The following is a 115,148-nucleotide window of genomic DNA, read 5'->3' as shown; positions in this document are numbered from 1 at the left end:
TGTGGGCGATGAGGGATTCGAACCCCCGACCCCCTCGGTGTAAACGAGGTGCTCTGAACCAACTGAGCTAATCGCCCAAAGTATTTAAACAATTTTGGATAAAAACAATATTTTGAAAATGGTGGGCGATGAGGGATTCGAACCCCCGACCCCCTCGGTGTAAACGAGGTGCTCTGAACCAACTGAGCTAATCGCCCATTTCCTTTTTAAGAACGTGTAACCGTTTGTTGATTACGGGTGCAAATATACGACTGTGATTTTACTTTGCAAGCTTTTTTGAATATTTTTTTTATAAAATTTCAGCTACTACAAATGTGCTCCCGCCTATATATATCAAGTCCTCAGCACCTGCTACCTCCTTAGCTTTCATGTAAGCATTTGGTATTGAACTACAAACCTCTCCCATTAAACCAAACTCACTTGCCTTAGCAGCTAAAATCTCAGGTTCTAACCCGCGTAAATTATCTGGCTTAGCAAAAAAATATTTTGCCTCTTTTGGTAATAAAGGAAGGATAGAGTCTAAATCTTTATCATTCACAACACCAAAAACGATATACAAATCGCGATAATTTTCGTGTTTTAACTGATTCATCACGATAGTTAGCCCATGAGAATTGTGTGCAGTATCTGTAATTGTCTTCGGATGCTCACCTAAGACTTGCCATCTACCTAATAATTTTGTGTTCTCTACTACATGAAGAAGCCCTTCTGTCTCGGCTTTTTCTGTTATTTCGAATGTTTTTCTTAGTAATTCTATCGCTTGTCTTACAGTGCGGATATTAGATTTCTGATAATCTCCTTTTAGATCTGAAACTAATGTGTTATCTATATAGGTATCTTGAGCAAAATAGATATCTGCAGACATCTCTTTTGCCTTATTTATAAATACAGGTTGTGTATGCTCATTATATTCTCCTATCACTACAGGCACACCCTTCTTTATAATACCTGCTTTCTCACCTGCGATAGCCTCTAGTGTATCTCCTAAAAATGCTGTGTGATCCTTACCTATATTAGTAATAACAGAAATCAATGGGTGTATAACATTAGTCGCATCTAGACGACCTCCCATGCCCACTTCGATTACAGCTACGTCTACCTGTTCCTGTTTAAAGTATTCAAAGCACATGCCTACTGTCATCTCAAAAAAGCTCAAAGAGTTCTCTTCAAAAAAAGGCTTGTTACGTCCGATAAAGTCGATCACAAAAGATTCTGATATCTCAACACCATTAATCTTGATACGCTCTCTGAAGTCCTTTAGGTGTGGAGAGGTATATAACCCTACCTTATAACCTGCTTCTTGTAGAATAGAAGCGATCATTGAAGAGGTAGACCCCTTTCCATTAGTCCCTGCTATATGTATCGTCTTCAGACTATCCTGAGGATTTCCTAAATGATTAATTAGTTTTATTGTATTGGATAAATCTGCTTTATAAGCTATTGCCCCTTTTTGTTGATACATAGGCAATTGATTAAACATCCATTCTAAGGTTTCTTGATAATTCATATTCAAAAAAATAGGACTATTGTCCTACTTTAAAATTAATAACTATAAATCCGACTTGAATATTCGGTGCGTTGTCATCTGCTTTCCATCTAAATGTCTTCGCAGTAGCAATAGCTGCATCTGTAAGACATTTAGCAGAGTTAGTTGTCCCTTTAGTGTGTTGTGCAGATACGACCTTTCCACTCTTATCTACTCTTATCTCCACTACTACTGTTCCTACCTCATTACATTCAGGTACTACTTGTCCTCTATTGGCTAATGCACGCCCGTTCAGTCCCCAGCTAGTACCGTTACCACTGCCATTCCCCTTACCGCTACCATAAGTAGAGTTAGAGTACATATCTCCATCTAGCTTTCCTTGATCTCCACCTTTAGTAGAGTTTCCTTGACCTTCAGACTTTTCTCCTGTGGTCTTTGGTCCATTAATAAGACTTGCCAAAGCATCTGTTGTACTCTGACTTGGTTTTGGGTCAGGTTTAGGTTTGACAACTTCTCTCTTAGGTTCTTCCTTTGCCTTAGGTTTATCCTCCGTTTTCTTTACCACAGGAACATCTACCTTATTTTGAGTAACAACAGGCTCGGCCGTTGTCTCCACAGGTGTAGCTACTTCAGGCTCTGGTTCCATAGCGATAGGTTCTGTCGGTTGCACCTCTCCTTTCCCTACTTCGCTATTTCCAAAGTTAATAGCAATCTCCCCACCTAATAAATAAGGTTCTTCTTCCTGAACAGGAGTTATTATTTTATAAAAGAAAAACAACAAAAAAAGAAGTACAAAAACTGTGGAAGTAATTGCAAAAGCCTTTTTTTCACTTTCTGTTTGTAATATCTTCATACCTACTTTGGTTCCACTGCTAATACAATCTTATAATTATTGCGATACGCAATATCCATCACAAATACTGCATCCTCTACAGGTACACCTTTAGCGACATGCAATACTACATTAGGATTTTCTATTGTATTTAATTTATTTTTCAGTCCCTCTTCTAGTTCTTCAGGCATTACTTTTAGCTCATTGATATAATAGTTAGACTGATCATCTACACTCACAGCTACAGTCTCTACTACATCAGCCTTACCATCAGAATTAGGAAGTATTAAATCTAGTGCATTAGTACTCGTCATCGTAGTAATAGCCACCATAAAAAATATAAGCAATAAGAATACGATGTCTGTCATAGACGACATATTAAACTCTGCGGATACTTTATTTCTACCTCTTATATTCATTATGCAGGATCATTTAATAGGTCTAAAAACTCTACTGCATTTGCCTCTAACTGATGTACAATCTTATCTATCTTACTCACTAAGTGATTATACCCAACATACGATACAATACCTACGATCAACCCAAATACTGTAGTCATCATCGCAGTATAAATTCCTTCTGATAACACACTCATATCTATACGAGCAGAGCTAGCTGCAGACATCTCATGGAATGCCATCACCATCCCTACTACAGTTCCTAAGAATCCTGTCATTGGTCCTGCTCCAGATAATGTTGCTAATAGATTAATGTTCTTCTCCATCTTGTACACTTCTAACTTCCCTGCATTCTCTATCGCAATGTTAATATCCTGAAGAGGCTTCCCTATTCTAGATATCCCTTTTCCGATTAGGTGAGATACAGGAGTATCAGTGTTTGCACATAGAAGTTTAGCTTGATCTATCTTTCCTTGAGATAAGAACATTTTTATCTGAGCCATAAAGTTATCATCTATTTTAGATGCATTTTTAATAGCAAAGAAACGCTCTAAATATAGGTAAAGAGCCAAGAATAGCATGACAAAAATAATAATCATAATAGCCTGCCCTATCGGTCCACCGCTAAAGATAATTTCGCTAAGAGCTAATTCTTTTTTAACGGCTGCTTCTCCAGCTTCTGCTGCATTAGCTAATTTCTGTGCTACTGCTGTTGTATCCACTTGTAAGAAATGAAACATAAATAATCTGAGTTTTAAAATTTTAAAAGTCTTTTTCTGTTGTTCTATATTGTGCAAAATCGATATAGATTATTCTCATTCTATATTCTCATTTACTTCATGATAACGAAAAAAAATGAGATTTAATATTCAAAATATCAAAAAAAGTGAGATTTTGTCTTTATAATTATTTGCCATTATAGTTCAAAATGAGTTCAAAGATAAAATGTTTTGTATGTATAATGATACATAAACGCTATATTCTTTATATAACATTTATGCTAGTCATTGTACTAGCTAGTTCGCCTACTAATTAATGCACTCGTATACAATACAATGCAAACATAGTCTTCATCTTCTGAATAAGCTAATCTATCTGTGTGTATACCTCGTGAATTCTACCTGAGCTATGATCATACTTAGCACCAGTAACACTAGCTAATACATTCACTTCATCTCTCAATTTTAGCACTCCTAGTAAGCCAAATATTATAGCTTCTTTATAGTCAATCACTTCATCAGAAGGTCTTTCAAACAGAATACCTTTTGCGTGTGCTTTAATTCGACTAACTAAGTAATCATTTTTAGCACCACCTCCTGTTACTAACACACGCTGTCCTTCTTTGACACCAATCCCTGCTGCTATTTGAGTAGCAATATGCTCTACTAGCGTAGCTAAATAGTCTTCTACAGATAAAGTGTACTTATTAAGGATAGGTTTTACATACGCATTTAAGAACTCTATCCCTAATGATTTAGGGGCAGATTGTTTATAAAAATCAAGTGCATTTAATTCTCTTAGGAGATCTTCGTTTACCTTTCCTTTAGAGGCAAGTATTCCTTTATCGTCATACTCCAAGCCAAGTTTAGCTACCTGTTCGTTAAGCAATGTATTCACTGCGCTAATATCATACGCTAATCTATAATTAAGCCTTCCTTCAAAAGAGATATTAGCAAATCCTCCAAGATTAAGACAAGCTTCATACTCACTAAATAACAAGCGATCTCCTATAGGTACTAAAGGTGCGCCCTGTCCTCCTAAAAGAACATCTTGTACTCTAAAGTCACATATTACCTTCTGCTGTATTAAGTCAGCTAGTATAGGCATATTCCCTATCTGTAAGGTATAGCCTAGCTCAGGCTTATGAAAAATAGTATGACCATGTGAGCACACTGCATCTATATTGTCTATTGTTTTATCTTTAATGAATTGATTAATAACGGAGGCTAAATAGGTCGTATAACGTACATCTAATATCTCTATTTGCTCACTATCTAAATCCATTGCATTCATTAACTGTTCTTTCCATTGAGCATTATAACTTACTGTATCAGTACAGTGAACCTCAAAGCTCCACTTACCACTTTCATAATTAAAAGTGATATAAGCCAGGTCTATTCCATCTAATGAAGTACCTGACATAACTCCGATGATATTATATTGGTATTTATTCATAGTATAAAGATTGGTTTTTTACTATAATCTACAAAAGTTTAAATACAATATTCATTACATTATTCAATTATAAATACATGTTTTTTAAAATAACAAACATTGTTTCGTCCAAAAATAAATTATAATCATTTTATGCATCAAATTTAAACAGAATCTAAATTGAATAATTGTTTTAAATCAATTATATTTGAGAGCTACAAAAATTAGAACAACTAAAAAATTAAGAGACTATAAATGGATTTTAAATTTACAGAAGAGCAATTGATGATTCAGCAAGCTGCTCGCGACTTTGCTCAAACAGAATTATTACCAGGTGTAATTGAAAGAGATGAACATTCTAAATTCCCAACAGAACAAGTTAAAAAACTTGGTGAATTAGGATTCTTAGGAATGATGGTAGATCCTAAATACGGAGGTAGCGGTCTAGACAGCGTATCTTATGTATTAGCTATGGAAGAAATTGCAAAAGTAGATGCTTCTGCCGCTGTAGTTATGTCAGTAAATAACTCATTAGTATGTGCTGGTTTAGAAAAATATGCTAGTGAAGAACAAAAACAAAAATATCTAGTACCTCTAGCTTCAGGACAAGTAATCGGTGCATTCTGTTTATCAGAGCCAGAAGCAGGTTCAGATGCTACATCTCAAAAAACTACTGCAGTAGATATGGGAGATCACTATGTACTAAACGGTACTAAAAACTGGATCACGAATGGTAGTACAGCTGACTACTATATCGTAATCGCTCAAACAGATGTGGAGAAAAAACACAAAGGAATCAATGCATTCATCGTTGAAAAAGGATGGGCTGGTTTTGAAATCGGAGCTAAAGAACAAAAAATGGGAATCAGAGGGTCTGATACACATTCATTAATGTTTACAGATGTAAAAGTTCCTAAAGAAAATAGAATCGGAGAAGACGGATTCGGATTTGCATTCGCAATGAATGTATTAAACGGAGGACGTATCGGTATCGCTTCTCAAGCTTTAGGTATCGCTCAAGGTGCTTACGAATTAGCATTAAAGTATTCTAAAGAGCGTAAAGCTTTTGGTACTGAAATTATCAACCACCAAGCGGTCGCGTTTAAATTAGCTGATATGGCTACTCAAATCACTGCTGCTAGAATGCTTTGCTTCAAAGCTGCTGCTGAGAAAGATGCAGGTCAAGATATCTCATTATCTGGTGCTATGGCTAAGCTATTCGCTTCTAAAACTGCAATGGATACAACTATCGAAGCTGTACAAATCCACGGAGGTAATGGATATGTAAGAGAATACCATGTAGAAAGAATGATGCGTGATGCTAAGATTACTCAAATCTATGAAGGTACTTCTGAGATTCAAAAAATCGTTATTTCTAGAGCTATTGCTAAATAAGTAATATATTCTATCCTAAAATAGAAGCTCCTTTATTATTAAATAAAGGAGCTTTTTTTATATCTACTTAAACAGGTACACACCTAAAAAAACAAAGAGGACAACCTTATTTAGATCCCCTCTCTGCATTTTTTAATAAACGTATTAAACATTGATTCGTGAGAATTTTCTTTTCTCTTTTTCATATAATTTAATCTGTACGATTCTAACTAAAAGGCAATAAACATCGCTAATCGCCTAAACCAAAAATACAAACAAAAAGTTAAATAAAAAATAAAAAACATCATTAGTAATAAAAAACATACAATAAAACAAAAACAGTTAAAAACAATCCGTAGAAAAGACTATTATTTTTAACACAATCATTGAACACTCTTTTGTAATTTTACACCAAACTTTATCTATACATGAAGCCACCTAAATCTATAAAAGCTAAGATTCTTTTCCTATACTTTACGCTATTTGCAGCTGCATTATTCTCTGGGGCGTATATTTATAAAGAAGCTAAAAAATTTACTATTCCTGAGGAGCATGTAATCGAAGAAAATAATAAAATTTTCTTAGTCACTAGTGCTATCAATAACCTATACAGTAGTGAAGCTTATAGCAGAACAGCGATATTAAGTGGAGATAGTAAAGATATCAAACTCTACTATAAAGAGCTCGATACCATCGTGAAGCAAATTAACTTGGTACAAACACATGTACAAGATCCTATTACGGTAGTAAAGCTTGATTCTGTTAAAGACTTACTCTCTCGTAAAAAAGTGAGTTTTGAAAACATTATCAAAGCTAGAAAAGATCTTTCTGCAGAAAATAAATACACTGAGGCATTCTCTGAAATCTACAACATCCGTGAAGAAATCGAGAAAAACATACAACCCATCGTTATTCAAAGTAAAGAAAAGGAAAAAAGAAGTGGTTGGGCAAGGTTATTCAAAGGAGATCATACAGACACTATTAAAACAACTATTAACTATCCAAGCATCTCTGATTCTATTATCAATGCAATGGAGCGTATTCTTATTGCTACACAAGAGAAAATTAATGATAAACAAAACAACTTACTCAACCAAGAGCAACGTTTATTAAAAGAAAATAAAATTATCACTGATCAGCTAAGAGGCATTCTGCAAAATGTAGAACAAAATATACTTACATTGTCTTATCAAAAGATCAATGAATCTAAATCTAGAATTAGTGCTGCGTCAACAAATATCGCTTATATAGGCGGAACAGCTCTAATCGTTGTATTAATACTGGGCTGGATTATTATTAGAGATATCAATCAAACCCAAGAATATAGAAATGCATTAGAGAAATTAAATAAAGAGAATGAAGTACTATTACGCAGTAAGTCTATGCTACTAGCTACAGTGACACATGATTTACAGACTCCGCTTGGGGGGCTTATCGGATTTACTGATCTATTAGACCAGACAAACCTGGATAATAAACAACAAAAGTATGTTAACAACATTAAATCTTCTTCTAAGTATATCACGAATCTAGTCAACGACTTAACGGATTTCTCTAGATTAGAAAACAATAAAATAAGTATTCAACAGAAAACATTCAATCCTAAAGAATTAGTGGATAACACTTGTAATATATTAGTGCCTAATGCTGAAAATAAGAACATTAAACTAAATTGGGAAATTGAAGAAAACTTAAATAGTAATTTTGTATCAGATCCTCATCGCATAAAACAAATACTAACAAACTTAGTCACTAACGCAATTAAATTTACGCAAGAAGGAGGGGTTAATGTTAGGGTTACTAAAGAAAAAGAGAATATCGTATTTAAAGTTTCGGATTCTGGAATAGGAATAGCGGCTAATCAAACTAAAAACATCTTTAACGAATTTCAACAAGCTCATGATGGAATAGAAAAGAAATTTGGTGGAACTGGATTAGGTCTTAATATTTCAAAAAGGATGATTGAATTATTAGGAGGAACTATCTATGTAGAAAGTGTATTAAATGAAGGATCAACTTTCACCTTTACAATACCTATTATAGAAGCTGAAGAAGATACAAATATCACTGTACATTCAAATGATCTACAAACCGTATTTCGTTCATTAAATAACATAAACATTGTAGTGATTGATGATGATAAAGTACAGTTACAACTAATGGAGGAGATTCTTTCTCCACTATTTAATAAAGTGACTATAACTTTCGATCCTACATCGATAGAAGCTATTTTAAAAGAAGATCACTACGATGTGATACTAAGTGATATACAGATGCCTAAAATGGATGGATTTGAGCTTATAAATTATTTAAAAAAGAATTCTGATTTTAAGACTATTCCTGTTATAGCGTTATCAGGTAAAAGAGATATTACTATGGAGGAGTTTTCACAAGCTGGTTTTGCTTCTGCACATCCAAAACCCTTACAGCTTACAGAGTTGTTAATTCTCATCTCTAACATCCTTAATCTTGAGTATCAATTAAACAGTTCTAGAACTAAAGAAAATAACAATGAAGGCTCTAATAGCCAAACAACAGTTAGCACTACTTATAATACGAATACGCTAAAACAATTTATTGGAGACGATTTTAATGCTTTAAGAAATCTACTTGTCATCTTTATAGAAAGTACAGAAGAGAACCTACTAGACATGCATTATGCAGAAGAAGATTTTGACTTAGAACAAATCGGAAATATAGCTCATAAGATGTTACCTATGTTCAGACAACTCGAAATCACATCTATTATACCACTTCTAGAAGTACTAGAAGACAAAACAATAACCTTCGAAACTCAAATTGAACTAAGAAATTACATTGAGGTATTAGAAGATAAAATAAACTTAATTCTTACTCAGATAAAACAAAATCACTTGGAAGAATAACCAATAAAAAAGCCCTTTAATAATCATATTAAAGGGCTTTATATATATAACAATATTGTTTCTTATTTCAAGCTAGCAACTGTTGTTAACTCATCTGATTCTAATGTATAATCAATTGAATCAAACTCAAATCCAAACAGATTGAAAAAGTCTTTTCTATATCCAGCCAAATCAGAAATAGCTTCAATGTTATCTGAAGTTACTTCTTCCCATAACTTAGCTACAGCTGACTGTACATCTTCTCTCATCTCCCAATCATCAACACGGATACGTCCTTCTGCATCTAATGCTAAATTACCTCCGTATAAACGATCAGCAAATAAGCGCTGCATTTGCTCAATACATCCTTCATGAATGTTTTTCTCTTTCATTACTTTGTACAACAAAGAAATATATAAAGGAACAACTGGAATAGCTGAACTTGATTGAGTAACTAAAGCTTTATTAACAGAAACATAAGATACACCATTAATATCCTTTAGCAAATCATTAATTACTGGAACTGTAGCCTCTAAATCATTCTTAGCCATACCTATAGTACCATTTCTGTAAATAGGATAAGTTAATTCTGGTCCTATATAAGAATAAGCTACCGTTTTAGCACCATCAGCTAAAACACCTGCTGCTTTTAGATCTTCCATCCAAAACTTCCAATCTTCTCCTCCCATTACGGCAATAGTGTTATCAATGTCACTTTGTTCCTTTACAGGATCAATACTGATATTAGACACAACACCTGTATGGAAGTCAACTGTTTTATTAGTAAAAGGTTCTCCGATAGGTTTTAATACTGAAGCATAAGCCACACCAGTCTTTGGATGAGTTCTACGTGGCGAAGCTAAACTGTAAACAACTAAATCTACTTGACCTAAGTCTTTTTTAATTAGCTCTATAGTTTCTTTCTTAATTTCGTCAGAAAAAGCATCTCCATTAATACTCTTTGCATAAATACCAGCATTCTTAGCTTGCTCTTCAAAAGCTGCAGAATTATACCATCCTGCTGTACCTGGTCTATCTTCTGTACCTGGTTTCTCAAAGAACACACCAATTGTAGCTGCATTAGAACCAAAAGCAGCAGAAATGCGTGAAGCTAATCCAAATCCTGTAGAAGCTCCAATCACTAATACCTTTTTAGGTCCGTTTACTATTTGTCCTTTAGACTTAACATACTCGATTTGCGTTTTTACATTCTCTGCACATCCTTCTGGATGAGAAGTTAAGCAAATAAATCCTCTAGTTCTAGGTTGTATAATCATTATAAATCTTTTTCTACTTAATTGAATTTAAACCAAGTTGCAAATTACGCATTTTATCAGAACAATGCATATTTATTATTATAAAATAATAAAGGAGAGAAGTTACTTACTTATTATACTTAATCTCGATTTAATACATAAAAAAAGGTTGGATATACTCCAACCTTTTTTATTTCTTATAAGTCAATGATTATGAACTCACTTCTTCTATTTTCTTGGTGTTCTCTTTCACTACAAGGAACATTGTTTTTACAACGATTTATAATTCCTTTTTCACCATAACCTACACCTCTTAATCTCAATCTATTCACACCTTGGCGTACTAACCAATCTACTGTTTGATCAGCGCGGCGCTCAGATAACCTTAAGTTATACTCATCAGGACCAACACTAGAAGTATAAGAACGAACTTCTAATTTCAACGAAGGATTAGTCATCATGATAGAAGACACTTTAGACAATTCTAATTGTGCATCACTTCTAATAACAGAACTATCATTGTTGAAGTATATTGGTGCCAAATCAGTAAGTTTACCTAAATCATCTCCAATTCTTGGGTTACCTCTATTCTTTCCCCTAGGCTCTCCATAGTAATCTTCATCATACTCTTCTTCGTCATCATATGTTGGGTAATTTCTAGAAGAGAAAGGCTTACTTCTTTCTAATTCAAAGTCAACTTCTATAGAATCATCTTTATTAACATCTTCTACAGATACTTCTTCTGACTTATATCCTTTAGCTTTAACCGCTACATAATAATCTCTATTAACCTTAACATCTTTGAATGAATACTCTCCGCGTTTATCAACTTCGATTTCTTCAATCATTCTGTGTTTACTATCGTACAAGAATACAAAAGCATCTAATATCGGACGTTTAGTCGTTTTATCAGTTACTCTACCTCTAATTTCTTGAGAAATATTCAACTCAGTTCCTTCTTTCATTCTCACAAAGTAAAGATCATCTTTTCCATTACCATTTGGTCTGTTCGAAGTAATGAATCCAAATTTAGCTTCAGGATCTAAATACATTGCAAAATCATCATAAGGACTATTGATAGAGTTTCCTAAATTTACAACTTCTCCAAAAGATCCATCGTCATAAATCTGTACTCCATATAAATCTAATCCTCCTAAACCAGGGTGTCCATCAGATGCAAAATACAATACATTATCTGTACTAACGAAAGGAAAACTCTCTCTTCCTTCTGTATTAATCTTATTTCCTAAATTCTCAGGAGTTCCTAAAGTACCGTCTCTAAATAATCTTACACGGTATAAATCTGATTGTCCATAACCTCCTGGTCTATCTGAAGAAAAGTATAACCAATCTTGGTCAGGGCTAAGTGCTGGAGAAGCAGTATTGGCATTATCTAAGTTAATACTTAATTTTTCAACATCTCCCCATAAACCATTACCAAAAGAATACGCTCTATATAAGCTAACTAGTAAAGTTCCATCTGAATAACGAACATTCTTATCTTCTCTATTGTTACTTGAAAAGTACATTGTTCTTGAATCAGCTGTAAAGATTGCATTCGCCTCATTAAAATTACCATCAATCTTTTTTGCAAAAGGCTTTACTTCACCAATATTTCCATCGATACGCACAGGCGCTGAATACAATTTTGTATAAGGATCGTTTGTCCAACTATGTTTTCCTTTTTGTTTTCCTTTTTTATTTACGGAAGAAGCATATACGATTTCTCCTTTGTATAAAGCAGCTCCGTATTCTGAACCTGCAGTATTTACATTACCTAATAATTTTACTCTATATCCGTCGCTATTAGTATTAACTTCTTCTAAGTAATTTGGATCACTTAAATATTTCTTAACTCTTCCATCTTCTGGCGCCTTATCAGCTAACAAATCCATTTTAGCATTTGCTAAAACATAATCTCCTGTCGTTCTGATTGTTTGTACATATTCATAAAAAGCATTGATATCAGTAATATCTTCAGGAACCTTAACATACTCAAACAAAACACTATACCAACGATTCGCCTCCAAATACATTCCATTTTCATAATATGCTTTTGAAAGATTTGATATAATCTCGTTATCTTTATTTCCTTTGGAAAGTAGCTTTTCATAGGTCTTGATATCCTCGACATAAGCCATTTTCTCTTTTAATGAATTTGTTTTCTTTACATAAGAATTTTGTGCTATCCCAAATGTAGAAAGCATCCCAAATAGAGTTATTATCCCTATCTTATAAATATTTTTTTTCATAATATTAAATGTACTTTTCTCCTTTCGACTGTCCTTTATATGCCTTTAAAGATATTTCACTATAAAAACACAAAAAAATAAAACATTTAAAATTAAATAAAATTATGAATTCCACTTGTTTATTTATTATAACTACAATGCTAATTATATCCCTTAAAAACAAATAACACTTAATTGTGTATAAGTATGTGTTTTTTTACAACAAGAAAATTTAAATACTACCTAACAACATTTATTTCCTTATAAGCTTCCTGTGAAATTTTATCTTTTTTCTCTTTTACTTAAAACAAGACAGCTCTAGTATTATAAACTCTTAGAAGAAACGAGCTGTACTAACTTTGTTATATTTATTAAACATGTCGAATCTCAAGAATATCTCATGTGACCCTGAATTATATTTAGATAGCTTAGATGTATCTGCATCATATGAATATCCGATAAACAATCCATCATTTACCTGGAATCCTGCCAATGCACTAACTGATGAATCCCATCTATAAGCTGCTCCAATAGTAAACTTATTTACTATCAAGAAGTTTGCAGTCAAATCTACTTGCATAGGCGCTCCTTCTACGGTCTTTAATAAAAAGGCTGGCTTAAACTTCAAACTTGGATTTAACTCAAACACATATCCTCCCATTAAGTAGAAATGCATCTTCTGACGCATCAGTTCCTTACTTTCATTCTTTGAGCGATCAGTTGTCAAAAAATTAGGTACAGATACGCCTAAATAAGATTTGTCTGAATATAAATACAATCCTGCTCCAATATTTGGATTAAACTTATTATTGATATTCTCCAAAAACATAGGGTCATTCGGATCATAAATATCTAGCTTAGTATAATCTACATCTAAGATATTAGCTGTAGCCTTTAATCCAAATGCCAACTTATAAGTATCATTTAAATCTACTGCATAAGCTAAGTTTAACGAGAAGTTATTCTCTGACATAGCTCCGATTCGATCATTCGTATAGTTTAATCCTCCTGATAATCCATTATCTCCTAAAGGGGTGTCAATAGAGATGTTAGCTGTCTGTGGAGCTCCATCTAATCCTACCCACTGGGTGCGATACATACCGAATACATTTAACACGCCTCGAGAGCCTGTATAAGCAGGGTTGATATTAGATGTATTATACATATAATGCGTGTACTGTGGATCTTGCTGTCCATATACTGCTGATGAACCTAACATCATCAACGAGAATAACGCTCCTAGTTGTATACCTTTTCTTATTTTCATTGCAATCTTTTTTCTAATTGTTCTCTAAGTGTAAATAACCTGTCTTAGTTATCATCTCTGACCCTCTAGAGGTTTGTACTTCATACTTAACTATGTAGTAATAAGTTCCGGATGGCAATTTCCCACTTGATGATACTCCTTTTCCTTCTGCCTCACCTCTAAACACATTCATACTTCCATCGCCATTGCGGTCATAGTTATTCGCAGAATAAACCTTACCTCCCCAACGGTTCATAATCTGAACACTATTATTTGGATACTTATCAATATTCTCAATGATGAAATAGTCATTCATACCGTCTCCATCTGGTGACACTGCATTATAAATCTTGATCTCTGCGTTATAATCCTCATTTACAGTTCCTAAAGTAAAGATACCATTAGTATTTATCGTCATCGGTGTGCGAACTGTCTTAGTAGACACATCTACGATACCTCCTACATCTTCCCACTTTGAAACACTTGCATCCCAACGAAGAATGTGTAAATTCTTCTCCGGGGTTAACAATAAACTAGCAGGTGTAGTAGCCTCATCCCAGCTCAAAGTCAAGATAACTCCTGCTTCTGATGTCTTACTATTAACTTCCCAGTACTCTGCATTATTAATCTCTACAATAGCATTCTTCTCAGAATGTGCTCGACCTACTAGTGGATTTGATCGCTTATATTGTGTTTGGAATAAATCCTTTGCATCCTTACTCTCTCCTAAAGTGATAGGGCGATAATACGTTCCATCTCCCACAGGCATCACCTGCTCTTGCTTGCCCTCGCGATCGGCAAATCCTACTACGTGACTATCATTGCTAACATTCTCTATACTTGATCCGTCCACGAAAGTAATAGCTCCTGATAATGGCGTATTAACTACTACATGTCCGCGTTCAAACAAAGCCTTTCCTGCTATACTGATCTCTGTGCTTAGGTCTAGACCTTCTGTATCAAAAACAACGTCTTCTAATAATGTAGTATTCTCCCCTCCACTAATCTTACGTTTTGCTTTAGCAGATTCTAACTGTTCGAAAAAAACTTTACTAGCCTTGGTTGATTTGGTAAACATAAATGTCCCTTCATTGCTGAAATCATCAAAAAAATGGACTTCACCATTATTTATAAAAGTCGCTTCCTTTGTATTGCTGAATGCACCCTTGATAGATAACACCTCGCTAGGAGATACATAAATATCCCCTCCGTTATGCAATTCTAGTTTTTCTTGTGCTGATGCCACAGAAAAAGTCAAACCCACACTATAAAACAGTACAAATTTCAATGTATCCCCTCTTTTCATATCTTTTTTTTTACACATATTTGTATAAAATCCACAGAAATATATATTTCAAAAGCAAACATTATAACAAATAACAAAATTAAAAATAAAATTAACATTTAATAATCAATTAAAAAACATTTTTTAACACAGTCTATATTAAATAATTATTATCAATAAAATTTCACTTCTTATGATTTTAAATCAAACTAACCCTTAGATTAAAATCAAAAAATAGCATTAATCACATAAAATAACCGTATAAAACATTTTGATTATTTAAAAAACAGCATTTTTTACATGCATAAAGCGGAGATAAAAGTTAAAAAGAGGTAGAAAAGGTATACCATAATGGTAATACTCAAAAAATCAATCACTTAAATTCAAAAATACATTACTCAACATAAATCCATAAACCTAAGGCTAAAAAATACAGAAGCATCTTTAACTAAACAGTACTTAAAATACTAACTAAAGGAATATTTTTTATCTCTTTCATTCAAAACAAGCTACCAATAACAAGTTCCTTAATAAAACATCAGATTAAAAAAAAGGAAGGATAACACTATTTTTATAGAAGTCATCACATAGTGATCGGATAGTCATCGCATAGTGGTCACATAAAAAAAGGAAAAAAGTATGCGACCGCTATCCTATCAATAACCTATAAATATCCTGCCAAATGAAATATAATCAATTACATTATCAAAATCTCATAATAGAAAGCTACCATACTACTTATGTTCTAATACATCTTAATTAACTTCTGACACTATAGAATATCTCACGATGATACACTGCTAAGGAAAATACACTATACTGATAACAATGCTTAAACCAAAATGATAAACATAGTCAATACAAATACTACAAATAAAAAAAGCTCCCTTACGGGAGCTTTTTGTGGCTAATGCTGTTAGTTTTAAATCCTACAGCAGGATCGGTCGAAAAAAAAATTGTTTTGCTGTTTTTAAGAACAATTATAATATAGTATAAACGTAGACTTAGGTCATTATATTACAATTCTGTAACAATAAATTCACTACGTCTATTTAACTGATGTTCTTCTACTGTACATGGTACTCCATTACTACACTTATTCTGTAATTGTGTCTCACCATATCCTTGTCCTGTCACTCGGCTTGCCTCGATACCTTGGCTGATAATCCACTGTACTGTAGACTTCGCTCTGCGATCAGACAATCTTAAGTTATAATCATCATTTCCTCTACTGTCTGTATGAGAACGAACATCTATCTTCATAGTAGGGTACTCTTTTAATACTTCTACTACTTTCATTAATTCAATAGATGCATCTCTACGAATATTTGATTTATCAAAATCAAAGTAGATTGGATTCAGTTTTAATTTCTTAAACAGATCATCATCTTTAGTAATAGGTTTCTCTGTTTTCTCTAAAGGAATATCTTGTTTTTTAATTCCTCCAGCTACAGCGTCTAATTGTACACTTACTTCTTCAGTATTATACTTATCAGCTACTGCTTTTAGACGATACTTCCCTCTACACTCTAGATCATCTATTCTATAATATCCCTTATCATCTGTGATTAGTTCTCCTATCACTTTATATGAGTTATCATACACGGTTACTTTAGCATTGGCTAATACCTCTTGAGTATCTTTATCAAACACAATACCTTCTAGGCTCTGGTGACATACTTTTTGCATAAAGAAGTAAATATCATCTCCTCCTACACCATTCACTCTATTAGAACTAACGAATCCTTTGCGTGTCTTACTATCAATATAGAACGCAAAATCATCTGTGCTACTATTAATAGGCGTTCCCATATTCGTCACTTGACCTACACTTCCATCTACATTAATCTTTGTCACGAATACATCTAAACCACCAAGTCCAGGATGTCCATCTGAACTAAAGAACAAGAAATGATCTTTAGATATAAATGGAAATGTCTCTCTACCTGCCGTGTTTACTTTATTCCCAATATTCTCCACTTTACCATATTCTCCTGTAGGATATAAGGCTACTCTGAAGATATCAGATTGTCCTAAAGTTCCTTCTCTATCTGAAGAGAAATATAGCCATTTATCATCTGGTGTTAAGGCTGGGTGAGCAGTATTATAGTTATCCGAGTTAAATGGCAACTCTTCTACATTCTCCCATTTACCTTCTTCTGATAAAGTCGCTTTATATATTTTTAATAAAGTTGAATGCTCTTTATTTAATCTTCTCTTCCCTTTTACACTAGTATTATTACGTGTAAAGTACATCGTCTTCCCATCAGAAGTAAATACAGCTGTTGCCTCATTTACTTTAGTGTCTAACTCAGGTGCAAACTTCACTGGTTCTTCAAAAGTACCATCTGCATTAATCACACTACTGTATAAACTTGTAAAACTCTCGTTCGTCCATTCGTGTAATCTCTTTCCTGACAGATGTTCTGTATTACGAGCAGAAGTATAAATCAACTGATTTCCTAATAAAGCTGCTCCATAATCTGAATATGTAGTGTTCACACTTATATTCTTTAATTCGTATCGATCAGAGTTATTCTCTATCTCTTTTAGATAACGGTCTTTACTAGATTCGAAAAGCTGTGCTCTAGAATCATTTGCCTCTAATTTAGAGAACTCTTCCATCATCTCATTAGACTTATCATAATCCTCGACAGATTTTAATGTCTGAGCATAACGGTAATAATATTCTGATGGTAAAGCTTCTTTTCCTTTATCTTCATACTCCCCTTCGAACAGTTCTTTATACCACTGATTCGCTTCAGGTAACTTTCCATTAAAGTAATACGCATCAGCTAATTTTTTAAGCATATCTGCATTAGTATAACCTTTATTTGCGATACGCTCGTAGATTTTTATCGCATCTACATAAGCTTGAGTCTGGTATTCTTTATCAGCTTTCTTCTCTGCTACTCTTTGAGCTTGAGTATTTACTCCTGCTAAAAGTAGCATACTGAATAAGCTTATTTTCAATAGCTGTTTTTTCATACTTGTTTTCTTAAGTCCTCACTTATTAGAAGAAACGAGGAGCATTAATTGTACTACGACGGTTAAATAATTCGAATCTCATGAAAATCTCGTGTGAACCTGAGTTATAACGTTTAAGTGCAGTAGTCTCAAAGTCATAAGAATATCCAACGAATAAATTATCATTTACCTGGAACCCTGCCAATGCACTAACCGAAGCATCCCAACGATAAGCAGCTCCTAATGTAAACTTGTCATACATCAAGAAGTTAGCTGTCAAATCTACTTGTAATGGTGCACCACTTACTGCCTTAACTAAAGCGGCTGGCTTAAATAATAAGTTCTCACTCACATCGAATACATACCCTCCCATTAGGTAGAAGTGCATCTTCTGACGCATCGTCGTGATATCATTATCATCGTAGCGATCTGTAGTCAAAAAGTTCGGAACCGATAATCCTACATAAGCTTTGTCAGAGTATAAATAAACCCCTGCTCCAATATTTGGGTTAAACTTGTTATTTAGATTCTCTTGGCTTACAGGATCAGTAGGATTGTGGATATTAAGCTTTGTATAATCAACACTTAATAGATTAGCAGTCGCTTTTAACCCGAATGCTAATTTATAATCAGCATTTAAGTCAATAGCATAAGCTAAATCTACAGAGATATTATTCTCATCCATCGCTCCTATACGATCATTCGTAAAGTTCACTCCTAGTCCTAATCCACTTTCTCCAAGAGGTGTAGACACAGATACATTCGCTGTCTTAGGCGCTCCATCTAGTCCTACCCACTGTGTTCTGTACATCCCAAACACGTTCAGTGTTCCTCTACTACCTGCATAAGCTGGGTTGATCATATTAGCATTATACATATACTGTGTATACTGTGGATCTTGTTGAGCTTGCATTTGAGAAAAGCAGCCTAAGGCGAATAGGCTGATTCCGATTTTCTTTATGTTTTGTTGAATATTCATGTATTCTCTTACTTATTGCTTTCTAAATGTAGGTAACCCGATTTCTTAATCATACGCGAACCGCTAGCGTCTTTATACTCATAACTCACGATGTAGAAATAAGTACCTGTAGGTAACTTCTCACCTTTATTTACAGTAACACGTCCATCAGAGTATCCTCTAAACACATTACCTGCACTGTCATAACTCTTCGTATCATATACCTTAACTCCCCAACGGTTATAAATCTCTACTGTATTATTAGGGAATCTATTGATATTATCTATGATAAAGTAATCATTCTTACCGTCTCCATCAGGAGAAACAAGGTTATAAATAACGATATCTCCGTCTAAGATTAGGTCTGTATTCACAGTAGCTAATGTAAAGAATCCGTACCCCTTCACACTCGTAGGTGTAGTAATCTCTTTCTTCTCTAAATCTACTACTCCACCTTCGTCTACCCAAAGTTGTTGTTTAGCATCCCAACGTACAATGTGTAATTCTTTCTCTGGGTTTACTAATAACTCTTTAGGTGTCGTACGCTCATCCCAACTTAACGTCAGCATGATGTCTCCTTTACTATTATCACTTCCTTTATCTACTGTCCAGTACTCGCGCTCATCCAGTAAGTTAATCACTCCTGACTTAGCATTACGCGCTCTAAAGAAGTTCTTATCATCTAAGTTATACTTTCCTTCATACGCATCCTTTACATGATCTGGAGCAGTGATTCTAGCATAACGGTATAGTCCTTTATCTCCTTTAGGATATTGAAACTCCTCATTACCTATCTTCTCTACATATCCTTCTGCATGGCTTCTATCTGTAGGCTTAAGTGCTTTCGCCCCTTGGTGAAAGGTTAGCATCCCTGCTAATGAGTCTACCTTAATAATACCATCTTTAAAGTCTACACTACCTCTTACGTTAGCCTCATTCTTTAAGTCAAAGGCCATGTCTTTAGTAGAGTTGTCTAGTACTACATCAAAGAAATTAGAAGGTTGGCTTCCTGTGATATGCTGAGCTCCTTTTGCTTCTTCAAAAGGAGTGAACACAGCTTTAGAACCTTTGGCGTTAGTGCTGTGATCGTAAATATTGTCATTGTTAAAGTTGCTGTAGTAATAAACCGTCCCATCATTCTTTACATACCCTTCTTTTGTATTATCAAAATCATAGATAGTAGACATTACACCACCTTCTGCTACTGAAATCTTTCCTTGGTTTACCATTACTTGGTCTTTCTTAGCTTGCTGTGCTACTACTGTAGCTGGCAATGCTAAACCTAATAAGGCAACTGATTTATATATTTTTTTTGATTGCATAGTTTTCAGTTTTTAAATACTGTGCTAGTGTGAAACTAGCACAGTTATTATTCTATTATCTCACTTTTTGATAAATCATAGGATTCGTTATCAATAATCCATTCCCTTTTAAAGGTACATAAGTATGAAATTCTTTAGTAGCATCCCATCCTTCGTCACCTTCTTTATATGGTGTTGGATCTGTTGAAAGTTCCTTAACATTACGTGTTGATTTAGACAATCTACCTACTCCTGTTACAGTTGCACGGTTGTAAACCCCTTTCGTTTCGAATACATCAACTTCTGTTACTTTATAAGATACTGTGAACGTCCAAGTCTCATTTCTATTTAAAATACCATTATTGTTATTATCCCCTGAGAAAATCACTCCCTCTTGTAATGGCAGATGAGTACGTTCATCCAGCTTAATGGTGAATCCAAACAATGGGTCAATAATCTCAATATCCACTATATCCATATCACCTGCATTTTTCACATCGAAAGTATATAAGATTGTTTCTCCTACTTGTGCATATCCATCTTTACTCTCATCTGTAAACACTCCTTCTTTCTCTATAGTACAAGTTTCACACTCTTTTTGCTGTTGACCATAACCAAAACCATACATCATCGTTTGACCAATTACATTTTGAGTTACATCTACTTTATTGATATTTGCACCTGTTCCTTCTGAAATCCAATGTACTACTTGCAACGGTACTGCTACATCTCCATTATATCGATCATACACTTCCAATTCTTCTAACGAAGCATCCGTAGTTCTTTTTCCCCATAATGTTACATTCCCCCATTTATCAATATTAACACGGATAACTGGTGAAGGATTATTAAATCGATCATTCAGATCAATATGTGTATTATCATTCTCCTTATTATTAGGATTTTTATTTACATTCCAAACAGCACTAGTTCCTGTCTCTCCAAATCTTTTTCCATCAGACTTAAAACGCACATTTCTATTTTCATGGCCTGTTTCAAACTCTAATTCTTCTTTATAAAGAGATACTCCATTAATAACCATATTAAAAGAATTGTCTAATCGATAAATATCTACAACAAATCCTCCATCTGTAGCAGGTTGTTCAAACTTCTCAACTACATTACTACCTCCTGGTTTAGCTCCAGCTCTATAAAACCATCCAAAACCTTTACCTACGATGTCTTGATAACACTCATCTGCACAAGTAATATTAGAGACATGGATTCCACAACTTGGATCTTGAATACGCTTAGAGAATGTGATATTATCTATCAGAGTATGTCCAAAACCTTTTCCTGTTTTTAAAGCTCTATCCTGACTTCCTCGAATAGCAATTTTCACATCTTTACCTAAAACATCTACACATTCAGCATCAGCAAATGTAAAACTAGCAGTTAGTGGCACCCATCCTAAACTAAATCCTTCTGGTTTAGCTCCTTCTGGCAATCCAACACCTCCATACTTCAATGGAACTGATGCATAGATATGACCAGTCTCTTTATCTAACACATCCATGATCATATAATCTTTATCATGGTAAGTCACATAAGAATAGATATCTAAAGTATAAACTCTGTCTTTCTCTATTTTTTCTGCTAATTCAAACTCATAAAACGGTTTAATACTTTGCTCAGCTGAAGCAGCTCCTCTTACTAAGAATGCAGAACCATTTACTGCTCCAGACATATCTCTTATCGCTTTAGCATTATCCCAAGCTGGAGTCCAGTCAAAATTACTATCTGGTTTAGTTGGATCATTACTTGGTGCATTCTCTACCCATATTCCTTCATGCCAAGAATCTGTTGTAGGGATACCCATCTGTACATACCCAGGAGGATTTACAGAATAATATCCATTTTTGATACGTGCTACAGAGATAGTTTCACTATGAGGATTTCCGTTTGCGCCTGCATAACGACGATCGTTAACACCAGGTGCAAAAAGATAAGATGCAGTTGCTCCTCCTCTAGGACCTTGTCTTTTTATCGAACCATCTTGATTTTTTAATATCTCTCCATTTGCTCCTATACTAATAGAAGCTCGTTGAGTCCAATCCGTTCTTCCAGAATTCACATTCCAATATCCACGATCAAAATCTTCAAAATACAATATCTTATCTACACACTCACCAAGTGCCATAAAGACAACTTCATTGATATTGTTACATCCTATCGATCCACTTCCACCAGGTAAATTACCTGAATCATTATTATAGCATTCATAATGTGGATTCGTTGGTTTCACATTTGGGTCTCCATTTGTTGCATCTGGATCAGAAACATCAGCAGGTCTCATAATGGTTGATTCAGCAATCATTGATCCTGTCATACCATTTAACACTCCTGTGATTTTATACTCAACTTTACATCCATTAGGTATTTGTAATTCTGAACGGAATGTACGCGTTAGAGGATCATAAGTAAGTGCTACTGATTCTTTAGCATTTCCATTTGCACATTTAAAAGTTGCTTTTACTCCTTTTGGATTGATTACATCCACTCCTGGAGGTACTGTAAATGTAAAAGGAGCACCATGAATTCCTTTACTAGCATCTGCTATAATATCAGAAGGTCCTTTATTACCTGCTGTCACTACATAATCTACTGTATCTCCTTTATGTCCTTTACCAGTTCCACCTACTTTATAAGTAATATTCGTATAAAGGTCTGCCTCTTTTATAACAACCTCTGTCTTAATCTCTTTTTTATTTCCAACTCTGAATGTCCAAGTATCCATTGATTTTTTATCACCAAATGTATTACTAGCTCCAGAACCTCCTTCACCCCACTTATGTCCATTAATATTACTACTAATTCCCTTATTTCCAGGTTCTAAATGACTATTATTTTTAGGCGAAACGTTTGCTCCATATCTACTTTTAACATCAGGTATATCACTATCATCCCAAAATACTAAATCTGATAGTACATTACTATAATTATGGTAATCTAATAATTCTATTGCTATACCTCCTATATTATATTCCATATCAAAGAAAGGGAAGTGAACTTCGGCACCTTGTAATTGTACATTTAGATCAACCGGAACTACACCTTTTAATTTTTGTCCATTTGTTCCTACTCCATCCCAATAAATTTTATTGTGTCCTTCCTTAGTATTTCCTTCTAATCTTTTAAATACAGACCCATTATTTATGATATCAATCGTAAACTGTTGTCCACTTACAGGAGCATCAAATTCTATATACCCACCTTTATGTCCAAAAATACCTACTGTCCCTTCAGCACCTACTATCTTCACATTAGATACTTCTGGCTCTATTACTGTAGGATTTAACCATGTAGTCAAACCATAAGAGGTACTATTAATAGCAACTTTTGCCTTATTAGGCATATCTTTTGCTGGTAATGTATAGTAGATCTTATGGGTAATATTACTATCATCATCTGGATTATTAGGATTGTGGATTTGATTTCTAACCTGACTAGCCTGACTATTCATACTTTTATACAAAGAATTCTTTGTTTTAGCGTCATAGAAACCATTATTATTAACAAAAAATGCCCATACAATACCTGAAGACCCCTTATGAGTCACTCTATATGTAAACCCATCATTGGTACGAACAAAAAACTTCCCTTGAAAAGAAACATTTGCATATTCACCATTGAAGTTTCCGTTAGTAAAATTTAAATTTGTCGTATAAACTCTACCATCAATAAACTTTGTATTATTTTCATTAATAACTGATACATCCCAAGCTCTAATAGCAGCATCATTCTCTTGTTTCCATGAATTATCTGCCTGTAATACAGGACCAGGTTGGCTAGTTCTTCTAGATGTAAACTCTACACGATATATTCCTTCAACTGTGACTTTATAATATATAGGAGTATAGCTTCCTGAGTTATTATTGTTTTTTAATCTAGGCCCTCCTAATTCATCATCTCGATTAGATATCCTCCCATCTTTCTCATTTTCAACTACTATCCCTCCTGTTGGGGAATACAAAACAATTTTATTTTCATCGTTTCTTCCTGAAAAACCCTGAGCTGAAGATGCCATTGTGATAGTTTCACCTACTTTAGCATATACATAATGTGCTCCTTCATTAGGAAATGGTATTGCTTCAGGTGAATCATATCCTTTTCCTAATAACATAGCACGATGTCCACTCACACCACTAGGGTATAAATTTCTAGAACCATCTGCCAACATAGTGGTACTTACCCCTAAGACTAGGCTTAGAGCAAGTACTACTTTGACTGTTATCTTATTTATAATTTTATATATCATATTATATTTGTAATTATAATTTAGTTTAATAAGTATCTTAAGCTAAAGATACCTAACTATTTTTTCGTTATTTGATTACAAAAACGATATTCATATAAGAAGCAGGTGTCGCATTACCAACGATGTCATAAGTAAGCTTACCATCTTTATCTATCTTAAGATTTTTAAATACTTTTGTGTCATAATAAGTCACATAGTAATAAAGCTCTCCTCTATCAAACACAGCTATATCTGCTGGAGCACCATCACTCCCCACTACTCCTCCTGTATAAGGCATCGTATATCCACCTGCACCATGAGCAATATCATAAGAACCACTTTCACCTCCTGTAAATTGATTTACATACTCTTGATATAAATCTCTTACTAAACCAGTTCCTTTTGCTTTTGTATCAAAAATAACTGCTGGCATATAGAAGAACTGAGGAGCTACTTTATTTTGATTTTTCCAAGCTGGAACACCAGAACCATCAGTAACTAAAACTTGATTATTACCAGCTTTAGCAACATCCTCTGGTTTAATAGTACCATTTTTAATTTCTTTAGAAGTAATTGATTCTTCTTTTACTCTTAAACTTGTCTCAACTAATACAGCTTTTAATCCACCATTTACAACTTCAATTGTTGCAGCATCTCCATCTGCAGCAGTTAAATCCTTACCATCAGTAACGTTGTCAACTCCTACATTTGGTGTACCTGGTTCCCAAGTATTTGTAGTTGTATTATAAACTAAAGTTTGTCCAGCAGCTGGTTTAGTTTCACTTACAGGCCTACCTTGAATACCACCTACAACTGTTTTACCCCCTTTAAGGACTACATCACCTGCTAAAGTTAATTCTGCTTTTTGATTGTTAACTGTTGTCACAATATTTGTTCCTTCAGTTTTTATATCATTAGTAGTTGTAGGAACTATTTCAGATTGTGCTACCCAAGTAGCTTTACCTTCTTTAGTAACCATTACTTGCCCATTATTACCCGCTTTTATTTCTAAAGAAACATCTTTGAATGTAGAACCTACACTTCCTTTATCATCATTAACAACAATTGAATTAGAAGTAACATTTCCTTTAGCTAATTTTTCTTTAGCAGTTTCATAGTTAACTGTTAGGTTACCAGTACCATCTACATTTAATCCTTCACCTGCTTTTACTACACCTGCTACATCTTTAGTAGCTGTTGGAACATCTAAAGTGTACTCATGAGAATCTGCAGCTTTAGTTACAGTAATATTTGTTCCTTCTTTAATAGTAGTAACTGTTTCGTTAGCTTTAACGATATCTTTTTGATCTACCCAAGTAGTTCCATTTCCATCAGCATTTGTTACCATCACTTGATTAGCTGCACCGTGTGTAATCGAAAGAGTTACCTCTTTTAATACTGATCCTGCTCCATTATCTGTACCTCCTACAGTAATCCCAGTACCTGTAATTCCTTTTGCATCAGAAATCAAGCTTGATGTAATAGTTGTTGGTGTCCATACCTCATTTACTAAAGTCAACACCTGATTAGCAGTTGGGTTATTTTTGGATACTTCTACACCTTGTATTTTACCTACTACGGTTGCATTAGTTGGCCCAGTTACATCACCTGCTAAAGTAATAGCAGTAATATCAGATTGTTTAGCAAAACGAGCCCAACGATCTATATCCCAGTAGTAATAACCTGGAGTAACATCATTAGTTCCAACTGTTGTAGTTGCTTGATTATATACCATCAATGATTGAGCTGGACTAACGATAGTCTCTTTATCAATAGTTGATTTTAAATCCACACGTGGTATCAACAATCCTCTTTTTGAGGATTGTATATCTACTGCTGCTGATCTATGTGGGTTGTCTGTTCCGAATCCTTGTTGTGCTTGAACGGTTTGAGTTCCTAATAAAAGCAATAAACTAAGTCCGGCAAATCCTATGTATGTCTTTTTCATCTTTTGTATTCTATTTTTTTATTAGTTACGTCCAACAACGATCCATTTCGTTCCATTAGACTTGATAATCCATCCTTGGAATGGCATAGCTCCATAAGCTAAACGATTACTTACTGTATCATTCTCTTGAACAATATTTAAATAACCATTGTGATTTTCATTTGTATTAGCAATTTTCACACTAATAGTTTGTCCTTCTACACCGCTTGGAGTTGGTAATTTTAAATTAGTATCTGTAGCCCCTAAAGTAACTTCGATTACCACTTCTTCTTGATTAATAGAGTAATTAGTATCTCCTGCGATATTAATATCACCTTCGTTAGTTATAGTAATACTTCCTGTAGATTCAGATTTGCTTACAGCATACAACTTACCATCTGTTCCGATTTTTACATTTTCTAAAACAGTATTTTTATCAGTAGGAGTATCTAATCCTGTAATCGCTAATGAGCCATTTCCTGTTAAATCTAATTTAGTTAGCTCTGTTATTTCACCACCTAAATTCACTGTATTATCAGATTTAACTGTAATACCCTGTCCTGACTTAACTGTATTTCCTAAAGCAGATGCTTCAACCCATTTTGTTACGTAAACAGGATTACCACTCTTATCAACTACAGGTTGATTATTTTCATCTTTCAAAGGCTCATTAGAAGTCACTAATACTTGACCTTCTTTACTTCCTCCTGTAATATCAATTCTAGTTGCATCTAATAAAGATTTCTCTCCACCAAATACAGAAATAGAACCTGATGTTAATGCTTTACCATTTAACAACTCTCCTGTTATTTGTTGGTAAGTTACTGTTCCATTATCTCCTGCTACAGGAATCATTCCCTTATCCGCATTTTTAATTTTACCATCTTTATCAGCTACGCCTGCTGTCATTTTATCTGAAGTTACAGCTCCATTGCCTAAGTCAACATTTGCTATTGTACCATCAAGAATCTCTGTAGATGTAATACTTCCTTCTTTAATACTTAGTTTAGTATCCACTAAAACAGCATTTTTTAGTTCAGAAGATTGAGAATCACCAATAACAATTTTACCATCAGTAGTTAATGTTTTAGCAGTTAACCCTCCTTTATCTACAGCATCTTCAATTAAGTTCTTAGCAGAAGTTTGTTTTAATACACCATCTTTATCTGCGATAACAAGTTTGTCACTTCCTGAATCTAATTTATTTCCAGTAGTAGCTTCTTTACCTACTAGCTCTTCTAATCCTTTAATAGCAATATCACCCGCTTTATCACCCTTAGTATCTGTTAAGTCAATAATAGCACCTGGTGTAGTACCATCATTTTTAATCTTACCTCCTAAGTTAACAGTGTTGTCATCTTTAACTGTAATACCTTGACCAGACTTTACTGTATTTCCTGCTGCATCAACCCATTTTGTTTCATAAACAGTTTTTCCATTTTCAACAATTGGTTGTCCTTTATCATCTAATTTAGGAGTCGTTACTAAGATTTGTCCATCCTTATCTCCTCCTTTAATCTCGATATTCACATCTTTTAAAAGAGATTCCTTACCGTTCTCATCAATTACGATTGATTTAGATGTTAATGCTTTTCCGTCTATAGCACCATTTTTAATAGCATCTTCCATTAAATCCTTAGCAGATACATTCTTTAAGATACCGTCAGATCCCATTACTACAATGTTTTGTGTAGTAGCATCAAATTTATTTCCTGTAGTAGCATCTTTGCCTACTAGAGTTTCTAAACCTGAAATAGCTAATGTATTATCTTTTGTAGTCTTGATTTCAGTAGCTTTTGATAAATTACCACCTAATCCAACATGTACTTTACCATCTTTCACACTAGTTTCAATACCATTTACACCAACAACTGCTGTACTAGCAAATTCCTCTGGGTTAACCCATTCTGTAACAAATGTATCACCCTTCTTTTTAGTCACTAACACTTGGTTAGGAGCAGTTCCTCCTTTTACACTAACCTCATAATTTGTATCGTGTCCAATTTTAGTATCTTTCACAGTTACATTCTCTCCTGGAGAAACTGTTACAGCACTTCCTGAGTTAGATGATACAAAACGTACCCATCTACCTTTAGTCTCATCATTTTGATCTGCTGTTTCCCAGTAGTAAAATCCTGGAGTTACATCTCCTGCTGTAGCAGTATTATAAACAAATAATGCATTAGCTGGCTTTGAAACTGGAGAAGCTATTTTAGTATCTTTTAACTCTAATCTAGGAATCAATAAACCACGTTTACCTGAAACGATCTCTACAGCAGATGATCTATCTGGTGTATTAGTTCCGAATCCTTGTTGAGCGTATATATTTGAAGTTGTTAAAACTGTGAAAGCTACTGTAGCTGATAATATTAATTTTTTCATTTTGATTTCTAATTAAGTAAGGTGATTAAAATTTGTTAACGATTTGCCATTGAGTACCATCAGATACTAAATCCCATCCAGAGTAAGGAAGAGCTGTGTATAACTCACTTGCTCCCTCTATGTTTCCTTGTACAGTTACATAGTTATCCTCTTCTGCATCGTACTTTTTGATAGTGTATTTCTTTCCTTTATTTGCTGCTGTTGCTGTAGGAAGATTTACTATTACATCTCCATTAACAGCATTTCCCAGTAAGATTACATCCTTATCTTCTACGCCATAAACGCCATCAATTACTTTAATAGCATTCATTCCTTCAAGGTTTAAAGAAATAGTAGCATCATGACGAAGAGCATCTTTACCACCATCATCGATAGTTAACATTCCTCCTGCCACTTTAAGATCTCCTTTTTTACCTGCTAACTCGTTAATAGCTCCTTCTACAGTATTAGATGTTAATCCGTTATCCTCAGTAGGCTTCGTATAAGTAACATGCTTAGCGTTAACTTTATTATAAGTAACTGTTCCATCAGCATTAGCCACAGGTACCATACCTTCTTCTGCATTTTTAGAACCTCCATTCCCGTCTGCAACTGTCGCTTTCATTTTATCAGAAGTAACAGCTCCATCAGCAATACCTAAAGTTACATCTTTCAATAAAGAACTAGCTACTGAAGTATCAGTACCTTCTTTATCTCCAGCTGTTACCGTAATTCCTACTCCTTTTAATGCCTTTGCTTCTAAATTACCTGCTTCAACAGCATCTTCAATCAAGTTCTTAGCAGAAGTTTGTTTTAATACACCTTCTTTATCAGCGATAACTAGATTATTTTCTAATACTTTACCTTTCTCTACTGAATCCATATTAGCAATAGCTAACGTATTCTCTTTAGTATCGATAACAGTTGCTTCTGTCAAAGCACCTCCTAATTTGAACTCACTATTACCATCTAAGTCATTCACTACTGTAATACCGTTGTTAGCAGTTACAGTTCCTGATACAAAGTCTTTAGGATCTACCCATTCTGTAACTTTATGAGTTTCTTTTATATCTGTACCATTAGCATCTTTACCTACAACTATTTCTTTTGTTTTTGTAACTAATACTTGACCATCTTTATCTCCTCCTTGAACTTCTATAACAGTCCCATCTAAAAGAGCTTTTTCACCACCAAATACTGTAATAGAACCTGAAGTAAGTGCTTTACCTTGTGTTTTTGCTATATTTTCAACGTTAACAGACGCTACACCATCTTTAAATAAAATAGTTGGATCTACTTCAGCTTGTTTAGTAATACCAGCTGTAGTACCATCCGCATCAGCAATCTGAATCACATAATCTTTACCTCCAGTTGTATTAGTTGAACCTTCTACTATACTAATTGGAGCATTTCCTGTGAAAGTATCTTTATTATTTAAAGTAGATTGATCAATCCACTGTACTTGACCATCAGCTCCAGTAACTAATACTTTAGATTTTCCATCTGATGCCATATCTTCAGGTTTAATCGTACCATCTAATATCTCGTCTGACGTTACAGCACCTGTAGCAATATGATCTGCAGTTATTTTATCTTTTCCTATGTTTAATTTTACATCAGCTAATAATGAATTATCTGCTAAAACAGTAGTTGATGTACTATCAGTACCTATCACAATAACTCCATCTGTAGTTAAAGCTTTTGCTTTTAAATCCCCTACTTCAACAGCATCCTCAATCAAGTTCTTAGCAGAAGTTTGTTTTAATACACCATTAGCATCAGCAATAACTAAATTGTTCTCTAATACTTTACCTTTCTCTACTGAATCCATATTAGCAATTGCTAACGTATACTCTTTAGTATCGATAACAGTTGCTTCTGTCAAAGCACCTCCTAATTTGAACTCACTATTACCGTCTTTATCATTTACTACAGTAACACCATTCTTAGCTGTTACAGTTCCCGACACAAAATCCTTAGGGTTAACCCATTCTGTAATATATACTGTGTTTCCCTCTTTATCTTTAACTACTTCTCCTTTATCATTAGTCAAAGGTTTATCAGTAGTAACTAATACATCACCTTTATTCTTACCTCCAGTTACTTCTATCTTAGTAGCATCTAATAATGCTTTCTCTCCTCCGATAACTGAGATAGAACCTGAAGTAAGAGCTTTACCTTTAAGAGTCTCACCTGAGATTTCTTTATAAGCAACTCCTCCTTTTCCATCAGCTACAGGGATTTGTCCTTCAGCTACAGGATTAGTAGTTCCATTTTCTGAAGTAAAAGAAGTCATCTTATCTGCTGATACAGACTTATCACCTAACTTTTCGTTAGTAACTGCTTTATCGTCCAATTTCTCAGTAGAGATTCCTTTATTTGCTACTTGGATATTAGCATCTGCTAATAATGCTTTAACTCCAGTTGTTTTAGCTGTAAATTCAAGACCTCCTGATACTACTAAATTTCCTGTTGTCCCTTCTACAGTTGTTATCTTTTCTAATAACTTCTCTATTGCTCCTTGAACATTTGTTACGCCAAGGTTTGTAGAGTTATCATTATAAAAAATTGCATTTGCATTTGCATCAATTTCACCAATTACATCACCGTTTGAGTTTTTGAACTCATACACCTGCTTTGTGGTATCTAAAGCAACTGATACTTCTTTTGGATCAATAGTTACTCCTGTTGCCCCGCTTAATGGTTGACCATTTGCATCTATTTCTTTCTCGTTATAATAAGTATAAGTACCATCAGCATTTTCAACTAATGTCGTAACAGTCTCGTTGTCTGTTACTATCTTGTTAAACTTAGTATTATCTACATTTACCCATGAGTTAGTAGTCTCATTCCACTCTTGGAAGATAGCATCTCCTGTTGTAGCATCGTAGATAATCTTGGTAAACCCTCCTGTTGATTCAGTTAAGTGAGTTATATAATCATTGATTGTTTGATAAGTAGTCCCATCAACTGTTATTGGCCCGTTGTTTACTACCTCCTCAAAGTTATTGACAACTCCTCCAACTACATCAATAAGATAGATACCCTCAGGTAACTTAGTAGGATCAACCGTAGTTGGTACTACTCCTTTATTTGCTACTAGATACTCTTCAGAAACGTAATATTGCTTTTTATTTACAGTGATAATAGCAGTCTTGCTTTCATTAGCAGTAATAACTTGATTAATAGAAACTTCTTTTCTTTCTCCTTCTTTAGTTACATAAGTAAGCTTATCACCTTCATAATAAACATTACCACCTACATGAGTTCCATCTAAGTAATTAGTAATGTGTTCTTGAACAGTGTTATTATTGATGATATCACCAAACTTATTGATAACTGTCTCTTTTACTTTAATGCGAATACCTTCACCAATGATTTTGCCATTGCGATCTACAGCATTCTCATTGTAATAAATATAGTCTCCAGTAACTTCATCATACACGATAGAAGTCAATTTATCTTTTATCTCTTGTTTTACAACTTTGTCACCATCTTTAGTGAACGTATAAAACTTATCATCTTCATAGATAACATTACCTTCTGTATTCTTAACGATGTTCTTGATGATATTCTGTACTTTATCACCATCTTTATTTACAATCTCTTGGAAATTATTCACTACAATCTGAGGTATATCTTTATCCGCTGTTAAACGAACCCACTTATTGATATCCCAATAGTAATACCCTGGAGTAATATCTTTCTCCTCAGAAATTTTTGTAGCGTAAACCATCAAGCTTTGAACATTACCATTTGTGATAGTTGTTCTGTCAGTAGCACTAGTTAATGCAACATTAGGAATCAATAAACCCCTATTACTTGACTCGATTAATAATTCTGCAGATTTATTAGGTGTTGCTGTACCAATACCTACTTGGGCATTAGTAGCAAAAGTTCCTAATAAAAGTGCAACAGGAAGTAATCTTTTTTTCATAACAATAATGATTAATATCTTATTTTAAAAAAATGCTACTGAAGAAAATTCTAGTCAAATGAATCTTAGATCAAGTAGTCTTTTATAATTAAATTATTAACAATGCCTAGTTTTGTTTTTATTAGCATCATTTTAAACGCATAGACCTTAATTCTATACGCGCATTATTTATGTTACAAATTTCTCTTAAAAGGAGGGATAAAATGTTCCAAAACATTAGCTCGAAAGACGTACCAATAAAATGAAACACGAAACAAAAATTCATTAACAACAAGCTAACAGATACTTACAAAATACTTTTTTATTTATCTCCAAAAAACACAGCTATGTTAAAAAAAAATAGAAAAATACCTATAAAAAGCGTTTTTGAAACAACAAAAACAGCTTTTTGAATCATAAATACTACAATAAAAAAAGTAAATTTCACAACTAGAATACCCCTTAATATTTATCAAAAAAGAACACAAATCCCACTTACATTTTATGATATCATGACACTATTTCAACACTCTTAGCAAACAACATAGAAAGTAGAATATCATTCTATAGAACAAAACACATCTGCTTAAAACAAAAAAAAGTCACAACATTGGCGAAACGTTGTGACTTTTTTGTAGCGATTGATTCTACACTGGCTATGTAAAATCGAGGTAATTAATTATTGTTGTTTGTCGTTCTGACTTGTTGATTCTCAATATACTCTGAAGGAGATACTCCCACATATTTTTTAAATGCTCTAAAAAAAGAAGTTCGAGAATTAAATCCACATTCTTCCCCTAATTCACTTACTGAAACATTGTAGTCTCTAGCTTTCAATGTCTCTTTAGCGTATTCTACTCGCAACTCATTAATATAAGTATTGAAATTCTTACCATACTCAGTAGAGAAGAACTGTGACAGATGATGTCTCTGTATACGTGTTAATTTCTCTACTAAATCCAACGAGCAATTTGTTTTTAAAAACAGTTGCTCTTTAAGAATTACTTTTTCTATTTTCTCTTTATACTCATCTACAAATTCATTTGCAAACTTAGATTTCTCATACTTGTTTAGCTCTACATCAACTATATTTCCAGACTTTTCCTCTTCCCTCTGATTAATATAAACCTCATCGCTTTTCAATTTTTCTACATAATAGAAAAAAATAGTCATTGCTAAACATAGCACCCCCAGATATAATACATTACCATCATTGTTAGGGATTGCATTATACAATACTAAACCTATTGATACAATACCTACAAAAACCATAATCCAAATAACACGTAACACCAACAAGCGTACATGACTTGATATTTTTAATTTGCTAACTGCTAGATAACCAAAAACAGCATAAAGAATTAACTGACTACCTAATACTACATAATTAATTAAATAGTAACAAATCAAAAATTCTATATCCACATTTCCTAAATTAAATAAGGTAATGATATATCCAATAAAAAAAAGAACTCCAGGTACAAAGTGTATATAATACTCTTTAAAAAATACTATCGCACTTTTACCTGTATCAGCATTTTCTTTAACCTCTTTTACAAATGTTTTAAAACAACAGTAAAAATAGGGGGCATAAAATATTCCAAATGGCATCCCTAAATAAACAAATGTTTCTTCTTCAAAAAAGAATCGCACTAGAATAGTTACAGTACAATGAAAAATCATGAATAATAAAAACCAATTTAAAATTCTTTGAGAGCTTCTTTTACTGACTAGTCTATTATTTATAAAGTATGATATACATGCAAAAACAATTGCTGCTGATAAGATAAGTATATATAAATATTCTTCCATAACTTACCTTTATGCAACTAGACTTCTATATCCTGAAGGGGTTTGACCGACAAAATACTTAAAGTACTTATTAAAAGTAGATTTACTACTAAATCCACATTCATCCACAATTGCTTCAATAGTTAGATTCTGTTTCTTCTCTATTAAAATCTTTGCATGTTTAATTCTATACTGAGCTAGCAATTGGTAGAAATTAGTATTCATATCGTGATTAATAACTTCTGATAATTGATGCTTACTCATCTCAACTTCTTTAGCCAAATGATCTAATGAAAAACTTGTATCTAAATACTCATCAGAACTCTCAAAATAGTGAATGATGCTTTTTACTTGACCACTAACTTCTGTATCTAACACATCTGAAACAACAACATTCAACACAGGAGCTTCGATAATCGTATTTGCATATTCTTTACTTTCTTCCTCAACAATCTCTTCTGATTGACTAACGATCAAGGTAAGTGTCGAAAACAAAATAGCAAAGAAGTCTATTCCTCCAAACAAGAAAGAACTCGTAACTCCATAGCTCTTGTCAAATAAATCCATTAAGAAATATAAGAAACAAATTACTGTACCAGCAACAGTATAAAAACTAAAAAAACTAATAAAAGTAAATGCTTTATGACTTAAATTCTTTGCGTGTACTGAATTTATATTTTTACAAATAGCCAATAGATAACCTACTAAAAAAACTAAGTTGACAATCTCATATAGTCTTCTCATTTCAGTAAAGGCTAATACTAGTACACCTAAAATAACGATAAAATGTAATTGTAATTTTGTATATATATTGACCTTAGTACGGTCATATTTAATCATAGTATATATGATAGGTAGGACAAAGTATCCAAACGTAATATTAACATCTATTAATGATAATAAAAATTGCAAAGTCACTAAAACAATAGCTAGCTTCACTATCTTCTCAAAGATAGCTTTGTCATTTTTTGCGTTATAAGGATTACTCAAAAATTTCATGCGTTAGGTGGTGTTAATGCAATGCTTTGGAAGCTGCCCTCAACGCACAAGACCATACGCCACATATTTATACAATATGTGGTACATGCCTAGATAAGTGGGGACTTAAATATGAATATTCGCATATTCCTATTTTTCTCTAAAGCAGTGCAAATTTATTACTTATTTCTTACTTAAATACATTTTTTAACAATGCAAGATCAGTTTTATGAAAATCATACAGATAAACTTAAAATGACAAACAAAAAACAATCATTACACAATAAAATATTAAACTTTATTTACCATTCCTCTATAAGTAAAGAAAATAACAAACTAAATTACCCTTATTTTGTAAATATTACTAAAGATATTATCTCAAAATTCGATTATTAAGCAATTCTATCTCCTATTTTCGTTACATGACATATATCATATTTTCTTTTTTAGATATATTATATACTCTTAAAGTATACTTTCATCAAAAACGAATGGTTAACTTCTGTAAATAAGACAACAAGACATCTAAAAAGTCACATACATTAATACCATAAATACGCAGAATTCACATACTGTCATACACTGCTATTTCAATAAGAAGCACAAAAACAACTTATAATCATTATTTTAACTCAAATTCACATATAAAACAAACAAAAAACATTAATAAAAAGTAAATAACACAATAATCATAAATATTAAAATATTTCAAAAGTCACCATTCTTGTTTCAATCTTATCTGTTTACTTACATTTTAAAAACAAAAAAACAGCCATATATAGCTATATATGACTGTTCATGTTTCACTCTATTAAAACAAACTACGATACATTGTTTTAACTTATTAAATACTTTATAAAGTATTCCTTATTGTACCGCTTTAATTTTTTCTACCCAGGCGTTCCATAATTGCTGAGCGACCTCATCTAACTCTGGGCATTTTCCTCCACCAAAGACTTCATAGTCATTAGAAGTCTCTTCATCTCCTTCATAAAAGTAGTAATAAGTATATACCTCTTTTGCCCATACTTTTTTGGAGATCAATCCTAACAACTTCCTCACTTTCTCTTCTCTTTCATCTATATTAAAACGAATAGTATAATTCCCTTCTTTAAAATAGAAATCTAATGAAGTATCATAAACAACTTCCTTGGTGTTCTCTCTTAAGTTTCGAGGACATACCTTCAAATGGTATTCTTCATTGACCCAATACTCAGTAGGTGTGTTCTGTCCTTGTTGTACATAATCAACGATAGCTGTTAGAAATTTAGTATTAGCAGTATGATCCATTAAAGAATAATTCTGATTAATTTCAACCTCTATTTGCGCTAAATTCCACAATCTATCAACTGCTTCACGTTCTAGACTAGGTAATCTATATTCTTGAGGTATTTCATCTACTGTACTCTGATAACGTCCATGTCCATCAAAAGCCTGAACTATCATATCGAAGTACTTACTGGCATTATCTCTATCATTTAAACCGTGATAAGACCATGCAAGACTAAACCAATAATTAACCTTTGCAACCTCATCTACTAAATCAAAATACATTATATTACTAAAAAACTCTTCTGTTATAGCAATAGTTTTATGAAAGTCGTGTTTCTTATATCGCACATAAGTAAAAAAGTCTGCAGCCATATAGATCATCTCTGATACAATGTCCTCATCCTCTATTTCTTTTTGTTCAAATCGCTCTTTTAAACTGTAATAAAACGACTCTGCTTCCTCATATTGATCAGCGTTTATATAATTCTTTAGAATACGTCCTTGAACCGACATCCATTCACTACTAAACTCATCGTGATACGTCAGTAGCTCCTGAGAAAAATACTCCACCTCCCCAAATTCTTCTAATATTTCTGCTAAAAACAAACCATTATCTAAATTCTCTATAAAAGGAGATAGCTCATATCCTTTTTTATGAAGTGTTAAGGCATATCTACAATCATTAGTCTCATAAGTATCTTCCTTCAGTTTAGATACGTTTCTGATAGCGATTCCTAGGTTATTACATAGCATTGCATAGCCATGACTATTATTATTTACCTTTGAGCCTTCTCCTCTGTCAAAATAAGCATCTAGCTGAGGGATAACTAATCCTCCTATTTCTTTTGCTTGTTCATAATACTTTAAAGCTCTTTCATTATTTTCTCCTTTTAATTCACCTGCTCTCTCTAAAAAGCGAGTCATTAAGTTATACCCATAAAAACTATCACATCGAACAGGATACTCCTCTAATGATATTGAAAACTTTTCTGCTAACTCATAATAAGTAAAGAAAAGAGAACTTGTCACTTCCTTTACTACTGAATAATATTTACTTAAAGCTTCGAAAGCTCTCTTTGAGTTCTTCTCTACCACAAGGTAATAGCGTATTTTCATACGAAGAACTATTTCATTATCAGGGTTAGTTTTTAACTCTTCTTCTATTATATCAGTAAACCTCATCCCATATTCACGTGTATTCTTCGCTCCAAATTCTTCTGGATAATCAATACCTATATGATATAATAAAGAGATTAAATTCCAATATCCATCTAGTTTTCCTGCTTTATATAGTTCTTCTATTTCTTTTCCGAAATTGACACTATACTCATTACCATGAAAAATATAAAAAGAATTTAATAGCTCATAAGCCTCATTATACTCTCCTCTTTCTAAGAACAACCGTCCTCCTTGATAAGTAGCGTAATAGTGATCAGGGAAATGATCATAAGCTAATTTATAAAAAGACACCGCTGTAGCATAGTCTTCTAACTCACGATATAGATAGGCGATCATATAATAAGTCTCACCAAACTCTTTATCTTGCAGGCTATAATCTTCTTTTAGTAATGATATTTCGATTAACTTATCATGTAATACCTCAATTGCTTTCTCTTTCAACTCTAGTTTAGTCTCATAGATCCAAGACAACCAATCAAAAGCACTGAACACAGATTTTTTATCAGTAGGCAGTTTATCTATAATTTCTTGTGCTGTAGACATCATCACAGACACATCATCATAGTATGGTCCATTATAGATGCGTATTTTCCAGAATAGCGCATCTTTATTTAAAGCATCTTCTCTTAGAATTTCCTCTATGATAGATAATATCTGTTCTGACAGTTCTTGATTTTTATGATATAACTCTGTTTTATAATCTTCATTGGCATTAGACAAATCTTCTCCCATCACCAACTGATCGTATAATTCTTTTATTTCGTCTAATCGTTTATCTTTTTGCTCCATAAAGCACGTATTTCCTTTTTTGTATAAATAAACGATAAAGATAATACATTAACCAATTCCCCAAAAAGAGACTTCAACATTTTACCCCAAACAAAAAAGACGAACTATCGTTCGTCTTTTTTATAATATTTGTAAGTTCTTTTCTCATTTAATGCCTTCTCCTCTTCTATAAATTCTTCTGGTATCACTTTCAAGAAAGAAGGATGTTGCTCTATCGCCATCTCTACTTTTTCTACGATTTGTTCTATAGTATCATTCTCGTAGTCGATATCTAAAGGCTCCTTAATCACCATAGACTGTAGAATACCTTTTTTCTTTAGATGCAATCCCTTTTTATCAAAAGATCTTCTAAATCCATCGATAACAATAGGCACTACGATAGGCTTATAATTCTTAATAATATGAGCCGTTCCTTTTCTAATAGGTTTAAAAGACTTAGTTGTTCCTTGAGGGAAAGTGATTACCCATCCATCATCTAGAGCTACTTTAATATTCTCTACCTGATCTTGATTTACCTCTCTCTTCTCTTCTAATTCTTTCCCTTGGCTTCTCCAAGTTCTATCTACCGTCACAGCTCCTACATAAGCTAATATACGCGGTAGCCATCCAGCTTTCATTGTTTCAGAAGCAGCTACATAATACAGATTTAACTTTGGCTTCCAGATATAGAATATATTCTTGATAGAATCCTCACGTCCTTTAAGACTTGCATTAAATACGTGATACATCGCTACCACATCAGCAAAGTAAGTTTGGTGATTAGAAATAAACAGTACATGCCTATCTGGCAATTGTCTAAGTACTTCAGATCCATCTATTTGTAAACTATTAAAGCCTCTGAAACGCTGATGCGTCGCAAATCCAAAAACTCTAATTATCCACTTCTTTAAAAATAAAATATGACCAAATGGATTTCTTTTAAACAATCCCATAATTCACACACATTGGTTCGAACTACAAAATTACAACTTTTACTCCTCTACTTTGTTAATTAAATGAAATAACTCATACTTCTAAGTACTAAATAATATTAAATAATCACTAATATACTGAAAAACAGCACAGATAACGAATCAATATTTTTATTACCTACTTATATATCTGCTTAATAGTTTCCTTTAACTCACTTAACATCATTGCTGTAGCTCCCCAAATCGTAAAATCATTGTATACATACGCAGGTACATCTATAAATTTAGCATAACTAGTCTGTAGCCCTACCTCTCTGACAATGCTGTCGTCTAACAGAGTCTTAAGTGGCATCTCTATTACACTAGCTACCTCATCTACGCTTAATGTCATTTTAGGAGTATGATCTATCACTCCTAAATAAGGTTGTACTATAAAATTACTAGGAGGTATATATACCCTCGTAAATGCTTTTAGCACTTGTATTTTACTAGGAGACACTCCTATTTCTTCATCCGTTTCTCTTAGCGCTGTCATCTCTAGTGATAAGTCTTCTTCCTCATACTTCCCTCCTGGGAATCCTATTTGTCCTGAATGCACCCCACCACAGCTAGCTCTTTCTATTAATAAGATAGAAGTATCTTCTCCCTTAGGATACAAAAGCATCATCACAGCAGAATACCTCGGATCCTTTTTAATAAAATCATCTACAGCTAAGTAAGGACGCCTTTCTTCAGGCACCATAAGTTGCTGTGCTTCTACTCCGAGTAGATTAACACTTTTAATTTCTGGTATTCTATGTAAAAGAGAATCAAAAGTCATATTTTTGTACACGTATTAATTACAACTACTAAAATTACAATTTTATTATCTATGTTTAGCAAAGAAGAAGCACAACGAATAAAAAAAGAATTCTGGATAACTTTTGCAGATGAATATCCTCGCAAATGGTTATTGCACAATACTAAAATTAAAGATTTCTCTTTTAAATTCTACGCTGATAACAAAAAAGCACAAGTTTTATTAGACATAGAACATAAAGATGAAGAAAAAAGAAAAATCTATTTCGAGAAGATTGAGTCTCTAAAAACGATCTTACTTGAAGAATATCTTCCTGAAGCTATTTTTGAAAGAAACTTTTACCTAGAAAACGGTAAATTGATCAGCCGTATTTGGATAGAACAACCAAATGTGTGTATCAATAACAGAAGGACTTGGAATGAGATCTATGATTTCTTTAATGATAAAATGAACCTTTTTGAACTATTTTTCTACGAACACGAAGATTATATAAGAGATTTAGAAATAAACACGTAATTTTAGCGTTATATATCTAAGTTTCTAAACAAGAATGCGTTATCTAGGCTTTTTTATTATCTTATTTATACTATGCTTTTCAGCTAGTAATGCACAAGAAAAACAACCTTACCAGAAAGATTCTTTATCTTATGCTAAGGTGCATTACTCTGAACATGAAGCACCTACTCTAGTAGAGAGAGACACTACTCGAATCTTCAAAAACCTCGAACAAAAAAGTAAGAAAACAAAAGTAGGACGTTTTTTCAACAGACTCGTTTATAAGAATAACAAAAAGCTTATAGCAAATGCTCCCGAAATAAAAACCAATCAACATCTAGAATTAGGTGAAGGAAAAGTTATACGCAATATCTATATCAAAACGTTAGATCCTTTCGGATTTTCTGATACTGACTCTCTGAAAAAACCAAAAAACAAAGTAGAGGAAATAGGAAATAAACTCCACTTTAAAACCAAGAACTTCACCATAAAGAACTTCTTGATTTTTAAAGAGGGAGATCGTTTTGATTCTTTAAAGATAAAAGAGAGTGAACGTCTTTTGCGTACTCAGAGCTTCGTTAGAAAAGTAACAATGTATCCTATCCCTACGTCACACCCAGATTCTGTAGATGTTTTAATTAGAGAATTAGATTCTTGGAGTATATACCCGACCGGCTCTATCTCTACCTCTTCTTATAGGATCAAACTAAGAGACAGAAACTTCGCAGGACTTGGACACGACGTGATTCTACAATATACTAATAAATATAAAGAGAGAAAACAAGGTGTATACTTTGATTATACCGTAAACAATATTCAGAATACATTCATAAGAGCTAATCTGTTATATAACAAACAGACTTGGGGAGACTACGTAAAAGGTATTGTAGTCGACAGACCTTTCTACTCTCCTTATACTAAATGGGCAGGAGGAGTAACTCTCTCTCAGCATTTTAGAAGAGATTCTTTACCTGATATTAATAATAATTATAGTTACGAATCACGCAAATACAATACAGTAGATACTTGGGGAGGATATTCTATCCCATTGTTTAAAAACTATAAAGACAAACCTGTTATTACCAATCTTAGAACCTCGCTGCGATATATAAAACAAAACTATATAGAAAGCCCACAAGAACAATATGATCCATACGGATTCTATAGAGACCAGAGCACCTATTTAGCCTCTGTTAGTTTAAGTTCCATTAACTATGTACAAGATCAGTACATTTTTAATTACAATATTATTGAGGACGTTCAGGTAGGTAAAGTATTTGCACTCACAGGTGGTATGAGAGATCAGTACGGCAAGCGAAGAGCCTACTATGGAGCTAAACTAGCTATGGGGGGATATACTAGGTTAGGATATTTCTCTGGTAATATTGAATGGGGAAGTTACTTCTATGGCAGTAATTCAGAACAAGGAGCTCTACGATTAGAAGGAACGTATTTCACTAAGCTATTTATGATGGGTAATTGGCGTTTTAGACACTTCTTTACCCCTCAGTTTATCTATGGCTATAATCGTTATGACCATATCGGAGATGAGCTTAGATTAGATAATGTAATCCAGGGGATACGTGCCCAAAAAGTAACAGGATCAAAGCGTCTAGCCTTCGCTTACCAATGGCAATCTTATGCTCCCTATGAGTGGAAAGGATTCCGCTTTAACCCTTATTTCAGCTTTGAAGGTGCTTTCATTACGAATAAAAGTGATAACTTATTTGATTCTAAATTCTACTCTAGATTCAGCATTGGATTTGTAGCTTATAATGATTATCTAGTTTTTAGTAAAGTAGCACTCTCTCTAGTTTTCTACCCTACTATGCCTGATACAGGATCTAGCGTCATCAGAGCTAACTCTAGACAGTATAATATGAATCTACCAGACTTTAACTACGATAGACCGCGTACGGTATCGTATTATTAATAAAAATCCCCAAAGTAGACGAGCTGCTTTGGGGATTATTTTTACCTACTCTTTAGATATTGTTGAAATCTATATATCTCTGTTTCTGCTGCTACATTATGCATAATTTCCTCATCTACAGGAGTTAATTCTACATGTCGTCTAGCCATCACTATTTTCATCGTTTCTAGAGCTTTCTCTACTTTATACGTTTCAGAAGACTCTCCTCCTCCCCAAGTAAAACTTGGTAAAAACGTCTTAGGGAATCCTCCACCGAAAATACTACATCCCACACCCACTACAGTTCCAGTATTGAACATAGTATTAATACCGCTCTTACTGTGATCTCCCATCATTAAACCACAGAACTGTAGGCCCGTATTCTCATACGATTGAGTCTCATAGCTCCATAATTTCACAGGGCTATAGTTATTCTTTAGGTTAGAGTTATTTGTATCTGCACCTAGATTACACCACTCACCTAACACAGAATTACCTAAAAATCCGTCGTGCCCTTTATTAGAATATCCAAACATCACAGAGTTACTCACTTCTCCTCCTACTCTACAGTGTGGCCCTACAGTAGTAGCTCCATAAATCTTAGTTGCTAGTTTTACTTGTGCTTCTTCACATAACGCAAAAGGTCCTCTAATAACCGAACCTTCCATAATCTCAGCATTCTTACCGATATAAATAGGCCCTGTAGAAGCATTAAGTGTTACGAACGCTAACTTAGCCCCTTCTTCTATAAATACATTCTCAGGAGCGATTACATTTACACTCTTTGGAATGTCTTCTGATATTCTATCCTCTGTAATTAAAGCAAAATCTGCACGAATAGCAGCGTCGTTCTTCTCAAATATATCCCATTTATGCTCTATCTTCATCAATTCACTCTCACATACCAATAACTCATAGTCATCGAAGTTCACTTCCTCTTGAGAGTCTTGTGTATAGAACGCCACTATATCTTCATTATAGATAACAGCCTGCATAGGTTGTAATTCCTTGATTAAGTCCGCTATCTCTTGATTAGGTAGATAAGCCGCATTAATCATAACATTATTCTCCACCTCTATCATTGGATACTTAATAGATAAATATTCCTCTGTCAGAGTTGTAGTTGTATAACGCAAGTAATTCTCCCATTTTTCGCGGATAGTCAATATTCCTACACGAATATCTGCTACTGGTCTAGTAAACGTAAACGGCAATAAAGCTGTTCTTACATCTCCATCGAATAAGATATAGTTCATAGTATATAATTCAAGATTTTAAAGGTTTAAAGTTAACAAAACTACAGCAAAAAACAGCGATAACTATCAATTAAATAATAATCCATCTACGCAAAAATCAATCTAGTCAATTAGAATCAAATACATTAACTTTAAAATAAACACTATAAAAACAAATTATTCCATTCAGGATTCTATTATCTCAAGTACTGGATAACAATAGTAGTCACAAAATATATTTCAATAAGAAAGCATTGTCTATAACTATCTATCCGAAATAAGAAGATACCATTAAGAGACAAACCACTAACAAAGGCATAAAATCGATTAATTACAACCATAAAAAAAGCCTCTCAATTACTTGAGAGGCTTTTGTATATGATAAGCTAAAATTATTTACCAAATTTAGCGTATTTGTTTTTGAATTTATCAATACGTCCTGCAGTATCGATAAGTTTAGATTTACCTGTGTAGAATGGGTGAGATGTACGAGAGATCTCCATTTTGTACACTGGGTATTCTACTCCGTCAACTTCGATTGTTTCTTTAGTCTCTACTGTTGATTTTGTGATGAATACGTCATCATTTGACATATCTTTAAATGCTACTAATCTGTAATTTTCTGGGTGAATACCTTTTCTCATGATAAATTCTATTTTAAATTGTGAGTTACCTTCCATTTCGAAGCTTTCTATTTTCAAGAAAGGTGTAAACTTCCGATAACTTTTTAGTTATACTTATGTATTTTATTTCAGATTGCAAATGTACAATTTAATTTTAAAAATCAAATAACTATTTTACTTTATTTACTGATTTTATCAATCCTCTATAATATCCTATTAATTATCAACTAATAAGCTTAGACACTATCTCCCAATCCTTATCCTCTTCTACCTCTATATGTATATCTATAGTATCTTCTATAGTATCACAATATGCTCCTATAGCCTCTCCATCTATGTCATCACTCGCTAAATAACAAAAGATATCTCTTACTCCTCTACGCGTCATTTTACCTACATAATGTATCTCTGACTGAGTTCTTCTCAAGATATCCATGATATTATTCTCTATCTCTTCTAATCGTTCGTTTTCTTCCCATGTAGGGTACTCACGCTCTGTCTCTACAAGTGACAATTCTATAACAAATGCATAAGGATATTTATCCTTATCACTAAAGTTAGCATAAGACATATTAATCACTCCAGTAGCTTTAAAGCCGCCTACCTCTAAAACACGAATACTCATACTTTGATCGCTCATAACTCTTTTTATTTTGAAACTAAATATACAAAATTTTTCGCATTTTAACATTTTTATATTTTAGCTAAGCTTTAACAATCCTATCTTTGAAAACACTAACCCTATTTAAGACTAAAACATTATGTTTAAAAAATTAATCACACTCGTATTCTTATTGATTACAGTGCTGGCAGTAGCACACCCTGATCAGAAAAAAGTAGAACAGGCTCTGTACAACTTAAAGAATGTAACATTCAAACAACTGGAGTCTAAAGATGACTCTTATCTACTGTATGAACTTAGAGTAAGACAACAAGTAGATCACACAGATCCTTCTAAAGGTTATTTTTATCAAAAGGTACACTTTTATCACAGGGATTTTGACCATCCTATGATTATGGAGACTAACGGATATGACCTATATGTACGCGCTAGCGAAATGGTAGGTTACTTAGAAAGTAACTATCTAAATATAGAACACAGGTTCTTCGGAGAGTCTATCCCTGAAGGCAAACCATGGCAGTATCTTACTATGGAACAAGTAACAGCTGACTTACATGAGATTAACCAACTGTTTAAAGAAATCTATACAAACAATAAATGGATCAGTACAGGTATTAGCAAAGGGGGACAGACTAGCATCTACTATAAATACTTTTATCCTAATGATGTAGACGTAGCGATTCCGTATGTAGCTCCTTTTAACCAAGCCTTAGAAGAGCCTCGTATCTATCCATTTTTAGCAAATGTGGGAGACAAATCATGCAGAGACAAAATCTACAATATCCAGGTAAAACTATTTGAAAATAAAACACAGATTCTAGAAAAGCTTAAATGGTATGCTAAAGGAGCTAAACTGACTTTTAGCTATTTAGGTTCTTTAGAAAAAGCTTTTGAATACGCAGTATTAGAATACAGCTTCGGATTCTGGCAAAGTGGTCACTCATGTGCTACATTCCCAAATACAAAAAATATTGATGAATTGACAGAACACTTCCTTAGCGTAAGCAATATAGACTTCTTTAGCGATCAAACAATCAAGCGATACGAATCTCACTATTATCAGTCAGGAACACAGCTAGGATACTATGGATATGACATCACTCCATTCAAGAAATACGTGAGCTTTACATCTAACCCGCTAGCTACCTTTATGCCTGAAGGAACTACATATAACAACTTTAACGATGCACTAATCCAAAAAGTAAAAACATGGTTAGAGAATGATGCAAATAACATTATCTATGTATATGGTGAGACAGATACATGGAGCGCTTCTATGGTAGTACCTAGTGCTAAGGTCAACTCTAAAGCTTATGTGCTTCCTAAAAAAGACCATGGACAAGCACGTGTGAAGAATATGACTCCTGAGATGAGAACACAGTTCTTCTCTACATTAGAAAAAATGACAGGATTAAAACCGGTAAGATAACTTGAAGAAATAAAACTAAAAAGCGCCTTTCTCTAATAAATAGGGAAAAGCGCTTTTTTGTTTAACATATACAATATTTATAATTTATAAGTTACTCCTAATAAAACTACTCTAGGAAACATAGAATTAATACTTTCTATAACCATTATATCTGTTGAATAAGTAGTTTGTTTCCATTTACTGTTTAATAAATTATTTCCAATTAATTCAAATCTCCAAGATGATTCTAAAGGGATATATTCTAATATTGCATTCAATTCCTGAGTAGTTTTCTCCTGTCCATAGCTATTAAGTGTTAACCTATAGTCAGTCTTAAAAACCCACTGTTTATTAAGTTTATAATCTAACTTTATCTTTAATTCATCATTATTAAACTTTTGGGTATTTAAAGAGTGTGTTTCATTAAATCGCTTTGTATAACTAATATCAAAATTAGGCATTTCTGTAAATCTAGTTCTAATAAATCCACTTACACTATATGTTCTATTCTTGGTAGCTAACATTGCTTCATTAATGAGCTGATGATATTTACTATCTCCATAAGTTAGATATACTGACGGTTCTACCTTTCGAAACTGATAAGATAACACTCCTGTTACATTTAGTCTGCTAAAAATTTTATTGCTATTAACTGAAGAATAATGTTGTACATAGTCTTTAGAAATCACATTATCTATAATTGCATTTCCTTGACTAATATAGTTTATAGAACCATTATAACTAAATTTATGAATACCTCTATGATAAAAATAGTTCAACCCTATACTGTGATAATTACTATAATCTAAATACATATCACCACTATAAACAGAATTAAAACTCTTAATGATTGGAGTATTTAACAATTGATAAACCTTAGGATACACAGGCTCGTAGCTATATTTAAACTGAACATAGTTCTGTTTATAAAATGTATACTTACTACTAAACCTAGGCTCTAACTTCCATAAGTTTGTACTGTGATCATTTAGATTATCCCTAAACATAGTATTATATGATGACACTCTGACAGAAGTTATATTTTCCCACTTCTTCATTTTCATTTTATACTCTAATTCTAAATAAGGATTAACCAACTCATACTTCGCTTTATTAAGAAGGTTCTCACCACTCGTAATGCTTATATCAGTGTTATTATGATTATAATCTACCCCTAGTGTTACATAAAAATGATGCTTTGCTAGTGGGGTATAAAAGTATTTGTAACTAGAACTGAAATTTTGTTGTTTTACTTTCAAATGCTGATAAATAGAGAATTTATCCAAAGCGTTGTCCCATGGTACTATACCTACTAAAAAAGGTTTATTAGAATTCCATTCCTTAACAGGGGCTTCTTCTTTAGTGTTGTATTCTAAAGTCAAAGCTGTCCTATGCTCATTAGAGTAAGATTTAAAGTACTCTAACAATTGTGAAGTCATTGTACTATTTTTCCTAGTATAATTATCAAAAACACTCTGAGTTAGCATTGTTTGATTAGTCATAACACTATAATCTTTATACCAGTTCGTTCCTATCTGGATATTATATCTAAATGTAGAAGTACTATTAGGTTCATACCCTATAGATAAACGCCCTGTTAATAAAGGTTCACTTTCTTGATAATCTTCGTTTCTATTCTCAAAATTATTTTCACTAAGAGTTAAATATTCTGTTCTAATAGTATTATACCTCGTTAATTTATTCTTATTATACAGTATCATTCCTTTAAGTATAACCTTTTCTGAAGGTGAATATCTAATATCTGTAGAGATGAACTGATTCTCTACTGTACTTGTATTCTTCTTATCTGCTAGATATGTTTTTAGATTTAACAACGAATTAGTTTTACTGCGTTTATACAAACTCTCAAAACCATCCATCCGAATAATATCATCCAGACTTAACACTGAAGCACCAAAATCATTTATATCACTAATAACATTTAGTGTCAACTTAGTAGAATAATAAAACAAAGGAGCTCTAAACTGATAATGTGCATCATTACCTATAGCAGCCTTTAACTCCCCAAACACAAACTTCTTTTTACCTTCTTTCAACTTGATATTCATGGCTAATACATCTGAAGAAGATACACTTTTCATATGTTTTATCTCTGAATAATTATCTATAACTTGGACTTGCTCTACTGCATCAGAGGGAATATACTCTACACCTAGACGTGTTCCTCCATTAAAAAAAGTATTACCCTCTACTAAAAACTTAGTGACGAGGCGTCCATTAACCTTCACTGTCCCTGTATCTGACACTTCTACTCCTGGCAACTTAGCCAATTGATCTCTTAACTTTCGCTCTGTACCATCAGTGAATTTAGACACATCATAAAGGACTGAGTCATTTCTGACTGCCATACCACTATAGTCATACTTAATCACTATTTCTTGTAAATCCTCATCACTTGGTAATAAAACAAAATCTTTTACCAAAGGTTTATCACCAACCTGTATAATCTCTTTTTCTGAATGATAACCTACTAAAGACAAATTAAATTCGTATTTATCACCCTGATTTAAGGCTACCTTATAATATCCTTTATCATCAGTACGTATAAATAGCACTTCATCTTTATCTTCTATATTTTTTACCACGATATTCATACTTGTCAAAGATACTCGCTCGATAGTTCCTACCGTACCACTTACTTCCATTCGTTGGGCAGAAAGATTTATAGTAAAAAAAACAAATAAGTAATATAGTTTATTCAAGGATTTAAGGATTTAATAAGTAATATAATTTAATCAGCTTTAGGAATAGGTACGTCCATTCCTTTATCACTTAAGACTATCTTAGTAGCACTATAAGTAGCCTTCATAAACTGTGCATATAGAATAAGACCAGGTAATCCATGAAAACCACCAGGTCCATAAGAGTAATTAATATCAGGTGTAAACCAAGCTACGATTGGCACAATTTTTATAGCTCCTTTGTATTCATTTCTTTTTTCAGCTATAGCTTTATAACATGTGAATCCTTGAATCGTTTTACTTTCACTAGTAATCTTCCAGTCTATATTATTAAATGTATTAAATGCACTATCCCCTCTATGTTTTGTAGCAGGAGTTCTTGTTTCTTCCTTCTCTGTATACATTGGAACAAATTGATAAGTATTCATCTTTATAATATTCAAACAACTTGACTCTCTAATCTCCCCAATCAAATCATAGACTGCTCTTTCTGAGTTAAATCTTAATTCTGCCTTTAAAGGCTTTTCTAAAAACACTTTACACTCTGGCTCCTCTTGATTTAACATCTCATATTTATAATTCTTTTTATCAATATCAGATACTACATCATAGTAAACCTTACCTGATACTATCTTATTCTGTGCGCCTACATTTATACTGCATATAAAAAGTAGTATAATTAGTTTGATTTTTCTCTCCATATTAAATTACATATAATTATATCTAGGAGAATTCACTCCTAGATATAAGATTTAACTAATCGTTATTCAAAATCATTCATACAACGATTATACATATTCTCAGACATCATAACTGCAAGATCATGATCCTTATACTCAATCATTTCACGATCATAAGATAACTGCTTCAGTTCACTACATACTTTATGATCACTAGTTGGTGCTGCATGAAAATTTGTACTCATACCAAGACAGAATAGTACTGCCATAAAAATTCTTTTTGATTTCATAATTATTTAAATTTAAAGATTTTAGTAAATATATAAAATTATATTAATTAAACAAAAAATACATACAAATTATCTTAATTAAACAAAAAATACATACAAATTATCTTAATTAAACAAAAAATACATACAAATTATCTTAATTAATATACTAAAAAATTAAAACACCCTAAAATAACTTGAATAAATAAAACTAAAAAGCGCCTTTCTCTAATAAATAGAGAAAGGTGCTTTCGGTTTATAACACTCCTTATAGGTAAATATTATATAAATCTCTCCTTTATTTTTTATAAGCGAAATAGAACCCTATACCAATCAAAATAAAGAGTATAGAAAAACAGATATTCAAAAACTTAGCTACTTTAATTCCAAAGGTATTTCGTATCCAAGCCATATTAAACACAGGCCCACCTGTCTGATCATACATGTGCTCATATCCTTTAATAGAACAGAATAAAAGCACACCTCCTATCAATACAAGTCCTATACCTCCATACTCTGGATGTTCTCTAAAAAGAGTATGAAAATACTCTGAAATTAAATCTAACATACTTCATCATTTTTACGCTCTACATCCCTCTATATTATTCTTTTGCATAACCATTTTATATAAAAATAGAATACTAAAATACGATATAAAAAAACATCGAAAAAACACTTTTCAAACAAACCTATACCCCTACCATACATACTCCATACTTCATTCTATTTAAGTGACCCTTTACTCAAAATTAAATTACTCAATCTATAATTCCCTCCACACTGAATTCAAATTTTAAGCTAGTCGTAGGTTCCCTATCAATACAAGAATCATTCTTCGACTAATGACCTCTCTGTTCCACTATTCTCGACTTATTCTCCATGAATTGTCGAGGAGGTAAGAGTCAATACTAATGTTTATGGGGGATTACAAGGAATTAAACTATTAGATACATCAAAACATTATTTGTGTCAATGTAGCCTCTATCCCTTATAAATAAAGGGATTATAAGTAAATATCTCTTTTTACCATTCTAAAAAAAACAGAATACTTTTTTTAGAAAAAAGAGTAAAAACAGCGTTTCGAACCGAAAATTTTAAAAAAAAGAAGTGATTATAGCTCAAATAAGGGGGTATACATCTGCGTTTTAGATCAAAATAAAAAAAAACGGATTATTAATTTTGAATCTGATTGATAAAAAGACGCTCTCTATACTCACTTCTAATGCGCTCATACACTATTCAATTAGAGCTCTATTAAGCCTGTAAAAAACTGATAAACTAAAGCACTCCAAGACCTTCTATACCTTAACAAGTTTACTGTTTTATAAAAAGAATAGATAAATAAGGCAATTAGTACACATTCTGTTAACAAACTCCCATTACATACCGTTCTAAAAGGGTTATTTTATTATATTTGTAAATCATATTTATAGATAACCAATGAAGAACCCAGTAAATAAAGTAGGTATTACTTTCGGAATCATATTAGCCATCTATTACACACTATTTAACAGTGTAATATTTTTTACAGACAAATCCCTATTTGCCAATACTTTCGCTGGTTTTTTTAATATGGGTGTGATGGTTATCTTAGGAATACTAACTATCTATTTTGCTCGTAAAAAAGCAGGAGGATATGTTACCTTCAGAGAAGCCTTTACTCCATTCTTCTTAATGGTCATCATCGGAGTGACTGTGAATATTATCATTTATAATATTCTTTTCAATATCGTGGATCCTTCTGCTAAGGAGGAAATCAGCAAATCTCTTTATGATATGTTAATCAAAACATTAGACGGGTCTGGACTTCCACAAGAACAAATCAATGAACAATTAGAAAAAGCTAGAAATATCAACCAATTTGCTCCTAAATCACAATTGTTTTTATGGGCAGGTAGTGTACTTAGAAATTCAATACTAGGGATATTATTAGCTGCTATATTTAAAAATAAATCAGAATTCGTAAACCCACATCCTGAAATTAATCATGATGTAGATACTGATTTTAATAAAGATCATAAATAATCTAGATGAATCTATCAATAGTAATTCCTCTGCTAAACGAAGCAGAGTCTCTGCCAGAACTACATACGTGGATAACTAAAGTTATGCAGGAGAACGGCTTTACCTATGAGATTCTCTTTATCGATGATGGGAGTAAAGATAAGTCGTGGGATATAATCACTGCACTAGCTGCTAGAGATACTCAGGTCAAAGGAATACGCTTCCAGCGCAACTTCGGCAAATCACAGGCTTTACACGCTGGATTTGCACAGGCACTAGGTGATGTGGTCATCACTATGGATGCTGATCTTCAAGATAGCCCTGATGAGATACCAGCACTGTATGATATGATCACTAAAGAGGGGTATGATATGGTCTCTGGTTGGAAAAAGAAACGATATGACTCTGTCGTATCTAAAAATCTTCCTTCTAAACTATTTAACTGGGCAGCGAGAAAGACTTCTGGTGTTCAGCTAAATGACTTTAACTGTGGACTGAAGGCCTATAAAAACGAGGTCATTAAAAACATAGAGGTATCTGGTGAGATGCACCGCTACATTCCTGTCCTAGCTAAAAATGAGGGCTATGATAAAATAGGTGAAAAAGTAGTCATCCACCAAGCGCGTAAATACGGTACTACCAAATTTGGGATGAGTAGATTTATCTACGGTTTTCTGGATTTGATTACTATTTGGTTCCTCTCTAAATTTGGCAAAAGACCGATGCACTTATTCGGATCACTTGGGGTTATCACCTTTGGGATTGGGTTCTGTGCAGCCTTCTTTATTGGAGCGAATAAGTTGTATAAGCTTTATTATGGATTACCGGCTATCCGAGTGACACAAGATCCGTGGTTCTATATATCACTAGTAACGATGATCATCGGAACACAGTTATTTTTAGCAGGATTCTTAGGAGAACTTATACTTAAAACAAAGACAAACATTAGTAGATATAAAATCGCTGAACAAAGCGGTTTTTAATCCACACTAAATATCAATATTATGCAAATAGAAAAAGAAATCTTAGCAAAAGCAGAATTGTGGTTAAAAGAACCATTTGATGCTGAAACACAGGCTTCTGTTCAAAAAATGATGGATACTGACCCTGCAACTCTTAAAGACAGTTTTTATAAAAACTTAGAGTTCGGTACAGGAGGTATGCGTGGTATAATGGGGATTGGTACAAATCGTATCAACAAATATACACTAGGAAAAAACACACAAGGATTATCAAATTATATCAAACAATCATTCCCTAGCCAAGAATGGAAAGTAGCTATCAACTTTGACTGTCGTCACAACAGTCAAGAGCTAGCGAAAGTAGTAGCTGATGTATTCACAGCTAACGGTATTAAAGTATACTTATTCGCAGAGATGCGTCCTACTCCTGAGTTATCTTTTGCAGTAAGACACTACGGATGTAATGCAGGTATCGTATTAACTGCATCACACAACCCACCAGAATATAATGGATATAAAGTATACTGGCAAGATGGTGGACAAATCGTTCCTCCTAATGATGCGGCTGTTATAGACGAAATCAACAAGTTAACTTATAACGAAGTAAACTTCAAAGGGGATGATAACTTGATCACTTATGTAGGAGAAGAGCTAGATGCTGCGTTTATCCAATCTACTGTAGAGAATGCAAGCTTTGATACTCCACAGTCTGTAAAAGATCAATTAAAAATAGCGTATACTTCCCTACACGGTACTTCTATCAAACTTATCCCTAGAGCATTCGAAGCTGCTGGATATAAGAATGTATTCATCGTAAAAGAACAAGCAGAACCAGATGGGGACTTCCCTACTGTAAAATCTCCTAATCCTGAAGAACCAGAAGCATTGACTATGGCACTTCAGTTAGCAGATGAGACAGGTGCAGATATCGTTATCGGTACAGACCCTGATTCTGACCGTATCGGTATAGGTGTACGTGACCTAGATGGTAATATGATTCTGTTAAATGGTAACCAAACAATGGTGATGATGACAGGTTTCTTACTAGAACAGTACAAGCGCAATATCGGTTTTAAAGGGAATGAATTTATTGGTTCTACTATCGTTTCTACTCCTATGATGCTAGACTTAGCAGAAAGCTATGGTGTAGAGTGTAAAGTAGGATTGACAGGATTTAAATGGATAGCTAAGTTTATCAATGAATGTCCTACTCAGAAATTTATCGGTGGTGGTGAAGAGAGTTTTGGATATATGGTAGGTGATGCTGTACGTGATAAAGATGCTGTTGCCTCTGCTTTATTAGTATGTGAGATCGCAGCTGTAGCTAAAGCAGCGGGTAGTTCTTTCTATAAAGAGTTAATGAATCTATATATCGACAATAAGTTCTATAAAGAATACCTTATTTCTCTAGTGAAAAAAGGAATTTCTGGAGCTGAAGAGATTAAACAAATGATGATTGAGCTAAGACAAAATCCACTTACTGAAATCATCGGACAGAGAGTAGTATGTGTAGAAGACTATCAGTCTAGTGAAGCGAAGAACTTATTCACTAATGAGATAGAGCCTATCCACGTACCTAAATCTAATGTACTAATCTATTATCTAGAAGATGGTACTAAGATAGCTGCTCGCCCTAGTGGTACTGAACCGAAGATTAAATTCTACTTTAGTGTAAACGAACCATTACACGATATAGCTGAAGTAAAGGCAACGGAGAAAGTATTAGACCAAAAAATTCAAGATATCATCAACGAAATGAAGTTGAATTAAAACATATAAGAAAGACTGGTAGTGATACCAGTCTTTTTTTCTTTATTTTTGCTTTTTACATTATAACAAATATGAACGAATACTTTAAGAAGATAATATACTTCGCTAAGCCATATAAGTCTTATGCCTATCTAAACATTTTTTTTAATATCCTATACGCTTTATTCAGTGCGCTATCTTTTGTGGCATTGATCCCGATGTTGACAGTGCTTTTTCACACTGGTGAAAAAATAACTGAAAAGCCAGTTTATCAAGGAATAACATCTGTTAAAGAGTATTTAGAACAATATATGTCTTACTTCATCACAATGTATTCTGATGAACACGGAGCTCAGAATACGTTGATGGTAATGGCTGCACTTATTATATCTTTATTCTTACTAAAGAACTTGTTCAACTACTGGGCAATGTACTTTATTACCTTCCTGAGAAATGGGGTATTAAAAGACATTCGTAATGCGATGTATAAAAAGTCATTAGAATTACCTCTATCATTCTTCTCTGAAAAAAGAAAAGGGGATGTGATTTCTCGAATCACTTCTGATGTACTAGAGATACAACACTCATTCTTATCGATCTTAGAGGTATTAGTTAGAGAGCCGTTAACTATCGTATTTACAATTGTAGCTATGTTTATGATAAGTACTGAGTTGACCATATTCGTATTTATATTTGTTCCTATATCAGGGATTATCATTTCTAAAGTAGGTAAATCATTAAAGAAAAGTTCACAAAAGGCTTCTGAAGAACAAGGGTACTTCTTATCTATCATAGAAGAGTCTCTATCTGGTCTAAAAGTGATCAAAAGCTTTAACTCAGAGAAGACATTTAATGATAAATTTCAAGATTCTACAATGTCATTCTACGACTTAAACAATAAAATCCTTAACCGCCAGAACCTTTCTTCTCCACTTAGTGAATTCTTAGGTATCGTGACTATCGCTGTATTATTAGTATACGGAGGTCATCTAGTACTAGGAGAGGGAACATTAACTAGTGCTTCATTTATTGCCTATATCGGTATGGCTTATAATATCCTTACACCTGCTAAGGCTATGTCTAAGGCTTCGTACTCATTAAAACGTGGTAATGCTGCTGCAGAGCGCGTGTTACAGGTATTAGAAGAAAATAATCCTATCGAAAGCAAAGAAAATGCAATAGCGAAGTCTAGCTTCGAGGATAAAATAGAGGTAGATAATATCTCGTTTAAATACGAAGAAGAGTACGTATTAAAAGATTTTACTCTCACAGTGCCAAAAGGAAAATCTGTAGCGCTAGTCGGTCAGTCTGGTAGTGGTAAGAGTACGATAGCAAACTTATTAACTCGATTCTGGGATATCAATGAAGGAGCAATTAAAATAGATAACGAAGATATTCGTAACTTAGAGCTGAGCGACCTACGTGATCTTATCGGACTAGTAACTCAGGATAGTATCTTATTCAATGATACGATCAAGAACAATCTTAAGCTAGGTAAAGAAGATGCTACAGATGAAGAAATCATGCAAGCGCTTAAAATAGCTAATGCGTACGAGTTCGTCAAAGATCTACCTCATGGTATAGATACCAATATTGGGGATGCTGGAAATAAATTATCTGGAGGACAGAAACAACGTCTGTCTATCGCAAGAGCAGTGCTTAAGAATCCTCCAATCATGATATTAGACGAAGCGACGTCTGCATTAGATACAGAAAGCGAAAAACTAGTACAGGTAGCACTAGACAATATGATGCAAAATAGAACGTCTATTATCATCGCTCACCGTCTATCTACAATCCAAAAAGCAGACTTAATCGTAGTCATGCAAAAAGGTAAAATAGTAGAACAAGGTACTCATGAAGAGCTAATCCAGTTAAATGGTACTTACTCTAAATTAGTTTCACTACAATCATTAGAATAAATGTATAAAGACGGTAAAAATATAACACTCCCTAGCGATCCGAATACTGTTGTATGGAAGTACTTAGACTTATCTAAGTTTTTAGATTTATTACTGTCTAATAAACTATTCATGTCTAGATCTGACAAATTTGAAGATCAATATGAAGGGACATTTAGCGAGCCAACTTTTGAAGAGATAAAAAGAATCAGTCAAGACAATCCTGACTTCTTACAGCACTATAAACAGAAAAGAAAGAATATAGTCATCAGTAGTTGGCACCTTAATGAATGTGAGTCTTTCGCAATGTGGCAGATATTCACAAAAAACAAAGAAGGTATCGCTATTCAATCTACTCTAGAACGACTGCAAAAAGCGGTCTCTGTAGAAAACCGAATAGACCAATACATAGGAGAAGTAAACTACATTGATTACAAAAGAGAGTTTATTCCTTTTGACGATGAGTTCTTTCCATTCTTGTTCAAAAGACAAAGTTTTCAATACGAAAAAGAGGTTCGTATTATCTCAGATGTTAGCCCTCTGGGTATAGAAGTCAATGAGGGCATTAAAATACATGTGGATATCGAACAATTAATAGAAAAAATTTATATTCATCCTAAGTCAGAGAATTGGTACAAAAACTTAGTATTAGAGCTAATGCATAAGTTAAACTTCAAATTTCATGTGGAGAAATCTGACTTAGAAAGTGATATATTAATCTAAAAAACTATGGAAGCAATGAACACTAACCAAGTTATCGTATCTATATTAGATAACGATTTCTATAAGTTTACGATGCAGTACGCTGCTATTAAACAATTCCCTTATGCTAAAGCGTCCTATATCTTTATCAATAGAGGACAACATAAATACCCCCCAGGTTTTGCTGAAGCGTTGCGCTCTGCTGTAGACGAAATGGCAAAACTAAAACTAACAAAAGCAGAGAAGATATTCTTAGAAAAGACTTGTCCTTACTTAGACCCTACTTATCTAGACTTCTTACAAGGGTATCACTATGATCCGTCAGAAATAGAAATATCACAAGATGGGCAAGATCTAGAAGTACATATCAAAGGATATTGGTATAGAACTATCTTATGGGAGGTACCTCTAATGTCTATTATCTGTGAGCTATATTATAAAATGACTAATTCTGAAAGAGACTCTTCTGAAAAGGTTATTGCGAATACGCGTAACAAAATAGAGAAATACAAAGAATTAGGGATTACTATTGCTGAATTCGGTACTAGAAGAAGACACTCTTATGCAGTACATCAACTAGTAGTGGATACTTTAAAACAATATGGCGACGGTAGCTTCATCGGGACGAGTAATGTACACTTAGCGATGAAGTATAACACTAAACCAATCGGAACACATGCTCACGAATGGTTTATGTTCCACGCAGCTAAGTATGGTTTTAAAATGGCAAACTCAATGGGGTTAGAACATTGGGTAGACACTTATAGAGGAGATCTAGGAATCGCGTTAACCGATACCTATACGAGTAAAGTTTTCTTTGAACAGTTTGATAAGAAGTTTGCTAAGTTATTTGATGGGGTTAGACATGATAGTGGAGATCCACTAGACTTCGCCGATCAAGTTATCGCACACTATAAATCATTAAATATAGACCCTACTCAGAAGACAATTATCTTCTCTGATGGATTAAATCCTGAAAAAGTAGAGCGCATCGCTAATCACTGCAAAGGAAGAATAGGAATGTCATTTGGTATCGGTACAGACTTTACTAATGATGTAGGATTAGATGCTATGAATATCGTAATCAAGATGTCTCAGGCTCTTCCAGAAGGAGGATATTGGACAGATGTAGTGAAACTATCTGATGAGCCTAAAAAGCACACAGGAACTCCAGAGATGATAGAATTAGCGCAGAGATTATTAGAGATTCCTGTTTCTAAATAAAAGTGATTAAAACCACACTTTTTTATAAATATTATCACTTTTGTAATATTTAAAAGACTATTTTTGCAATAAATTAAATTTAAGAATAATGGCAACGAACAGAACTTTTACAATGATTAAACCTGATGCTGTAGAAGCAGGTAATATCGGTGGAATCATCAACATGATTACTGAAGGAGGATTTAAAATCGTATCTATGAAGTTAACTCAATTAACTGTAAGAGATGCTCAAAAATTCTATGAAGTACACAGTGAAAGACCTTTCTATGGAGAATTAGTTGAATTCATGTCTAGAGGTCCAATCGTAGCAGCTATCTTAGAAAAAGAGAACGCTGTAGAAGATTTCAGAAAATTAATCGGTGCTACTAACCCAGCTGAAGCTGCTGAAGGTACTATCCGTAAAAAATATGCAAAATCAATTGGTGAAAATGCAGTACACGGATCTGATAGCGACGAGAACGCTGCTATCGAGTCTGCTTTCCACTTCTCAGGAAGAGAGCAATTCTAAGAATTTGCAATAGATTATATTTGCACCCAAAAAGAAAGCCAACTGTTATCAGTTGGCTTTTTCTATTTATAAGTACTATTCTTATCTATTAAAAGATACTTAGGTTTAATTCATTTACTAAATCTAAGATCATGTGGTATCCTACTACAGAGTTACCCTGTGTATCTAATCCAGGGCTGAAAGTCCCTATTCCGATTCTATTTGGCACAGAAACAACGATACCTCCTCCTACTCCAGACTTACTAGGCAAACCTACTGTACGAGCATACTCTCCACTAAATTCATACATCCCTGCAATTAACATCTGTGACTGTACTAACTTAGACATCTCCGAGTTTTTATACTTCGTATCTCCATCAAAACGAGTACACTGATTAGCAAAGAAATAACCAATCTTAGCTAAATCTTCTGCTGTAACTTCTATAGAACATTGTTTAAAATAATTATCTAATCTATTCTCTTCTCCTTCGATTAGACCATTATTCTTTAATAGATGGAATATACCTCTGTTTCTATGTCCTGTTTCTCTCTCAGACATATATACAGAATGACTATAACCTATTGCGTCGTTCTTCGTGATATAACGAACCATCTCTAGAATCTTCTGAAATGCTTCATCATTATCTCCACCTAATAATGCTGTAGTAAGTATAGCACCAGCATTCATTAAAGGATTAAGAGGCTTTCCTTTAGTCTCTAAGTTAGCATAATGATTAAAAGGTTTGTCCGTTCCATAATACCCTGCTTTAGAAAACACTTCTTTCTCTCCTAACTCCTCTACTGCTACCATCAGCGCTATTACTTTAGAAATACTCTGAATCGTAAACTTCTGTGATACATCCCCTACATTAACAACTTCTCCATTCTGCTTTACTACAGAAAATGCGATAGCGCTGGCATTAACCTTGCTCAGTTCGGGGATATAGTCTGCGACTTTTCCTTCTCCAACATGTATTCTATTTTTCTCTAAAATACGTTCTAACATCTCATTAGTAATTAGATTGGTACTATCACCATTTCTAATTATCTTCTTAGCATAAGCAGTTCCACCAAAAGAAACTAAACATGCTACAACCCAGCTTAGGATAATGTTACTTACACTATTCTTCTTCATGTTATTAATCTAGTTTATTGAATATTCTTCTTTCTTATTATTTTGCCTGTTTCAGTTTCTATAAATTTAGAAACAAACTGTACTTCACGAGGTTTCTCGTACTTACCAAGCTCCACAAATATATCATTAGGTAAAGTATACTGCTCACTTTCAATAACTAATACTAGTTTATTACCTAAGTAAGTATCTTCTTTACTCGCCACAAAGAAACGATAAGGAATCCTCTTTGACAACTTTTCTTCTATTTGCTCAGGAAAAAGTTTTACACCTCCGCTATTAATGACATTATCTGCTCTTCCAAGCCACTTAAATTCCTTACTATTAATAATTTCCACTAAATCATTGGTAACAACTAATTCCGGATTAACAGTAGGGGCAGAGATCACTAAACACCCTCTTTCATCTTGACTAACTGTCGCATGAGAAAGCACTGAAAAAGATTCTATACCTATTCGTTTAGCAGCTATATGAGTGATTGTTTCTGTCATACCGTAAGTCTCATATACTTTAGTAGTAAGTTGTTTTAGCTTATTTGCTAAACTCTGGTTCACTTTTGCTCCCCCTATAATAAGAGTCTTCACCTTATTCAATTCCTCTATTGAATTTTCTACCTGCATAGGCACCATCGCTACAAAGTCATATAACTTTGTATTCTGCTCTAATGGCCTTGCAGTAGGTTCTTTAACATCTAAAGACCAACCAATAATTAAAGATCTAATAAACATAAGTTTCCCACCGACAAACTTCGTAGACATACACAAAAGAGCACTACTACCTGTCGCTATTTCAAAAAAAGAAGCAGTCGCTTTAGCAGAACAAATCATAGCTTCTTTCTTTAAATGTATAGTTTTAGGAGGTCCTGTAGTACCTGATGTAGTCAAGCTTACATAATCATTCGTATTAAACCATTCTATAATAAGTTTTCCTAAATCAACCAAATATTCTTGAGTTCCTAGTTCCCATTCTTTAGCCAATGTAATCAACTCCTCTATCGTATAAGTGTTACCATTCAACTTAAAGTTAGGGTGTATATAATTCAATTCCATAATTTACTCTTTTATCTTACTCTACCAAATAACTGATGTTTCCAATTCTTCCACTTATACTTTCTAGCAAAGACTAAAATCACTAGAGGTAATACAACGCCGACTTGGATAATATATTCCCACGGAGAGATAACACTTTCTGAATTAACATTGGTAAAAATAGAGTTTGTCTGAAAAGCAGTCCAGTCAGAAGTAACTAAAAGCACTCCTATTAAGTTATTCGCTGCATGAAAACCTAAGGCTAATTCTACCCCGTCATCCATTAATGTAATAATTCCAAGAAAGAACCCTGTTCCAATATAATAAATCATGATACTAAACCCTATCTTCTCTACTTCAGGATTAGCTAAATGCATTAAACCAAATAAAATAGAAGTTGCAAACAAAGCAACTGCTCTACTACGAGTAGCTAAACCTATTCCTTGCATTAAATAAGAACGCATAAAATACTCTTCAAAACTAGTCTGTAAAGGAATTAAAATAATAGCAAACAATAAAAATATTAAAAAAGGCCAAAGCTTAAACGAAAAGACATAATCTTCAGGAGAAGCTATATACCCGTAAATAAAGAAAGCTATAATCACAAAACTCCACAGAGAAAAAGCAAATAATACTCTCTTCCAATCTACCTTGCTTCTAGAGGTAGTAAGGCTTAGCAGACTCTGCCTATGAACTACTAATACCCAAGCTATTAGAAATATAAACATGAAAACTAATGGCCCTATCGTTATCAAAAAATTGATATTTTTACCAAATTTATCAATATTCATTTTTATGATTTCATTAGTAGATATAGCCGAATATCTTAAAGAAATCCAATTTAGGAGCATAATCCCTAAAAAAAATAACGAAAAAGGTAAATAATACCAAAGTTTCTGACTTTTGTTTATTCTCAATAACTGTTCAATAATTCCCATATCTCAAAAAATGTACTATATTTGGTATAAAATTCCTTATTTATGATCACAATTTATCACAATCCGCGTTGTAGCAAATCACGCGAAAGTATTGCTTTCATGGAAGAGCAAGGCGTAGCATACAAAATTATAAAATATTTGGATGCAGACCTTACTGAAAATGATGTAAAGACAATACTAAAAAAACTCAATTACAATCCAATTGATTTAGTTCGTACAAAAGATGCCTTTTGGAAAGATACTTTTGGAAGTAATACATTGAGCGATGACGAGATAATCGAAGCTATGGTTTTAAACCCAAAGCTGATTGAAAGACCAATTGTTGTTAATGGCCCTAAAGCTGTTATCGCAAGACCTACAGAAAAGATACATGAAATCCTGTAAGGCAAATTAACAATTTATTAACTATTCTGTTTTTAAACCTTCACCACGTATTATAGTCTAATAGATATAAAACTAACGACTATAATGAAAAGATTAAAAACTACAAAAGTTCTTCTAATGCTGTTAACTCTAATGTTTGGAGTAACAGCATTAGCTCAGAACTCTAAACAAAGTACTGTAACTGGTACTGTAGTAGAAGCTGCTACAAATCTTCCTTTAGAATATGCGAGTGTCTTTGCACAAAATGAGAACAATGCTGATATTGTCTCTGGAGGTATGACTGACTCAAAGGGGCAATACTCTTTTAATGTACCTGATGGATCATACTTAATACGCATAGAATACTTAGGTTTTAAAACTATCGAATTGCGCAAAGTAGCTGTAAATGGAAATACTAATATAGGTATTAAAAAAGTTACAGATGACAATCAAATGCTAGATGAAGTAATGGTCATTGCTGAGAAGTCTACTGTGGACATTAAACTTGACAAAAAAGTTTACAATGTAGGAGAAGATATGATTGTAAAAGGGGGTACTGCAGGAGATGTGTTAGACAACGTTCCTTCAGTAACTGTAGATAGTGAAGGTGCTGTTAGTTTACGTGGTAACGAGAATGTAAAAGTACTTATTGATGGAAAACCTACTGGTCTTGCTAATAACATCCAAGAAGCAATGCGTATCTTATCTGCTGAGTCAATCGAAAAAGTAGAAGTAATCACTAACCCATCAGCAAGATATGAAGCTGAAGGAGGTGCTGGTATTATTAATATTGTACTTAAGAAAGGTAAAGCACAAGGTATTAATGGTAATATCACAGGGACTATAGGAGATCCTCGTAACTATGAATTAAATGGTAATGTGAATATTAGAGGAGAAAAATATAACTTCTACACTACTTTATCATATAGAGATACTAAAACAAAAGGATATAATCGTAATAACAACCAATATTTAGATAATAAAGGTAATACATTACAGTATATTGATGAGTATAAAGATAATAATAGAGAAAGACAAGGCTACAATGGTATGTTCGGTCTAGACTATTATATCACTCCGTCCTTAACGTGGTCTAATAGTGTGAATGTACGCAGAAGCAATGGTACTTCTCCTAACTCGGTAGATTATCAATATTACGATGCTAATCACAACTTAGATTATAATAGATATAGAGAAGAAAGACGTAAGTCTAACTATAACAGTGTTGAGTATACAACATCATTTGAAAAGAAATTTGCTAAAGAAGATCACAAATTAACAGTAGAGGCAAGTATCTCTAAAGATACTAGTGATGATGATGCTAATATCTCTGATATTAATGATAAGCATAATTTAATGACTTATGAAAGAACCTTGAGTGATGATAAATATAAGTCAGGTCTAGTAAAAGTAGATTACACTTTACCAATAGGAGAAAATGGAAGCTTTGAAGCAGGTTACTTAGGAACATTCAAATCTACAACGAATAACTTTGGTCTTTATAACTTAACAAATAACCAATGGGTTAATAATACTAAAGTATCTAATGTACTAGAATACAAAGAACAAGTTAATGCGTTCTATGCTCAATACGGAAATAAAATAACTGACAAGCTTAATTATATGATTGGGTTCCGTTGGGAAAAAAGCAATATTGATGTAAATCAATTAACTAGCAATGATTATAACAATAAGAAATACGATGACTTCTTCCCTAGTTTATTCTTAAACTATGAATTAGATGAATCTAGTAACGTAAGTATTAGTTATAGTAAACGTATTATGCGTCCTAGAGGGCATTTTTTAAACCCTTTCTCTAATTATACAAGTGACATCAACTTCTTTCAAGGAAATCCTGATTTAAACCCTGCTAAAACAAATGCATTTGATTTAGGATATTTAAAGAGATGGAGTGGCTTTACTCTTAGTGCATCTGCTTACTTAAATAAGACTGATGATACGTTCCAATTCGTGAGAAGAGAAGCAGGTACTAATGCTGGTGGTACAACTATTATTGTTAGTTCACCGATTAACTTAGCTACAGAATACAGATATGGATTTGACTTTACCTTAAACTATAGCCCATTCAAATGGTGGAAATTAAATGGTAACTTCAACTTCTTTAGAACAGAAACAAAAGGAGACTATACTTTCACTAAACTAGACGGTACAGTAGAGACTCAAAACTTTGACCAAAATACCTATGCCTGGTTTACTAGATTATCGTCTAAAATATCATTGCCTTATAAAATAGATTGGCAACTAAACGGAATGTATAGAGCACCTTATGATACACCACAAGGAAAAGCATTAGGAAATCTATCTGCTAATACCTCTATAAGTAAAGATATCTTAAAAGACAAAGCTACCATTACATTAAATGTTAGCGATATCTTCGATTCTAGAAAAAGAGAATCTGATACTTACTTACCAACATCTATTTCACACAGTGAAATGCAGTGGAGAGGTAGACAAGTAAACTTATCATTTACTTATCGTTTTAACCAAACTAAAATGGATAGACAGAAACAACAAAGAAATGCTGGCAATGGTGAAGAACAAGGAGAAGGGGAAATGATGTAATCAAATAAAGAAACCTTTACTAAACTATTATAAATTTATTATTTGTTAGGGGGTTACCAGTAGGTAGCCCCTTTTTTTATTCCCTTATTTTTCGAATCTATCTAACCTCATAAATAAGCATAAAAAAAGAGTCATAATACATATTATGACTCTTTATTTCTTAAACCAAATACTAGATCTGATTGTCTTCTAATTGCTGTCTTTTAGCTTTCTTCTCTTTTATTAGTTCTCTAGCTCCACCTACTGCCCAGTAAGATACGAAACCAACTAAGAACATCATAAGCCAAAATGCCATAGTAACTACAGTCATGGCAACGATGAAACCTAAATACTGTTGAAATTCAAACATGTTTTCTCCGGATTAATTTTGTATATACGCTGTAAATATACTCACTTTTATTTTTTCTACCTAACCTACCTTAACTTTTAATCTTTCTTTAGAATGAAACTAAATAATTCTTCTTATCTTTAGACTACAATCATTCAAAATAAATTAATAATGGATTACAGAATAGAAAAAGACACTATAGGAGAAATAAAAGTTGCTAAAGACAAATATTGGGGAGCACAAACTGAACGCTCTAAAAACAACTTTAAAATAGGTCCTGAGGCTTCTATGCCACACGAAATTATAGAAGCTTTTGCTTATCTTAAAAAAGCTGCTGCTTTTACGAATGCTGATTTAAATGTTTTACCTTCAGAAAAAAGAGACCATATCGCTAAAGTATGTGATGAAATACTAGAAGGCAAACTTGATGCTCACTTCCCTTTAGTTATTTGGCAAACAGGTTCTGGCACACAATCTAACATGAACGTGAATGAAGTAATTGCCAATAGAGCACAAGTACTAGCTGGTTTCCAAATAGGTGAAGGCGAACCTGTACTTAAAGCAAATGATGATGTAAACAAGTCTCAATCATCTAATGACACCTACCCAACGGCAATGCATATTGCAGCTTATAAAGCTGTGGTAGAATATACTATTCCAGGTGTAACTGCTTTGAGAAACACATTAGATAAGAAAGCTAAAGATCTAAAAGATGTAGTAAAGATAGGACGAACACACCTTATGGATGCTACCCCTCTTACGCTAGGACAAGAAATATCAGGTTATGTAGCACAGTTAGATTATGGGCTAAAAGCGTTAAATAACACTTTGCCTCATCTTGCTGAGTTAGCATTAGGAGGTACTGCTGTAGGTACAGGATTAAATACTCCTAAAGGATATGATATAAAAGTAGCAGAATATATTGCTCAATTTACAAAATTACCATTTGTAACAGCTCCAAACAAATTTGAAGCTTTAGCTGCTCATGATGCAATTGTAGAAACGCATGGGGCTTTAAAACAACTTGCTGTTTCCTTATATAAAATAGCAAATGATATCCGATTATTAGCTTCTGGACCACGCTCTGGAATTGGCGAAATCATTATCCCTGCTAATGAACCAGGGTCTTCTATCATGCCTGGCAAAGTAAATCCTACACAATGTGAAGCACTTACTATGGTAGCTGCACAAGTTATAGGAAATGATACAACAATATCTTTTGCTGGCACACAAGGTCATTTTGAGTTAAACGTATTCAAACCTGTGATGGCAGCCAACTTCTTACAATCTGCTAGACTGATAGGAGAAGCTTGTATCTCTTTTGATGAGCATTGTGCACAAGGAATTGAAGCAAACGACAAACGTATTAAAGAATTACTAGATAGCTCATTAATGTTAGTTACTGCTTTAAATACTAAAATTGGTTATTACAAAGCAGCCGAAATAGCGCAAACAGCTCATGCTAATGGTACAACGCTAAAAGAAGAAGCTGTTCGATTAGGATATGTTACACCTGAAGATTTTGACAAATGGGTTGACCCTAAATTAATGATAGGAAACATCGAAGATTAAAACATACTGAACCTTTAATAGAAAAGCCAATAGCATATTATATGTTATTGGCTTTTTACTTCTTAAATAGCTCTCTTCAGATAACGATACTAAAATACATACCTTATCTATTTTAGAAGTTAAAATAACTGCGATAATTATCTAAATCTTTATCTCCTCTTCCCGATAAATTGATTACAACAATATCCTCTGGTTTGAATTTGCGTTGTTCTAATACTGCTAAAGCATGAGAACTTTCTATCGCTGGGATAATTCCTTCTACTTTACACAAGGCTAACCCGGCTGTCATTGCCTCATCATCTTTAATCGCATAGAACTCTGCCCTTCCCAATTCTTTCATATGTGCATATAAAGGTCCAAAACCAGGATAATCTAAACCTGCTGATACTGAATATGCTTCTAGAGGTTCTCCTTTTTCATCTTGCATAAACAAGGTTTTACTTCCGTGTAACACACCTTCTTTTCCTACAAAAGAAGTAGCTGCTGTTTTTGGACTATCAGCTCCTTCTCCTCCTCCTTCAGCTACAATTAACTTCACTTGTTCATCTTCTAAGAAATGGTAAAAAGCTCCTACTGCATTACTTCCTCCACCAACACAAGCTACTATATAATCAGGCTCTTCTCTTCCTTCTTTTGCTAACAATTGTTTTCTAATTTCTTTAGATATAATAGACTGGAATCTACTCACCATATCAGGATAAGGATGTGGTCCTACTGCTGATCCTATCAAATAGAATGTGTCATCAGGATTTTCTATCCAGTATAATAAAGCCTCATCTACTGCCTCTTTTAATGTCTTTGCTCCAGACTCCGCAGCTCTCACCTCAGCACCTAGCATCTTCATACGTGCCACATTAGGCGCTTGTCTTTCTATATCTAAAGCTCCCATATATACGATACACTCCATTCCCATAAGAGCACATACTGTAGCTGTAGCTACTCCATGCTGACCTGCTCCCGTTTCTGCTACTATTTTATTCTTTCCTAAGCGTTTTGCTAATAATATCTGACCGATAGTGTTATTAATCTTATGAGCTCCTGTATGACATAAATCTTCTCTCTTTAAATAAACTTTAGTATTGTACTTCTCAGACAACCCTTTTGCAAAATATAATGGAGTAGGACGACCTACATAATCTTCTAATAACTGATTCATTTCTTGTTGAAAATCCTCTTGTTCAATAATAGAGATATACTCTCTTTGTAATTGCCCAATAATTGGAGCTAGTGCTTCAGGAATAAATGCTCCCCCATAATTTCCATAATAACCATCTTGATTAACTTGATATTTCATTTTATATACTGTTTTAAATTTTACTTTCGATTAGGTACAAAAAAAAGAGGCTTGTCGTTTGACAAGCCTCTTCTAGGTAATATATATTATTTCTCTTAATTCATATATACATAGCAAGGACTGCTCACGACATTCGACGTAAGTTTAGTCCACCACCAAGTATTTGTTAGAATTAAATTCATTTCGTTTTTCTACTTATTGAATTGCAAATGTAAAAACTTATTTTCAATAAACAATAAAAAAAGGATACCATTTTTTAAATGATATCCTTTAAGCTTTTCTTTTCTAAAGAGTTATAATACTACTACAGCATCTTTCTCAGCTGTAATATCAGATACATCGTATCCACTAAAACTTTTTAGATATGTACGTATCGAAGTACCGTATCCGTCTTGGAAACCGTTTGCTCCATTACTGTTCAAGAATTTCTTTACAGAACCTGCTCCACCTAAGTGAGCCGCTGCTAAGATTCCTGACTCTGTAATTGCAATTCCTCCGATGCGTTTACCATCAAATTTTTCAATCTCTTTTCTCAAGATCCATTTGTTTTTCGCAACTAAAGCGTCAAAAGCTTTTTCTTGCATTACTGGATCATGTAAAAAATTAGTCGTATCCGTTACTCCTATTGAACGTAATGCCACTTTACCAAACTGGTATTTGCCCATGTAACCATATGAATTTACTATTCTGTACAATCCATAAGATTCGCGTACTGCCAATGCCTGTTTAAAACCGACATAAGTCTTTCCGATAAATGGTATTGCTAATAACTCTCCTGACTCCTCCATAGCTAAATCACTATATGGAAAATCATAAGATAAGGGACCTTCAGGAACTATTTTATACTCCTCTAAAAGCATAGTTTCATATTGCTTAAAACCTGAAACACCTACCCCTGTTAATAGGACAATACCAATAAAAAAAGAACATTTTTTTCTCATTAAAACTAATTTCTCAAGCCCTGTCACCACTTGAAATTTCTGTCTGCAAAGTTACTTCATTTTTCTCATTCTCCTATTTTTTTAATATCACTTTTTATTTTTTAACACCAAAAATATATACAAACAACTAAAAATCAATAGTTTAAAAAATATAAAATTAACTTTTTAAATCTTGCTTATTTCATAAATAAACCCTAAATTATTAGAGTTCACATCAGTAATAACAGCTGACTAACGAAAAAAAAGGTACAATATTGTTCAATATTGCACCTTTCTTATTTTTCTTATTTATGGTGTTTTTTATTCCTCCATTTTAGAAGAAAGCTCAAACCATTTCTCTTCTCTATCCTCTAATTCTGCTAGCACTTTCTGGAGTTCATTTGCTTTAGATTCGATTTCATCATCCCCTACTTTTCCATCAGAAAATAATTTCTCTATTTCCACCTTCTTTTGCTCCAAATTAGCAATCTCTCTTTCTATTTTCTGAAATTCTTTTTGCTCCTGAAATGTCAATCCTTTTTTAACTTGACTTTCTTTCCAGTTTACCTTTTCCTTTGTTGACTCTTCCTTCACTGGTTCTATACTATCTTCATATGCTCTAAAGTCAGAATAGTTACCTGGGAAATCCTCTATTTCTCCTTCTCCTCTAAATACGAATAGATGATCTACGATCTTATCCATAAAGTATCTATCGTGAGAAACCACAACTAAACAACCTGGATAGTCTAATAAGAAACTTTCTAATACATTTAACGTAACAATATCCAAATCATTCGTAGGTTCATCCAGAATCAAGAAATTAGGGTTCTGAATCAATACTGTACATAAATAAAGACGTTTTAGCTCTCCTCCACTTAATTTCTCTACGAAGTCATGTTGTTTCTTTCTATCAAACAAGAAGCGCTCTAGAAGCTGTCCTGCCGATATAGATCTACCTTTCGCTAATGGAATATACTCACCGAACTCTTTAATCACATCGATTACCTTCTGTTCTGGTTTTATATTAATCCCTCCTTGTGTATAGTATCCTATTTTTATAGTTTCTCCTACTACTACTTTACCTGCATCAGGCAGTATACCTTGAGTAAGGATATTTAAGAAAGTAGACTTTCCACTACCATTCTTTCCGATAATACCAATGCGTTCACCTTTATTGAAATTATAACTAAAGTCATTTAAGATGACCTTATCCTTAAATTTCTTATGTAGTTTATGAAGTTCCACGATCTTACTACCGATACGCTCCATATTAATCTCTAATTCTACTTGATGTTCACGTCTTCTACTATGCGCTTTTTCTTTAATTACGTAGAAGTCATCAATACGAGACTTAGATTTAGTAGTACGCGCCTTAGGCTGTCTCCTCATCCAAGATAACTCCTTCACAAATAAGTTCTGTGCCTTATCTATACTCGCATTCTCTATAGCTAGGCGCTCTTCCTTTTTCTCCAGATAATAAGAATAGTTTCCTTTATACTGATAGATCTTGCCATTATCTAATTCGATAATTTCATTACAAACCCTTTCTAAAAAGAAACGGTCGTGCGTCACCATAAACAAAGTAATATTTTCCTTAGCAAAGTAATTCTCTAACCATTCTATCATCTCTAGATCTAAGTGGTTAGTAGGCTCATCTAAGATTAATAAATCTGGTCTATTAATTAATATAATAGCCAATGCTAACCTTTTGCGTTGACCCCCTGATAATGTTTTTACTTTTACTTTTAGATCTTCTAACTTCAGTTTAAACAAGATTTGTTTATACTGCGTCTCAAAGTCCCAAGCATTATGAGCATCCATCTTCTCGAATGCCTTCTGATAAGCATCTGCATCCTCTGGATTTTCTAATGCTTTCTCGTATTCTTCTATGATTTTTAATGTATCATTGTCTGAAGCAAAAATACTTTCTTCTATTGTCAATTCATCTTGCAGTGCAGGCTCCTGAGGCAAAAAGGCCATACGGATACCTTTGCGCATGACTACTTGTCCTGCATCTGGAAAGTCTTCTCCTGTCAGGATTTTTAAAATGGTTGTTTTACCTGTTCCATTCTTTGCTACGAAAGCAATCTTCTGATCTTTATTAATCCCAAATGATACATCCTCGAACAATGTTCTCGCACCAAAGGATTTCGCTATATTCTCAACCGATAAATAATTCACAATCTAATATTTTTTTACAAAAATAGCCTTTATTTTATTATATTCCTTGTACTCTGATTACGACGTATTCTGACACAGTACCTATTCTATATCTACCTCCCCATATTCCTACACCAGAACTGACATAGATATGCGTATCCTCTTTCTTTAGATACCCATGCGAATTCTCAAATAACCGATCTGTTATCCAAGACACAGGCCACATCTGCCCTCTATGTGTATGTCCAGAACACTGTATATCCACTCTATTGTTCACGGCATTTTCTAAGGCATAAGGTTGATGATCTAAGAGAATATTCAGTTTATCTTCCGCTATCCCCTTCATCAGCTCACCTAACTCTTTACGGTGTCGATTCGTCTTATCATCTCGTCCTATCAGATTCACGTTTATATCATCTAGTACCTTTACCTGATCGCGTAATATATTTATCCCTGCAGACTTTAAGAACGTAATACTTCCTTCTACTCCAGCTAGATATTCATGATTACCTAGACACGCATACGTACCATACTCACTCTTAAACTTCTTTAAAACCTCATCTAACTTATAATATTGTAATGGTATCAGGCTTACATCTATCACATCTCCAGCAATAAGTACAGCATCAGCACACTCAGCGTTGACAGTATCTACCCATTTATTTAACTCTTTATGCTCTATAGCATATCCTAGATGCAAATCTGTCAACAAGACAAATCGAAGCTCTTTAGGCAACTTTTTATTCACCTTTATCACTATCTCTTTTCTCTTCTTTTTAAGGTAAGTAATATGTCCTATAAACGCAATTACTAACGTCAATAATATCAATAGAGAACCACGGGCAGAAGAGTAATGATCATAGATAAACAAGGTAGACTGCTGTGTAAAATGATTAATTAATGCTCCTATATCAAAAAGTAAACACAACATAAAAGCATATATGCTTAACATAAGCCAACCAGTGCCTATTCTATAGAAGTACGACGCTAAATAGACAGGCATTCTCTTCCCTACACTATAGAATATAAGTATACTTAACGACATCGTTAATGCTATAACACCAAACAGTACCTTAACACTAAAATCACTCTCCCTAACTAACGCACTATAATTAAAAAACACATATGCATTAGATAGCATATACATAATGAATATGCCTATAAAAAGAAATCTCTTCATTGATTATTTTAAAACATTTTTTAATACTATTCTCACTATTGTCCCCTCACTATTATACTTGATAATCAGATCTTCATCTAGATAAGACTGGATTAGCGATATTCTCTCCTTTACGATCGCCATACCTTTAGACTCATGTTTCTTATTATTCACAGCAGTATCTCCTACACCATTATCTTTTATTTCTATGGCTAAATATTCTTCTTCTGTTTTATAAATTTCAATCACAATACGAGGACTCTTTATATGCTGAGGAAAGGCATGAACTAAACTATTCTCTACGAAAGGCTGTAATAATAAAGGAGGAACTAATATACCTCTTAGGTCTACTCCTTTTGCATTTATCTCGAAACTCACCCTCCCGTCTAATCGCATATTTTCAATCTCGACATACGTACTTAGGTATTCACATTCTTCTTTTAAGGTAATGCGTTCTCTAGTAGACATATCTAGTGTTGTCCTAATTAATTGAGCAAAACGTTCTAAATAAAAGAGTGCGTCATCTACCTCTTCTTTGATAATATAATATTGAATAGAGCTCAATACATTAAATATAAAGTGAGAGTTCATTTGACTGCGTACAGACTGTAACTTCACCTCTGCAAGTCTCTTTTGGTACTCTAGTTTTTTGCGCTCTGCTATTTGAACTTTTCTCAATTGTTTAAATCTAAACAAATAGAACAAAGAAGATATACCTAATAGTAGAAAGGCACATAATAGAATAAACCAAGCTTTTGCATAGAAAGGTTTATCTACCTCTACTAATAAGAGTGGGTATATTAATTCATTACCACTATCATAGTCATATACCTTAATATCGATAGGGTACAACCCTGACTCAAGATAATGTAAGTCTAATTTATTCTCTTTTACATTGATCCAATTCTCACCTAGCTTTAAGCGGTATTGAAACTCTAATTTTCCTGGAAATTTAGTTCCTAATACTTCGAAACCTATCTGAATATTGTTCTCTCTACTATCTAATTCTAACTTGCGTATATGATGATAGACCTCTCCATTTTTTTCTAATTCATACCCATTGACTGTAATATCCGAAATATTGACCTCATACTGAACATTTCTTCTTTTAAAATAAGTGATATCTAAAGTATATAACCCATCTACCGTACCTATATATAATAAATTATCCTTGAGCTCATAAGATAAGATTTCTTCATTGCCAAAACCTTGTTCTTTATTGAATTGAAACTTATGATTACCATCTATAACCGTTAGTCCTTTACTCGTTCCTATTAAGATCTTTTGCCCTATACACTTAAGCAAGGTTATATTAGCTCCTATAATATCTTTATTTGAGATAAAATCCTTCACCATATACTTTCCGCTCTGCGTCTCTAGTATATAAATGTCATTAAAGTCTGTAGCTACATAAAGCGTATTATTAGCTCCTCTCTCTATCTTCTTTAATCTATTCTCAGGAAACAGATTTCGCTTAGATAAGGACATAAAGCTCTTTCCATCGAAGGTATACAATCCATCTAGAGCTCCTGCCAAAAACATCTTGTCCCCTACATATTCTATATCTACGATATCTCTAGGTATATCATCACTATCTACCCTAAAGTGATATTGATAGTCCATTTTATTCAAATCCTGATACACCCTCACTCCTCCAAAAGGATTAGTCTCAATAAATCGGTTTTGAAAATAACCAAACTGATAAGTATGAATAGAGTGATAGGATAAAATATACCCGTTATACCCTATCTGAAATACACCTATATTACTACTAACCCAAATCGTACCATTATACTCTACTGCTGAGTAAAATATAATCTTATCCGCAGGCACTGTATAATCAATCTCAAAAAAGTGATTGTTTTTCGTAGTTATAGCTAGATGTTTGCGATAATGTTGTTCTTGATAATGCTTAAATGCTGATAGAGGTATAGTTCCTACTTCCTCATCTTTATTCTGTATCAACACTCCTTTTTGAGTGAAAAAGAACACTCTGTCTTTTAATTTTTTTATAACAGATACTGCTCCGTGCGAGTCATCATAACTCAGAGGAGAGAATAAGTCTATCTGAAATACCCCTTGAGATTTAGTCCCTATATATAAGAAGTCATTCTTTTCATCATATCCTACAGAATAGAAGTCTGTAGATAACACTCCTAAGTACTCTGTGATATTATCTAATGAAACCCCATCCCATCTATACAGTCTTCCATTATTATCATCTACTCCACCGCTGACGATATACAGTTGATTATTTGCTTTCTTTATATCCTTTACTGGTGGGATATCATACTTTGCTATCACTTTTTTAGTAGACAAATCCTTGATTACTAAACCATCCTGACCTCCGATAAATACTTTATCGTCAAAGCCTATAGCAGCAAATATTCTTCCCTCTTTTTCTACTAGAACCAACTCATTATTTACGAACTTAAATATTCCATCATTAATCGTAGCTACATACACCTCTCCTCGATACTCAAAAAAATCACTTACCTCAAATGGGTGATGCTTATTCGTAACAAAACTAGGAGTAGTAACAGAAAAGTCTTTTTTAGAAATTAGAGATACCCCATCAGAGGTAGCTACATATATATAGTCTCCATTGTGATATAAACGTCTTATTCTGTTAGAGATAAGTCCATGCTGTACACTGATGATACGCACCTCTCCCTTACCTCTGTATAAGATACCTTGTCCATAACTCCCTACCCAGATACCTTGCTTATCATCCTCTATGATATCAGTTATATTAGTATATCGGTATCGAGAGGCATCCTCATTAGCTTTTACTAGTCCTTGTACTTTTTGTGTTAGGCCAGATCGAGATCCTATCCACACTATCCCCTTAGAATCCACACAGAGTGCGCGTACATCATTAGCCATCAGACCATTCTCTATGGTATACTGCTTCGTGATAATCCCCTGCCCGAATCCTATAAAATAAAAGAATACAAAAAATACAGTTAGTAAATATCTCATATATTAAGGCTATTAAGCTCCTTCATCATAGCAGAAGCCACCGTAATCACATTATCCACCTTTTCGTGATTCACTATTATTTGCTCTTTAAAACAAACTACATTCGTATCCTTATCGATATAATCAATATGATCTACATTCACTAAATAAGAGCGATTAACACGTTTAAAGTTTTTGTGTTTTATCTTATCTTCCACATTTTTTAATGTCTTAGACACTAAATATTTCTGATCTTTTAAATAAATCTCACAGTAGTTATCAGCAGCCTTACAGTAGACGATATCTTCTACTCGTACGATATACCGCTTCTGATTATTCTTTATTATTTTATAAAAGTAATGATATCCTTCTAGCTCCTTATATTTATCGAATACGTTCTGTACATCCTGTATTCCTATCGGTTTCAGTAGATACTTCAGACAGTCATATTTATTAATAGCCTCTATAGCATACTGGTCATACGCTGTAGTAAACACTACCTCAAAGGTACTTTGATCAACATAATTAAATAACTCAAAACCATCTTCTTCTGGCATGTGAATATCTAAGAATACAATATCAGGCAAAATAGCATTCACTTCTTGTACAGCTTCCTGTACTGAGTGAGCAGTATGTACCACAATTCTTTCGTGGTATACTACTTTTTTCTCTATAATAGTTTTAAGTACTTCAGCTACTTTAGGTTCATCATCTACAACTAAAACAACTAGTTCATTCATCATGTCAGTAAGGTATTTATTTTATAGTAATGGTGGTATACGCAAAAATAAACAATACATCTATATCCACACTACATCTATTGATATTAATAAACAATAATATTCATCCTATTTATCACAGTTCTCTTAGCTCCTACTTCCGTAAGATGTAATCAAAATTAATTAGCTTACTTTTTTATTTTTTAACAAGTATATAGACTTATAAACACTAAGAAAGTCACTTTAGTCTCTCTTTTTTCCTACTTCTCCCCCAAAAAACCTCCTAAACAGAACAATTAATAAAAAAACCAACTCATTTTTTTATAACCCTAAAAACACAAATAACTATATACCAACACATTAAACCCCAAACACCTAATTATATACTTACTCATAAAGTAACCTAAACCCTTAAAAAACCTAGTATTAACTTCCACTCCTTCGACAATACATGGACAATACCTTGAGAATGGTGGAGCTAGAAGTATGTTTGTCGAGCAATGCTTCTTTTATACACCACCTATCCTCCTCTAACAAGCTCATCTGAATAAGGGTAAACAATTTCGAAACTTCTCTAAATGATCTCATACTACCTATTCCTAAATAAGTACAAAGCTTATATACTTCTAAAAACAAAAAAGTCAGTCCACACAAGATTGTGTGAACTGACTTTTTATATCCTTATCCCACAGTAGGTACTGCGGCGGGACTATATTATTCTTTGTAAACTTTCTTTAAAAATAAATTGTTCATAGGGTTAATGCCTAGTCCTTTTACACTCTGATGAGAGAACCTCGCTGCTCTGTCGTAAAACAAGATGATCGCGGGTACCTCATCTGCTATAATCTGATCCATCTGCTGATAGATACTATTTCGCTTCTCTTCTGACACTTCTTTAAAAGCTTGTTCATAGAGCTGATCAAACTTTTGATTAGCGAAGCGAGTATAGTTAGGTCCATTAGGTGCCTTGTTCTTTGAATAAAATAACAAAAGGTAATTCTCCGCATCAGGATAGTCTGCTATCCAACTCCCTCTGAAGAATGACACCTTACCTGATGCCATACCCTGTCGTAGAGAAGCTGGTGGTGTCACATCTACTATTACTTCTATCCCTAGTTTTTTCCACTCGCGTTGTAGATATTCTGCGATATCGAGATAGTTAGCATTCGTAGACAAGGTGATTTCTACCTTATTCTCCTTACTTGTCTTCTTATAATCATCTACTAGCGCCTTAGCTTCTTCTGGACGATAGAGCTTATCTGTACTAAAATGTCCCCCTAGACCCTGTGGTATAATTCCTCCTACTGCTCCATCTCCCATACCACTACGTAGATACAACAACATCTTGTTTCGGTCAAACCCCATATTTAAGGCTTTGCGTATTCTCACGTCTTGTATAGCACTAGGTGCTTCTAGGTTAAAGCCTAGGTACTCTGTATTTAGATAAGGCCCCGTCACCATCTGCACCTTATCCTTATACTTCGGATTTAGCTCACCATTCTCTGTGATAATATCATCCTTATAAGAAGGATCTAAACCGGATATGAAATCTAGATTACCTTGCAAAAACTGTAAAAAACCACTCTGCTTATCTGGCAAAAATGTGATGGCTACTGCCTCAAGATAAGGTAATGCATTGCCTTGTTCATCTCTTTCGAAGTAGTTTGGATTTTTGCGAAGGACTAGCTTAATGTTTTCTTCCCAAAATTTAAAATAAAAAGGTCCTGTACCGATCGGATTAGAACGAAAGTCTATCGCCTTGTCCTCTACTATCTCCCTAGGCACTACTGAGGCATACCTCATCGACAGCAATCCTAAAAATGCAGGAAAAGCTTCTTTTAATTCGATGCGAAAGACCGTATCATTAATTGCCTTAAAATTCTTTACCTTCTGGAATATCCACGCTCCTGGCGAAACCACATCTGCATCTAATACTCTGTTAAAACTGTATTCGAAATCACTAGCCACTACTGTACGAGTGCTATCTGCCCCAAAGTGGCTATGCTTGTGAAAATAGACATCCCTTCTCAGCATAAAGTCATACTGCTTACCGTCTTCACTGATCGTCCATGACTTGGCTATATCTGCCTGTATATGCAGGCTATCGTCTAACTGCACTAGTCCATTAAAGAGTTGATTACACGGCCAAATGATAGCCATATTTCTTGCAAAAGCAGGGTCTAGTGTCTGAATATTAGCATTCTCGTTATATCTAAAAACTAATTTTTTATCTTGATCAGCTGTTTTTTTCTGACAAGAAAACGTCAGTGCACAGACACAAAATATTGAAACGTAATGAATTATTGATTTCATCAAACCGATTTTTGTACGTAAATTTGCAAACCTTTTCAATATTGAAAAAGTAAATATAATTCAAAGTTACTACTTAGTAAGTAATCATTATGGAAAATAGAAAAAAAGTAGCTTTTTATACATTAGGTTGTAAGCTTAACTTCTCAGAAACTTCCACTATCGCTAGAAATTTTGCAGAGGAAGGATTCGATAGAGTAGATTTCGAAGAAGTGGCTGATATATATGTTATCAATACATGTTCTGTTACAGAAAATGCAGATAAACAATTTAAGCAAATAGTAAAAAAGGCTCAGAAGAAAAACGATAAAGCTTTCGTAGCTGCTGTAGGATGCTATGCTCAATTAAAACCAGAAGAACTAGCTTCTGTAGATGGAGTGGACTTAGTATTAGGAGCGACAGAGAAGTTTAAAATAACAGATTACATCAATGACTTGTCTAAAAATGAAATGGGACAAGTACATTCATGCGAAATATCAGAGGCTGACTTCTACGTAGGGAGTTACTCTATAGGTGACAGAACACGTGCTTTCCTTAAAGTACAGGATGGATGTGATTATAAATGTACATACTGTACCATCCCATTAGCTCGTGGTATCTCTCGTAGTGATACTATGGATAATGTACTGAAAAATGCGGCAGAGATCTCTGCTCAGAACATAAAAGAGATCGTACTGACAGGAGTGAATATCGGTGACTATGGTAAAGGAGAGTTTGGGAATAAGAAACACGAACACACTTTCTTAGAATTAGTACAAGAGTTAGATAAAGTAGAGGGTATCGAAAGACTTCGTATCTCTTCTATCGAGCCTAACTTATTGAAAAACGAGACGATAGACTTCGTATCGAAAAGTAGAACATTCGTTCCTCACTTCCACATTCCTTTACAGTCTGGATGTAACGACATTCTAAAGAAAATGAAACGTCGTTACCTACGCGAACTATATGTAGAAAGAGTAGAGAAAATCAGAGAAGTGATGCCAGACTGCTGTATCGGTGTGGATGTGATTGTAGGATTCCCTGGGGAGTCTGACGAGAAATTCTTAGAGACGTATAATTTCTTAAGTGAATTAGACATTTCGTACCTACACGTATTTACATATTCTGAACGCGATAATACAGAGGCTGTGGATATGGATGAAGTAGTACCTATGAATGTACGTAATAAGAGAAGTAAAATGCTAAGAGGACTTTCTGTAAAGAAACGCCGTGCATTCTATGAATCTCAAATCGGCAAAGAAAAAACAGTTCTGTTCGAAGGTGAGAATAAAGAAGGATATATCCACGGATTCACAGAGAACTATGTGAAAGTAAAAACACCATGGGATCCAGCCTTAGTAAATACGTTACACGCAGTGAAATTAACGAAAATAGATGAGGATGGTATCGTAAGATTAGAGTTCATCTAATAATAATATCTCTTTAATAAAATATCGAAAAAGTCAACTAATCTTTAGTTGGCTTTTTTTAGTCATTTACTTTTTTGTCTTGACACTAAAAAGTAACAGGACAGGGCATTAAAAAACGCCTAGTAGACATCTTTAGTGAATGAAACAGGCGGTATACAGTCTGTCTCATTTTATAATCTGTGTGAACTCAAAGAAAATAGAGACTATAAAAAAGCCTGTTTAGAATCTTCTAAACAGGCTTTTTTATATCATTACTTTATAATCCTTATTATTTTAAAAGGCTATAACGTGTATAATATTACTTAGATACGGATACCAGGAGGTAACATCTCTTTATACGTAGGATTCTTTCTAAAGAAAGAAACAATCTTAGGATGTGTAGGTACTACTCTTAATCTCTTCTCTCTTAACATCTCCAAAATACCTTTTAAAAAATCAGATGCTTGTGTTGGTAAAGCTTCTTCTAGTCCAGTAAGTTTTGTAAGAAAAATTTTTCTCTCTTGTAGTGAATACTCTACACTAAGCAACCCTTGCTCAGTCTCATACTCGAACTGACGTAGTAACTCATTGTCTTTAATTTCCATTATATCTCCAAGTTTTTATGATTACAAAACAAATTATAATAACTGCTGTGCTTCCTAAAAAATTAGGAGGGTAAGTGTACACCTCTACCTTCTAACAACCAACTCATACACTAAAGCATATACCAATACCACAGGTACGTTTAATGATTATCTAAAATCACTAATATACCTCATGATATGTATACGATAAATCTGTACTTATTGGATTATTTCACGTTAGAACTGTAGTAAAAAATAAAATATCTAGTATTTCTTTTTTTAAGTTACTATAATCTCTATATTTAGCAAAGTTCGGGATTTTTTTCCACATAACCTTATAAAAACGATTTAAAATATTTATAATGAGCAAAATACCTATTTATTTCTTCCCAGGTATGTCCTCTACTTCTTTGATTTTTGAACATCTTTGTTTGAATCAAGAAAAGTTTGAAATTGTCTTTTTAGAATGGTTACCTATAAATAAATCCGAATCACTAGAACAATACATAAAGCGTTATCTCTGCCTCATCAAACGCGATAATCCTATTTTAATAGGTGTGTCTTTTGGTGGAATTATAGCTCAAGAAATAAGTAAATTAATTTCTGTAAGAAAGACAATTATTATTTCAAGCGTACGTTCTAATAGAGAGTTCCCTAAGCTCTATCACATTGCTAGAAAAACAGGACTCTATAAATGCTTACCTACATCTTTTATCCCTACTCTCTGGAGCCTTATCAAAAAAATAGCTTCAGAGAAAAAGAAGAAAAGATTAGCACTATATGACCGTTACCTCCCGATAAGAGATAAGGTATATGTAGACTGGTGTATAAGAGAAGTGCTACATTGGAAACAAGACAAACCATTAGCCAACGTAGTACACATACACGGAACTAAAGATGAAATATTCCCTTACAAGAATATACAATCTGCCATCGAGATAAAAGGGGGCACTCATGCGATGATTATCATCAAGCACAAATGGTTTAATGAAAATTTAGAAACGATTATACTTAAGAAAAATAATGAAAAAGACGCTTAGAACTGTATTTGTAACCGCTGCTATTATAGCAGTAGCTTCATCATTTATGTTTGCTACTACTATATCTAGCGCTACGGAGGATCATAATGAAGCTGCCTTACACGCTCATCCTCTACCGCTATCTGCTAACTTCGCTGGAGAAAAAGCTCCTTTAGACAAGATAGATGTAAAAGAAAGATTTGACCGAGAAATGATTATCAATACGAATCTTCACGGTACGACCATAACAACGATAAAAAGAGCACATAGATTCTTCCCTATTATTGAACCAATCTTAAAAAAGAATGGTATTCCTGATGACTTTAAATACTTATGCGTGATAGAGAGTGGACTAGCTAATGCGGTATCTCCTGCTGGAGCTAGTGGATTCTGGCAATTCATGAAAGGGACATCTAAGGACTTTAACTTATACATAGATGAATACGTAGACGAACGATACGACCTAATCAAAGTAACAGAAGCCGCGTGTAAATACTTCCAAAGTGCTAAAAACCGTTTTGGTAGTTGGACGATGGCTGCTGCATCTTACAACAGAGGGATGGCAGGTATGTCACGTGCCATGGAAAGTCAATATGTGGAGGACTATTATGACCTATTCTTAAACCAAGAGACTTCTAGATACGTATTCAGAATATTAGCCTTAAAAGAGATTATGTCTAACCCTGTAAAATACGGTTTTGACGTTCCTGAATCTGAAAAATATCCAATCGTACCTACTAAAAAAGTAACTGTATCTTACGATATAGATGATTTAGCTTTATTCGCAAAAGAACAAGGTATCAACTACAAATTACTAAAACTATACAACCCATGGTTAGTAAACACTAGTTTAAAAGTAAAAGGTAGAGTATACGAAATCGAAATTCCAACTAAAGGAATCTAATCTAGATATAAAGCCAAAACAAAGAGCGCTTATTTAATACATTAAATAAGCGCTCTTTGTTTTTTTAATGCTTCTGAATTCTGTGTACCTTTGTACTTTAATTACATCTGTAGAATCATGGATAAACAACAATATATCAACAACGCATTCGAAATTATTCTTTCTAAGAATCTAAGTACACCTTTTCACCTAGATCCTGGAAGTACTGTTCCTGATCTAAACAAGTACTTAGAAAGCTTAAAAAGTGCTTACTTAAGTAGTGTTGACCCAAGACTAGAGAAACTATTCTATGACAAAATAGAAGCGCTAAAAGCACTGTAATTAAATGTTTTTTTGAAAGAACGACACTATTGCTTCTAGTGTCTGCTCTTTTATCTCTTTATGTGGTGTATGCCCTACATTAGGAAAAATAACCTTCTCTGCAATTCCTTGAGCCTTTGCTATTGTTTTCTCTACTTGATCAAGACTACCATACTCGTCTTGTTCTCCTTGTATAAATAACAATGGAGACAGTATTCCCTTCATCTCCTCTTCTACTGTCCAATCTTGATACTCTGGAGATAACCAAGTATCTACCCAAGCTCTGACTACATCATCTACCTTAGTTCCGTGATATTTCACTAAGCGCTCAGCTAAATCTGTAGTCTCATAAGCAGTCTTAGCAGCTTGCACTCCTTCTAAAGTTACTTTCTCTACAAAGATATGTGCTGCCTCAGCCACTAAGGCCAAAGTGTGATCTGGATACATCGCTGCAAACAACAAAGCAATAGACGCACCATCACTATGTCCAAATAAAGCGACATGCTCTAACTCTAACTCTTCCAACAAGTCTTTTAAGAATACAGCTTCTTGCTTTAGATAATCTTTTTCTCTCTTCGTAGTATCCATCTTATCTGACAGCCCGTATCCTACTCTATCATATACTAATACATCACACTGTAATCGTTCTGCTAGTAACTGTGGCCAATCTCTCCACAGGGTAACACAGCCTAAAGAGTCATGCAATAATACTAGCGTGTACTTACTCTCTCCTTGATAAAAAAAGTGTTTATAAAAAATATTCTTTTGATTGACTAAGACACAATCTTGAATAGCTGTAATCATTTACGGTAAGTTTTATTGTCGTTAGTCTCAAAAATAAAAAGGATATCTGGGGTGTGCAAATAAGATTCAGTAAGATGCCTCTATTTGATTACACCTAGATTATAGGAAAAGCTGAATTTTGTATAATCCCCAACTTTTGTCACTGATCCCTTTTGTCACTGATCCATACTAATGACAAAAAAGGTATATATTTCAGAAAACAAAAAAAGCCTCAACTATCGTTGAGGCTTCTGTGATCCAATCAGGATTCGAACCTGAGACCTACTGCTTAGAAGGCAGTTGCTCTATCCAGCTGAGCTATTGGACCTAACCAAAAAACATTAAATGTTTTTCTTTCGTCGGGGTGGCAGGATTCGAACCTGCGACCTCCTGCTCCCAAAGCAGGCGCGATGACCGGGCTACGCTACACCCCGAAAAACTTAGCGGAGAGACAGGGACTCGAACCCTGGCATCGGTTACCCGATGACAGATTAGCAATCTGCTCCGTTACCACTCCGGCACCTCTCCGTTGCTAAGAGAATTACTTCTCTAATGCGGATGCAAACTTAGCACTACTTTTGGTTCTATGCAAGCTTTTGAAAGAAAAAATAACAAAAAAATATCACATAAAAACAAACCTATTCATAGTCAATGAAGTAAACACAAATAAAAAAAACATTATTTTTTTATTTCTTAGATAATTATCCGAATTCAAGATATTTTATGTATTTTCCCACATCTTTATTGAACCTTACAGAAGGTCTAAAGTTTTAAAACAAAAATCAAACTTAATTAATTCTATAAATTATGAGTAAAAAAGTAGTTATTGTTTCTGCTGCTAGAACACCGATAGGAAGTTTCTTAGGAAGTTTATCAACTGTACCTGCTACAGTATTAGGTGCTACTGCTATTAAAGGAGCACTAGATAAGATCAACCTTGATGCTAATCTAGTAGATGAAGTATTGATGGGGAATGTAGTTCAAGCAGGAGAAGGACAGGCACCTGCACGTCAAGCGGCTTTAAAAGCAGGTTTGTCTAAAGAGGTAGCTTGTACTACAATAAATAAAGTTTGTGCATCAGGTATGAAAGCTATTATGCAAGGGACACAAGCTATTATGGCAGGTGATGCAGAAATAGTTGTAGCAGGAGGAATGGAGAATATGAGTATGATTCCTCATTATGTACACATGCGTAATGGTAACAAATTTGGTCCTGCAACTATCATTGATGGTTTACAAAATGACGGTCTAGTAGATGCTTATGACAATAATGCTATGGGAGTATCTGCAGACTTATGTGCTAGTACACACAATATCTCAAGAGAAGAACAAGATAACTTCGCTATTAAATCTTATGAGCGCTCTGCAAAAGCATGGGATGCTGGTAAGTTTAACAATGAGGTAGTTCCTGTATCTGTACCTCAACGAAGAGGAGATGCTATCGTAGTTTCTAAGGATGAGGAATACACAAATGTAAAATTAGATAAGATTACTTCTTTACGCCCTGCTTTTACAAAAGAAGGAACTGTAACTGCTGCTAATGCATCTACTATCAATGATGGAGCTGCTGCTGTAGTAATCATGAGTGAAGAAAAAGCATTAAGCTTAGGATTAAAACCTCTAGCTTATATCAGAGGATATGCAGATGCTGCTCAAGAGCCTGAGTGGTTTACTACTGCACCTGCTAAAGCATTACCTAAAGCGCTTAAAAAAGCGAATGTAGCTATCGAAGAGGTGGACTTCTTCGAATTTAACGAAGCGTTCTCTGTAGTTGGTATTGCGAATACCAAATTACTTAATATTGATCCAGAAAAGGTAAACGTAAACGGTGGAGCTGTTTCTTTAGGTCACCCTCTAGGATGTTCTGGTGCTCGTATCATCGTAACATTATTAAGTGTATTAGAACAAAACAATGCAAAAATAGGAGCTGCTGCTATCTGTAATGGTGGTGGTGGTGCATCAGCATTAGTTATCGAAAGAGCTTAATTTTTAATAATATATTCAAGATGAGTTTGATTAGTTCAAACTCATCTTTTATTTTTGTACTTTAATTCAAACCTATATTATGTTTGCATATTGCAACCTTGCCATTGTACCCTTAAGACTTGAACCAAGCGACAGAAGCGAAATGGTATCTCAAGTCCTTTTCGGTGAACACTTTACTATTTTAGAAAGAACAGAGAAGTGGTCGAAAATAGAATTAGCTTTCGACAAGTACCAAGGTTGGATAGATAATAAACAATATCAAGAAATCTCTGAAGAAGATTATAAATACCTTCAAAACACATCTGTTATTCACTCTGCGGAGTTAGTAGACTTTATTTCTTCTAACAACAATCACTTAATGGCAGTACCTCTAGGTAGCTGTCTTACAGGATTAAAAAAGAATAGTATCAATACAGATAACTTCACTTATGAAGGACTGACCATCACAGGTCAATTTACAAAACAAACTTTTTTAAAGACTGCGTTTATGTACTTAAACACTCCTTACTTATGGGGAGGGAAAACGCCTTTCGGAATAGACTGTTCTGGTTTCACCCAAATGGTTTACAGAATCAATGGATATAGAATTCCCAGAGATGCCTCACAACAAGCAGCTATAGGAGAAGCCTTAAGCTTTATAGAGGAAAGCGAAATAGGCGATTTAGCTTTCTTTGACAATGCTGATGGAAATATCATCCATGTAGGTATAATCATGGAGAACAACTATATTATACATGCTCATGGAAAAGTACGTATAGACCGATTAGATCATTTAGGAATTTACAATATCGACTCTGGAAGACATACTCATAAATTAAGGGTAATCAAAAAAATTATTTAATCCTATAACGAGTTTATATCTCCACTTTTCTAATAGGGATCACAATTCGTTACGAGGACTTACATAATTGCTTTTTTATTGACTATTTTAGTCTATTTAGTTCAAAAACTATTCGTTAAGACAATAGAAAGTATTTGATATTGCAAAAAAAATAAACGTATCTTTGCTGCAAATATCGACATATATGAATACTTTCGAGCAATTTAATCTACCGAAAGCACTTGACAAAGCTCTTAATGAGCTTAATATTATTTCACCAACACCTATACAAGCTAAATCATTTCCAGTTATTCTTTCTGGAAGAGATATGATGGGTATTGCCCAAACAGGTACAGGAAAAACATTTGCCTATCTTCTTCCTATCTTAAAACAATGGAAGTTTAGCCATGCCGATTCTCCTAGAGTAGTGATACTAGTACCTACACGTGAGCTTGTAGTACAAGTGGTGGATGAAGTACAAAAACTTACAGCCTATATGTCTGTAAGGACATTAGGGGTATATGGGGGTACCAATATCAATACACAACGAAAAGCTGTCTATGAAGGTGTAGATATCCTGGTAGGAACACCTGGACGTATGATGGATTTGGCTCTAGACGGAGTATTGCGTTTTGATAACTTACAGAAGTTAGTTATTGATGAATTTGATGAAATACTAAACTTAGGTTTTAGAACTCAACTTACGTCTATCCTTACAATGATGAAAGGAAAACGTCAAAATATCTTATTCTCTGCTACTATGACAGAAGAAGTAGACGAAGTACTTGACGAATATTTTGACTTCCCTGAAGAGGTTTCTCTTGCTCCTTCTGGAACTCCATTAGAAAATATAGATCAACAGATATATAATGTACCTAACTTCAACACGAAGTTAAATCTATTAATGCACTTACTTAATAACAAAGAAGAGTTTAATAGAGTACTTATCTTTATCAATAGTAAACGTCTTGCAGATGTTGTAATGGAAAAACTAGATGCTGCCTTTCCTGAAGAGTTCACTGTAATTCACTCTAACAAATCTCAGAACTTCCGTATGAGGTCTATGGCTGAGTTCCAAGCAAATGAACTAAGAGGGCTTCTAACTACAGACATTATGGCTCGTGGACTTGATATCTCTGATATTAGCCACGTAATCAACTTACAGTTTACTGACTCTCCAGAACAATATATTCACCGAATAGGACGTACAGGGCGAGCTGATAAAAAAGGTACAGCTATTTCTATCGTAGACCCTAAAGAGGAAGAAGTAAAATTAGCTGCTGAGATTTTGATGGAGAAAGAACTTAGGGTAATGACAATTCCAGAGGAAGTAGTTATCTCTGAGTCTCTTATGGAGTTTGAAAAATCGAAGTTAAAGTCTAAACAACTTGCTAAAGTTAAAAAACCTATCGAAAAAGGAGCTGCTTTCCACGAGAAAAAAGATAAAAACCAAAAGGTAAATCTTGGAGGACCTGGTAAACGTAATCCTCGTAAAACCAAGCCTCGTAACAGAGCTGTAGAAGCTAAAAGAGCTGCTAAACGCAAAAACAAATAAGAAATCAAACCATAAAAAAAGCGTGCTAAATCAAGATTTAGCACGCTTTTTTTATATCTAAACATATTCTCCTCTAATCTCTTAAAAGAAAGAATACATCATTTACTTATTTCATGTTTTCTTCCACAGCCTGTGGGTTGTGTTTATACTTAAATATAATAGCAAACAATATAGTCACCACTAAGGCATATCCAGCGAATATAAGCCATGAATGTCTCCATCCCTCTAATTGCAGAGTAACATCTTCTTGACTATATACAAAGTGATTCACAATGTACTGAGCGATAAGCATACCTATTGTTGCTCCAAAACCGTTAGTCATCATCATAAATACCCCTTGCGCTGAAGAACGAATATCTTCACTTGTCTCATTATCTACATATAGAGAACCTGATACATTAAAGAAGTCAAATGCAATTCCGTAAACAATCATAGACAAAATAAACATCCATACTCCATTTCCTGGATCACCTATACCAAAGAATCCAAAGCGTAGAACCCAAGCAAACATTGACATCAACATTACTACTTTAATACCAAACTTTCTTAGAACAAATGGAATCAATAAGATACACAATGTCTCTGAAACTTGAGATAATGAAATTAACGCATTAGCATTATGTGCTCCCCAAGAATCAGCGTATTCTGGTACTTTGGAGAAACTTGTGATAAAAGGATTGGCATATCCATTCGTTATCTGTAATGACACTCCTAACAACATTGAGAAGATAAAGAATACAGCCATTTTCTTCTCTTTAAACAAACTGAATGCCTTTAAACCAAATGCATCTGCTAAACTCTGCTTCTCATTAGATTTATTAATTGGGCAATTAGGCAATACAAAACTGTATAAGAAAAGAACTATTCCTAAAACACCAGATACAAAGAACTGATAATAATTAGACTGAAAACTTTCAAAAGCGATATCTCCTCCAAAATTAAAACCTAAAGAACCATCACTGTGGAACCCAAAAAAGTTAACAAACAACATCGCACATATAAAACCTACTGTACCAAACGTACGTATAGGTGGAAATGCTTTAATTGTATCGAGATGGTTTTGTTTTAAAATTGCATAAGAAGTCGAATTAGACAAAGCTATTGTAGGCATAAAGAAAGCTACACTACAAGTGTAAAGTGTAAAGATTGTAGTAAAGTCTACATCGCCTCCTGCTATAAAACCGTAATAACCTGTAGCAATCATAAAAATAGCTGCAGCTAAGTGATTCAACCCTAACAACCTCTGAACCGGAATCCATCTATCAGCTACTATTCCCATGATAGCAGGCATAAAAATAGATACTATACCTTGCATAGCATAAAAAAGACCAATCTTAGGCCCTAGCCCAACTGATCCTAAATAGTTACCCATAGATGTTAAATAAGCTCCCCAAACAGCAAATTCGAGGTAACTCATCAACGTCAATTTTGCTTTTACATTCATTACGTGTGATATTATTTCTGTGTTATTAGTTTAAGAGTTTACGCCCTTAAACCTCGTTTTATAAGTGTGTTTATATTAATTTATTTAATTCTTTTTTGCGCTAAATCCAGAATTAAATTAAACTGTTCTTCTATAGTTAAATTAGAATTATCTACCTCTATAGCATCATCTGCCTTTACTAGTGGTGAATCTGCTCTGCTTGTGTCTATTTTATCCCTTTCTACTACATTCTGAAACACTGCATCATAACTCACATTAGGATCTTTTTCCTTCAATTCATCAAAGCGTCTCTGAGCACGTATTTCTGGAGAGGCAGTCATAAATATCTTTAACTCTGCATCAGGAAACACAACTGTACCTATATCTCTTCCATCCATTACTACTCCCTTAGACTTACCTAAGTTTTGTTGTTGTTCTACCAACTTTCTCCTTACCTCAGGTATTTCTGCTATCTGACTTACGAACTGTGATACTTCTAAACTGCGTATTACACCTTCTACATTCTCTTGGTTTAAAAACACTTCTGCAAAACCTTTTTCAGGATTGTACTCAAAGTGTAATTCTACTGATGGTAATGATTCTATTAATCCTTCTTTATTGAAGTAATTTTCTTTTATCAAGCCTTTTCTCATTGCAGACAAAGTAACTGCTCTATACATAGCTCCTGTGTCTATATATACATAGCTAAGAGACTTTGCTAATGATTTCGCTAATGTACTTTTCCCGGTAGAGGAAAAACCATCAATCGCTATAGTAATCTTTTTCAAATTGAAAAATTTAAAATTAGTTTAAACTCATTGAATTGTCAAATATAGTAGTATTTATAACCTTTCGTATCTTTTTAAAAACACTTTATAAATAGCTCTTTTTAATCAAAACACCTTTTTAATACGTTCACTATAAAACAAATACTAAAAAAGCACCTTAAAAATACAACTATTTTCTACAATAATGGCTAGCAAAAGTAAGTTAATCTGTAAAAATTCACATCATTTTAAGGGGACAAAATACAGTCTAGAGCCTTATAAAACGAAAAAAAGCCTCACTTTATAAAAGTGAGGCTTTCCTTGTCCTATCTAATAAGTTTTACTTGTTAGCTACTTCTAGCTTCTTAGCATTCTTTACCTTTTGATTTGTAATAGCAATCTCTAAAACTTCTTCCATCTTGTCTACATAATGGAATGTCAATCCTTTAAGATACTCTTCTTTAATATCATCAATATCTTTTCTATTATCTTTACACAAAATAATCTCTTTGACATTAGCACGCTTAGCTGCAAGAATCTTCTCTTTTATCCCTCCTACTGGAAGCACCTTACCTCTTAAGGTAATTTCTCCAGTCATCGCTAAATTCTTTTTCACTTTGCGTTGAGTAAATGAAGACACCATAGACGTCAGCATCGTAATACCCGCACTAGGTCCGTCTTTAGGAGTTGCCCCTTCAGGTACGTGGATATGTATCTTATAATTGTCAAACACTTCTTGAGCAATACCTAACTCTTCTGCATGAGCCTTAATATACTCTAGTGCTATAGTAGCAGACTCTTTCATCACTGTACCTAAGTTACCTGTGATAGAAAGCTCTCCTTTACCTTTAGAAATAATAGATTCTATATATAAAATATCCCCTCCAACACTAGTCCATGCTAACCCTGTTACAACACCAGCTACATCATTATTCTCATACTTATCATTCTCAAAGCGCGGCGTACCTAAGATTTTTTTGATATCCTCTTCTGTCATCTTCACATTATACTCCTCTTCCATCACGATATTCTTAGCTACACCTCTAGCGATATGTGCTAGCTGCTTATCTAAACCACGTACTCCAGACTCTCTTGTATAATTCGTAATGATAAACTCCATCTGTTTTTTACCAATCACAACATCTTTAGAAGTAACTCCATGCGCCTTTAATTGTTTGCCTAACAAATGCTGTTTACCTATCTCTACTTTTTCTTCTATTGTATACCCCGTCATCTCGATAATCTCCATACGGTCTCTCAATGCAGGCTGTATAGTACTTAAACTATTAGATGTCGCGATAAACATCACTTTAGACAAGTCATATCCCATTTCTAAGAAGTTGTCATAGAACTCGTGATTTTGTTCTGGATCTAATACTTCTAATAATGCAGAAGAAGGATCACCATTATGACTAGAAGATAACTTATCTATCTCATCTAGTAAAAACACTGGATTAGATGTCTTTGCCTTCTTCAGACTCTGGATAATACGTCCAGGCATAGCACCGATATAAGTCTTTCTGTGTCCTCTGATCTCTGCCTCATCGCGTAACCCTCCTAGAGAAATACGTACATACTCACGACCTAATGCATCTGCTATAGATCTACCGATAGAGGTCTTACCTACTCCTGGAGGTCCATATAGACATAGGATAGGAGACTTAAGGTCATTTCTTAACTTAAGGACTGCCATGTGCTCTAAGACACGCTTCTTCACCTCTTCTATTCCATAATGATCTTTATCTAACTGCTTCTGAGCATTTTTTAAATTAAAGACATCTTTAGAATAATGATTCCAAGGCAATTCTAAGAACAGCTCTAAATAGTTTCGTTGAATACCAAACTCAGCCACTTGAGGATTCATTCTTTGGAACTTCATTAACTCCTTATCGAAGCGCTCCTGTACTTCCTTAGACCACTTTTTATTAGCAGCTTTCTTACGCATCTCTTCAAACTCCTCTTCATTCGAAAAACCACCCAATTCTTCTTGGATCGTTTTCATTTGTTGATGTAAGAAATACTCTTTTTGCTGTTGATCTAGATCGACTCTCACTTTCGTCTGAATATCGTTGCGCAGCTGAAGCTTTTGCAACTCTAAAGTCATCATCTTTAAAGCTTCTAAACCTCTAGCATTTAGGTCATCTATATTAAGTAATCGTTGCTTATCACCAATATCCATACTCATATTAGAAGACACAAAATTAATCAAGAACGATTCGCTAGAAATATTCTCAATAGCAAATGCTGCATCCGATGGTATATTTGGGTTCTCTTTAATGATCTCTAAAGCAGTCTCTTTAATAGACTCAACAATTGCTGAGAACTCTTTATTCTTCTTACTAGGACGCTTCTCTTCACGAGCTACCACATTAGCCTTCATATAAGGTTCTTCCTGTGTCAATTCTGTGATTTCAAAACGTTTTTTACCCTGCAAGATAACTGTGATATTTCCATCAGGCAACTTTAATAACTTGATGATACGAGCCACTGTACCTGTATGGTATATCTCATTGATACCAGGATCATCAGTACCTTCATCTATCTGTGCTACTACACCTATCGTTTTATCCCCTTTATTTGCTCTATTTAATAATTCAATAGACTTATCTCTACCTGCTGTAATAGGAATCACTACACCCGGGAATAATACCATATTTCGCAATGGTAATATCGGAAGTGAGGTTGGTAATTCTTCTTTATTCATCTCCTCTTCATCTTCACTTGAAAAAATCGGAATAAACTCTGAATCTCCATCTCCTAAATCTTGTAACGACAAGTTGTCAAATGTTATTATTTTTTGATTTGCCATATGTATTTTTACGTCATTTTGTCAGTTAACAATTTTATTTCGACATAGCCCAATTACAACCACACCCATAACTAACTGATTACCAACAAAAAAATTAATTTTTAATTGTTCTACCTATATAATATTTCAATCTTTATGCCATAAAAAAATCCTTACTATTATGGCAAGGATTTTTTGTCTTTTATGTTAAAATACAAAATATTATTTACTTGGAGAAGAAATAATTATAACAGAAAAATCTCCATAAGTGATTTTTACTTTTTTATCTTGATCCTCTTCTTCCACTCCTACTAAATTAGCTTCAAATCTACCTTTTAATAAAAACTTATTTGGATCCTTTTCATCTCGCTGTGCATAATCAAAACGCAAGAAACCTTCGTTCTCTGCTACCTTCTTAGAAGTGTACTTAACTCCATAAGGAGAAGTATACTCTACATTAAACCATCCTAGTTTCTTAAACTCTTTAGGATCATTCGATACTACTATATCTTCATTATAAGGAAAATCCAGCACTATCTTCTGTGTCTTCTCTACTCCATCTATACTAGACACATACGCTCTTCCGCCCTTTACTTCTACAGATTCCTCAGGATTAGTAAAAGGCTCATTATCTGCAAATGCTTCTAAATATGTAGCTTCTTTTCTAACAAAAGGAATATCTACAAAGCTTCCACTTATAGGAAATGACTTTAAGTCTGGGTTATTTTGATTACTAGGCATCATACGCTTAATGTCAAAATCACCTGATACTACTCTCGCTTTTCTATTAATATTACCGATAGACATAATCCCTGTCACGATATTAGGACGCAATGTATCCTTCGTTGTATACAGTAGCTTATTCTCCCACGAATAGTAATTACTCTCATTCACATTTGTAGGAAAGTTACCTGACTGAAACTTTAAAGTTCTAAGTATCAACTCATCATTTTCAAAATTCTCGCTTCCTGCTAACTTCACTTTTATTTCTAAACGTCCGTTTTTATCTAACTCAGCCACTATCCCTTCACGCATCAGGATAGTCTCTCCTTGATTATGAATAGTCATAATCGGCTTACCTACTCCCTGCTCCCCTTCTATGATAGTATCATACGATTCATTATCACATGAAGCTACAGTCATAGCGGTGATAGAAAATAAACTAATTGCTAATATTCTAAATGTCTTTTTCATATTATAACTTACTATTCGTAAAGTAATCAATTTTTAAAAATATTTCAATAACAAAAATACAATCTTATTTCTTTTTTAATACTAATTCTACTTTTTATTAGGTATTCTTAATAACAGAACAAAACCTACAGCAAAAAACAGGATCAAAAACAATATAGCATTCTGCATCTTACCAGTGATATCACTTACCAGCCCATACATAGACATCCCTAGCACAATACCTAACTTCTCTGTCACATCATAAAAGCTAAAGAAGGAAGTCGTATCAGTAGTCTCCGGCAATAGTTTAGAATATGTAGATCGAGATAATGATTGTATCCCTCCCATTACTAATCCCACAAAACTAGCTGCCACATAGAACTCATTAGGCGTGATTATAGTATATGCATATAGACATATTATAATCCATAACGCATTTAATACACATAACGTATAAATATTGCCAATTTTTTTTGACAATAGAGAAGTCAAATAGGCTCCCGCTACAGCTACTAACTGAATCATCAGTATACTTAATATTAAGCCTGTCGTACGCTGAGTATCATTTTCCCATGAGATTTCTTTTTCTCCAAAGTAGGCTGCGATTACCATCACTGTCTGTACTGCCATACTATAGACAAAGAAAGCAACTAAATATCTCTTCAGAGCAACATATTCTTTTAGCTCTCCCCATACTTTTTTTAACTCTCTAAAGCCTTTAAAGAATAAAGATCGGGTGATTTTCTTCTCATTTTTAAAATCAGGTAAATACTTAAAAGTATAAAGGCTAAATCCTATCCACCACAGACCTACAAGTATAAATGAGAAGCGCATAGCTGTCATTGCAGTAGTAAAGCCAAAGGTGTCATACTTCATCACTAACAATAAGTTTAACAGAAGTAGTATAACACTGCCTATATACCCTAGCGCATATCCCTTTGCGCTTATTCTATCCTGCTGCTCTGTAAAAGCGATATCAGGAAGGTATGAATTATAAAAAACTAAGCTTCCCCAAAAACCTATTAACCCAAACATATAGATCAATAAGCTCAACAACATATAATCTAAACTAAAAAAATAAAGAAGCATACACGATATAGACCCTATACCACAAAACAGTTTCATAAAAAACTTCTTATTCCCTAAATAATCTGCTACTCCTGATAATATAGGCGACAGTATACATACTACTAAGAATCCTATCGCAGTGATATAACTGATAATTGATTCACTCTTAATAGAGGTTCCCCAAAAATCAAAACTATCAATATTTAACTCTCTAAATAGAGATCCATAATACAACGGAAAGATAGATGACGAAATAACTAAGGCATATACTGAGTTGGCCCAATCATAAAACGCCCATGCATTTAAAAGTTTTTTATCCCCTTTTACAAAACTTTTCATAGTCTATTCTATTTAAAAAAATAAGCTACCAGAAGGTAGCTTACTCTATTTTTATCTTCCAAAAGATACACCAAATTTTGCTGCTTCAGCTTTTGCTTCAGGAATTAATTTCTTCAAATTAGCTATACGCTCTTCATTACTAGGGTGAGTACTCATCCATGAGCTCCCACCTCCACTGCCATCTCTAGCAGCCATTCTACTCCAGAAACTAACTGCTTCCTCAGGATTATACCCCGCGATAGCCATTAGTGTCAATCCTATCTTATCAGCCTCTGTCTCATGTGATCTACTGAATGGCAACATTCCTGCCACATTACTACCATACCCGTATAGCCCAGCGCTTAACTGTTTTGTAGTAGCACTAGATTTAGCAGTAGCAGCATCTATTGCCACAGCTCCAGCCTGCTGTAGCATTCCAGCACTCATGCGTTGTTGTCCGTGATTAGCTAACGCGTGAGCTACCTCATGCCCCATCACTACAGCTATCCCAGCATCTGTCTGGCAATAAGGCAAAATACCGGTATAGAACACTATCTTACCTCCTGGCATACACCACGCATTCACTTCCTTATCATCTACTAAGTTATACTCCCATTTATAATCATTAAGATAACTTCCATACCCATTAGCTGTCAACCAAACTTCTGCTGCTTTCTTAATTTTTACACCAACGTCAGCTACGCGTTGTGCATCTTTTGTCCCTTTTATCACCTTATGTTCCTTTAAGAAAGTATCATATTGTGAAAAAGACATTGGAAACAACTCAGCATTAGAAGTAAACGCCATAGTTTTTTTTCCTGTAAAAGGATTTGTTGCACAAGCAGTTAACAACAAAATAGTTCCGATAGAGAATACGATTTTTTTCATTATTTTTTATTTTCAAAATTAATAGGAATTCGCATAATTCAAAAACTTTTACTTTTATAATAATTCTTTTAGATTCTTTTATTTTGTAATTTTACCTCCTTAGAACATTATTATAATGCAAAGTCAAAAACCAAAACAATCGCTTGAAATACCAAAAAGCATAATAGTAATAGGAAAAACATTACAATTATTTTCAAATAACCTAGCGACTAGATTTGCTCAGAACTTATTCATCACTCCTCTTAAATTTAAACCACCAAAAAGAGAGAAGGAGATGTTTGATAAAAGTGTTGTCACAAAAATAACTGTACCTGCACTGCGCAAAGACATCGTTGTATATCAATACGGAACCAATAAAGCTGCTGATAAAAAAGCTCTTTTGATACACGGATGGAATGGTAGAGGTACACAGCTAGTAACTATCGCTAATATGCTAATGAGAGCTGGATATGACGTCGTAAGTTTCGATGCACCTGGTCATGGTAAGTCTCCTAAGACGAAGACTAATATGACTGAGTTTATCGCTTCTGCATTCGAAGTAGAAAAGCAGTTCGGTCCATTCGAACTCGTTATCGGTCACTCACTAGGAGGAATGACTACTATGAATGCTCTTAGAGATGGTCTAAAAGCTAAAAAAGCAGTCATATTAGGAAGTGGAGATGTAGTAAAGGATGTAATAGATGATTTCGTTAAACAAATAGAACTAAAACCTATTATCGCTAAAAAGATTCAAGAGCGATTCGAAACTCAGTTTAATCAAACTATGGAGAGCTACACTGTGCATCTAGCAGCAGAGGAGATTGACATTCCTCTTCTAATTATGCATGACGAAGATGATCTAGACGTAAATGTAAGTGCTGCTTACGCGATCAAAAAACACAGTAAAAATGCAGAACTTATGATTACTTCTGGTCTAGGTCACCGCAAGATCTTAGGAGATAAGAAAGTCATAGAACGCATCAAATCTTTCATAGAGCAATAAAACAATGAAAACAGTTGTATTCAGTTGTATCATTCTAAGTATATTAGCCTGTAAAGATGCAAACTATCAAAAGATACCAAAAATGAAAAAAGATAAAACAACAACCGAGCAAGAATGGCAACAAGCCTTAACTCCTGCTGAGTACTATGTACTAAGAGAGAAAGGAACAGAACGTCCATTCACTGGAGAATACAACGACTTTAACGAACAAGGAACGTATCACTGTGCAGGATGTGGACAGCTATTATTTAACTCCGATACTAAATTTGATGCACATTGTGGTTGGCCTTCATTTGATAAAGCGATAGAAGGTTCTGTTAACTATATAGAAGATCTGTCACATGGAATGAAGAGAGTTGAAGTGACTTGTTCTAACTGTGATGGGCATCTAGGGCATATCTTCCCAGACGGGCCTGCCGAGACTACAGGTATGAGATACTGTATGAACTCCATCTCATTAAAATTCAAAAAACAAGAATAAATATAGATAAAGAGAATAATGGTTTCATTATTCTCTTTCTTGTTTGTTTCCTTCCTATTTTAGTTCAGTCATGTTACTATCTAGTAGCAAATGAGTCCGTAGTAAGTCCGCTATGAGTCTGTACTCACTCCGTTAAAATGTAGAATATAACGCAGTCATCACCTACTTATCAGACTATCACTAAATACACTTCCCGTATAAGTTTAAAACAAGACACAAACATAAGAGCCATAAAGTAATATACAAACAACTAGTCCTGAGATATTGCCTATCCATACAGTTTAGCTAGTTCTTACTACTTTGTAGCCATATAGAGAGTGGTCATATACTTTCTGACAGTACTGACACGAAGCAGGAGCACTGCCTACTCTTTATTGATTAGTATAATAACTTTACTTGTTTGATATCAAATAGTGCTATACTATCATCTTCTTTTTTCACTCGTAGTAATCCATTTTTTGTCACTCCTAGTATAATCCCCATAAAGCGAACACCGCTAGGTAGTTCAAAAACACTAGGAATATTAATACGATATAAGTTACGATGATACTCTTCCCATATAAATGAGCTACCTAAAGTGACATACTTCTGACAGTACTCTTTCAGTGAAGCCAATATAGCATGCATTACTTCATCTTTATTCACTTTTTTACCGCATAATTTGAATAAAGAGGTCGCTTGAGGTAATTGATCGAAGTTTTCTTGGTTAGCATTTATACCTATTCCTACTACTGACAGTGTTTCTCCTGAAGCTTTGATAATATTTTCAATCAAAATGCCACCTATCTTCTTATTATATGACAATATGTCGTTTGGCCATTTTATGCTAAATGGCAGATTATATAACTTTTTAATCCCTGAATAAACGCTTAATACAACAAGAACATTTAAATCAAAAACATGCTCAGGAGTCTCTAACAGATCCTTCACTAACACACTAAATGTAAGGCTAGTACCTACTTCTCCTTTCCATACACTACCTCTTTGTCCTTTTCCTTGAAATTGATTTTCAGTTACAACAACAGTAAAGTTTTCAAGATTGGAATGCGTTAATATTTCCTTCAAATAAGTATTCGTTGACCCTATGGCATCGAGTTTGATAATATTCATGTAAAATAATTATAGACTAATCTGATCGATTTCATTATATTTGAATCCAAAATTAGCAAACATTACATTTAAACTAGAATAAAATAAGACAAAAAATAAATGGCAGACAAAAATATTAATAACGACGAATTGATTGCAAACATTGTAAAAGGGATAGAATCAGTTAAAGGTGAAAACATTACAATAATCGATTTAAGAGAAATAGACAACACTCCTTGCGATTACTTTATCATAGCTGATGGTAACTCTAACACTCAAGTTAATGCCATTTCAGGTTCTGTACAAAAATTAGTCTCTAAAGAATTACGTGATAAACCTTGGCACGTAGAAGGTGAAGATAATGCAGAATGGATTTTAATGGACTATGTAAACGTTGTTGTACACGTGTTCCAAAAACACATTCGTGAATTTTACAACATTGAAAGCTTATGGGGAGACGCTAAAATCACTACTATTGACAGCCAGTATTAACCACTAAACCAAAATTTCATGTCGGAAAATATGAAACCTAACCAAAATAAATCAAGATTTAATCCATGGGTATTATATGGTAGTATCTTGGTGATTATCTTGGTGATAAATTTCCTTACTAATGGGAGCAGCTTTGGAAACTCAAGACAATTGGGGCTTTCTAAGCTATATGAATATGTAGATAAAGGATATGTAGAAAGAATTGACTTTAGCCGTTCTGTAGCTAAAGTTTATTTAACACCAGAAGCTCAAAAGAGCAAAGAGTTTGAAGATCTAAACAAAAACAATATACTTGGAAGAGAAAATGCAGGACCTCAATTCTTAACTGACATTGGAGATTCTAAATTGTTTCAAGAAAAACTAGACAAAGCTACTACTGAAGGAAAAATTAAAGAATATAAATCTGAACCTGAAAGTAACTGGGGAGATATCCTAATTAGCTTCTTACCTATCATCATCATCATCGGATTCTGGTTATTCATGATGAGAAGAATGACTGGTGGTGGAGGAGCTGGTGGCGGAGGTCAAATCTTCTCTATCGGAAAATCTAAAGCAAAATTATTTGACGAGAAAAACGACATTAAAGTTAGCTTTAAAGATGTAGCTGGATTAGAGGGTGCAAAAGAAGAAATCGTTGAAATCGTTGAATTCTTAAAGAACCCTGAAAAATATACTTCTATCGGAGGTAAGATACCTAAAGGAGCGCTATTAGTAGGACCTCCTGGTACAGGTAAGACTTTATTAGCAAAAGCTGTTGCTGGTGAGGCGCAAGTTCCATTCTTCTCTCTTTCGGGATCTGATTTCGTAGAGATGTTCGTAGGAGTAGGTGCTTCTCGTGTAAGAGACTTATTTAAACAAGCTAAAGAGAAATCTCCAGCCATTATCTTTATTGATGAGATCGATGCTGTAGGACGCGCTCGTGGTAAGAGTAACTTCTCTGGATCTAACGACGAAAGAGAAAACACATTAAACCAATTACTAACAGAGATGGATGGTTTTGGTTCTAATACTAACGTTATCGTATTAGCAGCTACTAACCGCGCTGAGATTTTAGATAAAGCACTACTTAGAGCTGGACGTTTTGACAGACAGATCTATGTAGACTTACCAGACGTTAAAGAGCGTGAAGCTATCTTTAAAGTACACTTGCGCAATATTAAAAAAGTTGACAACTTAGATATCGACTTCTTATCTAAACAAACACCAGGTTTCTCTGGAGCAGATATTGCTAACGTATGTAACGAAGCTGCATTAACAGCTGCTCGTAAAGATAAAAAAGAAGTAGATATGCAAGACTTCTTAGACGCTGTAGATAGAATCATCGGAGGTCTAGAGAAGAAAAACAAAATCATCTCTCCTGAAGAGAAATATGCTATCGCTATACATGAGGCAGGTCACGCTACAGTAAGCTGGATGTGTGAGCACGCTTCTCCACTAGTGAAAGTAACCATCGTTCCGAGAGGACAGAGCTTAGGAGCTGCATGGTATCTACCTACAGAAAGACAAATCGTGAGAACAGAACAAATGTTAGACGAAATGTGTGCTACTATGGGAGGACGTGCTGCTGAAAAGATTATCTTCGACAAGATATCTACTGGAGCATTAAGCGACTTAGAGAAAGTAACTAAACAAGCTAAAGCTATGGTTACAATCTACGGTCTGAACGAAAAATTAGGTAATATCACTTATTATGATTCGTCTGGACAAAGTGAATACAGCTTCGCTAAACCATATTCAGAAGAAACTGCTCGTGTAATAGACCAAGAGATATCTACTCTAATAGAAGGTCAATACGAAAGAGCTATTTCTATCTTGTCAGAAAACAGAGATAAGCTAGTACAACTAGCAGATTTGCTTTGTGAAAAAGAAGTAATTTTCAAACAAGATTTAGAAAACATCTTTGGTCCAAGGCCCTTTGATAAAGAAGGAGCAGTAGAAGTAAATCTAACTACTGAAACAAAAACTGAAGATAACATAGAATAATAGAGACTCGACCTCTATAAACATTAAAAATCTTAACCTAAAGGCAACTTTAAGTTAAGATTTTTTTTATCTTTGAATACTTAATCAATTTATTTCATCGGAGTTTATTTTAATATGAGTTTTTTCAAGAAGTTATTAAAAGTATTTCAACCTTCTGACCCAGTAGAGGAAAACCCTGCTGTGCATAAAAGTCAATACTTACCTGAAGAAAAACTTCCTGTGGATGAACTTTTTACTTTAAACTTTAAAGAGAATGGAGGCAAGTTCTTATACTGCGAAACATTAGATGAATTAAATGAATCTTTTATCAATATTCTCGTAGAGAATGATTGGTTTGAAACAGAAGCCCAAACGTATGAAAGTCCTCTGTACTCTATGCTACAAGAGAACAATATAAAATATGGCGAAGTAAAGAACCCAACTTTCTTTTTCTCTGGGTGTGAAAACTTAATAGCTGAAGATGGTTCTATTCTTTTTTGTGATAAACAAATTAAGAATAATAAAGCTCATGATTTACCAGATAATATTGTAGTCCTAGCTAAGACTAGTCAAATGACTAGAACAAAAAGTGATGGCTTAAGAGAAATCAAAAGAAAATATGGTAGTGCACTACCTAGTAACATTACAACATTTAATTGCTTCAAACAGTCTACCAATGAAAGCGATTTTTTAAGTTATGGTAGAACTCCCAAGAATTTGTATTTATTACTTTTAGAAGATCTATAATATGTCAGAAACTGTTACTCGAGCAATATCAGGCGTTGTATACATTGCGCTTTTGATTGGAGCAACATTGTACTCACCTACTAGCTTTGAAATTCTTTTCGGAGCATTTATGTTCATTGCATCCTATGAATTTGCAAAACTAATCAAGCTACCAAAATCATTAGCTATGATTATCTCTCTTATGGCCTCTGCATGTCTAGCGTGGAATAGAGATATATTACCTATTAATGCGATAGCAATATTCTCAGCTGTAGTACTACTTGCATTACTAGCTGAATTATTTACTACAAAAAAACCGAATAGATCATTTCCTATCAAAATGATTATATTCTTAGGTTATGTAATATCATCATTTGTTACACTTCAATATTTGCCATTTGTCAAAGATGGTAATCAACCAATATATGTACCACAAATAATTATTGGTATTTTAATAATGATTTGGACTAATGATACTTTTGCTTATATCACAGGAAAGAAATTTGGTAAAAATAAGTTATTCGAAAGAATATCACCTAAGAAAACAATAGAAGGTTTTCTAGGAGGAATGTTGTTTACAATTATTGCAGGAACGATCTTAAGTCAATATTTTGACTTTTTTAATATTGTAATTTGGATAAGTAGTGCTATTTTTGTCAGCATTTTTGGAACGATTGGAGATTTAGTAGAATCTCATTTCAAAAGGGAGGCTGGCGTAAAGGACAGCGGTTCTATCATGCCTGGGCATGGTGGAATTCTAGATCGATTAGATAGTGTTATATTTGTAGCACCGTTTTTGTATTTAATATATCAAATTTTATAACTATGTTTCACAAAGAAGGAACTAAAATCATTTTCTTTTCATTAGTAATAGCTGCTGTATTAGTAGTTTTAGCTGATGTGTTATGTGCTAGTATTCCATGGCTAAGAGTAGTCCTGCAATCTATAGTATTAATCTTTTTACTTCTAATATTACAATTCTTTAGAAACCCTGACAGAACTGTAACAGCTGATGATAATAAAATCTTAGCACCAGTAGATGGTAAAGTTGTTGTTATAGAAGAGGTATATGAACCAGAATACTTTAAAGACAAAAGATTAATGGTATCTGTATTTATGTCCCCTATCAACGTACACGTAACACGCTACGCACTAAGTGGACTTATCAAATATAGTCAATATCATGCAGGTAAATACCTAGTAGCATGGCATCCAAAAGCTAGTGAAGAAAACGAACGTACTACAGTGGTAGTTGAGAATCCAGTTTTTGGAGAAGTTATGTACAGACAGATTGCAGGAGCATTAGCTAAACGTATCGTTAACTATGCTAAACCAGGTATGCAAGTAGTACAAGGTACTGATGCTGGATTTATTAAATTCGGTTCAAGAGTAGACCTATATTTACCATTAGGCACAAAAGTTGATGTGGTATTAAATCAAAAAGCAATTGGTAATAAAACTGTTATTGCGCACAAGTAAATAATGAGCAATTTAGATTTAGATTTTACAGAAGCATACGAGCGAATTTCAAGAGAGGCTAAGAACCTTCCTCCTGATGTCATGTTGCGTATCTATGCTTTCTACAAACAAGCTACAAATGGACTGAGCCACCAAGATTTCGAAGATATGTCTAGTGATCTTAAACGTGCTTTTAAATTTAATGCTTGGACACAAGTAAGTCATTTAACAATAGAAGAAGCTAAGTTAGAATATATCAAACTAGCAAAAGAAATATTAAGTAATGAAAAAGCTTAAGGTAACTTTAATCATCATAATCGCTCTGAACAGTCTCCTACTTACATCTTGTAATAATAAGGAAGAACTAACAGAAGTACAGATTCCAGAAAGAGAGTCTTTTATTACTAAAAGTTCTAACTTTCCAGATCCTAATACTATAAAAACTAAACAAGGCCCTTTTGAAATGCAAGGTATTGGTTATAGTTTTAGTGATTATGTTGATATACTAAAGCCAGAAAGTGTTTATATACATTATGATAAATACCACCTTAGCTATACGAATAAATTAAATACATCAGTACACGGTACTCAATTTGAAAGAGATAGTATATCAGGACTAGTTTCCAAGATTGACAACAATTATCCTAAGCTCAAAAATCTTTCAGGAGCATATTACAATCATAATATCTATTGGCGCTCTATATCTCCCTTAGAAGAAAAAGCTCCTAATGAGAGTCTTAAAAATGCTATAACAGAATCTTTTGGTTCTATGGCAGAGTTTAAGAAAGAATTTATAGCTCAAGGAAATGCTTTAATTGGTTCAGGTTGGTTATGGTTAGTACAGGTAAATGGAACACTACAAGTTGTGACAACTGTAAATAACGAATCTCCTATGATGCCTGAAGTAGCCAAAGGAAGTCCTCTTTTAGGAATAGATTTATGGGAACATGCCTATTATCCTACTTATGAAGAAGATATTACAGCCTATTTAGAAATGTGTTTTAAGCATTTAAATTGGGACTATGCTAATAAGCTTTATAGGCCTAAGGTTATTACAGTAAATCCTGTTACACAAGTTCAACAATAAGACTTCTTATATACAAAAAAACGCCTACTTTATAAAGTAGGCGTTTTTTTGTATATATAGTTAAAAAGGAACATCATCATCATTCTGATAGCCTCCTTGGTAACCACCTTGATTAGGAGCAGAACCAAATACAGAATCACCAGATGGTAAATTCCCAACAAAATTCTGTCTATAGTCTCCTCCCTCTTGATCATTCATTGCTGAAGAGAATGTATTACCAAATCCAATAACATCATCATCTAAATTATCAAATTTACCGAATTGTCCTAAGAATTTTAAGCGAATGTTATCTAGTCCACCATTTCTGTGTTTTGCAACAATAAATTCTGCTTGTCCAGCTGTAGGACTTCTTTCCTCATCATCCCATTCTTCAATCTTATAGTACTCTGGACGATAGATAAACGATACAATATCCGCATCTTGCTCAATCGCTCCAGACTCCCTTAAATCGGATAATAAAGGCCTTTTAGAAGCACCACGTGTCTCCACAGCACGAGATAACTGTGATAAAGCAATAACAGGTACATCTAACTCTTTTGCTAATGCCTTAAGCGTTCTTGAGATAGTAGAAATCTCTTGCTCACGGTTTCCTCCCCCCTTAGAATTCCCTCCAGCTGTCATCAACTGCAAGTAATCAATAATAATTAATTTTATTCCGTGTTGAGAAGCTAAACGACGAGCTTTAGCACGTAAGTCAAAAATAGATAAAGACGGAGTATCATCTATATATAGAGGAGCGCGCTCTAAGTCTTTTACTTTTACGTTTAGTTGTTCCCACTCGTGTGTTTCTAATTTACCAGTACGCAATTTCTCCGAAGACAATCCTGTCTCAGAAGAAATAAGACGTGTAATCAACTGTACAGAAGACATCTCTAATGAGAAAACTGCAACACCTGCACCAGTCTCAATAGCGATATTTCTAGCCATCGATAATACAAAAGCTGTTTTTCCCATACCAGGACGAGCTGCTATAATAATCAAGTCACTTGGTTGCCACCCGGAAGTAAGTTCATCTAGCTTATGGAAACCTGTTGCTAATCCACTTAGTCCTTCTTTAGTACTGATTTCCTCAATTCTCTTCTTTGCTTGTGCCACTAAAGACTGAGCTGTCTCCGAACTTTTCTTTATATTTCCTTGAGTTACCTCATATAATCTAGATTCAGCTTTATCTAATAAGTCAAATACATCACTTGTCTCATCATAAGCATCTTCAATTATTTCATTCGAAATACGAATCAAACTACGTTGAATGAATTTCTGTAAAATAATACGTGAATGGAATTCAATATGTGCAGAAGAAGTAATCTTTTGTGTAAGACTAACCAAATAGTAATCACCTCCCACTTGATCTAATTTACCATTTTTACGCAATTGCGTAGATACAGTTAATAAATCTATCGGTTGATTACTCACGAATAATTGATCGATTGCTTCAAAAATATGTTTGTGAGCGTCTTTATAGAAAGCATCAGGTTGTAATATATCAATAACCTCATCAATACCTTTCTTATCAATCATCATGGCTCCCAACACAGCCTCTTCTAAATCAATAGCCTGTGGTGGAAGTTTTCCTTTCTCTAAAGACACGACTTCTCTAGAAAAAGATTGCTTTGGTCTAAATTCTTTTGCTTGTTCCATAATGCGAAATTAATTCTTTTTGATGATAACTCAATTCTAATTTATACAATTAGCTTGTTAATAAGATAACTAATAATTAGTGAAAAAAAAATCCGAGAAAGACTCTCGGATTTTAATATTACTATATAGTCAGAACTAGTCTTTATACTCACCCATTTCGAAATATTTCTCCATGCGTTTTTCTATTAACTTATCTGTTGATAACTTAGCTAAACTACTATATGTATCTACAATATACTTCTTAACAGTAGCGAAAGTTTCTTCTCTGTTAGTATGTGCTCCTCCCAGTGGTTCTGGAATGATATCATCTACTAATTTGTTCTTCTTCATATCATAAGAAGTCAACTTAAGAGCATCTGCCGCTCTTTCTTTATATTCCCAACTTCTCCATAAAATAGAAGAACATGATTCCGGTGAAATTACAGAATACCAAGTATTTTCTAACATTGTTACTTTATCACCAACACCAATACCTAAGGCTCCTCCTGAAGCTCCTTCACCTACAATAATACAAATAATAGGTACTTTAATACGGAACATTTCATAGATATTACGAGCAATAGCTTCACCTTGTCCTCGTTCTTCTGCTTCTAAACCAGGATATGCACCTGGAGTATCGATCAAAGTAACAATAGGAATATTAAACTTTTCTGCCATTTGCATTAAACGTAAAGCCTTTCTATATCCTTCTGGATTAGCCATACCGAAGTTTCTATACTGTCTAGTCTTAGTATTATACCCCTTTTGTTGGCCAACGAACATAAAACTTTGATCACCAATCTTACCAAGACCACCTACCATTGCTTTGTCGTCTTTTACATTTCTATCACCAAAAAGCTCTAGAAAAGTATCTCCACATAAAGCCTTAATATAATCTAATGTATAAGGTCTATTAGGGTGTCTAGACAATTGAACTCTCTGCCAAGCAGTCAAGTTTTTGTATATATTCTTCTTAGTTTCTTCTAATTTCTTCTCAATTTGCTTACAAGTTGCTGATACATCAACATCGGATTCTTCACCGATCAAAGCACATTTATTCAGCTGTTCTTCAAGCTCTTTAATTGGAAGTTCAAAATCTAAATATTCCATTTATGATTAAGTTTTAGTTTCAATTACGAATGACAAAGATAAAACAATACTCGGATAGATAAGCTATCTAGTACTAAGTTTTCTCTTTTTTCTATTTTTAACAATACCATTTAGTACTACTGTACTCAAAATCAACAAGGCTCCTATATAAAACTCTAACGTCATTTTTTCGCTATCTTTAAAGATAGCCACAGCTAATAAAATACCATAAACTGGCTCTAAGTTAATCGTCAGCATCACAGTAAAAGGCGTTAAATAGCGCATTATATATACAGAGCCTAAAAAAGCAAATGCAGTACATACTGTACCTAAAAGTAAAAGCCACATCCAATCATTTAGACTAACCTCAAAAAATTCTATAGTAAAACCTCCCGTAATCAATAATACTACAGAAAGGACTATAAGCCCACCCAACATTTCATAAAATGTAATAACTGGAGCTGCTGTATGCACAATTAGTTTACTATTAATAATAGAAAACAAAGCTGACAAACAGGCTGCGATTAGCCCTAACAATATCCCCTCTACATACTCTCCACTTACACTAAATATTAAAGTCAAAGCACATATTACTATAAAGCCAAAAAAGACTTCATAGCTTACTACCCTTCTCTTTAAAATTAATGGTTCTAAAATAGAAGCAAAAAATGCTCCAGTGGATAAACAAGCTAATGTAATCGAAATATTAGACACCTTTATGGCTAAAAAGAAAGTTAGCCAATGTAGAGCGATAACCACTCCAGCTCCTAGAAACTGTATAATACGGTGTTTAGGGGCTTTTATAGATTGTTTTGTGAATGCATAAAACACTAACAAAGTAATCACTGCTATTAAAATGCGGTACCATACTAATGGTAGAGCTTCTAGAGATATTAATTGTCCTAGAATAGCTGTGAATCCCCATATAAAAACAATTAAATGGAGATATATTTGACTTTTTATATTATCTGCGAGCATTTCGAAGTAAAAATATTGCTAAAATACCAAAAACAACATTAGGCAACCATACTGCCACTAAAGGTGGAATACTAGATGCTTCTGCCAATGTACCGAATATCTTATCAAAGAATACATAAATAAAAGCTAAAGCAATCCCTATGGCTAAGTTCATCCCCATTCCTCCTCTCCTCTTCATTGAAGAAACAGATACAGCAATAATGGTTAAAATAAATGCCGATACAGGTACACTGTACTTTTTATACAAAACAACTAAATAAACATTGATATTAGAAGAACCCCTCATTTGTTCTTTTTCTATAAAACGCTTTAGAGGTCCTAGTTGCATCGTTTCTGCCGCATACACCACAGGAGTAAGATCATCTATATCAAAATCAAGCTTCATTTCCTTCTCTTCAGCTCTTTCAAAACGATCTTCGGTTTCTCCTATCTCCCTATTGAAGTAAGCAAATAAAGTATACGTTTCTGTATCAGGATTCCATACAATACGATTAGCTGTCGTTTTTGAAATCATTTTATTTCCATCAAATACTTCTAATGAAAAGTTATAACCGGTCTTGCTATTATAGTTAAAATTACTTACATAAATAAACTCAGTAGGGCTAATTTGTCGATATACATTTTGACTCTCCCGTACCTCAGCACTCTTCATATATTTATAACGAAAATCATTATACCCTTGACTAGCTTTAGGTACAATAAAAACAGACATTACTAAAGCGAAAATAGAAATGAAAGTAGCGCCGATAATATAAGGGCGTAAAAAACGAGTAAAGGAAATTCCCGAACTAAGTATTGCTACAATCTCTGTATTATTAGCCAACTTAGAAGTAAACCAGATAATAGAAATAAATAACAATATAGGAAACAACATATTAGCAAAATAGATCGTAAAGTCCAGATAGTACATTAATACCGCTGGTAAAGGTACCTTATTTGCTAATATCTTGTTTATTTTTTCAGAAACATCAATTATGATTCCTATAGGCACAAAAAGCAATAATAACACAAAGAACGTTACTAAGTATCTTTTGAGTATATACCAATCTAATATTTTCATATAAGTATAATTTGATGCTTCTTTATCTTTTTGATTAAACTATAAACGGTTATCCATTTGTTTCACCATCTTATTTTTCCACTCTGTAAAAGTACCAGCTAAAATCTGACGACGCGCTTCACGTACTAACCATAAATAGAATCCTAAGTTATGTATAGTTGCAATTTGTTTACCTAATGATTCATTAGCCGCAAACAAGTGACGTAAATAAGCTTTTGAATAAGCTGTATCTACCCATGTATATCCATTCTCATCAATAGGAGAAAAATCATCTTCCCATTTCTTATTCTTCATATTCATAGATCCATGAGCTGTGAATAACATACCATTACGAGCATTACGCGTAGGCATTACACAGTCAAACATATCTACACCTAAAGCAATATTCTCTAAGATATTAATTGGAGTACCCACCCCCATTAAATAACGAGGTTTATCTTGTGGTAGAATATTCGTTACCAACTCTGTCATTGCATACATTTCTTCTGCTGGTTCACCTACTGACAATCCTCCAATAGCATTACCATCAGCACCAATATTAGCTATATACTCTGCAGACTGCTCACGTAAATCTTTAAAAGTACTTCCTTGTACAATTGGAAATAAAGTTTGAGAATATCCATACATTTCTGGTACTTTAGCTAAATGGTCAACACATCTATCTAACCATCGATGTGTACGATGCATAGATCTCTTAGCATATCTATAATCACATGGATAAGGAGTACACTCATCAAATGCCATAATAATATCAGCTCCAATAGTACGTTGAATCTCCATTACACTCTCTGGTGAAAAGAAGTGATAAGATCCATCTATATGAGACTTGAACTTAACTCCTTCTTCTTTAATCTTTCTATTAGATGATAGTGAATATACTTGGAATCCTCCACTATCTGTTAAGATATTACGATCCCAATTCATAAACTTATGTAACCCACCTGCTTGCTTAAGAATCTCCATTTTAGGTCTTAAATAAAGATGATAAGTATTTCCTAAGATAATGTCAGGATTAATCTCTTCTGATAATTCACGTTGGTGAACTCCTTTTACTGAAGCTACAGTTCCAACTGGCATAAAAATAGGTGTCTCAATAACACCGTGATCAAGCGTAATCTTCCCAGCACGTGCACGAGAATTTACGTCTGTATGTAATAAATCGAACTTCATAATTATTGTTTACAACTCGCAAAGATAAAGCAAAACTATGGATGCTTTTAATTTTTAATATTTTTTTCTATTATACACTCAAACGAGTTCTTAATGAACTTTTTTTCTTAAAATAAGCCATATTACAATAGGTGCCCCAAATATAGAAGTGACAGCATTAATAGGTAACAAAAATTGCTCTCCTCTTATTTGAGTCAACATATCACATATCAACATCAAAATTCCTCCTAGTAATGCTGTACTAATAAGTAAATAACGATGTCCACTCACTTTCAATATAAGCCTTGTTATATGTGGCACTGCTAATCCTATAAAAGCAATAGGTCCAACTAATGCAGTCGAAATCCCTGCCAGAAGACTAGTGACCAAAATAATTATATTACGCGCCTTCTTAACATTAATTCCCATAGAAGAAGCATAATTATCGCCTAGTAGCATAGCATCTAAAGCTCTAATAAGTAACATACTCCCTAATACTCCTATCCCAACAACAATAGCAAAAAGTGTAATGCTTTCCCAACTCAAATTACCTAAACTCCCCAATGACCAAAAAGCGAAACGCTTTAACTGCTCTGCAGAACTAAAATAAGTCAATATACCTACTATCGCATTAGCAAAGCTTCCAAACATAAGGCCGACAATAAGAACTGTAACTGTATTTCGGACAGAATTAGAAACTAATAATACCAAAAACAGCAATCCTAAACTCCCTAAAATAGATACTAGGGCAATACCATAAGTAGAAGTAAAAATGGAAACAATAGTTGTCGGCAAAAAAGACACACCTAAAATCAATATAGCTACACCTAAACTTGCTCCAGAACTAATCCCTAGCACATAACTTTCTGCCATAGGGTTTCGAAACAGCGTTTGCATAAGTAATCCACTTATAGAAAGGGCTATTCCTACTAACACAGCTACAATCGCTTTAGGTAATCTATAATTAAGAATAATATATCGCCATGTCTCTTTTACCTCTTCCTCTCCAAATAATACACTTACCACTTTATTAAATGGAATATGTATACTACCTATGGATATGTTCAGAATAAACAGAGTTAACAAGACTACTATTAAACCTATGACACCTATTTTTTTACTCATAGCTACTTTAGTTGTTCAAAAAATACAGGTTGATAATTAGGTATAGAAATCTCTGGATGTAAAATATAAATCAAGTCTTTCAATACTAAATCAGGACGAGTTGGCCCTAACTCATAGAATAGACTTCCCCCTGTCTCTCCTTTCCTCGGAGAGAACGAAAATATATTCTTATTTTTAAAAGCATTAAACTTAGCATAATGTGGATTCGCCTCTATTAACTGTTGAAGACTTTCGTATTGAGCAGGGTTAATCCAGAAAGAAGCATCTATAGCTTTATCTAACACCACCTCTAAAGACAAAGATAAGCTACCTGTACCTTCCGTTTCCTTCCATAAATAATCAGACTTAGCATCCTTAAAATATATAGCCATCCAACTTTGTCCTTGAGGAGTATACCACACATCCTGATACATAGCACCACTCATCACAGTAGGAATATTTTTAGCATCTTTTACTAAAGCTTGTGCTTCCTTATAATCTTCAACTATTTTATCAAAAAAAACAGCAGCCTCTTTTTCTTTATCATATAAAGCACCAAATAACTTAATCCATTCGGCTTTACCTAAAGGCGTCTGTTCTACCCAATCACCATTATACAATACAGGTATTCCACTTTTTTCAATTAATTGTAAAGCTTGATTAGACCCATCCATTGCAAATGCAACAATAACTGAAGGATTTAAATCTAACAACATCTCTGTATTTAATTGTTCATTTTGGCCTAGTTCTTTAATGTGATTATCAGTTATTAATTTCCTAATAGAAGGAGAAGATATATAATTTAGCCCAGGAAACCCCCTCAACGTTTCTTCTTCTTCTAATACAACTAATGAAGGTATATGGGTAGTAGAAGTAACAACTATAGACTGCACAGGTACTTTAAGACTAGGAAGTGTTTTTAATGAATCAGGGATAACCTCTCTTCCCTCCTTATATAACACATATTTAAATTTTTTATCAGCACCTACCCATGCTTGTTTTACATTTATCACAGAATATTGGTCATACTTTTCTATAGTAAATCCCTTTGCATATTCTATTGTACTAGACTTAACATCTGAAGTTATTACTGTATTACTCTCTTTTTTACAAGATACAAATAAAGTAACCACTAAGAATAACATAGAATAAATCTTCCTGTCTCTCATAATTATATAATTGGTTTAAGTACAAAAATAGAACATTATTAAACATTAAAAATATAAAATGACTACTTCGTTATTAGGTTAATCCAATACGATTTTCTAAAACTACGTAGGAATTATTCAAAAACTTATTTACATTTATATTATGTTTGTACATATAGTTCAATATAAATGAAAAAAAAGACATCTATTAAAAACCTACTTTTCTTTGGAACACTAGTATTAGGAGCTATAATAGCTTTTATATACTTCCCTGCCAAAACTGACACTAATCCTACTTTAAAACAAAATGAGTATGGAACATTTACTAATCCAGAAGTGGCTTATAAAGAATGTCAAAAATTACTAATTCAACTTTCTAATGATCTGAATAAAGGGATCCCTACTAACAAAACAAAGCAACCATGAAACATATAGTAAAAACAATATTAATCTTTTTATTTACATTGAGTACTATTAACACCTTTGCTCAAGATGTATTTCAAGTATTTGAAAAAAACAAACAAGTAAATGCAGTAGTTGTAAATCAAAAGATGTTCGAGATGATGGCTAACGTAAAGGTAGAACCTACTAGCCAAGAAGAAAAAGCATATTTAAGTCTAATCAAGAAATTAACTTCATTAAGAGTATTTAATACAACTTCAGCTTCTTTAAAAGAAGAAATGAAAACTGCAGTATCGAAACATGTTTCTTCTGCTTCTTTAAAAGAATACTCTAATAATAAAGATAATGGTAGTAATATCACGATATATATAAATCAAAATGGTTCTGCTAACAACATAAGCAACCTACTTCTTTTCAACGAAAATAGTAAAGAGAACATAGTAATGATTTTAACAGGACAGTTTTCATTAAATGAGATATCGTCTTTAACATCTAAAATGAATTTACCTATCGGAGATTCCTTAAACAAAATAAAGTAATCTGAGAATATAAGACAAAAAAAAAGCAGAGATTATAATCTCTGCTTTTTTTTGTGACCCGACTGGGGCTCGAACCCAGGACCCCAACATTAAAAGTGTTGTGCTCTACCAACTGAGCTATCGAGTCATTGATAAACCGTTTGTTTCTCAATTGCTATGCAAAGGTAGTCCTTTTTTTATACCTCACAAATTACAAACTAACCTTTTTTCCTAGACTTATCAAGGGATAGACGTAAAACACAGTAAATGAATTAATAGCATTTTAAAAAAAATTTCAAACTTTTTAATTAAACTACATTACTACTGTTTTTTTAAGAATAATGGTTAATCTGGATAAACTTTCTAACTATACGATGAGATACCATTTTTAAACATTTTCTATTTTTAGACCATAAACATTCAATTTAATTTATCATATACTATTTAACAAAGAGCGTACATTTTTAGTACACAAGGAGTTATCCTTCCAAACCTTGATATAACCTCGTTTTCACCTCATCAAATAACTCACATATAAATAAGATGACAATTATCATTTTAAATGTTAAAAATATTCTATACTTTAGTGTTAAAATAACAAAAATAAACAGATTATGACTTTACAAAACCTACCTCTTTACAACTTCAACAATGGTACCTTCATGATTATTATCTTTGGATTAGTCTGTGTAGGTCTAGTTGTGGCTTTATTTTTACTAATGGGGCCTTCTAAGAAAAATGATGAGAATAGTGATGAGACAAATCAACAGTAAAAAAAAAGCTACTTAATTGAATTAAGTAGCTTTTTTTTTAAAGGTCTCTACAGCACTTCTATTCTTAAGTGACCATGATGGGATTCGAACCCATACGTCTTGCGACACCACCCCCTCAAGATGGCGAGTCTACCAATTCCTCCACATGGCCTTAAACGAATACTATTACTTACACCTTACTAAAGGTAAATAAAATTAATATTCAAAAAACAAAAAAAGCTACTCTTATTAGAATAGCTTTAGTGACCCGACTGGGGCTCGAACCCAGGACCCCAACATTAAAAGTGTTGTGCTCTACCAACTGAGCTATCGAGT

The 115,148-nt window shown here is 33.8% G+C and carries 89 protein-coding genes and 8 tRNA genes; 34 read left to right on the top strand and 63 right to left on the bottom strand.

The features are described 5' to 3' along the window. Nucleotides 1–2 precede the first annotated feature (2 nt). From HX049_RS05095 to HX049_RS05065, 7 genes are all read right to left on the bottom strand, one after another. Nucleotides 3–77: transfer RNA gene (locus tag HX049_RS05095), tRNA-Val, on the bottom strand. Between the two features lie 42 nt (nt 78–119). After that, nucleotides 120–197, bottom strand: a tRNA-Val gene (locus tag HX049_RS05090). Nucleotides 198–289: 92 nt separating this feature from the next. Further along, nucleotides 290–1,507 (bottom strand): bifunctional folylpolyglutamate synthase/dihydrofolate synthase, encoded by a 1,218-nt coding sequence (locus HX049_RS05085; RefSeq protein ID WP_286414514.1) that lies wholly within the window; start codon nt 1,505–1,507, stop codon nt 290–292. 16 nt (nt 1,508–1,523) lie between these two features. Then, nucleotides 1,524–2,339, bottom strand: coding sequence for an energy transducer TonB (locus HX049_RS05080; protein ID WP_286414513.1), 816 nt, complete (start codon nt 2,337–2,339; stop codon nt 1,524–1,526). A gap of 2 nt (nt 2,340–2,341) precedes the next feature. Beyond that, nucleotides 2,342–2,737, bottom strand: a complete 396-nt coding sequence (locus tag HX049_RS05075) for an ExbD/TolR family protein (protein ID WP_025124722.1) — start codon at nt 2,735–2,737, stop codon at nt 2,342–2,344. Beyond that, the gene (locus HX049_RS05070; protein WP_286414511.1) at nt 2,737–3,456 is read right to left on the bottom strand and encodes a MotA/TolQ/ExbB proton channel family protein; all 720 of its coding nucleotides are present in this window, start codon (nt 3,454–3,456) and stop codon (nt 2,737–2,739) included. The genes HX049_RS05075 and HX049_RS05070 overlap by 1 nt, the downstream gene beginning before the upstream one ends. Before the next feature lie 346 nt (nt 3,457–3,802). After that, nucleotides 3,803–4,891 (bottom strand): anhydro-N-acetylmuramic acid kinase, encoded by a 1,089-nt coding sequence (locus HX049_RS05065; RefSeq protein ID WP_286414509.1) that lies wholly within the window; start codon nt 4,889–4,891, stop codon nt 3,803–3,805. Between the two features lie 234 nt (nt 4,892–5,125). Between HX049_RS05065 and HX049_RS05060 the strand changes: the two genes are divergently transcribed. Then, nucleotides 5,126–6,265, top strand: coding sequence for an acyl-CoA dehydrogenase (locus HX049_RS05060; protein ID WP_006258677.1), 1,140 nt, complete (start codon nt 5,126–5,128; stop codon nt 6,263–6,265). A 407-nt stretch (nt 6,266–6,672) separates the two neighbouring features. Next, on the top strand, nt 6,673–9,129 hold the full coding sequence (locus tag HX049_RS05055) for a hybrid sensor histidine kinase/response regulator (RefSeq protein ID WP_286414508.1): 2,457 nt from the start codon (nt 6,673–6,675) through the stop codon (nt 9,127–9,129). Nucleotides 9,130–9,191: 62 nt separating this feature from the next. Here HX049_RS05055 and fabV read toward each other — a convergent pair whose 3' ends face one another. The 16 genes from fabV to HX049_RS04975 form a co-directional block, all read right to left on the bottom strand. Next, on the bottom strand, nt 9,192–10,385 hold the full coding sequence (gene fabV / locus HX049_RS05050; protein WP_286414507.1) for an enoyl-ACP reductase FabV: 1,194 nt from the start codon (nt 10,383–10,385) through the stop codon (nt 9,192–9,194). A gap of 176 nt (nt 10,386–10,561) precedes the next feature. Further along, nucleotides 10,562–12,616, bottom strand: a complete 2,055-nt coding sequence (locus HX049_RS05045; protein WP_286414505.1) for an OmpA family protein — start codon at nt 12,614–12,616, stop codon at nt 10,562–10,564. 313 nt (nt 12,617–12,929) lie between these two features. Then, nucleotides 12,930–13,862: a PorP/SprF family type IX secretion system membrane protein gene (locus HX049_RS05040; protein WP_286414504.1), complete on the bottom strand. Its 933-nt coding sequence runs from the start codon at nt 13,860–13,862 to the stop codon at nt 12,930–12,932. Nucleotides 13,863–13,875: 13 nt separating this feature from the next. After that, nucleotides 13,876–15,147, bottom strand: coding sequence for a gliding motility-associated C-terminal domain-containing protein (locus HX049_RS05035; protein WP_286414502.1), 1,272 nt, complete (start codon nt 15,145–15,147; stop codon nt 13,876–13,878). 996 nt (nt 15,148–16,143) lie between these two features. Continuing rightward, nucleotides 16,144–18,114: an OmpA family protein gene (locus tag HX049_RS05030; protein WP_286414500.1), complete on the bottom strand. Its 1,971-nt coding sequence runs from the start codon at nt 18,112–18,114 to the stop codon at nt 16,144–16,146. Between the two features lie 25 nt (nt 18,115–18,139). Then, nucleotides 18,140–19,072, bottom strand: coding sequence for a PorP/SprF family type IX secretion system membrane protein (locus HX049_RS05025; protein ID WP_006261807.1), 933 nt, complete (start codon nt 19,070–19,072; stop codon nt 18,140–18,142). Between the two features lie 8 nt (nt 19,073–19,080). Further along, entirely contained in the window at nt 19,081–20,373 is a 1,293-nt protein-coding gene (locus HX049_RS05020; RefSeq protein WP_286414498.1) for a gliding motility-associated C-terminal domain-containing protein, read from the bottom strand. A 55-nt stretch (nt 20,374–20,428) separates the two neighbouring features. After that, nucleotides 20,429–24,610, bottom strand: a complete 4,182-nt coding sequence (locus tag HX049_RS05015; RefSeq protein ID WP_286414497.1) for a DUF7507 domain-containing protein — start codon at nt 24,608–24,610, stop codon at nt 20,429–20,431. A 67-nt stretch (nt 24,611–24,677) separates the two neighbouring features. Next, the gene (locus HX049_RS05010) at nt 24,678–26,537 is read right to left on the bottom strand and encodes a hypothetical protein (RefSeq protein ID WP_286414496.1); all 1,860 of its coding nucleotides are present in this window, start codon (nt 26,535–26,537) and stop codon (nt 24,678–24,680) included. Between the two features lie 21 nt (nt 26,538–26,558). Next, nucleotides 26,559–28,898, bottom strand: a complete 2,340-nt coding sequence (locus HX049_RS05005) for a hypothetical protein (protein WP_286414495.1) — start codon at nt 28,896–28,898, stop codon at nt 26,559–26,561. Nucleotides 28,899–28,923: 25 nt separating this feature from the next. Continuing rightward, nucleotides 28,924–32,814, bottom strand: coding sequence for a hypothetical protein (locus tag HX049_RS05000; protein ID WP_286414493.1), 3,891 nt, complete (start codon nt 32,812–32,814; stop codon nt 28,924–28,926). Nucleotides 32,815–33,468: 654 nt separating this feature from the next. Further along, nucleotides 33,469–34,605: a helix-turn-helix domain-containing protein gene (locus tag HX049_RS04995; protein ID WP_286414491.1), complete on the bottom strand. Its 1,137-nt coding sequence runs from the start codon at nt 34,603–34,605 to the stop codon at nt 33,469–33,471. A gap of 9 nt (nt 34,606–34,614) precedes the next feature. Beyond that, entirely contained in the window at nt 34,615–35,583 is a 969-nt protein-coding gene (locus HX049_RS04990) for an AraC family transcriptional regulator (protein WP_286414490.1), read from the bottom strand. Between the two features lie 846 nt (nt 35,584–36,429). Next, nucleotides 36,430–38,802: a tetratricopeptide repeat protein gene (locus HX049_RS04985; RefSeq protein ID WP_286414488.1), complete on the bottom strand. Its 2,373-nt coding sequence runs from the start codon at nt 38,800–38,802 to the stop codon at nt 36,430–36,432. 104 nt (nt 38,803–38,906) lie between these two features. Then, the gene (locus HX049_RS04980; RefSeq protein WP_286414485.1) at nt 38,907–39,734 is read right to left on the bottom strand and encodes a lysophospholipid acyltransferase family protein; all 828 of its coding nucleotides are present in this window, start codon (nt 39,732–39,734) and stop codon (nt 38,907–38,909) included. Between the two features lie 157 nt (nt 39,735–39,891). After that, complete coding sequence (locus tag HX049_RS04975; protein ID WP_286414483.1) at nt 39,892–40,533, bottom strand: NUDIX hydrolase; 642 nt, start codon at nt 40,531–40,533, stop codon at nt 39,892–39,894. A 51-nt stretch (nt 40,534–40,584) separates the two neighbouring features. On the opposite strand from HX049_RS04975, the gene HX049_RS04970 reads away from it, so the two are divergent. Beyond that, entirely contained in the window at nt 40,585–41,028 is a 444-nt protein-coding gene (locus tag HX049_RS04970) for a DUF4268 domain-containing protein (protein WP_286414482.1), read from the top strand. Nucleotides 41,029–41,062: 34 nt separating this feature from the next. Further along, complete coding sequence (locus HX049_RS04965) at nt 41,063–42,940, top strand: hypothetical protein (protein ID WP_286414480.1); 1,878 nt, start codon at nt 41,063–41,065, stop codon at nt 42,938–42,940. A 41-nt stretch (nt 42,941–42,981) separates the two neighbouring features. Here the strand turns inward: HX049_RS04965 and HX049_RS04960 are convergent, their stop codons facing one another. From HX049_RS04960 to HX049_RS04950, 3 genes are all read right to left on the bottom strand, one after another. Continuing rightward, nucleotides 42,982–44,175, bottom strand: coding sequence for a GlmU family protein (locus tag HX049_RS04960; protein ID WP_286414478.1), 1,194 nt, complete (start codon nt 44,173–44,175; stop codon nt 42,982–42,984). 371 nt (nt 44,176–44,546) lie between these two features. Continuing rightward, nucleotides 44,547–44,798 (bottom strand): type B 50S ribosomal protein L31, encoded by a 252-nt coding sequence (locus HX049_RS04955; RefSeq protein ID WP_025125308.1) that lies wholly within the window; start codon nt 44,796–44,798, stop codon nt 44,547–44,549. A gap of 202 nt (nt 44,799–45,000) precedes the next feature. Continuing rightward, nucleotides 45,001–45,417 carry a DUF695 domain-containing protein gene (locus HX049_RS04950; RefSeq protein ID WP_286414476.1) on the bottom strand — a complete coding sequence of 139 codons (417 nt, stop codon included), beginning with the start codon at nt 45,415–45,417 and terminating at the stop codon, nt 45,001–45,003. Nucleotides 45,418–45,538: 121 nt separating this feature from the next. Here HX049_RS04950 and HX049_RS04945 point away from each other — a divergent pair, with 121 nt between their 5' ends. After that, nucleotides 45,539–46,828: a S28 family serine protease gene (locus HX049_RS04945; RefSeq protein ID WP_286414474.1), complete on the top strand. Its 1,290-nt coding sequence runs from the start codon at nt 45,539–45,541 to the stop codon at nt 46,826–46,828. 77 nt (nt 46,829–46,905) lie between these two features. Here HX049_RS04945 and HX049_RS04940 read toward each other — a convergent pair whose 3' ends face one another. From HX049_RS04940 to HX049_RS04925, 4 genes are all read right to left on the bottom strand, one after another. Continuing rightward, nucleotides 46,906–49,473, bottom strand: coding sequence for a hypothetical protein (locus tag HX049_RS04940; protein WP_286414473.1), 2,568 nt, complete (start codon nt 49,471–49,473; stop codon nt 46,906–46,908). An 86-nt stretch (nt 49,474–49,559) separates the two neighbouring features. Continuing rightward, nucleotides 49,560–50,210 (bottom strand): GLPGLI family protein, encoded by a 651-nt coding sequence (locus HX049_RS04935; RefSeq protein ID WP_286414472.1) that lies wholly within the window; start codon nt 50,208–50,210, stop codon nt 49,560–49,562. 62 nt (nt 50,211–50,272) lie between these two features. Next, on the bottom strand, nt 50,273–50,458 hold the full coding sequence (locus HX049_RS04930; protein ID WP_286414470.1) for a hypothetical protein: 186 nt from the start codon (nt 50,456–50,458) through the stop codon (nt 50,273–50,275). 298 nt (nt 50,459–50,756) lie between these two features. Next, complete coding sequence (locus HX049_RS04925) at nt 50,757–51,026, bottom strand: hypothetical protein (protein ID WP_006265916.1); 270 nt, start codon at nt 51,024–51,026, stop codon at nt 50,757–50,759. A gap of 872 nt (nt 51,027–51,898) precedes the next feature. On the opposite strand from HX049_RS04925, the gene HX049_RS04920 reads away from it, so the two are divergent. The 7 genes from HX049_RS04920 (at nt 51,899) to HX049_RS04890 (ending at nt 59,508) form a co-directional block, all read left to right on the top strand. Next, nucleotides 51,899–52,483 carry a DUF4199 domain-containing protein gene (locus tag HX049_RS04920; protein WP_286414467.1) on the top strand — a complete coding sequence of 195 codons (585 nt, stop codon included), beginning with the start codon at nt 51,899–51,901 and terminating at the stop codon, nt 52,481–52,483. A gap of 5 nt (nt 52,484–52,488) precedes the next feature. After that, on the top strand, nt 52,489–53,445 hold the full coding sequence (locus HX049_RS04915; RefSeq protein ID WP_286414466.1) for a glycosyltransferase family 2 protein: 957 nt from the start codon (nt 52,489–52,491) through the stop codon (nt 53,443–53,445). Nucleotides 53,446–53,466: 21 nt separating this feature from the next. After that, a complete protein-coding gene (locus tag HX049_RS04910) occupies nt 53,467–55,194 on the top strand; it encodes a phospho-sugar mutase (protein ID WP_286414465.1) in 1,728 nt (575 codons plus the stop codon). 71 nt (nt 55,195–55,265) lie between these two features. Beyond that, complete coding sequence (locus HX049_RS04905) at nt 55,266–57,095, top strand: ABC transporter ATP-binding protein (protein WP_286414464.1); 1,830 nt, start codon at nt 55,266–55,268, stop codon at nt 57,093–57,095. Then, the gene (locus tag HX049_RS04900; protein ID WP_006261827.1) at nt 57,096–57,797 is read left to right on the top strand and encodes a DUF2971 domain-containing protein; all 702 of its coding nucleotides are present in this window, start codon (nt 57,096–57,098) and stop codon (nt 57,795–57,797) included. 15 nt (nt 57,798–57,812) lie between these two features. Then, nucleotides 57,813–59,000 carry a nicotinate phosphoribosyltransferase gene (pncB, locus tag HX049_RS04895; protein ID WP_286414611.1) on the top strand — a complete coding sequence of 396 codons (1,188 nt, stop codon included), beginning with the start codon at nt 57,813–57,815 and terminating at the stop codon, nt 58,998–59,000. 88 nt (nt 59,001–59,088) lie between these two features. Next, on the top strand, nt 59,089–59,508 hold the full coding sequence (locus HX049_RS04890) for a nucleoside-diphosphate kinase (protein WP_006258715.1): 420 nt from the start codon (nt 59,089–59,091) through the stop codon (nt 59,506–59,508). A gap of 88 nt (nt 59,509–59,596) precedes the next feature. On the opposite strand, the gene glsA is transcribed toward HX049_RS04890, so the two are convergent. Genes glsA through HX049_RS04875 form a run of 3 tightly spaced genes read right to left on the bottom strand, consistent with a single transcriptional unit; the run spans nt 59,597 to nt 62,585 of the window. After that, complete coding sequence (gene glsA, locus HX049_RS04885; protein WP_286414463.1) at nt 59,597–60,622, bottom strand: glutaminase A; 1,026 nt, start codon at nt 60,620–60,622, stop codon at nt 59,597–59,599. 14 nt (nt 60,623–60,636) lie between these two features. Beyond that, on the bottom strand, nt 60,637–61,668 hold the full coding sequence (locus tag HX049_RS04880) for an AMP-binding protein (protein ID WP_286414461.1): 1,032 nt from the start codon (nt 61,666–61,668) through the stop codon (nt 60,637–60,639). Nucleotides 61,669–61,679: 11 nt separating this feature from the next. Continuing rightward, nucleotides 61,680–62,585 carry a CPBP family intramembrane glutamic endopeptidase gene (locus HX049_RS04875; protein WP_286414460.1) on the bottom strand — a complete coding sequence of 302 codons (906 nt, stop codon included), beginning with the start codon at nt 62,583–62,585 and terminating at the stop codon, nt 61,680–61,682. Between the two features lie 42 nt (nt 62,586–62,627). Here HX049_RS04875 and arsC point away from each other — a divergent pair, with 42 nt between their 5' ends. Next, nucleotides 62,628–62,969 carry an arsenate reductase (glutaredoxin) gene (gene arsC, locus HX049_RS04870; protein ID WP_286414458.1) on the top strand — a complete coding sequence of 114 codons (342 nt, stop codon included), beginning with the start codon at nt 62,628–62,630 and terminating at the stop codon, nt 62,967–62,969. Between the two features lie 84 nt (nt 62,970–63,053). Next, on the top strand, nt 63,054–65,531 hold the full coding sequence (locus HX049_RS04865) for a TonB-dependent receptor domain-containing protein (protein WP_286414456.1): 2,478 nt from the start codon (nt 63,054–63,056) through the stop codon (nt 65,529–65,531). 172 nt (nt 65,532–65,703) lie between these two features. Here HX049_RS04865 and HX049_RS04860 read toward each other — a convergent pair whose 3' ends face one another. Beyond that, a complete protein-coding gene (locus tag HX049_RS04860; RefSeq protein ID WP_006258725.1) occupies nt 65,704–65,880 on the bottom strand; it encodes a hypothetical protein in 177 nt (58 codons plus the stop codon). Between the two features lie 150 nt (nt 65,881–66,030). Here HX049_RS04860 and fumC point away from each other — a divergent pair, with 150 nt between their 5' ends. Continuing rightward, nucleotides 66,031–67,431, top strand: a complete 1,401-nt coding sequence (gene fumC / locus HX049_RS04855; protein ID WP_286414454.1) for a class II fumarate hydratase — start codon at nt 66,031–66,033, stop codon at nt 67,429–67,431. Nucleotides 67,432–67,543: 112 nt separating this feature from the next. Here the strand turns inward: fumC and trpB are convergent, their stop codons facing one another. The 7 genes from trpB to HX049_RS04820 form a co-directional block, all read right to left on the bottom strand. Continuing rightward, entirely contained in the window at nt 67,544–68,725 is a 1,182-nt protein-coding gene (gene trpB / locus HX049_RS04850) for a tryptophan synthase subunit beta (RefSeq protein ID WP_286414452.1), read from the bottom strand. Nucleotides 68,726–69,018: 293 nt separating this feature from the next. Further along, nucleotides 69,019–69,666: a peptidoglycan-binding protein LysM gene (locus tag HX049_RS04845; protein ID WP_286414450.1), complete on the bottom strand. Its 648-nt coding sequence runs from the start codon at nt 69,664–69,666 to the stop codon at nt 69,019–69,021. A 300-nt stretch (nt 69,667–69,966) separates the two neighbouring features. Beyond that, nucleotides 69,967–71,826 carry a ribosomal protection-like ABC-F family protein gene (abc-f, locus tag HX049_RS04840; protein WP_286414449.1) on the bottom strand — a complete coding sequence of 620 codons (1,860 nt, stop codon included), beginning with the start codon at nt 71,824–71,826 and terminating at the stop codon, nt 69,967–69,969. Nucleotides 71,827–71,863: 37 nt separating this feature from the next. Then, nucleotides 71,864–72,985 (bottom strand): metallophosphoesterase, encoded by a 1,122-nt coding sequence (locus HX049_RS04835; RefSeq protein WP_286414448.1) that lies wholly within the window; start codon nt 72,983–72,985, stop codon nt 71,864–71,866. Nucleotides 72,986–72,988: 3 nt separating this feature from the next. Next, nucleotides 72,989–75,946, bottom strand: coding sequence for a sensor histidine kinase (locus tag HX049_RS04830; RefSeq protein ID WP_286414446.1), 2,958 nt, complete (start codon nt 75,944–75,946; stop codon nt 72,989–72,991). Then, the gene (locus HX049_RS04825; RefSeq protein WP_286414444.1) at nt 75,943–76,668 is read right to left on the bottom strand and encodes a LytR/AlgR family response regulator transcription factor; all 726 of its coding nucleotides are present in this window, start codon (nt 76,666–76,668) and stop codon (nt 75,943–75,945) included. Before HX049_RS04825 ends, HX049_RS04830 begins: the two co-directional genes overlap by 4 nt. A gap of 690 nt (nt 76,669–77,358) precedes the next feature. Beyond that, nucleotides 77,359–78,957 carry an ABC transporter substrate-binding protein gene (locus tag HX049_RS04820; RefSeq protein WP_286414442.1) on the bottom strand — a complete coding sequence of 533 codons (1,599 nt, stop codon included), beginning with the start codon at nt 78,955–78,957 and terminating at the stop codon, nt 77,359–77,361. 89 nt (nt 78,958–79,046) lie between these two features. Between HX049_RS04820 and mtaB the strand changes: the two genes are divergently transcribed. Next, nucleotides 79,047–80,363 carry a tRNA (N(6)-L-threonylcarbamoyladenosine(37)-C(2))-methylthiotransferase MtaB gene (gene mtaB, locus HX049_RS04815; RefSeq protein ID WP_286414441.1) on the top strand — a complete coding sequence of 439 codons (1,317 nt, stop codon included), beginning with the start codon at nt 79,047–79,049 and terminating at the stop codon, nt 80,361–80,363. 302 nt (nt 80,364–80,665) lie between these two features. Here the strand turns inward: mtaB and HX049_RS04810 are convergent, their stop codons facing one another. Further along, complete coding sequence (locus HX049_RS04810; RefSeq protein WP_006258736.1) at nt 80,666–80,947, bottom strand: GNAT family N-acetyltransferase; 282 nt, start codon at nt 80,945–80,947, stop codon at nt 80,666–80,668. Between the two features lie 341 nt (nt 80,948–81,288). Here HX049_RS04810 and HX049_RS04805 point away from each other — a divergent pair, with 341 nt between their 5' ends. From HX049_RS04805 to HX049_RS04795, 3 genes are all read left to right on the top strand, one after another. Then, a complete protein-coding gene (locus HX049_RS04805) occupies nt 81,289–81,966 on the top strand; it encodes an alpha/beta hydrolase (protein ID WP_286414439.1) in 678 nt (225 codons plus the stop codon). Continuing rightward, nucleotides 81,950–82,849 carry a lytic transglycosylase domain-containing protein gene (locus HX049_RS04800; RefSeq protein ID WP_286414437.1) on the top strand — a complete coding sequence of 300 codons (900 nt, stop codon included), beginning with the start codon at nt 81,950–81,952 and terminating at the stop codon, nt 82,847–82,849. Before HX049_RS04805 ends, HX049_RS04800 begins: the two co-directional genes overlap by 17 nt. 117 nt (nt 82,850–82,966) lie before the next feature. After that, nucleotides 82,967–83,170, top strand: coding sequence for a hypothetical protein (locus tag HX049_RS04795; RefSeq protein WP_006261845.1), 204 nt, complete (start codon nt 82,967–82,969; stop codon nt 83,168–83,170). On the opposite strand, the gene HX049_RS04790 is transcribed toward HX049_RS04795, so the two are convergent. The 4 genes from HX049_RS04790 to HX049_RS04775 all read right to left on the bottom strand — a co-directional run bounded on the left by HX049_RS04790 (nt 83,171) and on the right by HX049_RS04775 (nt 84,460). Then, nucleotides 83,171–83,953, bottom strand: a complete 783-nt coding sequence (locus HX049_RS04790) for an alpha/beta fold hydrolase (protein ID WP_286414434.1) — start codon at nt 83,951–83,953, stop codon at nt 83,171–83,173. Nucleotides 83,954–84,186: 233 nt separating this feature from the next. Then, nucleotides 84,187–84,260: transfer RNA gene (locus HX049_RS04785), tRNA-Arg, on the bottom strand. 31 nt (nt 84,261–84,291) lie between these two features. Continuing rightward, nucleotides 84,292–84,366, bottom strand: a tRNA-Pro gene (locus tag HX049_RS04780). 10 nt (nt 84,367–84,376) lie between these two features. After that, nucleotides 84,377–84,460, bottom strand: a tRNA-Ser gene (locus tag HX049_RS04775). A gap of 279 nt (nt 84,461–84,739) precedes the next feature. On the opposite strand from HX049_RS04775, the gene HX049_RS04770 reads away from it, so the two are divergent. The 3 genes from HX049_RS04770 to HX049_RS04760 all read left to right on the top strand — a co-directional run bounded on the left by HX049_RS04770 (nt 84,740) and on the right by HX049_RS04760 (nt 88,293). Next, nucleotides 84,740–85,918: an acetyl-CoA C-acyltransferase gene (locus tag HX049_RS04770; protein ID WP_286414432.1), complete on the top strand. Its 1,179-nt coding sequence runs from the start codon at nt 84,740–84,742 to the stop codon at nt 85,916–85,918. A 79-nt stretch (nt 85,919–85,997) separates the two neighbouring features. Next, entirely contained in the window at nt 85,998–86,759 is a 762-nt protein-coding gene (locus HX049_RS04765) for a C40 family peptidase (RefSeq protein ID WP_286414430.1), read from the top strand. A gap of 184 nt (nt 86,760–86,943) precedes the next feature. Further along, nucleotides 86,944–88,293: a DEAD/DEAH box helicase gene (locus tag HX049_RS04760; protein ID WP_286414428.1), complete on the top strand. Its 1,350-nt coding sequence runs from the start codon at nt 86,944–86,946 to the stop codon at nt 88,291–88,293. 106 nt (nt 88,294–88,399) lie between these two features. Here the strand turns inward: HX049_RS04760 and HX049_RS04755 are convergent, their stop codons facing one another. The 6 genes from HX049_RS04755 to HX049_RS04730 form a co-directional block, all read right to left on the bottom strand. Further along, on the bottom strand, nt 88,400–89,737 hold the full coding sequence (locus HX049_RS04755; RefSeq protein WP_286414426.1) for an MFS transporter: 1,338 nt from the start codon (nt 89,735–89,737) through the stop codon (nt 88,400–88,402). Nucleotides 89,738–89,817: 80 nt separating this feature from the next. Next, complete coding sequence (gene cmk / locus HX049_RS04750; RefSeq protein ID WP_286414424.1) at nt 89,818–90,504, bottom strand: (d)CMP kinase; 687 nt, start codon at nt 90,502–90,504, stop codon at nt 89,818–89,820. A 319-nt stretch (nt 90,505–90,823) separates the two neighbouring features. Further along, entirely contained in the window at nt 90,824–93,292 is a 2,469-nt protein-coding gene (lon, locus tag HX049_RS04745; RefSeq protein WP_286414421.1) for an endopeptidase La, read from the bottom strand. A 201-nt stretch (nt 93,293–93,493) separates the two neighbouring features. After that, nucleotides 93,494–94,465, bottom strand: coding sequence for a hypothetical protein (locus tag HX049_RS04740; protein WP_286414420.1), 972 nt, complete (start codon nt 94,463–94,465; stop codon nt 93,494–93,496). Nucleotides 94,466–94,552: 87 nt separating this feature from the next. Then, a complete protein-coding gene (locus HX049_RS04735; RefSeq protein ID WP_286414418.1) occupies nt 94,553–95,851 on the bottom strand; it encodes an MFS transporter in 1,299 nt (432 codons plus the stop codon). Nucleotides 95,852–95,902: 51 nt separating this feature from the next. Further along, nucleotides 95,903–96,718: a M48 family metallopeptidase gene (locus tag HX049_RS04730; RefSeq protein ID WP_286414416.1), complete on the bottom strand. Its 816-nt coding sequence runs from the start codon at nt 96,716–96,718 to the stop codon at nt 95,903–95,905. A 115-nt stretch (nt 96,719–96,833) separates the two neighbouring features. Between HX049_RS04730 and HX049_RS04725 the strand changes: the two genes are divergently transcribed. Both HX049_RS04725 and msrB read left to right on the top strand, forming a co-directional pair. Then, nucleotides 96,834–97,700: an alpha/beta hydrolase gene (locus HX049_RS04725; protein ID WP_286414414.1), complete on the top strand. Its 867-nt coding sequence runs from the start codon at nt 96,834–96,836 to the stop codon at nt 97,698–97,700. 4 nt (nt 97,701–97,704) lie between these two features. Further along, a complete protein-coding gene (msrB, locus tag HX049_RS04720; protein ID WP_286414412.1) occupies nt 97,705–98,181 on the top strand; it encodes a peptide-methionine (R)-S-oxide reductase MsrB in 477 nt (158 codons plus the stop codon). A gap of 378 nt (nt 98,182–98,559) precedes the next feature. Here the strand turns inward: msrB and HX049_RS04715 are convergent, their stop codons facing one another. Then, a complete protein-coding gene (locus tag HX049_RS04715) occupies nt 98,560–99,291 on the bottom strand; it encodes a biotin--[acetyl-CoA-carboxylase] ligase (RefSeq protein WP_286414410.1) in 732 nt (243 codons plus the stop codon). A 99-nt stretch (nt 99,292–99,390) separates the two neighbouring features. On the opposite strand from HX049_RS04715, the gene rsfS reads away from it, so the two are divergent. The 7 genes from rsfS to HX049_RS04680 all read left to right on the top strand — a co-directional run bounded on the left by rsfS (nt 99,391) and on the right by HX049_RS04680 (nt 104,995). Next, the gene (gene rsfS, locus HX049_RS04710; RefSeq protein ID WP_006258757.1) at nt 99,391–99,762 is read left to right on the top strand and encodes a ribosome silencing factor; all 372 of its coding nucleotides are present in this window, start codon (nt 99,391–99,393) and stop codon (nt 99,760–99,762) included. A gap of 18 nt (nt 99,763–99,780) precedes the next feature. After that, on the top strand, nt 99,781–101,745 hold the full coding sequence (gene ftsH, locus HX049_RS04705; protein ID WP_286414409.1) for an ATP-dependent zinc metalloprotease FtsH: 1,965 nt from the start codon (nt 99,781–99,783) through the stop codon (nt 101,743–101,745). 114 nt (nt 101,746–101,859) lie between these two features. After that, nucleotides 101,860–102,471, top strand: a complete 612-nt coding sequence (locus HX049_RS04700; RefSeq protein WP_286414407.1) for an LUD domain-containing protein — start codon at nt 101,860–101,862, stop codon at nt 102,469–102,471. A gap of 1 nt (nt 102,472) precedes the next feature. Further along, nucleotides 102,473–103,273, top strand: a complete 801-nt coding sequence (locus tag HX049_RS04695; RefSeq protein ID WP_286414404.1) for a phosphatidate cytidylyltransferase — start codon at nt 102,473–102,475, stop codon at nt 103,271–103,273. 2 nt (nt 103,274–103,275) lie between these two features. Further along, a complete protein-coding gene (locus tag HX049_RS04690) occupies nt 103,276–103,929 on the top strand; it encodes a phosphatidylserine decarboxylase family protein (RefSeq protein ID WP_286414403.1) in 654 nt (217 codons plus the stop codon). A gap of 3 nt (nt 103,930–103,932) precedes the next feature. Further along, nucleotides 103,933–104,205, top strand: coding sequence for an acyl-CoA-binding protein (locus HX049_RS04685; protein ID WP_286414400.1), 273 nt, complete (start codon nt 103,933–103,935; stop codon nt 104,203–104,205). After that, nucleotides 104,192–104,995, top strand: coding sequence for a superoxide dismutase (locus HX049_RS04680; RefSeq protein ID WP_286414398.1), 804 nt, complete (start codon nt 104,192–104,194; stop codon nt 104,993–104,995). Before HX049_RS04685 ends, HX049_RS04680 begins: the two co-directional genes overlap by 14 nt. Before the next feature lie 60 nt (nt 104,996–105,055). Here HX049_RS04680 and dnaB read toward each other — a convergent pair whose 3' ends face one another. The 7 genes from dnaB to HX049_RS04645 form a co-directional block, all read right to left on the bottom strand. Continuing rightward, nucleotides 105,056–106,633 carry a replicative DNA helicase gene (gene dnaB, locus HX049_RS04675; RefSeq protein ID WP_286414396.1) on the bottom strand — a complete coding sequence of 526 codons (1,578 nt, stop codon included), beginning with the start codon at nt 106,631–106,633 and terminating at the stop codon, nt 105,056–105,058. 135 nt (nt 106,634–106,768) lie between these two features. After that, entirely contained in the window at nt 106,769–107,722 is a 954-nt protein-coding gene (locus HX049_RS04670) for an acetyl-CoA carboxylase carboxyltransferase subunit alpha (protein WP_006258766.1), read from the bottom strand. Between the two features lie 63 nt (nt 107,723–107,785). Beyond that, nucleotides 107,786–108,679, bottom strand: coding sequence for a DMT family transporter (locus HX049_RS04665; protein WP_286414394.1), 894 nt, complete (start codon nt 108,677–108,679; stop codon nt 107,786–107,788). Further along, complete coding sequence (locus HX049_RS04660; protein ID WP_286414392.1) at nt 108,666–109,739, bottom strand: LptF/LptG family permease; 1,074 nt, start codon at nt 109,737–109,739, stop codon at nt 108,666–108,668. Before HX049_RS04660 ends, HX049_RS04665 begins: the two co-directional genes overlap by 14 nt. Before the next feature lie 39 nt (nt 109,740–109,778). Beyond that, nucleotides 109,779–110,909: a tRNA guanosine(34) transglycosylase Tgt gene (tgt, locus tag HX049_RS04655; RefSeq protein ID WP_286414391.1), complete on the bottom strand. Its 1,131-nt coding sequence runs from the start codon at nt 110,907–110,909 to the stop codon at nt 109,779–109,781. Between the two features lie 90 nt (nt 110,910–110,999). Beyond that, a complete protein-coding gene (locus HX049_RS04650; RefSeq protein WP_286414389.1) occupies nt 111,000–112,013 on the bottom strand; it encodes an iron ABC transporter permease in 1,014 nt (337 codons plus the stop codon). Between the two features lie 2 nt (nt 112,014–112,015). Continuing rightward, the gene (locus tag HX049_RS04645) at nt 112,016–113,161 is read right to left on the bottom strand and encodes an ABC transporter substrate-binding protein (protein WP_286414388.1); all 1,146 of its coding nucleotides are present in this window, start codon (nt 113,159–113,161) and stop codon (nt 112,016–112,018) included. 168 nt (nt 113,162–113,329) lie between these two features. On the opposite strand from HX049_RS04645, the gene HX049_RS04640 reads away from it, so the two are divergent. Beyond that, a complete protein-coding gene (locus tag HX049_RS04640) occupies nt 113,330–113,566 on the top strand; it encodes a hypothetical protein (RefSeq protein ID WP_286414387.1) in 237 nt (78 codons plus the stop codon). Next, a complete protein-coding gene (locus HX049_RS04635; protein WP_286414385.1) occupies nt 113,563–114,081 on the top strand; it encodes a DUF4252 domain-containing protein in 519 nt (172 codons plus the stop codon). Before HX049_RS04640 ends, HX049_RS04635 begins: the two co-directional genes overlap by 4 nt. 54 nt (nt 114,082–114,135) lie before the next feature. Here HX049_RS04635 and HX049_RS04630 read toward each other — a convergent pair. Beyond that, nucleotides 114,136–114,208, bottom strand: a tRNA-Lys gene (locus HX049_RS04630). A 466-nt stretch (nt 114,209–114,674) separates the two neighbouring features. Here HX049_RS04630 and HX049_RS04625 point away from each other — a divergent pair. After that, complete coding sequence (locus HX049_RS04625) at nt 114,675–114,833, top strand: hypothetical protein (protein WP_006258775.1); 159 nt, start codon at nt 114,675–114,677, stop codon at nt 114,831–114,833. Nucleotides 114,834–114,902: 69 nt separating this feature from the next. Here the strand turns inward: HX049_RS04625 and HX049_RS04620 are convergent. Next, nucleotides 114,903–114,984, bottom strand: a tRNA-Leu gene (locus HX049_RS04620). 92 nt (nt 114,985–115,076) lie between these two features. Then, nucleotides 115,077–115,148 (bottom strand) — tRNA-Lys (locus HX049_RS04615).

It is taken from the genome of Myroides odoratimimus (genome assembly GCF_030326305.1).
Classification (GTDB): domain Bacteria; phylum Bacteroidota; class Bacteroidia; order Flavobacteriales; family Flavobacteriaceae; genus Flavobacterium; species Flavobacterium odoratimimum_A.
This window is presented reverse-complemented; position numbering and strand designations above follow the sequence as displayed.

What these genes read in the sequence shown, in the direction of transcription:
- HX049_RS05065 (WP_286414509.1), bottom strand. Translation starts at nt 4,891, where the DNA reads ATGAATAAATACCAATATAATATCATCGGAGTTATGTCAGGTACTTCA.
- HX049_RS04660 (WP_286414392.1), bottom strand. Translation starts at nt 109,739, where the DNA reads ATGAAAATATTAGATTGGTATATACTCAAAAGATACTTAGTAACGTTC.
- rsfS (WP_006258757.1), top strand. Translation starts at nt 99,391, where the DNA reads ATGGCAGACAAAAATATTAATAACGACGAATTGATTGCAAACATTGTA.
- HX049_RS04640 (WP_286414387.1), top strand. Translation starts at nt 113,330, where the DNA reads ATGAAAAAAAAGACATCTATTAAAAACCTACTTTTCTTTGGAACACTA.
- mtaB (WP_286414441.1), top strand. Translation starts at nt 79,047, where the DNA reads ATGGAAAATAGAAAAAAAGTAGCTTTTTATACATTAGGTTGTAAGCTT.
- HX049_RS04690 (WP_286414403.1), top strand. Translation starts at nt 103,276, where the DNA reads ATGTTTCACAAAGAAGGAACTAAAATCATTTTCTTTTCATTAGTAATA.
- tgt (WP_286414391.1), bottom strand. Translation starts at nt 110,909, where the DNA reads ATGAAGTTCGATTTATTACATACAGACGTAAATTCTCGTGCACGTGCT.
- arsC (WP_286414458.1), top strand. Translation starts at nt 62,628, where the DNA reads ATGATCACAATTTATCACAATCCGCGTTGTAGCAAATCACGCGAAAGT.
- HX049_RS04940 (WP_286414473.1), bottom strand. Translation starts at nt 49,473, where the DNA reads ATGGAAGTAAGTGGTACGGTAGGAACTATCGAGCGAGTATCTTTGACA.
- HX049_RS04955 (WP_025125308.1), bottom strand. Translation starts at nt 44,798, where the DNA reads ATGAGAAAAGGTATTCACCCAGAAAATTACAGATTAGTAGCATTTAAA.
- HX049_RS04900 (WP_006261827.1), top strand. Translation starts at nt 57,096, where the DNA reads ATGTATAAAGACGGTAAAAATATAACACTCCCTAGCGATCCGAATACT.
- HX049_RS04755 (WP_286414426.1), bottom strand. Translation starts at nt 89,737, where the DNA reads ATGAATGTAAAAGCAAAATTGACGTTGATGAGTTACCTCGAATTTGCT.
- HX049_RS04990 (WP_286414490.1), bottom strand. Translation starts at nt 35,583, where the DNA reads ATGAAATTTTTGAGTAATCCTTATAACGCAAAAAATGACAAAGCTATC.
- HX049_RS04950 (WP_286414476.1), bottom strand. Translation starts at nt 45,417, where the DNA reads ATGAGCGATCAAAGTATGAGTATTCGTGTTTTAGAGGTAGGCGGCTTT.
- HX049_RS04740 (WP_286414420.1), bottom strand. Translation starts at nt 94,465, where the DNA reads ATGAAAAAGACATTTAGAATATTAGCAATTAGTTTATTTTCTATCACC.
- HX049_RS04680 (WP_286414398.1), top strand. Translation starts at nt 104,192, where the DNA reads ATGAAAAAGCTTAAGGTAACTTTAATCATCATAATCGCTCTGAACAGT.
- HX049_RS04880 (WP_286414461.1), bottom strand. Translation starts at nt 61,668, where the DNA reads ATGGAATTGAATTATATACACCCTAACTTTAAGTTGAATGGTAACACT.
- HX049_RS04890 (WP_006258715.1), top strand. Translation starts at nt 59,089, where the DNA reads ATGGCAACGAACAGAACTTTTACAATGATTAAACCTGATGCTGTAGAA.
- HX049_RS04760 (WP_286414428.1), top strand. Translation starts at nt 86,944, where the DNA reads ATGAATACTTTCGAGCAATTTAATCTACCGAAAGCACTTGACAAAGCT.
- HX049_RS05015 (WP_286414497.1), bottom strand. Translation starts at nt 24,610, where the DNA reads ATGATATATAAAATTATAAATAAGATAACAGTCAAAGTAGTACTTGCT.
- HX049_RS04650 (WP_286414389.1), bottom strand. Translation starts at nt 112,013, where the DNA reads ATGAGTAAAAAAATAGGTGTCATAGGTTTAATAGTAGTCTTGTTAACT.
- HX049_RS05080 (WP_286414513.1), bottom strand. Translation starts at nt 2,339, where the DNA reads ATGAAGATATTACAAACAGAAAGTGAAAAAAAGGCTTTTGCAATTACT.
- HX049_RS04985 (WP_286414488.1), bottom strand. Translation starts at nt 38,802, where the DNA reads ATGGAGCAAAAAGATAAACGATTAGACGAAATAAAAGAATTATACGAT.
- HX049_RS04860 (WP_006258725.1), bottom strand. Translation starts at nt 65,880, where the DNA reads ATGTTTGAATTTCAACAGTATTTAGGTTTCATCGTTGCCATGACTGTA.
- HX049_RS04945 (WP_286414474.1), top strand. Translation starts at nt 45,539, where the DNA reads ATGTTTAAAAAATTAATCACACTCGTATTCTTATTGATTACAGTGCTG.
- HX049_RS04800 (WP_286414437.1), top strand. Translation starts at nt 81,950, where the DNA reads ATGAAAAAGACGCTTAGAACTGTATTTGTAACCGCTGCTATTATAGCA.
- HX049_RS05070 (WP_286414511.1), bottom strand. Translation starts at nt 3,456, where the DNA reads ATGTTTCATTTCTTACAAGTGGATACAACAGCAGTAGCACAGAAATTA.
- HX049_RS04765 (WP_286414430.1), top strand. Translation starts at nt 85,998, where the DNA reads ATGTTTGCATATTGCAACCTTGCCATTGTACCCTTAAGACTTGAACCA.
- HX049_RS04735 (WP_286414418.1), bottom strand. Translation starts at nt 95,851, where the DNA reads ATGAAAAGTTTTGTAAAAGGGGATAAAAAACTTTTAAATGCATGGGCG.
- HX049_RS04835 (WP_286414448.1), bottom strand. Translation starts at nt 72,985, where the DNA reads ATGAAGAGATTTCTTTTTATAGGCATATTCATTATGTATATGCTATCT.
- HX049_RS05060 (WP_006258677.1), top strand. Translation starts at nt 5,126, where the DNA reads ATGGATTTTAAATTTACAGAAGAGCAATTGATGATTCAGCAAGCTGCT.
- HX049_RS05025 (WP_006261807.1), bottom strand. Translation starts at nt 19,072, where the DNA reads ATGAATATTCAACAAAACATAAAGAAAATCGGAATCAGCCTATTCGCC.
- HX049_RS04725 (WP_286414414.1), top strand. Translation starts at nt 96,834, where the DNA reads ATGCAAAGTCAAAAACCAAAACAATCGCTTGAAATACCAAAAAGCATA.
- HX049_RS04905 (WP_286414464.1), top strand. Translation starts at nt 55,266, where the DNA reads ATGAACGAATACTTTAAGAAGATAATATACTTCGCTAAGCCATATAAG.
- HX049_RS04665 (WP_286414394.1), bottom strand. Translation starts at nt 108,679, where the DNA reads ATGCTCGCAGATAATATAAAAAGTCAAATATATCTCCATTTAATTGTT.
- HX049_RS04790 (WP_286414434.1), bottom strand. Translation starts at nt 83,953, where the DNA reads ATGATTACAGCTATTCAAGATTGTGTCTTAGTCAATCAAAAGAATATT.
- HX049_RS04875 (WP_286414460.1), bottom strand. Translation starts at nt 62,585, where the DNA reads ATGGGAATTATTGAACAGTTATTGAGAATAAACAAAAGTCAGAAACTT.
- HX049_RS04970 (WP_286414482.1), top strand. Translation starts at nt 40,585, where the DNA reads ATGTTTAGCAAAGAAGAAGCACAACGAATAAAAAAAGAATTCTGGATA.
- lon (WP_286414421.1), bottom strand. Translation starts at nt 93,292, where the DNA reads ATGGCAAATCAAAAAATAATAACATTTGACAACTTGTCGTTACAAGAT.
- HX049_RS04915 (WP_286414466.1), top strand. Translation starts at nt 52,489, where the DNA reads ATGAATCTATCAATAGTAATTCCTCTGCTAAACGAAGCAGAGTCTCTG.
- HX049_RS04695 (WP_286414404.1), top strand. Translation starts at nt 102,473, where the DNA reads ATGTCAGAAACTGTTACTCGAGCAATATCAGGCGTTGTATACATTGCG.
- HX049_RS05040 (WP_286414504.1), bottom strand. Translation starts at nt 13,862, where the DNA reads ATGAAAATAAGAAAAGGTATACAACTAGGAGCGTTATTCTCGTTGATG.
- HX049_RS04715 (WP_286414410.1), bottom strand. Translation starts at nt 99,291, where the DNA reads ATGAATATTATCAAACTCGATGCCATAGGGTCAACGAATACTTATTTG.
- HX049_RS04820 (WP_286414442.1), bottom strand. Translation starts at nt 78,957, where the DNA reads ATGAAATCAATAATTCATTACGTTTCAATATTTTGTGTCTGTGCACTG.
- HX049_RS04685 (WP_286414400.1), top strand. Translation starts at nt 103,933, where the DNA reads ATGAGCAATTTAGATTTAGATTTTACAGAAGCATACGAGCGAATTTCA.
- HX049_RS04930 (WP_286414470.1), bottom strand. Translation starts at nt 50,458, where the DNA reads ATGGCAGTACTATTCTGTCTTGGTATGAGTACAAATTTTCATGCAGCA.
- HX049_RS04830 (WP_286414446.1), bottom strand. Translation starts at nt 75,946, where the DNA reads ATGAGATATTTACTAACTGTATTTTTTGTATTCTTTTATTTTATAGGA.
- HX049_RS05085 (WP_286414514.1), bottom strand. Translation starts at nt 1,507, where the DNA reads ATGAATTATCAAGAAACCTTAGAATGGATGTTTAATCAATTGCCTATG.
- HX049_RS04920 (WP_286414467.1), top strand. Translation starts at nt 51,899, where the DNA reads ATGAAGAACCCAGTAAATAAAGTAGGTATTACTTTCGGAATCATATTA.
- HX049_RS04805 (WP_286414439.1), top strand. Translation starts at nt 81,289, where the DNA reads ATGAGCAAAATACCTATTTATTTCTTCCCAGGTATGTCCTCTACTTCT.
- HX049_RS05030 (WP_286414500.1), bottom strand. Translation starts at nt 18,114, where the DNA reads ATGAAAAAACAGCTATTGAAAATAAGCTTATTCAGTATGCTACTTTTA.
- HX049_RS04700 (WP_286414407.1), top strand. Translation starts at nt 101,860, where the DNA reads ATGAGTTTTTTCAAGAAGTTATTAAAAGTATTTCAACCTTCTGACCCA.
- HX049_RS04935 (WP_286414472.1), bottom strand. Translation starts at nt 50,210, where the DNA reads ATGGAGAGAAAAATCAAACTAATTATACTACTTTTTATATGCAGTATA.
- pncB (WP_286414611.1), top strand. Translation starts at nt 57,813, where the DNA reads ATGAACACTAACCAAGTTATCGTATCTATATTAGATAACGATTTCTAT.
- HX049_RS05005 (WP_286414495.1), bottom strand. Translation starts at nt 28,898, where the DNA reads ATGAAAAAATTAATATTATCAGCTACAGTAGCTTTCACAGTTTTAACA.
- HX049_RS05035 (WP_286414502.1), bottom strand. Translation starts at nt 15,147, where the DNA reads ATGAAAAGAGGGGATACATTGAAATTTGTACTGTTTTATAGTGTGGGT.
- fumC (WP_286414454.1), top strand. Translation starts at nt 66,031, where the DNA reads ATGGATTACAGAATAGAAAAAGACACTATAGGAGAAATAAAAGTTGCT.
- HX049_RS04670 (WP_006258766.1), bottom strand. Translation starts at nt 107,722, where the DNA reads ATGGAATATTTAGATTTTGAACTTCCAATTAAAGAGCTTGAAGAACAG.
- fabV (WP_286414507.1), bottom strand. Translation starts at nt 10,385, where the DNA reads ATGATTATACAACCTAGAACTAGAGGATTTATTTGCTTAACTTCTCAT.
- HX049_RS05000 (WP_286414493.1), bottom strand. Translation starts at nt 32,814, where the DNA reads ATGAAAAAAAGATTACTTCCTGTTGCACTTTTATTAGGAACTTTTGCT.
- HX049_RS05045 (WP_286414505.1), bottom strand. Translation starts at nt 12,616, where the DNA reads ATGAAAAAAAATATTTATAAGATAGGGATAATAACTCTATTTGGGATG.
- HX049_RS04635 (WP_286414385.1), top strand. Translation starts at nt 113,563, where the DNA reads ATGAAACATATAGTAAAAACAATATTAATCTTTTTATTTACATTGAGT.
- HX049_RS04925 (WP_006265916.1), bottom strand. Translation starts at nt 51,026, where the DNA reads ATGTTAGATTTAATTTCAGAGTATTTTCATACTCTTTTTAGAGAACAT.
- HX049_RS04795 (WP_006261845.1), top strand. Translation starts at nt 82,967, where the DNA reads ATGGATAAACAACAATATATCAACAACGCATTCGAAATTATTCTTTCT.
- HX049_RS04645 (WP_286414388.1), bottom strand. Translation starts at nt 113,161, where the DNA reads ATGAGAGACAGGAAGATTTATTCTATGTTATTCTTAGTGGTTACTTTA.
- glsA (WP_286414463.1), bottom strand. Translation starts at nt 60,622, where the DNA reads ATGAAGAAGAATAGTGTAAGTAACATTATCCTAAGCTGGGTTGTAGCA.
- HX049_RS04965 (WP_286414480.1), top strand. Translation starts at nt 41,063, where the DNA reads ATGCGTTATCTAGGCTTTTTTATTATCTTATTTATACTATGCTTTTCA.
- HX049_RS04730 (WP_286414416.1), bottom strand. Translation starts at nt 96,718, where the DNA reads ATGAAAAAAATCGTATTCTCTATCGGAACTATTTTGTTGTTAACTGCT.
- HX049_RS04810 (WP_006258736.1), bottom strand. Translation starts at nt 80,947, where the DNA reads ATGGAAATTAAAGACAATGAGTTACTACGTCAGTTCGAGTATGAGACT.
- HX049_RS05055 (WP_286414508.1), top strand. Translation starts at nt 6,673, where the DNA reads ATGAAGCCACCTAAATCTATAAAAGCTAAGATTCTTTTCCTATACTTT.
- HX049_RS04960 (WP_286414478.1), bottom strand. Translation starts at nt 44,175, where the DNA reads ATGAACTATATCTTATTCGATGGAGATGTAAGAACAGCTTTATTGCCG.
- HX049_RS04865 (WP_286414456.1), top strand. Translation starts at nt 63,054, where the DNA reads ATGAAAAGATTAAAAACTACAAAAGTTCTTCTAATGCTGTTAACTCTA.
- HX049_RS05075 (WP_025124722.1), bottom strand. Translation starts at nt 2,737, where the DNA reads ATGAATATAAGAGGTAGAAATAAAGTATCCGCAGAGTTTAATATGTCG.
- msrB (WP_286414412.1), top strand. Translation starts at nt 97,705, where the DNA reads ATGAAAACAGTTGTATTCAGTTGTATCATTCTAAGTATATTAGCCTGT.
- HX049_RS04625 (WP_006258775.1), top strand. Translation starts at nt 114,675, where the DNA reads ATGACTTTACAAAACCTACCTCTTTACAACTTCAACAATGGTACCTTC.
- dnaB (WP_286414396.1), bottom strand. Translation starts at nt 106,633, where the DNA reads ATGGAACAAGCAAAAGAATTTAGACCAAAGCAATCTTTTTCTAGAGAA.
- HX049_RS05010 (WP_286414496.1), bottom strand. Translation starts at nt 26,537, where the DNA reads ATGAAAAAGACATACATAGGATTTGCCGGACTTAGTTTATTGCTTTTA.
- HX049_RS04770 (WP_286414432.1), top strand. Translation starts at nt 84,740, where the DNA reads ATGAGTAAAAAAGTAGTTATTGTTTCTGCTGCTAGAACACCGATAGGA.
- HX049_RS04995 (WP_286414491.1), bottom strand. Translation starts at nt 34,605, where the DNA reads ATGGAAGAATATTTATATATACTTATCTTATCAGCAGCAATTGTTTTT.
- HX049_RS04910 (WP_286414465.1), top strand. Translation starts at nt 53,467, where the DNA reads ATGCAAATAGAAAAAGAAATCTTAGCAAAAGCAGAATTGTGGTTAAAA.
- HX049_RS04980 (WP_286414485.1), bottom strand. Translation starts at nt 39,734, where the DNA reads ATGGGATTGTTTAAAAGAAATCCATTTGGTCATATTTTATTTTTAAAG.
- HX049_RS05020 (WP_286414498.1), bottom strand. Translation starts at nt 20,373, where the DNA reads ATGCAATCAAAAAAAATATATAAATCAGTTGCCTTATTAGGTTTAGCA.
- HX049_RS04845 (WP_286414450.1), bottom strand. Translation starts at nt 69,666, where the DNA reads ATGAGAAAAAAATGTTCTTTTTTTATTGGTATTGTCCTATTAACAGGG.
- trpB (WP_286414452.1), bottom strand. Translation starts at nt 68,725, where the DNA reads ATGAAATATCAAGTTAATCAAGATGGTTATTATGGAAATTATGGGGGA.
- HX049_RS04825 (WP_286414444.1), bottom strand. Translation starts at nt 76,668, where the DNA reads ATGATGAATGAACTAGTTGTTTTAGTTGTAGATGATGAACCTAAAGTA.
- ftsH (WP_286414409.1), top strand. Translation starts at nt 99,781, where the DNA reads ATGTCGGAAAATATGAAACCTAACCAAAATAAATCAAGATTTAATCCA.
- HX049_RS04975 (WP_286414483.1), bottom strand. Translation starts at nt 40,533, where the DNA reads ATGACTTTTGATTCTCTTTTACATAGAATACCAGAAATTAAAAGTGTT.